This is a genomic window from Brevibacterium sp. 239c (assembly GCF_900169365.1).
Lineage (GTDB): Bacteria > Actinomycetota > Actinomycetes > Actinomycetales > Brevibacteriaceae > Brevibacterium.
This window is the reverse complement of record NZ_FXZH01000015.1, coordinates 1-114,810: the sequence shown is the minus strand read 5'-3', so window position 1 is coordinate 114,810 and position 114,810 is coordinate 1. Positions and strand designations below refer to the sequence as shown.

Sequence of the window (114,810 nt, the reverse complement as noted above, 5' to 3'; positions counted from 1 at the left end):
CCTGGGACTGGGCATCGGCTACGGTGTCGCGACCGCCTGCCGGTTGGACACCCCGACCCGGCGCGCGCTCTCATTCGAGGTCGGTCTGCAGAACTCCGGCCTCGCCTCCACCTTGGCGACGACGTACTTCTCCCCCTTGGCGGCTCTTCCCGGCGCCGTGTTCAGCGTCTGGCACAACGTCTCCGGCGCACTTCTGGCTTCACTGTTCGCACGTCGCCCCTACGGTAAGCCACCCCGTGAGCAGGTCGCCGCGGATGCTCGTGCACAGGAGTCGGTGCGGTGACCATGCAACCGACTCCATCTGGATTCTCCGTCTTCGAGGCCGAGACGATCACGCTGGCCGACAGGAGATTTCTGATTCGGCGTGCCACCGAGTCCGACGTGCCAGGCTTGGCGGCCCTGCTTCGCGATGACGCTCTCGGCGCCAGTCGCGAGGGTTCCGGCGCCGAGGAGATGGCCGGCTACCAACATGCGTTCAGCCTCATCGACTCCGATCCCAATCAGCTCCTCGTCGCGGTTGACGAGGTCACAAATGATGCCGAGTCACACGGTGCCGAGTCACATGGTGCAGATGCACCACAGCAGTCGCCTGAAACCCGCCCGGCTGCCCTTGTCGGAACCCTGCAGCTGACGTTGATCCCGAGCCTGTCGCGGCGAGGTTCGACGCGGCTGCAGATCGAGGCGGTGAGGGTCGGGCCGAATGCTCAGGGGCTTGGTCTGGGCACGGCTGTCTTCGACTGGGCTCATGACTGCGGGCACCGGTTCGGGGCGTCGCTGGCTCAGCTGACGACCGATAAATCACGCGCGGATGCGCAGCGGTTCTATGCCCGTCTCGGATACGAGGCCAGCCACGAAGGCCTCAAGCGCGATCTGAGCTGAGCCTCACATCCACTTCACGCCGTCGACTTCGAACTCACGGATGCGGTGAGCGATCATCTGCGCAAGCCAGGTCGGTGGCGATCTCGCGATCGCAGTAGAGCTTGATCGAGCCTTTTCCAGTGTCGAATTCGCTGAGTCGATCGGCGAAGGCTTCTCTGGTGCTGGGGGTGAACACGAAGTTCGCGTGCTTGGAGCAGCCAGCGAATGCGAAGAGGATCGTGTCCAGCGAATAGGCTGGGTTCCCCCACTTGAGGCCCTCCTCCGCTCCGGGTGCAGCGGTGCGGCTGTAGGCACCGAGGCGACCTAGAAAATCCCGCGTGTGCGCATCCTCGAAGCCTGCGATGTATTCGTCGAGATCGGCGGGCCTGCTCGTGTCCACTCATTTGGTCATGATCCGATCCTCACGCCTCAGGCTTCTCCAGGAATTCGTTGTCCGACCCGCTGAGGATGTCTTCGAAGGCCGCGAGGTTCCGGGTCGATTCCCCACGACTGATCCTCCAGGCCCACTCCTTCTTCATTCCGGTGAGGAAGCCGATGAGCAGGAGTTCATTGAACGAGGAGTCGGCGGTCGCCAAAATCGCCCCGAGCAGTGAGTCGAGTTCGTCGAGCAGTCGGTCCCGGGGAACGCTGGCTCCCAGATACACATCGCCGAGGGTGTCGATTCCGAACGACACCGGCCCCGGCTTCATGTTCTTGATGAGCAGCCAACGGTTGAACTCCGCGGCATTCTCATCTGGATGGCGAATGACGAACGCCTGCAGCTGCACCGTTCGCGCAGAGATGGTGATCGACACGGTCGTCTTCAGTTTCTTTTCGCCGGGCAGGACCACAGCGATCTGCGAGTCCTCAACGGCGTCGACCTCGACCTCGTTATCGTGCGCCCACTGCCTGATTCCAGCCAGGATCGTCTCGGTGTCGGTCGTCATCATGTGTCCTTCCGTCAGCGATTCGTTGACATGTTCAGCAGGTGCGCCCAACGAGGCTCGTCGTCGGATTCGATTCTTCCGTGCCCGCCAGCGTCGTGTCTGCGGTAGTCCTCAGCGGCGCGTCTGCCGTGGTCGTCACCGTCGCGTCTGCCCGGGTCGTCAACGTCGTGGTCAGTGCCGAGTCCGGCACCTCGAGGGCGCCGAGCACCGTCGCTGCAGTGGCCGACCAGTCGAATCGGGCGGAGCGATCTGCCGCATGACCTGCGAGTTCGTGCCGCAGTTCATCATCGAGGAGTATGTGCTCGAGTGCCATAGCCCAATGCCGGGGGTTGTGGTCGGCGATGAGCACGCCCGAATACGCGTGCTCGACGATATCGGGCAGGCCGCCCACCGCCGAGGCGATGGCGGGCAGCCCCGATGCCGATGCCTCGGCCGCGACCAGTCCGAAGGATTCGCTGCGTGAGGGGACAAACAGAATGTCCGCCGCACGATAGTAGGTGACGAGTTCGTGTGCGGGGACCGGAGGTCGCACCTCGACGCTGGGTTCGGCGGCGATCGCCGAGTTCAGTTCGCGCAGGTACGGGGTGGCTGATGTCGACGCTTCCTGGCCGGAGACTGCACCGAGGAGGATTCCCCGCGTCCGCGACGCCAGGTGCGGGTTGTTCTCCCGCAGGCCCGAGATCGCATCGACGACGACGTCGGTGCCCTTGATGAACTGCATGCGCCCCACGTAGAGGGCGATGAATTCGTCCGGGTCGAGCCCCAGCTCGGCTCTGGCCTGAGCTCGATCCCCCGGGGAGAAGAGTTCGTGGTCGACGCCGGGCCTGGCCACCACGACGGTGTCAGCATCGGCGCCGAGTTCGTGGATGAGATCGCGACGTTCTGCCGGAGTGTTGGCGACGATCAGGTCCACCGCCGAGGCGATCCTGTCCTCAGCTTCCAGACGCTGAGGACGCTCGTGGCTGGTTTCAGAGTCGCGGTTTTTGACCGCGCCGATCGTGTGCATGCTCACGACGATCCGGGGGCGCTGAGCGGGCCTGGTCGCGTCACCTGTGACGTCTGCTTCCTGCAAACGAAGTTCAGGCGGGCGAAGCTCCTGGGCACGAAGTTCCTGGGCGCGCAGTGCCGCCTCGGCGGAGATCCAATAGTGGGCCCAGATCAGGTCGGCCGAAGTGAAGCTCGGCTGGGTCAGGAGGAGCAGTGCGAGTTCGTCGATGGCGTCGGCAAGTTCGTCCTTGCTGGCCGCCTCGATCGGCAACTGGTGGAGCCTGACGTTCTCAGCAATCTGGAGGGTGTCGATACCCAGCCCGTCACGGTGTCCCAACCCGTCGATGCCGCTCGGATCGGCGGTGAAGACGTCGACCATGTGACCGGCGGCTGCCAGGGCACGCACCGACTGATCGACGTAGACATTCATACCTCCGGCATCACCCTGACCCGGCTGAGCCGCGGGCGAAGTGTGGAGGGAGAGAACGGATATGCGCACTGTGCCAGTTTAGCCAAAGAACTCGCCGAGGATCCGGCGCACTTCGTGACGACCGCGCCACAGGATCGAGCCTGCAGGCAGAACCTCTAAGCGGGCCGCGGGAATCGCGGCTGCAATCGCCTCGGCGACCTCGACCGGATGTGCCGGATCATCTTCGTGGGTGAGCACGAGGACTTCTCCGGGGAATCGAGCCAGAGCATTCAAGGGGTCGTTTCCTGTGCTCTCATCGACGGCGATCTCGAGAGCCAAGCCGAGTCCGTCCGACATGTCCGTGTCGACGAGATTCTCAGCCTTGGTCTTCGTCCAGGCTCTGACTGGCAGGAGCTCGGCCACCCCTGCCGGTTCGCGCGAGAGCATGAGATCCGTGATGGATTCGACGTCGCCGGAAGCGACCGGGCCGCGCAGTTTCTCCAGGTATGCACGGTTGGCTTCGGCCACCTCGGCGGAGAATCCGGTGAAGGATGCCGGGAGCACGAGCGCAACCTTCTTCAGGTTCTGCGTTCTCGGATCAGTGGTGCTCAGCAGTCGCAGCAGTCCGCCGGCGGACATCGAGACACCGAGGGCCTGTGTCGCCGAGGTGGATGTCAGGGCCTGTGCCAGCGCCTCGGCGATCTGGCCGTAGTTCCACCCCGGGCCCGGTGAAGGTCGGCCACCGTGGCCGGGGAGGTGGAGGAAGTGCTTGGTGCCGGTGACACCGGTGCCGAAAGGGCGAGTATCACGGATCGCGCCGGCGAATCCGTGGCCGAAGAGCGTGTGAGGCTCACCGCTGCCGAAGGTGGCGATGTAGTCGGTGTCGGGGCCCGGAAGATTGAGGTCTTTCGTCATCAATGCGTGTTCGTCGCCAGCTCAGCGCCGGTAGTTCCGATTGCGATTGCGCGGGTCGATGGCTTTGATCTTCGGACGGACGTCGGTGAGGTAGACGATTCCGGCCACGAGCGCGATCAGGTTGAGGAAGATGATGCGCATGCCCATCGGCGGAAGCGCGATGACTGCGAGGGCAAGGCCGATACCCAGCAGGATGACCCAGAATTTCTTGCTCTGCTTGTCAACGGCGCGGTAGTTTTCGTTCTTGTAGCGGAGGCAGTCGATGAACGCCCACAGCTGAAGGCCGAAGGCAGCGACCGACAAGGCGAGAAAGACGATGCGCTGAAAGCCAGCAATGATTTCCATACCATCCAGCCTAGCAATCGCAGCTCTTCCGGGCATGGAGCTGGCTCGGATCTTGGGCGAATCCCCACGCTCGGTTCACTCTCCACACATGAATCGCCTCGACGGTGGGAGCGCACAGATCACCGGTGGTCGGAGCGCACAGACCGCAGGCGGCCGGAGTTTCAGTCGTTCACAGGATCCCGGTCATGCGAAAGCCAGCGCATACGCCCATGCCCACAACTACGCAGATAAGCATAGGGACTCGCAGGATCGAGGCAAGGACTCCCACGCCGACGCCGATGAGCCGTGCCGGGTCTGCAATGTCCTGGCCGTCGAAGACCGCCGTCGTCGCGAAGACCGCTCCGATGAGAACGACCGTCGCGCGATCCATCCACTTCGTCACCGTCGCCGTCGAGTCGACTTCCGACTCCGCCGGTTTCTCAGAGGACTCTGCTGGACTGCCTGCTGACGCTGAGCCGCCGGCTGACGCTGGACTGCTTCCCGCCTCTGGGCTGCTTGCCCCCACCTCTGGACTGCTTCCCGCCTCTGGGCTGCTTGCCCCCGCCGAGGTGGTCGCGAGCTGTCGGCGTTTGCCCTTCGTGGCGATCGCCGCACCGAGCTTCACACCGGCGAAGCGCATGACGTAGGTTCCGATGCTCAGCGCGGCGAGCGCGATGAGGAAGCTGACCGGGCTCATCGGCTCCCCTCCTGTCGATCGAAATCGTCCACGTCACTGCCATCGACCTGTGCTGGCCCTCCGCTGGCATCGGTCTGGGCTGGCCCGTCACCTGTGGTCTTCTGGGCGGTGCCACCTCGGCGCTTCCTGATGGCTGCCCGGATCGACCAGCCGGCTGCCACAAACACGAACACCGACAGGGAGGTCACCGCCCCGAGGCCGAGCGGCAGGATCGGGGTCAAGAGGACCGCAATGACCATGCCCGCAACCGTGAGAGACAGCGTGGCTTTGCTCTTCAGATCTCCTCGGATGAGGCAGAAGAGGATGATCGGGAAGGCCGCGTCGAGCCCGAGCATATCGGCGTCGATGACATTGCCGAGCCACTGCCCGACCATGGCGCCGCTGGGCCACATCAGCGCGATGGCCGCACCCATGAGGAGGAACGCGTGCCACTGGGCACGGTCGGTGGTGACCGTCCGCGAGACTGCGATCGATTCGTCGTTGACCCAATGTGCGGCGATGAGTGCGCGCCAGTCCTGCGGGAAGAACCGTCCGACGGACACACCGAAAGCGAAATTCCGCGAATTGACCAGCAGCCCGGCCAGCACCGCTAGGACCGGTGCGCCACCTGCGGCGATCACGCCGACGAAGGTGAATTCGGCGGCACCGCCGAGGGCGAACATCGCCAGCAGCAGCGTCTGCCACCACGGGAATCCGGACACCGCCGAGATGGCCCCGTAGGACAGAGCGACCGCGATGATCGTGATCGTGACTATAGCGACGTCACGATAGGTCGAGCCCGGAAGCACCCGATTGATCGTGCGGAACACAGAACTCATGTTCTATATACTGCACACTCTCCACTCGTTCGTCAACTAGAACGATTTGTCGCTATAGTGAACCCATGAGTTCTCAACCACGCGATGAGACCACCGCGAACGCCACAGCCGACAACTCCGAACCAGGGGACCCCTCGTCTGCCCCAACTCCGCGCGAGCAGATCGCCGTCGCCATCAAACGAGAGCGGATGCGCGCGAACCTCTCCCTCTCCGAGGTTGCTCGTCGGGCTGGAATCGGAAAGTCGACCATGTCCGGGCTGGAAGCTGGAGCCGGCAACCCCAGCGTCGAAACGATGTGGGCACTGGCGGCCGCGCTCGACATCCCCCTGGCCAGACTGCTCGATCCCCCACAGCACGAGGTCGCGCTCCTGCATGCCAAGGATCTGCCCAGCCTGCCGTCGAACACCGCGAACTATGCGGCGACTCTGCTCTCGGCGTCCCCATCGAATGCCCGGCGTGATGTCTACTTCATCCAGGCCGAACCGGGGCAGCCGCGAGACTCACAGCCGCATCCTGTCGGCACCATCGAGCACGTGATCTTAGGGCAAGGGGCGGCACGCATCGAGGTGCTCGGGCAGGCATACGAACTCCACGTCGGCGACTACCTCACCTACCCGGGCGATCAGCCGCACAAGTTCACCGCACTCAAACCCGAGACGACTGTCGTCTTCATCGTCGAAAGCCGTTGAACCGTTCGAGGGTCATTCCGCAGGGGGCCCGCCCGAGTTTCGGGTGTCTTCACTGAGGGAGGGAAGTCGGTTCTGGGCGGCCTCGTTGGTCAGCCCGCAGGCTTCGAGCAGGTCCACGGCGACGGGGCGCAGCAGCAGGACAAGAGACTCATCATGGATGTCCCAGCTCTTCTCCGCGCGAGGATCGAGGCTGGAGGCGGCTTCGGTCAGCGCCGCTTCGGCCAGGGCACGATCGGTTCCTCGGCGCAGTGCAACTTCGAGCTTCTTCGACCCTTCGGACAGTGACCCCACATAGCCGGCGATGATCGGTTTCTCCACACCGAATTCGGTGATTCCCACGACTCTGCGAGCAATGACTCGAATGGTCCTCATGGCACGATCGGAATGGGTGTGAGCACGGGACAGTCTGGTCACCTCGGCGGAATGACGCCTGCCTCTGGCATTGATCATCGCCGCTTCCCTCGAGATCTTGAGCGAAGAGCCCCACGAGTCGATGATGTCCTGAGTTTCACGGGCCCGAGTCAGCGCCCGTTTGGCGAGTGCGACATCGGAGTCCTTGAGCGCTCGAGACATCATCTGCAGAACGGCGCTGATCTCGTCGAGCATGCTGGCAGCCAGTCCGCGTGGGACCTTGCGAGCGTCGCGCGGGAGGATGAGTGCGAGCAGGATCGCACAGATGGACCCGGTGAGGGCGTCGAGCGTGCGGGGAAACGGCATGCTGGTGGCAGTGGCAGGGACCACGACGACGTAGACGGACTGGACGGCGATCTGAGTGATGAAGATGCCACCGGAATTGAGCATCGTGCCGATGAAGAGGCCGATGGCAAGAGTGACGGTGAGCTGCCAGATCCCGGTGCCGTAGACGTTGACGAGGACCTCGCCCACGAGCACGCCGAAGGTCGCGCCGAAGCCGATCTCCATGGCTCGACGCAGACGACGATCTGCGACGGGGCCGATGCCGACGGCAGAGGCGACCGCTGCGAGAAACGGATAAGGATGGCCGAGGACATAGACGCAGAAGGCATAGGCTGCGGTGGCGGCGATCGGGATCTGGATCAGTTGCCCCGCGTTGGCCTGCACCCGTCTGAGACCCATCCGAGATCGGTGCAGCACAGTGTTGAAGGCGCGCTCGGGCAACTCCCTGACCTCGGACTTCGCCATCAGTCCCCCTTCGTGCTCGCTTTCGCTGTACCCAGCGTACCGGAATTGTGACATGCTAAAGTCTGTGCGCCGAGGAGGCTATGAATGACAACCAACCTGACCCGAGGTGAAGCGCAGAGCCGCACCCAAGTGCTCGATGTCTCGACCTACACCGTCGATATCGACGTCAGCAACGCGGAAACCGGAGCTCCGACATATCTGTCGCGTACCGTCGTGGAGTTCAACTCTCGCGCCGACTGCTCCACATTCATCGACCTGATCGCGGATTCCGTCACATACGCTGAAATCAATGGCAAGATCCTCGACCCCGCCGAGGTGTTCGACGGCGCACGCGTCGGTTTCCCCGTCCGCAGGGGAAAGAATTCCCTGCTGATCGAGGCGCAGGCCTACTACTCCACCTCGGGAGAGGGACTGCACCGCTTCAGCGACCCTGCCGACGGCAATGTCTATCTCTACACTCAGTACGAACCGACCGATGCCCGCCGCGTGTTCGCGAACTTCGACCAGCCGGACCTCAAAGCGGAGTTCATCTTCAACGTGACGGCTCCCGAGCACTTCCAGGTTCTGTCGAACCGAGCCGAGACGAGTCAGGGACCGAGCCAGGAGACGTACCCCGAGACGGTCGACGCGGATTCCCCCGCGATCACCCACCATTTCGCTCCGACGCTGCGGCAGTCGAGCTACATCACCTGCATCACCGCCGGCCCATACGAGGGCGCGACCGATCACTGGACGGATCCCGCGACGGGAGAAGTCGTCGCACTGGGCGCATGGACCCGCGCCAGCCTCGTCGACCACCTCGACGCCTCGGACATCTTCTCGATCACGAAGGCCGGGCTGGATTTCTTCAGTTCCGAGTTCGACTACCCCTACCCGTGGGGCAAATACGATCAGATCTTCGTTCCGGAGTACAACCTCGGCGCCATGGAGAATCCTGGACTGGTGACGTTCACCGACAGCCTGATCTTCCGGGACAAGGTCACCGACGCGATGTATGAGTCGCGGGCGAACGTGATCCTGCACGAGATGGCCCACATGTGGTTCGGCGATCTCGTGACCATGAAATGGTGGGACGATCTGTGGCTCAAGGAATCCTTCGCCGACTATATGGGCGGGCTGGCGCTGGCCGAGGCGACCCGCTTCACCGACGGCTGGGTGACCTTCGCACTGCGCCGCAAGGCGTGGGCGTACACGCAGGACCTGTACCCGACCACGCACCCGATCGTCGCCGACATCCCCGACGTCGAGGCAGCGAAGCTCAACTTCGACGGCATCACCTATGCCAAGGGTGCGTCCGTGCTCAAGCAGCTCGTCGCGTTCGTCGGTCGTGAGGCGTTCTTCGCGGGCTCACGTCTGTACTTCAAACGCTTCGAATACCGCAATACCGAGCTCGCCGATTTCCTCGAATGCCTCGCCGAGGCGGCTCCTGACCGGGACCTCGCCAGCTGGGCCGGTGCATGGTTGGGCACCTCCGGAGTCTCCGAGCTGTCGTTGGAGCTGACGACGAGCAGTGGATCAGGCACCGGCAGTGAATCTGCTGCCAGCAGTGCCGCATCGTCGTCACGACGCTCCGGACGAGAGACCATCACCAACGCGCGGATCACTCAGGCAGATTCAGCTCGCGGTGCCCAGCTGCTGCGCCCGCACACGCTCGAGATCGCCACGCTTGGACGATCGGGACGCAAGCTGGTCCCCATCGACACTTTCTCCTTCGACTTCTCGACTGAGTCCGCCGAGGTTGAGCAGCTTGCCGGGCGCACCCTCGGCGATATCACGCTGGTGAACTACGCAGACCTCGACTATGCACGTGTGCGGTTGGATCCGGCGTCGACGCAGGCTGCGATCAATTCGGTGTCCCGAATCGCCGATCCACTGTCCCGGGCATTGGTCTGGTCGGCATTGGACAATGCTGTTCGCGATGGCCTCCTACCCGTGCAGAGTTACCTCAAGGCCTATGCCCGCAGCCTGGGCAAGGAAAGCCATGCGGGAATTATGGCCGGGCTGAGCCAGACGGCGCTGACCTGCCTGGATCAGTGGGTTTCGGAGCGGAACTTTGAGACCGCGATCTCCGGTCTGCTGGGTGCTGCTCTCGACGCATTAGCGACGGCCCGGTCCGGTTCGGATGCTCAGCTGCATCTAGCGAATCTGGTTCTTGCCCTCACCTCGCGTACAGCACGCTGCTTTGAGTCCAGTGCTGCGATCGCGATGGGCCGCAGCTTCGCTTCGCAGATTCTCGCTGTTCCCGTCGGCGAGGAGATCGATCGCCTGTCCCCGGGCGCAATGGCCGAACAGAGAACCACTCCAACTGGTGGGAACAACAGCGGGGCCGGTTCTGCTCGAGCTGAGTCTCCGGACCATGCTGCGGCGGCACTGCCGTTCAAGGGCCTGCTCAATGATCATGCGCTGCGATGGAATGCACTGACCGCGCTCGTGTGCCTCGGCTGGGCAGACCAGACCGATATCGCTCGAGAGAACCAGTCCGATCCCAGTTCATCGGGTCGCCTCCATGCAGAGACGGCGAGTGCGGCCATGCCGCTGCCGATCGTGAAGATCCGCGCATGGGAAGTCATCAACGAAGCGGCCGCGCTGAGCAACGATGTGCTCTCAGCCATTATCTCCGGTTTCGTGGCACCCACGTCGATACCGCTGATCGAGAACTATGTCGATGAGTACTTCTCGCGGCTTGCCGGCTTCTGGAGCGACAATTCGATCGAGATCGCTCGGCGTCTGGTGCTCGGACTCTATCCTCGCTGGTCGGTGGACGAAGAGGCCACGGTTGAGAAGACCGATGCCTGGTTGGACGCGCACACTGACGCCCCAGCTGCGCTGCGCCGCCTGCTCATCGAGCGACGCGACGATCTCGCTCGGGCCATCTATCTCAAGTCGACCCAGAGCTCACGCCACTGACTGGCTCCTCGGCTGGCTTGCTCTTCGGCTGGATTGATCGGCTCGGGCAGCTTATTCGGCGCGGTTAGTCCGATTTGCTCAGGTATCCCGATCAGTCGCCCGTCGGGCGTCTGTCGGCCAGGAGAATGACCACAAAGGCGAAGGCCGATCCCCGTTTCATGCGGGGAATCGGCCTTCGCTCGTCTGTGCGACGTCGATGCCGGTCGGGGACCAGCCGATCGCCTCGTCTCTGCTCGCTCAGATCACTCGGCGGGCCCCTGAGAACTCATTGCCGGTGTCCCACGACTTCCAGTCGGTGACGTAGACGGTTTTGGACGCATTAGGCGAATGGATCATCTTGCCGTCGCCGATGTACATTCCGACGTGATGGACGGTTCCCGAGCTGGTCGAGAAGAACAGCAGGTCGCCGGCTTTGAGGTTGCTTTCGGAGACCTTCTTGCCGGTTGTGGCCTGCTCTCCCGAGTCGCGAGGGATGTCAATGCCATGTGAGCGGAAGATGCTGTAGGTGAAGCCCGAGCAGTCGAACCCGTAGGGCGAGACACCGGCCCACAGGTAACGCAGACCGTCGAACTGCTTCGCGGTCTTGACGAGGTCAGAGCCGCTGGGCTTGTCCGGCTTGCCATCGGTGTCGTAGACGGCAACGTCATCGACGTCGATCCAGGCGGCTCCGCCGCCGGGGAGTGCTACGCGCACATCGTCGACGTCTTGGGCGATGAGTGGAAGATCGACGTTGAAGCTGACATCAGCACCGGTGTCCTTGGTGAATTCGATGCCTTCGAGTTCACTCTTCTTCTTCGTGACGACCGCGCGGGGCTGGTCATCCTTGAGCTGCCCGAACCGGTCGTTTTCGACTAGTTGCTTCTTCGGCACCCAGCCGGGGTAGCCCTTCTTGTTCTTGGAGGTCGTCTGGTCTTTGATTGCGACCTGGGCCCAAGCACCCTTGGTTTTGAGGACAGTGACTTCGGAACCGTATGCGGCTTGGGTTTCGACCTTGCCGGTGAGATCGCGCCGCACTTCGGTCTTCTTGAGGTTCTTGTTCCATTTGTCGAGGTCGACAGGATGGCCGAGGGCTGGCTTGTCGACCTTCCGGGGCGCTTTCGAATCGGTCCACAGAGTGGCAACAGTGACATCGACGTAGGCCGTTTCGCCCTTTTCAATCTTGCCGTCAGTGATCCGCTCAAGCTCCTGGCCTGGGACGACTGCAGCTTCCAAATCGGTTGCAGATTCTTCATCGGTCGACGTCAGATTGCTCGACAGCGCAGGAGCGCCTGCGCCGAATACAAGTCCGAGCCCAAGTGCCGCCGAAACAGCAATTTTGGTACGCATTATTTCTCTTTCGGTCTGCGGGTGTCACGCCCGCGTGGGGGAAGTCTCCGAAGGTCATTCGGTATGCGTGCTCCGCCACTCATGGCATCGACCGGTATCGAAATCTGTGGTCTACATCGATCGAACCCATGCGCATCGAAGCGCCGCACAGTGCCAATATTACCGCTCGCCCGAAAGCGGGCGACAACGTCGACACTGTGGCAGGATATCGCGATGCCACGTTGAAAAGAAGTGCACTTGTCCGAATCGATATAGAGATGAGACTTCAGACCCTGAATTCTGTTGAAGGCGGCGTCTTCGATTCGGGACGCCGCCTTCAACTAGGGACTATTCCTTCCGCCAAAGACACCGCCTCCAGATCAGCTTGGCGTGTTCACGGCAGGTCGTTGCTATCTGTCGAGGTAGGTCGTTGCAGTCGGCTGGACCGGGGCATTGCAATCAGCTGTGGCCAGCCCGTGCCTGTCAGTTGAGGTGAGTCGTTCCTGTCAGTCGAGGAACTCGGCTGCCAATAGTTCAAGAGACTGGATCCGGGCAGCATCCTGTCGGAGATCCTCCCCCTCCATCGCTCCAGCGACGGGCTGAATCATGATCTCATCAACCTCAAACCGGCTGGCGAGCTCTTCGAGCTGAGCCCTGGCAGATTTGGCGTCGCCGATGATCCAGTTCTCGGACATCTCTTCACCGACCATGCGCTCCTGATCCGTCCTGACTGAGCGCACGTCATCGCCGGCCAAGTGCAGGGGCTCCATCCGTCCACCGGTTCGCAGGCGAGACATCTGCAACAGGAACGGCTCCGAGCGCAGTTGTGCTTCTTCTTCGGTCGGCGACACCACTGCATTGACTGTGACGAAGGTCTGCGGCTTGTCACCGTAGGCGCCCGGGGTGAAGTTGTCGCGATAGATCTTCATTCCGGTTGTGGCACCTGCAGCGAAGTGGTTGGCGAAGACGTAGGGCATGCCGAGCTGGGCAGCCAGTCGGGCGGAGTAGCCCGATGAGCCCAGCAGCCAGGGTAGGGGCTGTGTCCCGGGCACAGCTGCAGGCGTCGCGTGCAGGACGTGTTCACGCCCGCCATGGAGCGGAATACGCAGCCCTTCGGGTCTCATCAAGCTCAATGTGTCGATGACGTGCTGCGGGAATTGTTCGACGGGGTCGACGGTGTGGCCTTCACGATCAACCATTCGTCCTTCGCCGAGGTGACCCCTCATTGCCGCCGAGGTGATCGGGTCCGTGCCGGGCGCCCGCCCGATCCCCAAATCGATGCGGTCACCGTAGACCGCTGAGAGGAGGGAGAAGAGTTCCGCTACTGCCAAAGGAGCGTGATTGGGCAGCATGACACCGCCGGATCCGAGGCGAATGCGTTCGGTGCCCTGACCGAGGTACATGAGTTCTGCGCCGGGCATCGTTGAGGCGATCGATGGCATGTTGTGATGTTCTGCAACCCAATAGCGGGTGTAGCCCAGCTTGTCTGCGGACTGAATCAGCTCGTGGGAAGCAGCGAATGAATCTGAGGTGCTCTGTCCGATACGGACCGGCACAAGGTCAAGAATAGAAAGTTCCATGCTCAAGGCAACAGCCTCCCCATCAGGTTCATTCCGCTTCAACTGCGGGACCTGCGGCACACTTCTCCCCTGTGCTGTTCAACTTCCACTAATCGAAAAGCGTATCTGTGATCTCTTTCGCAACGAATCGTGCGTGCAGGATCGGACGTCGGGAGGGATCGATCGACGCGGGTGGCACCCATGCTGGGCGACCGTCTTTGAGCATCACGGTGTGCCAATCAGACTTGTCGATCAGATGGTGGTGCGATCCGCATGTCAATGTCAGGTTATTGACATCCGTCCTGCCCTTATCTGCCCACGGAACGATATGGTGAGCGTCGCACCACCCCGGCGGAGTGTCACAACCGGGGAATGTACATCCTTGGTCTCTGCTGGAAATGATCGCCAATTGCTTCGAGGTGGCGAATCGTCTTTCGGTGGCAAGTTCCATCGTCTTCGTCTTCTCACCCATGAGGTGGAAGAACACCGAGCCGTTCAGCCCTTCGTAGGATGCCGTCTGCATCGGAAATGCTGCTTCCGCGTCGGTGAACGCGCGACCGGACTGCTTCGCCAGATCCTCAGCCTTCGCCGTGACCACGAGTGCGAAGGGCGAACCTGCCATCACTCGATTCATTTCTATCCGACCGATCATTGTGGCGAAGCGTTCATAGATTCTGTTCTTCACGCTCGGCTGGCGGCCGGCCATCGCTTCCAAGGAGCCGTCTTCTCTCACTCCATATCCGGGTGGTACATCACGGTCGCCCTGACCACTGGACTTCTTCGCATCGTCCACCCCGTCGCTGGGTTTATGGTCGAAGCCAAGATTCAGAGACGGGTCCACCGCGTCTGGTCGCTCGCCTTGCAGGACTTGGTTGAATACGTCGACCACTTCCTGGTCGGCGGCTGAGGTGGCATTTGCGCCTGTGGGCGACTCGCCTTGCTCCTCTTGTGTTGAAGTCTCGTTGTCATCAGCTTTGATTCGCGAAGTGAGGTGTCCGCTCATAATGCCGCCCGTAACGGGATCGAGGATTCCTCTGAGTGCCCAGGTTCCATCTTTTCGCTGGCGCAGACTGACCGAAAATTCATCACGTTTTGTGGCCTCATCTGGCAGCTCACCATCTGGGTCGAGCCATCCGAGAATCTCGTTGAACAGTTGCTGGATGTCCTTCACACGCACAGCCGGTGCCTTTTCGACCAGGATTCGCTCTGCTTCGAGCTGTTCGTCTTGGCCGATTCGAGACGGTAGGTTCATCAGGCATTCGATAATTGTGCTGGCCTGCGTTGATGACAGCGATCCGTTTCTCAGCGCTTCGGACACCAGGGGAAACTTCGGGCCTATCGACTGGCCGCTGAAGTTGACCCGATCTCCAAGCTTTTCGGCCAGGACGGAGCGCCGATACGCTTCTCGCTCGGAGAGGTTGAGACGATTCTGGACCAAGGCCTTCGTCGTCTTCGCTCCGTAGTCCCGGGGAGACCCCACCCGCTCGAAGACGGAGAGAGTCACGACGGAGAGCGATTCGACCAGCCTGTTGACTGTCTCAAGCCCGTCCACCACCGTTATCGCGTCGTCGGGACTCATCGGACGCTTGAGCGATTGGAAGTCGGCGGCGAGGCAGCGCAGCCCCTGGATACTGCTCACTACTTCGGGAGCGATGCGAGCAAGCTTCGCCAACCCATGCTCGTCAAGAAGAGGATGCTCCGAAGTGGGGTCACCATCGGAGCCAGTGACGGCAGTCTGAGTAGAAGCGGAGTCGGTCTCGCTTGCGCGTCCCGGGCGGTACGAGGATTGCCCGCCGTTCAGTTCGGTGGCGGACGGCACGCCTAGAGAGGCTGCCCAGTCCTCTTCTTCGCTGCTACCCGAGACGTCTTCGTCAGCGGTGCGCTCGGCCTCGGCTTCCTCAGCCTTCCTGCGCATCCATTCTTCTTTTTCAGCGTCCAGCTCTGCGGCACGACGCTTAAGCTCAGCCTCCGCTTCCGGATCATCAACGCTCGCATCCCACAGGCTGCGGCCGCTCCAACGAGCCCGCCGCTTCGCTTCTGGATGCTCGTCAAGCTCTGCCGGATCCGCAGGCTCACCGAGCCCTGCAGGTTCCCCCGGCCCTGTGGGTTCGGTGATTTCGACAGGTTCGACAGGGTGCTCTGCATCGGCGAATTCAAAGTCACTCGGAGGTGGCGACGCTACTTCGTCGAAGCGATCTGCCAATGGGTGCCCGTCCAAGTCGAAGCCGGCCCCGCGCAGGAGCTCTCGATAGGTTGGAGCACCTCCACATTCGTTTTTCTCTTCCTCACCCGCAGGGACAGCGGAAGAGGCGGCTTCTTCGGGCCTATTCTGCTTGTCACGCTTGCGGTCGGGAGTGAGGGTCATGATCTCGGAATCCGTTCGTCAACTGCTCTGTTGTCCGCCTGGCTCAAAGTCTACGCTCACCACAGACCCCAAGTCTATAGTTTTGTTCGATTATTTGGTTCCACGAGTAGAATTCTCCGACTACGTTCTATATTTGATCCTCTTCGAATGCGGAATCGGGCCAAGTAAGAGCACTCGCTGCCCATCGCTTCAGCGGGAGGGACGACCAGCCGACAGCCTCGGCAATGCGCTGTCTTGAACTGAGCAAGCCTCCGCAAGCCCGAACCGGCGGCGTGAAGCAGAGCGAACCGGCGGCGCGAAGCAGAGCGAGGAGGCAACGTGAAACAGAGCGAACCGGCGGCGCGACACGGCATAAGCACAAACCCAACCGAAGGTCCTCATGGCGCCATATTTTGCCGTTCGGAAAATCTGCTTGCGTATCGGGCGCCTGCTGGGTGAAACTGCAGAAGTCCCCGTTTCCTCACCCCACAAGCCAAGGAACGCTATGTCAGAATCACACGTCACACCGCAATACCAGTCCCACCCCAGAACACCGAACCAAGCCCGCCCCGCACAGCAGAGCCAGCAGAACCAACAAAGCCTGCAAAGTCAGCAGACGCTCACTGCCGAGGTGGCCATCATCGGTGGAGGCGCCGGTGGCCTGGCTGCTTCGATCGCGTTGGCCCGTTCGCTGCGCAGCGTCATCGTCATCGATGCCGGCTCCCCTCGCAATGCACCGAGCGCTCACGCTCACAACGTCCTCGGCCACGAGGGCATCAACCCACTTGAGCTCGTGGCCAAGGGCCGTCGGGAAGCCGAAGCATATGGAGTCCAGTTCGTCGACGGCTCGGTCATCAGCGCCCAGAATGTTACGCAGGCACCAGAAAAGCTCAACTTCGCCCTCGAGACATCGTTGGGAGCCACCATCGAGGCGAAGCGAGTCGTCATCGCGACCGGCCTTACCGACGTACTCCCTGACATCCCTGGGCTGGCAGATGGGTGGGGCGAGACCGTCCTCCACTGCCCCTACTGCCACGGCTACGAGGTTCGCGGACAAAACATCGGCATCATCGGCACGACTGCGATGTCCTATCACCAAGCGATGATGTTCTCCCAGCTCAGCGACCACGTCACCTTCCTGCGCCACAAGGCTCCGGCACCGGACGAAGCGCAGGCGAAAATGCTCGACTCGCTCGGCATCTCCTATATCGATGCCGCGGTCGAAGCAGTGGAACGCACAGAAGCCGGAACCGAAGTCACGCTCGTCACCAGCCCTGAGGCCGGATCCGGCACCAACCCTGACGCCGCCCCCGGCCTCTCAGACACAACCTTTGATGCTTTGGCCGTGGGACCCTATTTCCGCGCGAACGGCGAAATCTTCGAGCAGCTCGGCGGCACCGTCGTCGACCATCCGACCGGGATGGGTTCGTCAATCCCCGCCGAGGCGAACGGTGCGACCGAGGTTCCCGGTGTCTGGGCGGTGGGAAACAGCGCGGACATCTCGGCCATGGTGGTGGCGAGCGCAGCCAGCGGTGTCATGGTAGGTGCGCAGATCAACGCCGAACTCATTATGAGCTCGGTGTCGTAGCCGGCATGCCACGCCGCTGACCGCAGCTCAGCGGCTCAGCGCACACTCAACGACGAAGACATCAGTTCAGCGGCCGGCCTTCACACAGAGCACAGGACTGACGGCTTCCAGGATGACTCTCTGAATCGTCGACCCCAGGAGGAACTTCCCAACCGGGGTCCGCTTCCGGGTTCCGAGCACGATCAGCTCAGCATCCACCTCGGCGGCGGCATCGAGAATCTGCTCAGCGGGGTCGTACTCGCTGCCACGCGTGAGCACCCGCCCGTGCACGCCCGAACGCGAGAGGTAGTCCTGGACCGACTTGATCTCGCCCTCGCCGAGGCGGTAGGAATCGCTGCGCTCGGATGATCGGGATGCGTTGACGACGACGAGATTCTGGCCGTCCTTCTTCGCCTCTGCGATCCCCTTGTCGAGGGCCGCGTGACCCGCTGGATTGTTGACATAGCCCACGACGATGGTCATTTTTCACCTTCACTTGTTGAACGGATTGAACGAATTGAACGTGCTGAACGGATTGAATATGTCGAGCAGAAGCCGGAAACTCCCACCGCCCCCGCAGCCATCACGAGAGTTCTTCGGGGTTGCGGAACTTGGTGCTCGCGCCCTTGATCGAACGGTTCCAGAACCAGGTGACCGCCCAGAGGACGACGCCGATTCCGATCAGCGCCACTGCGATCTGATACTGGATGAGGTCGTCGAGACGAGCCCACGGCCCGACGAGGAACGCGCAGGTGAAGAGACCGATCCAGGGCAGGTAGGTCGGGGCCTTGAAGTGCTTGTGCTCGACCGTCTTCTTCCGCAGGACCAACACAGCAACGTTGACGACGGCGAACACTCCCAACAGCAGCAGCGAGGTCGTGCCGCCCAGGGACGCGGTCACCGTTTCCGGCAGCAGCGTGGTCACCGCGAAGATGAGGCAGAAGGCGATGATAGTTGTGAAGAGGATCGACACCCAGGGTGAGCGGCGTCCGCGCAGGACCTTCGCGAATACGGGCGGGAGCACGTTCTGCTTGGACATTCCGTACAGCAGGCGGCTGGCCATGAGCATGTTGATGAGCGCGGAGTTCGCGACTGCGAACATCGTCATGAAGGGAAATATCAGGTCGATCGGAAGCCCCGGAGCACCGGCCCTGACGACCTCCAACAGCGGCGTCTCACTCTCGGAGAGTTTTCCGATCGGCACCGCAGCGACTGCCACCAGTGAGACGAGCACGTAGATGACACCGGTGATCGACAGACCGGTGAGCATGATCTTGGGGAAGTCTCTCGGGTCTTTGGTCTCCTCGACCATGTTCACCGAGTCCTCGAAGCCGACCATGGAGAAGAAGGCCAGCGAGGTGGCACCGGTGATCGCGAGGAAGACACCCTTGTCGTCTGCGGTTTCGAAGATCAGCACACGAGAGAAGTCGGCACTGCCCGATCCCAAAGCGAAGAAGCCGACCAGAATGACAAGCAGCAGGCCGCTGAGTTCGATCACCGTCAGCACGACGTTGAACCACACGCTCTCCCCCACACCGCGGAGGTTGATCGCGGCGATGACGGCCAGGAAGCCGATCGCAATCCACATGACCCCCGTGCCCGACATGTCCCATCCGAACCCGGCCACCATGTTGGCGGCGAAGACGTTGGATGCTGTCGACGCCGAGGTGATCCCTGAGCTGAGGACGGCAAAGGCGACGAGGAACGTCACGAAGTGGATCCCGAACGCCTTGTGCGTGTACAGCGCGGCACCGGCCGCAGACGGGTACTTGGTGACGAGCTCCATATAGGAGAACGCCGTGATCAGCGCAACGGCGAAGGCCAGGATGACTGGAGCCCAGCCGGCACCGCCGACCTGCCCGGCGACCTTGCCCGTCAGCGCATAGACACCCGTCCCCAGGATGTCTCCGACGATGAAGAGAAGGAGCAGCTTGGGTCCCATGACCCGTTTCAAGGTCTCCGGCTGCTGCTCGGCCCCCGGCCCCGACTTAATGGTGTTCTCGCTGTGACTCACGATGGTTCCTCCGTGTTCGCCCGTGATCGCAGCCGTGCGATCACTGGTGTTTGCTGCGGACTACGTCGAGGAAGGCCGTCAGGAGCGCCTTCGCGTCCCGCTGACTGTCCTCACCGCGTTCCTCTGCCTGTTCCAGCAGGGTCTCTTTATTAAAACCTAGTTCCTGCAATTTGTCCGCGTCCCAGTTGCGAATATTCTGCCCTGTCGACTCGGGGTGGAACTGTGTGCCCCACGCGTTGCCGATTCTAAATGCTTGGAACCGACAAGCTGTACTTGTTGCCAACAGAGTCGCCTCGGGCGGCAGATCGACGATCCGATCGACATGACTTTCGACGAAGGCAGCGCGATTCCCGATCGCGGAGAACACAGGATCCTGTGCCGCGTCCTCGGTCATATCGATCCAGGTGTACCCCTTCTCCGGCGCACCGGTCCGGGCCCGCACGTCCCCGCCGATGACATGAGCGATGAGCTGTCCGCCCAGGCAGATGCCGAACTGCGGCAGATCCGTCTCCAGAGCATGGCGCGAGAGCCGCGCCTCGGCCTCGAGCCACGGTGCCCGGTCGGTCTCATCGGGCATATACCCGCCACCGAGCATGATCAGCCCATCGTAATCACTCAGCGCACTCGGTTCCGGCAGACGGGAGACGCCGCCGATGCGCAGGTCGAACTCGATGTTCTCGGAGATCATCCAATGTGTGAGCAGCCCCGGCTGGGATTCGATGTGGTTGACGATGATGAGGAGCCGAGTCATGACGACCGCCCCGCCGAGGTTGCCGTGCGTTCCGTACCCGCCGAGGTCCCCAGGAAGCGTGTGTACGCATCCTCGTGTGCTTCGAGGACGCGCATCGCATTGTCGAAGCCGAGCTTGCGCAGGTCTGATTCCGACCAGCCGCGACCGGCCAACTCCTCAAACAGCGCAGGATACTGCCCGGCATCGCCGAGGCCGCTCGGCAGCTCATCGACACCGCAGATGTCGCCGCCCAATCCGATGTGGTCGATTCCGATCCGTTCGCGTACGTAATCGCAGTGGTCGGCCACATCGGCCACAGTCACCTCGGGGGCGGTGCCGTTCTCCCCTGCTTCCACCCATTCGCGGCGCGCGTTGGAGACGAAGGAGGGGACGAAGGTCATCATCGCCACTCCCCCGTTGCCGGGCACCCGGTCGAGGACGTCGTCGGGGATGTTGCGCGCATGCGGGTTGAGTCCGTGGGCGCAGGAGTGGCTGAAGATCACGGGCAGGGTAGAGATGTCCAGGGACTGGTGCATGACGCTGGGCGCGACGTGGGAGAGATCGACGATCATGCCGATCCGGTTCATCTCCGCCACGACCTCGCAGCCGAATTCGCTCAAGCCCCCATGCTGCGGCTCGTCCGTGGCCGAGTCCGCCCAGGAATGGGTCGTCGACCACGTCAGGGTCATATACCGGGACCCGGCGCGCGCATAGGAGCGCAGCACAGCCAGCGATTCGTCGATCTGCTGCCCGCCTTCCACACCCATAAGCGAAGCGACCTTTCCGGCGTCTCGCGCGGCGACCACCTCGGCGGCGGTGCGGGCGAACTGGAGCCGTTCGGGATAGCTCGTGACGACACGCTGCACGGCGTCGATCTGTTCCCAGGTGGCCTTGATCGCATCAGCGCCGGTGATCGAGGAATGGACGTAGACCGACCAGTACTGTGCGGCGACGCTGCCCTCCCGCAGCTGATCCATCGTGGTGAACGGCGAGACCTTGGGATCGTTGAGTCCCTCAACGCTGTAGTCACGCTCCTCACGCAGATACCAGGCGAGGTCGTTGTGTCCGTCGAAGACGTCGTATGTCATGAGTGTGCTCCTTCAGTTCGGATGGTCATCGGCAAGTTCGGATGGTCATCGGTAAGCTCGGGTGGTCATCGGTGGGTTGAGTGGAAGTCTCTGCGGTCTCAGGCGCCGAATCAAGCTCATCATCCGATGCCCGACATCAGCTGCGCCGACCACAGTCCGAGGAAGGTTCCAGAGAACGTTCCGATGAGCGCGAAGAGCACGCCCACCGGCACCAGCTGACGATTGAATGCGCCCGCGACCACCGGCGCCGAGGCGATTCCCCCGATGTTCGCGGTGCTGGCCACGGCGATGCTGAACAGTTCGGTCTTCGTCAGCTTCGCATAGACGAGCATGATGACGATGTGGACGAGGAGCACGATCACACCGGCGACCAGATAGATCGGTGCTTCGGCCAGCGAAGTGAAGTCGGATCCGGAGGCGATGATGCCGATGATGAGGTAGAGCATAATGGTCGCGAGCTGACTCGAACCCGCGGCCCGCCCCCACCGAGTCGACCCGATGATGAGGCCCAGGATACTCACGATGAGGATCGTCCAGGCCGAGGCGTTGATCACCGTACCCACTTCCGGCAGCAACTCGCCCGCCTTGGCGGCCAGGGCAGAGACGAGGAGGGCGAAGCCCAGCAGACCGATGATCGAGGACAGGGTCATCGGCTTCTCCTCCTCGTCGGTGACCCGATCGGCGAAGTCGAACTTCGAGGTATCTGCCTTCGTCCATCTGTTGAACTTATCGGAGACCGCGACCGAAGAGAAGATGAGGAGCAGCCAGAAGGAGTAGAGGACTGTGTCGACGATGAGCACGTAGCCGAAGATGGCCTCCGGCGCCTCCAAGATGTTCTGAACAGCGACCATGTTCGCTGAACCGCCGGTCCATGACGCGTTGAGCGCGCCGAGGGCCTTCCAGGATTCGGGAGCCAGTGCCGAATGCACGATCAGGTAGGCGACGATGAAGCCGATCATGATGCTGGCGGCCGTGACTACGAAGGTCAGCAGCAGCTTCGGTCCGAGGCGGATGATCTGCCGTACATCGCATTTGAACAGCAGGAGCAGGATCATCGCCGGCAGCAACGCGTCCTGCAGCCCGTCACCGACGCCGTCGATCGCGTCGTGGTCGAACAAGCCGACCGTGTTGAGCAGGGCCGCCACGATGTAGAGGAAGACGAACCCGGGGACATATTTGAATACTTTGAATTTCCCGCTGCGGTCGGCGACGACGAGAACCGCCGAAATCGCCAGCAGCAGGCTGATGAATAGAAAACCGTCCGTGATCACAAACGACACTCCTTCAGGTGGATTGGACCGCGCCGCGACGCCCCCGGTTCAGTCCACGAGGTGCAGGCACAGTGTGCGGTGAAGCCATGTGCGGTTGTCGATTGGATCCGGTCCGGTGGGGACCCAGGCAATCTTGGTGGTCGAGGACTCGTCTCAGCTAGAGGTTGGGAGCTCCTGGTACTTCTTCGCTGCGTTGTTCACAGCGACGATGAGCGCCTTCTGGGAGGACCCGTGGTATCTGGCTGTGATCGAATCCGTGAGTCGACCGGTGTCCCTGATGTCTGCGTCGATGAACAGGCTCCTGATGAACTTCCTTGTCAGGGCCAACGTCGCCGAGCAGTCGACATCGAGGACTCGATGTGTCTCCGCCTCGATCTCGAAGGCGATGTAGAACAACCCGTACTGTGCCATGATCGGGTTGTTCGACGGCGCCTTCGCTTCGCCGGTGAGGTAGATCGAGGAGGTCATAGGACATCAACGATACTCGAGGAAGAGCGTGTGACAGTCCACATTCTCGAGTCGTTCGATATCCGGTCTTCTCAGAGGAAGCGGTGGATGGCGTCGCCGGCTTCGCGCATGATCGGCATGACGTCGACGACCCGGTCCGTGTCCTTCTCCCAGTTTGCGAACACGGCGTAGGCGACGCGACGGGTCGGGGTCATCGCGATCCCGGAGTCGGCGCGAATCGTCCCGTTCGTGCCGGTCTTGTTCCATACCCACACGTCACGCTGGTAGTTGTAGTGGGCCAGCGGGTCGAGGTCGAACGCCGAGGCGACCATCGAGGTGTCCGCGCCGGCTCCCAACCAACGGCGGAAGATCTCGTTCGTCGACTCGTCCCAGAACTCGTCTTTCGCATGCCGGGCCATGAGGTTGCTGAACTCGGTCGCGGTGCCCGTCGACAGGGCGCGCGGTGCCTTGGCCGGACGAGGCCAACGGAGGAAGTCGTGGAGTCCGGAACTGCGATACCCCAGGTCTTCGACCTGGCGGGCGACGTTCTCGAGGCCGATGCGACGGATGAGCACATTGGTCGCGAAGTTGTCGCTGAAGGCTCCGACGAGCACGGCCACGTCGTAGACGCTCAGATCATCCTGCTCCATGAGGTACCAGATGCCGGATTCGTCGACCCGTTCCGAGGGCCGCCGTGACAGGCGCTCGGACAGGTTGAGGCTGCCGTTGACGTGCATCTGCAGGGCCGTGTGCAGGAGGAACACCTTGCCCATGCTGGCGGTGTCGAGCTCGTCGTTCTCGTTGTGGGCGAAGACGCGTTCGCCGCTGTCGATATCGAAGGCCAGGGCGCTGAAGCGCACTCCCGGCAGGCGGTCGAAGTCCACGTCACCCATGTTCACGTCTTCAGTCATTTCGTTCGCATCCTCAATCATCGCGTGTATTCCTCATCTCCATCGAAGTCCCGGAAGCCTTGGAGGCCTTGGAGGCCTTGGAAGTCCTCCAGCATCACAGTCCCCTCACGCTCCGTCCACCCACATTCGCGGTCTGCCCTGGGCCGGAGCCTCGAGCGTGACGGCGACTCCCAGCGGTGTGCTCGGCGCGTCGGGGTCATGCCCGAAGCCCATCTCGCTGACGATCGGAATGCCCGCCTCGCCGAGGTAGTCCATGATCAATGCCTCGACCTCGGCTATCTCCGCGCAGTCCTGCCAGGAGCCCAGCACCACCGCGTCTGCCGAGTCGAACCAGCCGCCGCGGACCAGCTGCACGAGCAGATTGTCGAGACGGTAGAGCTCCTCGTCGACGTCCTCGAGCAGAAGGATCGAAGGTCCGCTGCGCTCACGCAGCTCACGCACCCCGGCCAGCTCCGGGCTTCCCATCCCGGCCGCGACCAGACTGAGGTTTCCCCCGCCGAGGCGGCCCTTCGCAGTCCCCGGAACCAACGTCCGCGCCCGGCTGAGCGGGCGAGAATACGCCGCACCGTCCTCCGCGGCCAACCCGAGTTCACCGTCTCCCTCCGGGAACCCGGGTTCGCGGTCGTCTGCCGGGAACCCGAGTTCACGGCCGCCCCAGGGTTCGAACAGCCAGGTGGCCACCTCGGCGGGGACGACTGTGGAGTTCTTGAACGGATCGTTGCCGACCATCGGGCAGAACAGCGTCGCCACCGACAGGTGGTGGTCCCAGGCCTGGTGCAGGGCGGTGATGTCCGAGGACCCGGTGAGCAGCTTGGGCCGCCCATCCGGCCGCAGTGCGTGCTCGCGCATGAGATCGAAGTCGATGCCGTCCAGGAGGCGTATCGCCCCGAAACCGCCCCGCAGTGCGATGACCGCAGCGGCGTCCGGATCACACCAGGCATCGATGAGGTCGGCTCGGCGCTGTTCGTCGGTTCCTGCCAGGTATTTCACGCGCGGGTGGCGAGCGCGAATGTTGTCGCCGACGACGACACGCAGCCCCCAGGATTCGAGCTGCGCAATCGCGCGCAGCAGGGATTCCTCATCGGTCGGGCCCGAGGGAGCGATGAGACGGACGCTGTCGCCGGCCTGCAGCGGCACCGTGTCAAGGTACGGACTGACGCCTGCGAGCGCAGTCGCAGCGCCCGAGGTGATTGTGGTGGAGCTATTCATGCGTGACCAGACTCTGACTTCCCAATCGGGGAACTGCGGCGAGGAGTTCCTGCGTGTATGTGTGCTGCGGGTTCGCCAGCACGGTGTCGACGTCACCGTATTCGACGATCTCGCCCTGCTTCATCACGGCCACGGTGTCGGCGATGTTCCACGCCAGTCCGAGGTCGTGGGTGATGATGAGGGCGCTCATGCCCAGGTTCTTCTTCAGCGCCAGGAACAGGGAAAGGATCTCCCCTCGCACCGAGGCGTCGAGGGAGGCGACCGGTTCATCGGCGATGAGCACCTGTGGGTCCAGAGCAAGTGCCCCGGCGATGACGACGCGTTGCCGCTGTCCGCCGGAGAGTTCCTGCGGGATCGATTCGAGATAGTCTGCGGCCGGTGTCAGCTCGGCCGCCTCGAGCGCCCCGATGACCCGATGGTATTCGTTGTCGGTCAGCTTCTGCACGCGCAGTCCCTCAACCACCGCTTCGTAGACGCTGCGCTTCGGATTGAGTGAACCAGAGGGGTCCTGGAGGATCATCTGCACCTGGCGACGGAATGTGCGCAGGGCCTTCGCCTTCTTCGGCAGCGCCTTGCCCGCGAACTCCATCTGCGAGCCCGGATCCACCTCCTGCAGGCCAAGCAGTGATCTGGCCAGGGTCGTCTTCCCCGACCCTGACTGGCCGACGACGGCGAGGATCTCTGCCTTGTGCAGCGCCAGATTCACGTCGCGCACGGCCCGTTCCCTGCCCTGCCTGGTGTCGAAGGAGACGTTGAGGTTCTTGGCCTCGAGGACCACCTCATCGGTCATCGTGTACGGCTGGGCCCGGCGCACCTCGGCGGGCTTGAGGGTGCGCGGATTCATCCGCGATTCGGCGTCACCGATCTGTGGGAACGCACCCGCCAGCTGCTTCGTGTAGTCCTCTTCCGGGTCCAGGCAGACTCGGTCGCTGGGACCGTATTCGACGAGCCGGCCGTGGCGCATGATCGCGAGGTTCTCACACACCGCGGAGAGCACGGCGAGGTCGTGACTGATCATGAGCAGGGAGATTCCGCGTTCGGCCACGAGCTTCGCCAGGCCCACGAGAATCTGCTTCTGCACAATGACGTCGAGGGCGGTGGTCGGTTCGTCGGCGACGATGATGTCGGGTTCGCAGGCCAGGGCCATGGCGATCATGATCCGCTGCTTCTGCCCACCGGAGAACTCATGCGGATAGGCCACTGCCTTGCTCTTATCGAGATCGACCTCGTCGAGGAGTTCGAACATCCGATCCCGTCGCTTGGCGGGTGTGGTCCAGGTGCCCTTCGCATGATGTTCGAGGGCCTCGATGATCTGCCCGCCGACCTCACGGACCGGGTTGAGCGAGTGCAGGGCGCCTTGGAAGACGATCGAGGCCTGCGCCCAGCGCACCGCTCGGATCTCACCGAAGCTGAGGTCCTGAACGTCTTTCCCGCCGAGGCTGACCTGCCCGTCGATCTTCGCGGACTTGGGCAGCAGACGCAGCACCGACATGATCAGTGTGGACTTGCCCGAACCGGACTCCCCGGCAATGCCGAGAGTGGCTCCGGTGGGCAGGTCGAGGCTGATGTCGCTGACTGCGGGGACGTCGCCCCGGGCCGAGGCCGAGCGGTAGGTGATAGAGACCTTATCGAATCTGAGGTCGGTCATCAGCGACTCCTCAGGGCTGGGTTGATGATGGCTTCGAATGCGCGTCCGACCATAGTGAAGGCGAGCACCACGAGCAGGATCGCGATGCCGGGGGTGAGCACATACCACCAGTAGCCGGAGGTCGCAGCGGAGATGTCCATCGAGTTCTTCAGAATCGTGCCCCACGACTCCTTGCTCGTATCCCCCAGCCCTAAGAAGGACAGGGTGGATTCGGCGATGATCGCACTGCCGACGGTCAGCGTCGTGTTCGCCAGCACCAGCGGCATCACCGCGGGCAGCATGTGCTTGAACAGAATGTGACGATGTCCGGCGCCGAGGATGCGCGCCCTTTCGATGTAGAGCCGGGACTCCACGCTCAAGGTCTGGGACCGCACGATGCGCGCAGTCGACGCCCACGAGGTGATTCCGATCGCGACGACGATCGTGAAGACGCCGCGTTCGAGGACGGAGGAGAGGACGATCGCCAGCAGCAGTGAGGGCAGGACGATGAAGAAGTCGATGATACGCATGACCACTGCGCCGAAGAGACCAGAGAAGTGGCCCGCTGCCAGCCCCATGACGGTGCCGATGACCATCGACATGACGGTCGCTGCGACGCCGACGAGGATGGATACGCGGGCTCCCCAGAGGATCCGGATCCAGAGTTCGCGGCCCAGGTTATCGGTACCCAACGGGTGGTCGAGGCTCGGCGGGGCGTAGCGGGGCACATCGAGCTGCTTCGTCACATCGAGCATGGAGGCGGGAGCGATGAGTGGGGCGAAGATCGCGATCAGGATGAAGAAGATGAGGAGGATCGCCCCGACCATCGCGGGAATGTCGGAGCGGAACAAGGACCAGTTCTTCTTGACGTTGTTCAGCCGGCGTTCGCGGACGAGTTTCGTCCCGTCGATGACGGAGGCGTTCACCTCGGCAGCGTTCACCTCGGCAGCGTTCGACTCGGAGGCACTTCCTGACGGAGTCGTCGGTAAGGAATTGCTCATCAGGCCCTCCTGACTCGTGGATCGAGGAACCGGTAGACGATGTCTGCCGCCAGGTTCATGAGAATGATGATGGCCGAGAACACGACGAAGGTGCCCTGCAGCAGCGGCAGGTCGGGCCCGCTGATCGCTTCGAATGTGAGCTTACCCAGGCCCGGCCAGGAGAACACGGCTTCGACGGTGACGGCACCGGCGATGAGCCCGCCGATGTGCATGAACACGACGGTGACCGTAGGCAGCAGAGCGTTGGGCACTGCGTGGTTCTTGCGCACTTCGTCCTCGGTCAGGCCCTTGGCGCGTGCTGTGGTCAGGTAGTCCTCGCTCATCTCTTCGATGAGCGAGGCGCGCATGACCATGAGGAACTGCGCGTAGACGACTGCCACCATGGTGATGACGGGCAGGATCAGATGCTTGACGACGTCGATGATGCCGGCGAAGGACCATGGGTCGAGTCCGGGCGTGATCATCCCGCCTGTGGGCAGCCATTGCAGGGTGCCGCCGAAGATCATGAGCAGGATGAGGCCCAGCCAGAAGGTGGGCACCGACCAGAACACGAGCGAGGTCGACGAGGCGATTTTGTCGAAGAGCGAGTTGCGGCGCCAGGCCGAGAGCTGACCCAGCCACAGGCCCAGGCCGATCGCGAGGACCGCGGCCGTGGCTGTGAGCAGAAGTGTCGGTCCCATATATTCGACGATGAGCGAGGCAACCGGTTTGCGGTAGACGTAGCTTTCGCCGAAGTCGCCGGTGAAGATGCCGACCAGGTAGTCCCAGAATTGGACGATCACCGGTTTGTCCAGGCCGTACTGACTGCGCAGCTCGGCGATCTGTGCCGGGCTCATGGGCCGTTCCTTGGCGATCTTGAGCACGGGGTCACCGGGCAGCATGCGGAATGCGAAGAAGCCGAGGACGATGACGAGGATCATCGAGGTCAGGGCACCGCCGAGTTTGCGCAGCAGGTAGCCCAGGAACGACCCGCCCTTCGGCGGTTCGTCCATGTCGCGAGCGACTTGGACGCCTGTGCCACCAGGGTCAGGACCACCCGGCGGGGTGGGGAGGTCATGCGTCGGTGTTGTCACTGGGAAACTCCTGGTCTCGCAGGGGGAAGCGTGTGATGTCGGCGAGCGCCGTGGTTACGACGCTCGCCGACGATGGTTCGCAGGTGGGGACTATTCGCGATCGTCGGACTTCTTGCGACGGCTGATCAGGAAGCCGCCTCCGCCGATGACCACGATGGCTGCCGCGGCGATGGAGATCCAGCCGCCGGCCCCCATGCCGCCGCCCTCACCGGACGTGTCGTCCGCGCTGGCGGGTTCCACCGAGGTGTATCCCCAGTAGCCGACCTGGTTGGCGATGATGCCGCCGTCGGTGGGCTGCTTGGTGAAACCGGTGAACCGGTCCGAGCGGTAGGCCTCGAGCTGATTCGGGTACCACAGCGTCACCGAGGGTGTGTCCTCGTAATGCTGGGCCAGAGCCTTGTGCACGAGGTCGACTCGCTTCTTCTCATCAAGCTCGGTGTGCTGGGCCTTGTAGAGCTTGTCGAAGGCCTTGCTGCAGTACCCGTCCTGGCTTGTCCCGCCGTTGCCGTCGGCGTCGGGGCGCTGGCCACAGGTGTTGAGGCCGAGTTGGTAATCGGGGTCCGGGTTGATCGACTATCCCGAGAAGTACATGTCGTAGTCGCCCTTGGTAGTGCGCTCCGACACGGTGTCAACATCGCTGGCTTCGTTCTTGAGCTTGATGCCGATGTCCTTCATCCACGGTTCGAGGAATTTCGCCGTGTTCTGTTCGACAGTGGCATCTGAGTCGGTGAGGAAACGCAGCTCGAGCTTCTTGCCGTCCTTCTTGCGGATGCCGTCGGAGCCTTCCTTCCAGCCAGCGTCGTCGAGCAGCTTCTTCGCCTTCTCAACGTCGAATCCGGAAACCACCGGATTGTCAGCGGGCAGTGCCCACTTCTCGTAGACCGAGGGGATGAAGCTTGTGGCCGGCTGAGCGTAGTCCTGCATGACCTGTTTGCGCAGAGTGTCAACGTCGATTCCGGCACGGATGGCCTGGCGGACCTTCTTGTCCTTCAGCGCCTTGTTGCCGGTTCCGAACTCGTTGTTCTTCGCATCTGCGACGCCCGGGTTGATGGAGATTCCCTGGAACCGGCGACCGTTGCCGACATTGGTCTCGACGTTGTCGGCGCCTTCGACGGCTTTGAACTGCTCAGGGGTCAGTCCGGTGATGAAGTCGACTTCGCCGGAGCGGATGGCCTGCACCTGAGCATCGGAGTTCGTGTAGTAGCGGTACTGGATCTCATCGATCTTGGGCTCACCGCGCCAGAAGTTCGGGTTGGCCTTGAGCGTGACGGACTTGTTCGCCTCGTAGCTCTCCAGCTGGAACGGTCCCGAGCCCACGGACTTCTTGTCGTTCTTGAACTTGCCGGGCTTGTCGACCTTCGACCAGATGTGTTCCGGCACGACCGGAATCTCCTGGCCGGGGTTGTTCGACTGCGGCTTCTTCAGTGTGATGACCACAGTCTGATCGTCTGGGGTCTCGACCTTGTCGAAGTTCTCGACGAGGCCCCCGTTGGCCACCGCCAGTTCGTCCTTCTTCATCATCTGGTTGTAGGTCCAGGCGACGTCCTTGGCCGTGAGCGGTTCTCCGTCGGACCACTTCATGTCGGGACGCATCTTGTACGTCCAGACCTTGCCCTTGGAGTCGGTGTCCCATTCGGTGGCGAGTCCCTCGGTGACCTGAGCGTCTTCGGCACTGTTGTTCACGAGATTCTCGTACATGTACCGGAACGTGTTCGTCGGCAGCAGGTAGAAGGAGGTGAACGGGTTGAACGAATCGATGAAGCCATCTGTCGCGATCCGCAGAACCTTGGCGCCATCAGCAGCGTCAGTGGCTTCCGTGGTCTCTGCTTGGGCAGGGGATGTGGCAAGAGAGCCGACCAGCGCCATTGCCGCGAGGCCGGCAAGGCCTGTTACCAGCCGCTTGCGCAGCTTGTATTGAGCGAACATCATTGTCCTTTGTCTCGATCTGGAGATTCAGTTATCGGTCGTTGCAGGTGAGAGACTGCTCACACTTCATCTTAAGTTCTCGGGAACTCAATTCGGAGCAAGCGCGCCCTGTCGTTTCGCGCCATTCTCACCCGCTTTCGGCACTTCGGTGATCAACGGCTGAAGCCGGGTCTCCCCTGCCTGGGCGAGGACCTCGGCGAGGCTCTGGCCGCGCCGGATGAGCGAGAATTCAACGCCTTGTTCACTGCCCCCGTCGCTGTCCCTCTCGCCGAGGTGGCTGTGGACGTCCCCGTCGCCCGTGCTTGCGCCCACCCGGTACCCGAATACCGGCACCTGCGGCAGCAGGTTGTAGGAGAACGGGTTGGAGAAGTAGTAGGCACCGGTGTCGGGCACGGCCACGATGTCACCGGCGTCGAGGCGCGGCAGCATGCGCTCGCGGGCCAGCAGGTCACCGGCAAAGCAGGCGGGGCCTGCGACATCGGTGGGGACCGCCTCGGCGGATTTGGGATTGCCGTCCGGGGTGAAGGGGAGGACACGCAGCGGCCAGTCGGCGGGGGCATAGGCCGTGCGGGTGGCGACCTGGACGCCGGCGTGGGTCATCGCGATGTGCCGGCCACCAGTGGTCTTCGCGTATTCGACGTGAGTGAGGATGGTGCCGGCCTTGGCCAGCAGTGCACGCCCGAATTCGGTGATGATGTCGAAGTCGAACAGGTCCGGAACCTGCTCCTCGAGCACGGCTCGGTATTCGGCGAATGTCGGCGTGATGTCCTCGCCGGCGAAGTTCACGGGCAACCCCCCGCCGATGTCGATGCGGGTGATCTGACGCTCCCGTCCGTGGACCTGGGCGGCGCGAGCGTTGACCTCCTTCGCCAACTCGACGACGACGTCGATGCCTGCCGCCGCCTGGTCGAGGCCGATGCCCTGAGAGCCCGAGTGGACGTGGATCTGGGTGAGCCAGGGACGTGCCAGGTAGGCCTCGATGAGTGCTTCGCGGGCGCCCGGGTCGGCCAGTCCGATGCCGAACTTCGAGGTCTGTGTGGCGGTGGACAGGGCACCGATTGTGCCCGTGCCCGACTGCGGATTGATCCGGACCCCTACCCTCGCCAAGGTGGCGACGGAGTCGGACGCCGGTGCCGAGGTGGCCTGCCCATCGAAGATCGCGTCGAGTCGCTCGAGTTCTTCGAAATTGTCGATGTTCATCGACACACCGAGTGAGACGGCGCGCTTGAGCTCGGTCATCGTCTTCGCCGGGGAGTCGAAGACGATGGTCTCCGGCGTGAAGCCTGCGGCCAGTGCGAGTTCGAGTTCACCTGGACTGGCGACTTCACAGCCCGCACCCGCCTCCGCATAGAAACGCAGAAGGGGCTGGAGCGGCACGGCCTTGCAGGCCACCGCGTGGAGGATCTCGGACCGGGCGGCGAACACAGAGGACAGACGCTGGTATGCCGTTTCGATCTGGTCGAGGTCGATGAGCCCGATCACCGGAGTCGCATCGTCAAGCTGCGGGACGCGGCCTTCCGTGCTGTTCGCGATTGCCTTGATCGCTCGATTACGGATGACCTGAACCGATGGCCCCGACTGGTTGCTGTGCATGCTGTCCTTCGTTCGTGGTGTGCTGTCACCATAGAACGTGAGGACCAGGACGAACGGACAATAATCTGCCAAACTTCGGTGTTACCTCTTGTGAGAAGCGCACAGTGCTGGAAGCCTCTACATCGAATCAGCGTCGGAACTGCTCCGCGTCAGCCCTGCTCCCGGTCGAAGACGAGCACCGCGAGCTCCAGCCACAGCCGTCCGGCACGCTCTGCCGTCGACAGCCCTGTGATCTCCTCGATCCGGTTGAGACGATGCCGCAGGGAATTCGTGTGCACATGCAGACGACGGGATGCCTCGGCGGAATTGCCGACGGTCGCGAAGTACACACGCAGGGTCTCGAGCAGCTGCCCTTGATGCCTCGCATCGTGGGCGGCCAGCAGCCGCGCAGGCTCGGTGATGCGAGGCCCCACCGAGAGCAGGGCGTCGGCGGCTTCGAGCCCGACAAGTTCAGCGGCGACGTCCGCGGCTGTCGCCCCGCGCACCAGATCCGTCTCCGAGACAGAAGCAGAACCCTCGAGGGTGGAGTTGTCGCTCTTGGTCCCTGCAGCCAGCAGCGCGTCGACGACGTACACGGCTTCGGTCCATGACCGGTGCACATAGTCGAGGCGCTCAACCGAGGCGCCCACTCCGAAGTGAAGCGGCTCGGTCTGAGACAGGGACCGGCGCAGGGCCGAGACGACGTGCTCCTTGATCTCGACTGCCGTCATGCCAGCGCTCATGTGCACGAGTACGGCCAGGTGTCCGTCGGTTCCGACGTGTGCGAGAACGGCATCGGCGAAGGCGGCCCGCAGATGAAATCTCAGCACGGGCTCCTTCTCAGGTGCCATCTCGGCGAAGGCCAGGGTTGCATAATGCCCGGAGAAGGGCAGAGCGAGCAGGGTCGCGGCCGGCCCCAAGTCCGGTGATCCGCCGAGGATCGTGGCGAGGGCCTCCCGACGGATCCGCTTCTCGAATGGGGAGCGTCGCAGGGTCCGCAGCATCACGGGGATCGCCGCGCGGGCAGCGTCACGCAGGACCTCGCGCAGCGACGCGGGATCCACCGCATCCGGGTAGGCGGCCCAGATCGTACCGAGCAGCTCGCCCTCGCTGCGCAGCGCGATCACCGAACGGGCAGGAGTGGCCCCCGCGGCTGGCCTCTCGACGACATCGGTCGAACGGCGCACCACGTCGAGGAACCCGGACTCCTCAAGCTCGGCGATGCGCCACTCGGGGATTGCACCGGAAAGGATCGTCTCGCGTCGAATGTCATCGATCTCATCGCCGAGATTGGAGTGCGCAAGCACTCGTGAGGCCGGGTCTTCGATCGTGATCGACGCCCCCGTCAGCTCCGCGATGACCGCGGCCAGGGCGCTGAGATCATCGACGTCGGGCCAGGCCAGAGCACTGGAGGCACCTTCGTTGAGCTGCCGCAGGTGCACCAGCACCTCGGACCAGGTCACGCCCGTGGACCGTTCCAGCAGAATCGGCGAGGTTGTTGTGTCTGTCCGCTCGCCGAGGTGGATGTGAGTTCCAGGTGGCACGATGAGTGCCGCGGCTCCGTGCAATCGTGCGCGGATCGCGTTCAGTCCGGCCGCACCGTCCACGGCTTCGGTGACGAGGATGACGGCTCCTCCCAGACCGACTTCCGAGGTCCGAAGATCGAGGTCGAACTCGATCCGAGTCACCTCGACGTCGGTTTCGGCTTGAGTCAGGGGAAGCAGAAAGCCCGCAGTCTCACGCAACAGGCGGGAGACGCGCAGGGCATTCGTTTCACTCATATACCCACTGTAGTCAACAGTGCACCCGCACACGGCGTGACCCGAGCAGCTGTCGAATCTGTGACCCGACCATCTGCTGAATCTGCTCGGGCTTCAGACATTCCGCAGTTCGACGGGGATCGATCGCCACCACCAGCCGCTCGTCGGATCGTTTTCGCCGTGCCTGTTCAGGTACGTCTCCAGCTTCTGTCTCGTGTCATGGTTTCCGTACTGCACTTCGATGATCGCGCCTGAACACCGGCTGGTCGCAGATGCGTAGGAATCATCGAAGGTGGGAAAGTCTGCGACCGCGTCCTCGACGACGCTTTGGGCGGGGACCTCTTCACAGCCGGCGTGTGAGGGCACGTTGTCGTAGAGCACATCTTGTCCGAGGTCGGACCGGATGAAGAGGACTGCGCCGAAGACCAGCACAAGGCAACCGGCGCCTGCAGAGATGAGGCCCCACAGCACCGTTCGGTGTCTCCTGCTCGCCATCATCTTTGTCATTCCGGTACGTAGAATTTGTACTGGATGGCGCGGACGACGACCTGTGCCAGATTCTTCGCACCCAACTTGATGCGCAGGTTCCTGGCGTGGGACTTCACCGTGTAGATGGTGAGGACCTGTTGCTCCGCGATCTCCGCATAGTCCAGACCCTCACAGATCTGTGTGAGCAGGAGCTTCTCGCTCCGAGTCAGCTCGGGCACCGCGTCATGAACGTCCGTGGTGATATCACCGCTGATCATGATGTCCTCTGCCAAGGAACGCAGCAGGGCTGGGGACTCCCCCGCAGCTGCTGACCGGGCGACGCCGACGAGCTCGACATCGGTCGCGGACTTATTCACCGCCGCTATCGCCCCGGCCTCGAGTGCACGTGTGATGCCCGGCCCGGGCGAGACCGTAGTGAGCAGAACGATCCGAGCTTCTGGGTCGAGCGACCTGATCTCCTTGGTCGCATCGACTCCGCTCATCCCGGGATGCATGTTGACGTCCATGAGGACAAGGTCCGGACGATGACGGTCGAATGCTTCGACAGCGTCGTCACCGGAGTGCTGAGGTTCGAGAACTGAGAACCCGCCGTCATCGACGAGCGCTGCCGCCACTGCTCTCGTCGTCCACGAATCGTCGTCGACGATGAGCACGGTGATGAGCTCGTCTGCCGGTGAGTCGTCGACCTCCGGGACCCCCGATTCGCTCATGTTCTCTCGCTCGTCGCCGTCGATTGAGCACGGTGGGCGTTCGTTTCGCGAGGCGGTGTGGATGGCGACGCCGAGGTGAAATCGTCGCGCGCGCAGACCGCGTCGACCTCGTCGCCATCGGCCGAGGCGTTGAATCTCAGTGGCTGGGTGACTTCGACGACGACGCGCCCCTGATGATCGGACCCTGTCGTGCAGGTTCCGCCCAGTGCATGAGCGCGACGACTGAGAGAACGGGGCGAGTGTGACAGCAATGCCGCCGCCTCATTCTCGGTGCGGAAACGCAGAACGGCCGCCTCAGTGTCACCACGTTCCCCGGTCACGTCACGCTCAACTGAAACGGTCAGACTCGACTTGGTCTCAGGCAGGGCGTGCCTGATGACGTTCGTCGCCAGCTCGCGCATGATCGCGGTGAAGTGTGCTCCCAGAACCGGGGAGGCGTATCGGGGCAAGTTGCCGACGTTGAGCGTCAGCGCCACGCCTCCGGCTGCGCATCCGTTCTCAATGGCAGCGGCCAGCGCCTTCGCCTCTGCCTGCAGGCGGACCCTGGGGCGTCGATCATCTCCGTCGCTGAGTTGAGCGACGAGACGACGCAGACGCTTCGACGCTTCCGCGTTGACAAGGGAGAGCTCCGCGAGCTGCCGATTGGCGTCGAGATCCTGCGACCCCCTAGCCAGGGCTTTGATGATCGCGCCCTCTGTTGCGAGTGAATTCGAGATCGTGTCGTGCATGTCGCTGGTGAACCGTGCACGCAAGGAATCCACGGCCTGCTGGTGCTCCACGGCGGCGCGCTCCCGGCGACCGATCTCGCGTTGGATCCTCAGCTCGACGAAGCCTGCGGCCAAACCGAGCAGGGAATAGGTGAGCCAGCCGAATCCGAGATCGACGAATCCCTCAATCCCACCGTCGTAGGCTCCCAGCTCGGTGCAGGTGATGAGATAAATGACCAGCCCCGCTGTGCCGATGGCAGAACCGACCCATCGCCGGTGGCTGAGCAGCACTGCCGTGGCGAAGATGAGCGCCTCGGGGAACATGTTCTCCAGATCGGGATAGGCCACGACGAACACGAGACTCAGCCCGGTCGAGACGAACACCGTCGCCAAGGGGAGGAATGGGGAGATGATGATCAGAGCATAGGCGCAGATGAGAAGGGTCATGTAGCGGGGTTCAGCGATTTCGAATGACCCCGGAATCAGCACTGTCAGCCCCAAGATGAGGGCGAGAAGTCGGATCGGGAAGTCCACGAAGCGCGGCCCGCGGAGTAATTGCCACAATCGGGCGGTTCCGCTCCTGTTGCCGTCGTCTAACGCTGATGTCATGGAGCCTATTGTGCTATACCTGCAATCCTGCCGCCTTCGAAGAATCTCATACTTACGTGCGATGTCCTTTCACTGTGAACGCGATAGCGTTGTAAATGCACTCCCCACAACATGCCCCTCGTGAATGACCCGGACCATCCCCGATGGAGCTGGTGACATCACCATATTCCCCAGAGAACTGATGTCACCGGTCCATCCCCCGTGGAACTGGCCCTGTTCGGGCTATATAGACGCACAGCTCGTTGATGCCGATGAGGAAGACTCCGGAGCCGAGCAGAACGGCCCCTGGCACTGTTATGGCGGTGAACAGCAGGATGATTCCAGCAATGAAGAGCGGGTAGCTCAAGCCGGTGAGAAGCAAGGAACGGCGAGCCTCCTCGCGCACCTCACTCACCTCGCGTCTTGTGCTGATCGACTCCGATGTTTGTCCCTGTGGACAAGATTGCGCTCCTGACATTTTTGGTCCACATCCTTCTGCCTCAGAGATGGGCACCGAACTTTTTCGAGGCCACGACAGTTGAACGGCGGCGTATCGACCTCACAACAGGTCGACACGCCGCCATCACAACTCACAGACGTGACCCCGACAGGCGGGGCCATCCTCGCATCAGCCGACCGAAGCGGCGATTGCCTCGTCGATGACGTCGAAGGCGTCGTTCAGCAGTTCATCGGAGATCGTCAGCGGGGGCAGGAAGCGCAGGATATTGCCGAAGGTTCCCGTGGTGAGCACGAGGACCCCGTTCTTTGCACAGTGGTCGGCGATCTTCTTGACCAGGTCAGGGTTCGGGTCGATCGAGTCGTGCTGAACGAACTCGGCAGCGATCATGGCGCCGCGGCCGCGAACGTCGCCGACCTCCGGGTACTTGCCCTGCAGCTTGGTGAGACGATCGGTGACGATCTCACCGATGTGGGCTGCGTTGTCGACCAGACCGTCTTCCTCATAGGAGGCGATGGCGCCTAGTGCCGCCGCACAGGCAACTGGGTTGCCGCCGTAGGTACCGCCGAGGCGACCCGGTCCGACCGAGTCCATGATCTCTGCGCGACCGGTCACGGCCGAGAGAGGCAGACCGCCGGCGATGCCCTTGGCAGTGGTGATGAGGTCGGGGACGATGCCTTCCCATTCGGAGGCGAACATCTTGCCGGTACGAGCGAAGCCAGCCTGGACTTCGTCAGCAACGAAGACGATGCCCTTCTCCTTGGCGAATTCTGTCAGCGCGGGCAGGAAGCCCTCTGCTGGAACGATGAAGCCGCCCTCACCCTGGATCGGTTCGATGACGATCGCGGCGACGTGCTCGGCGCCGATCTGCTTCTCGATCATGGTGATGACGCGTTTGGCCGCATCCTCGCCGCTGACCTTGGTGCCGGCCGCATCGTTGTCGCGGAACGGGTAGGACATGGGGGCGCGGTAGACTTCGCCGGCGAAGGGGCCGAACCCAGCCTTGTAGGGGCTGGCCTTCGCAGTCATCGACATGGTCAGGTTGGTGCGGCCATGGTAGGCGTGGTCGAAGACGACGACAGCGTCACGACCGGTGTGGACACGGGCGATCTTGACAGCATTCTCGACAGCCTCGGCGCCGGAGTTGAGCAGGATTGAGCGCTTCTCGTGATCACCCGGGGTCAGACGGTTGAGTGCCTCGGCGACCTCGACGTAGCCCTCATACGGGTTGACCATGAAGCAGGTGTGGGTGAAGGACTCGAGCTGCTCGGCGGCAGCCTTGACGACCCGAGGATTCGAGTTTCCTGCGGTCGTCACGGCGATACCGGCTCCGAGGTCGATGATCTGGTTGCCATCGACGTCCTTGAGGATTCCACCGCCGGCGGCCACCACATAGGCGGGCAGGCTGGAACCGACTCCAGGGGCCACTGCCGACTTGCGGCGAGCCTCGAGTTCACGGGACTTCGGCCCGGGGATCTCGGTCACGATCTTACGTTCCTGCGGCAGAGCTTCTCCGCCAGTTTCCAAAGCTGTCATAACGGGAACAATAGAGCCTCACGACGGTACTTGTCACTTACCGTCCGCAGGCTGAACAGATCACGTCCATCACAGAAGCAGGCAATGCGAAATTCGTTGCTCTCAGTGCTGCTCAGAAAGCGTGCCAAATGCGCTCACGGACCGCTTCATACCGCCGCAGAGGACCACCGTGGCGGGATCGACTGCGATTTCATGTGGACCCGGCCACGGTTTCAGCTGAGGGAAAAACTCAGCGCTTCTGATTCCGCATGTCGACGTCTTTGTTGCGACTCGGCAGGTCGATGTCGTGTTCACGCACGGTCGCGACGATCGTCTCCTGGGCGCCGGCCACGGGGGGCGAATCATCGCCGAGGTCGAAGCTCAGCGGCGCCTCGACGGACAGGTTACGTTTGATCACGGCCAGCCCGATCGGACCCAGCTCCCAATGCAGAGCAACCGAGGTCAGCTGACCCACGGAACGCTCGGCTCCGCGAACCTCAGCGAGCACCTCGGTGCCGGCCTCGGGCTGAATGTGCCCGGATCCGTCGAGATGGACGAAGACGAGACGCCGAGGCGGCTGGCCCAGGTTGTGCACGCGCGCCACGGCCTCCTGGCCGCGGTAGCAGCCCTTGGCCAAGTGCACCGAGGTACGCAGCAGATCGAGTTCGCCGACGAGCGATTTGTGATCGACTTCGTTCACACCGGGGCGCCAGGCGGCAATCCGCAGGGCCTCCCAGGCGTCGTAGCCAGCCATCGTGAAATTGTTCGCCGAGGTGGCCTGCAGGTCCGTTCGCGCAATGATGCCGATGACGAACTGGGTCTCGAGCCCGGGGTGATCCTCCCCTGCCACCTCGAGGCCGAGATCGACCTGCGCGTACGATGCCGAGCCTGTGCCGATGTGCGGCCAGGGGTCGGTCCACAGCTGGGTCACGGGCAGGCTGTCCGGCAGAGTGACGATGGCGCCGAGGCATTGGAATTCGTCGCTGACGTCCTCGATCGTCACGCGCATCATGAAGACCATCTTGCGCAGGAATTCGAGGGTTTCGTCGGTGCGCAGTTCGCTGATCGCCCACAGAGTCTCACCGTCGTCGACGAGCTTCAGCCAGCCTTCGATGCGACCGTTCGGGTCCAGGACCAGGGTCTCTGTGCCGACGCCCGGAGCGAGAGTGTCGAGTTTCTGTGTGGTGATGGAGTTCAACCAGGTGAGGCGATCTGCTCCGCTCAGACGCAGGATGCGCAGATGAGGCAGGTCGACGATCGCACCCTTCTCCAATAGTGCGCGCTGCTCGCGCAGCGGTGAACCGTAGTGCAGCGGCGTGTGCTGCAGTACGCCTTCACCGACGACCGCGGTGGAACTCAGCGGACGGCTCAGTGATGAGGGGCAGGCCTGTGTGGCTTCCGCCTCAGGCAGGTTTGCATCCGCCTCAGACGCTTTGGCTGCGTCGTCGGGAACCTGGGAGGCAGAATTCTCGGAGTCGGGGTCGATCATGTCAGGCGATCTTCTTCAGTCGGGCCGAGGAGTGCGTGGCGAGTTCGTGACCCAGTGCGGCCATGTCCCAGGCCCACATGAGCTCCCCGCCGACGAGGCCGTACATGCGGGTCGAGGCCGTGTATTCCTTCGCAGTCTTGGTCCGGGCGACGACATCGGTGGAGAGGTCGATGCGTGGTCCCTTGACGTGGCCTGCGTAGAGTTCCATCACTCCGTGCGGGTGGACGATCTCGGCTTCGATCTCGAATCCGTCGTCGTTCGTGCGCAGGGTCTCCACGGCAGCGGCCGTGGTGAAATGCGGGTCCTCGGTCGGAATGAGCATTCCGGGGCCCACGTCGCCGGCATCGCGCGGGCGCACCAGCTGCCAGATCCCTGTCTCCAGGGTCAGCGTCGACTCCAGTTCGCCGTCCTCACTCAGCAGCCACGCATGCGCGGTGTACTGCAGGAACGGAGTTCCGGGGTGGGCGGTGAAATCGACGCGCTGCCCGAACTGCTTCTCGGGGGTGTCCGCGTAGCCGACGACTCCGACGCCTTCCCACGAACCGATGAGCCAAGACAGGGGAACGAGCTCGGGGTGAACCGAGGAATCAAGTTCGATCATTGAGTTCAGCGATTGTCTTTGAACAGCGCCGTGACAACCTTGACTCCGACGCCCAGGGCGCCGAGTGCGGCAATGCCGACGAGACTGGTGAAGACGATTTCGAGAGCGACAAGGTTTTCCATGCTCCCAGTCTACATTTCCTGACAGCGGAGTGTGCACCCAGGCCAAGACCTCAGCCCGAGGTCGGCCCGGCTTCCGCTCAAGGTCAGCCCGAGGTCACAGAGCGATGCGTTCCAAGGAGTAGACGACGACGCCGCCGAGGGCGATGGGGGTGGCGCCGAGAGCGAGCTGCACGGCGAAGCTGCGGGCCTTCTCCACGTTCTTCTTCAACTCGATGTTCTGCGAGACTTCAAGGCTCACGGCCTGGTACTGGCTGTGGGCGATGAGCCCGAGCATGCGGTCGACTCCGGCCACCAGCAGCCCCATGATCGCGCCGAGGATCAGCGACACGGGCCAGCTGAGAGAGCCGGTGAAGATGAGGACGGAGAGGATCCCAGCGACCGCGGTCGACATCGCAATCGCCAGCGGAGATGTGTAGATCGCCGGCCAGGGCAGAGCTGTCATACAGCCGGCGACGATGAGTGAGACGAGTCCCACCACGATCGACTCTTTCTCACCGGGTACGGTGATCGCCGCTACCCAGGTACTCGCGGACAGGGCGATGACCACGCCCGCGACCTGCGCCGAGACGTTGGCCACGGCGTCCGAGGCACCCATGCCTCGAGTGAGGTTCTGCACGAAGGTCCACAGCAGTCCGAGGCCCGCCAGAACTGGAAGCCAGTCCAGATAGGGTGCGGTGCTGTCGCGGAATGCCGCGAGCAGTCCGGCCACACCGAAGAGGAACAGCATGATCGAGGTCGCACGGGGCTGCGGAGAGTCCGTCAGCCGGGGCCAGCCGTAGGCGACGCCGAAGACGATGAGCCCCGTCGCCAGCAGAAACAAGGTGTAGCCCCAGTACACGGAGGCACTGAGGGCCAGGGCCAGTACCAGGGCAACAGCTACTCGAATCCATCTGATCACAGCACTATCGTGCCTTACTCGGCCGCGGCGACGCGATCTGGGCCAGTATCGGCGATCCCCCATGAGGCCCGGGGCGCCCGCGAGAGGCCGCCTACGCGGGCATCGACCTGAGTCACGGCCGGGCCTGGTCACGCCCACCGGCCACGCCTACGCTGACCGAATCTGCACAACTGAAACTGCTCAACCGAATCGTTCAACTCCTTGGCCCAAACGGAGGACAGCATGACAACGATGAAACCGGCCTCATCCGGCGACCACTATCTCTTCGACAACGGATCGGACCTGGGAGCGCAGCAGCTCAACTCACTGTCCGCGCTCTTCGACGCACACACGCGTTCGGTCCTGAATTCCCTACCGCTGTCGGCCTCTCCACGGTCGCTGGAGATCGGAGCGGGGAATGGATCCGTGGCCAGGATGATCGCCGAGCACTCCGACGGTCAGGTGTTGGCAATCGACCTCGACACGACACACCTGCCGAAGACTCCCGGAGTCGAGCCGCGTCGACACGACATCCGCGAAGGAGTCCCTGCCGGCCCCTTCGACCTCATCCACGCGCGAATCGTCCTGACTCACTTGACCGCGCGAGAAGAGATATTCGCGTCACTCGTCGATGGGCTGGCACCGGGAGGCTGGCTCGTCCTTGCGGATGTGGGCCTCGCCGAGGAACTCCTCGTGGCCCCAGAGGAATCCGATCATGAAGTCTGGCGCAACTATAACGACGCTGCGTATCGGCAGGTCGGACCGGCCGCCGGGCACGACTACTCGTGGGCAGACCGCACCGAAGCAGCCATGTTCGCTGCCGGACTCAGCGATGTCGTCGCCGAACATGTCGTCCCTCTTGCCCGCGGCGGAGGTCCCTGGGCGATGTATCAATCAAATCTGAGCAGGCAGGCGGAGGTGCCGCTGTTGGCCACTGGGCTGAGTATGGAAGACATGGAGCGGTACCGCACCATGCTGACGGAGCCCGAATTCCGTGCACGCATCTTCTCACTGACCTACACGGCAGGGCGCAAGCCAGCCGCCTGAACGGATACGCAGCCCCTCACCTCCGTGACCCAGCTCCCTCCGCCCGACAGCCTCGGTATACTTTCCCCAGGCCGCACCTTCAGCGGCCGCGCCGAATCCGAGGAGGTGGATGAAGCACATGCGAATCCTGCACATCTGCCCCGCGTCCCCGCACGACCCCCTCCTGGCCCCGGAATCTCTGCAGTACCTCGGCCATCAGGTTCAACGCCTCAGCATCGATCAGCTGCGCCGGACTGACACCGAGTCGATCACTGCCGACGTCATCGTCGCCGATGCCTGCTTCGACCTGTCCCTGGCACCTGCCATCGCCGAGGTGGTGGCCCGGGCCCGTATCGACGCCCCGATCATCGTCGTGCTCAGCGAAGGCGGACTGGCCACCGCCTCGGCGAAATGGAACGTGTCCGACATCGTCCTCACCACTGCCGGCCCCGCCGAGGTGGAGGCCCGCCTGCGTCTGGCACGTGATCATCACGCAGCGCAGGTGCCACACGGTGTCACATCGCGGGAAGTCGGGCCCGGTGGGTCCGCGTCGACAGCGGGAACCGGCGGATCACGGTCCGAGAGAACGTCGTGGAACACCAGCGGCCCGTGGACGAGCGAGGGCGAACCCATGATCGTCGTCAGCGGGGCCCTGCGCATCGACGAAACCGCCTTCACCGCACACCTGGGCCCGCGCAGCCTCGACCTGACCTACCGCGAATTCGCCCTGCTGAAATTCTTCGCAATGCACCCCGAACGTGTCTTCACCCGCGACGAGCTCCTGCTCGCGGTCTGGGGCGATGACTACTACGGCGGTACCCGCACCGTCGATGTGCATGTCCGCCGCCTGCGTGCGAAACTCGGCAAAGACTTCGAAAACGCCATCCACACCGTCCGCTACGTCGGCTATCGCTTCAGCCCCGATTCCGCGGCCGCGCACGGTGATGGGGCAGAGTCTGACACCGGCCAGAAGTCCGACACCGGCCAGGAGGCCGACGCTGACCAGGAGTCGGAGCACGAGCAGCCAGAAGCAGAGTCGAACGAGGAGGACGTGAAGGTATGAGAATCGAAGCCAGCGGAGCCGTGACCGAAACCCCGATCGCCCCCCTCGCCGAGGCGGAGCTGGCCTTCCTCGACCGCGTGAGCGCAGCCGATGGGTCCGCTGAGATCTCCGGCGGACTCCTGTCCATCGCCACCGGCGAGGACGAAGCACATTCGGCGCAGACGGCCTCGAGCGTATGGCGGATCTATGACGAGGATGAGACTCTCATCGGCTTCGGCATCCGCGCCCTCCAGGGGGACCGACATGCAGCCGAGTTCCTCATCGCCCCCGAACACCGCGGCCACGGCCTGGGCGGGGTATTGCTGTCGACGATCCTTGACGAAGAACCCACCTCCTGGTGCTGGTCGCACGGTGACCACCCCGCCGCACAGGCACTGGCGAAGAAGCATGGACTCGGGCGCGAGCGGGTGCTCTATCAGATGCGCACCGACACCGGTCTTCGCCTTGAGGACCTGCCGCAGACCTCGGCCCCCGACGGCGTCACCATCCGCTCCTTCGCCCCCGGCGACGAGGAAGGCTGGCGGCGAGTCAACAATGCGGCCTTCGACTGGCACCCCGAGCAGGGCTCGCAGACACCGGAGGACTTCGCTGAGATCATCCAGGAATCCGACTTCGACCCGGATTCTGTGGTCCTCGCGATCCGCGATGATCGGGTCATCGGATTCCACCAGACCAAGCTCACGGACTTCGACGATGAGGGCCGCCTCGGCGAGGTCTATGTGGTCGGTGTCGACCCGAGCATCCATGCCAAGGGCGTGGGCAAGGCGCTGACGATCGAGGGAATGCGCAGGATGGTCGCCGCCGGCGCGAACGTGATCGAACTCTACGTCGAGTCCGATAATGCACCGGCGCTAGGCTTGTACGAGCGGCTGGGATTCCATGTCGCGGTGGCGCACGTGTCCTATGCGCCGGCTTCCTCGACCGAACGCAATCAGGAGTAACGATGTACGACATCACTGCAGCCGGAGCGGAGCTGGGTCTGCCGGAGCCAGAGGATCGATTCCTCGACCGGGAGCTGAGCTGGCTGGCGTTCAACGAGCGTGTCCTCGACCTCGCCTCCGACCCTGATATGCCGCTGCTGGAGCGGGTCCGATTCCTCTCTATCTTCGCGACCAACCTCGACGAGTTCTTCATGGTCCGCGTCGCCGGTCTCAAACGCCGCATCAACACCGGACTGGCCGTGCCCAGCGTCACCGGCCGGATGCCGCTTCAGGTCATGCATGCGATCGGGATCCGCGCCCACGACCTCATGACCCGCCACGCGGCCCTGCTCAAGGACGACATCGGCCCCCGCCTCGATGCGGAGTCGATCACGAAGGTCCAGGTGGACGAGCTCACCGAGAATGAACGCGCCCGCGTCGACGAGTTCTTCGCCGGACACGTCTTCCCCGTCCTCACCCCGCTCGCAGTGGACCCGGCCCACCCGTTCCCCTACATCTCTGGACTCTCGCTCAATCTCGGCGTCCTGCTGCGCTACCAGGACTCCGGCAAGGAACTCTTCGCCCGGGTCAAGGTGCCGCCGCGTCTGCCCCGATTCTTCAACGTCGCAGCCAATTCCGATCGTCCCGTCGGTCGCGATGTGCCCGCCCGCTTCGTCGCGCTCGAGGACATCATCGCCGAACACCTAGGCACGCTCTTCGAGGGCATGGAGATCATCCATCACTCGACCTTCCGCGTCACCCGCAATGAGGACGTCGAGGTCGAAGAGGACGATGCGGAGAACCTCCTCAAAGCCCTGGAGAAGGAGCTTCTGCGGCGTCGCTTCGGACCAGCCGTCCGCTTGGAGATCACGGAGAACATCCACCCCCGGGTCCGCGAGATGCTCAAGGACGAACTCGGCATCGACGAGCCTGAGATCTACCACCTGCCCACCCCGCTCGACCTCTCCGGAATGTCCGATATCGCCGACGTCCCGCGCGATGACCTGCACTTCCGCAAGATGGTCCCGCAGATGAACAAGGACCTGTCGCTGCGTGAGTCCAGCGATCAGGTCGACGTCTTCGCGGCCGTGGGCAACCGTGACATCCTGCTCCACCACCCCTACGATTCGTTCTCGACGAGCGTGCAGGCCTTCCTCGAGCAGGCGGCGGCGGACAAGAACGTGCTCGCCATCAAACAGACCCTCTACCGCACCTCCGGGGACTCCCCGATCATCGATGCCCTCGTCGACGCTGCGCAGGCAGGCATCCAGGTGCTCGCGGTCGTGGAGATCAAGGCCCGCTTCGACGAGGAGGCCAACATCACGTGGGCGCGCAAGCTCGAACGCGCCGGTGTCCACGTCGTCTACGGAATCGTCGGACTCAAGACTCACGCGAAGCTTTCCCTGGTCGTGCGTCAGGAGGCCGAGGGTCTGACACGCTATTGCCACGTCGGCACCGGCAACTACCATCCGAAGACCGCGCGCGGTTACGAGGACTTCGGGCTGCTGACCAAGGACAAGAACGTCGCCGATGACCTGACGAAGCTATTCAACCAGCTCTCCGGCTATGCGCCTCGTGCCGAGTACTCGCGCCTGCTCGTCGCCCCCACCCGGGTCCGTTCGGGGCTGATGGACCTCATCAACAAGGAGATCGACATCGCCGAGGCGGGCGGTGCTGGCATGATCCGAATCAAGGTCAACTCCATCGTCGACGAGGCGATCATCGATGCCCTCTACATGGCCTCCAAAGCAGGAGTTCACGTCGAGGTCTTCGTCCGCGGCATCTGCGCTCTGCGTCCCGGAATTCCCGGATTGAGTGAGAACATCACCGTCCGGTCCGTACTGGGCCGATTCCTGGAACATTCGAGGGCGTTCGTCTTCGGCAACGGCGGCGATCCCATCGTCTACATCGGGTCAGCGGACATGATGCACCGCAACCTCGACCGTCGCGTCGAAACCCTCGTCGAGCTCATCGCTCCGAACCACAAGGCCGAGGTCATCGAACTCTTCGACCTCGCCTTCGCCGACACCACCTCGGCGTTCGACCTTGCCGGGGACGGCAAGTGGACGCGCAGCACCCACGACGATCAGGGCAAGCGTCTCACCGAATACCAGACGGAGCTCATCCGCCGTCATCGCAAGCGTCGACAGATCGGGGAAGAGGAGTGAGCCCGAAATCGGTCGGTTCCGCGCAGGCGTCTTCACGCGTCACCGCCGATGTCCTCGCCGCTGGTGCTCTGTGCTGGCGCACGGGCGGCGAAGGGCTCGAGGTCGCACTCATCCACCGTCCCCGCTACAACGACTGGTCGTGGCCCAAGGGCAAGGTGGAGTCCGGCGAGACCCTTCCCGAGACTGCAATCCGCGAGGTCAAGGAGGAGACGGGACTCGACATCTGCCTCGGCGTGCCCCTGCCGACCGCCGAATACATGGTCGGCGGGAAGAACCTGAAGAAGGTCTTCTACTGGTCAGCTCAGATCAAGGGCGAGCACACCTTCGCACCAGTGAACAAACGCGAGGTCGACGAAGTCAGATGGTTTCCCGTCGCTGAGGCGCGGACGAAACTGACCTCCTATGCCGATCGCGACCAGCTCGACGCGCTGGAGAAGTTCGATTCGACCGACGCTCTGCGCGCCTGGCCGCTGATCCTCGTCCGCCACGGGAAGGCCTTTCCCCGAGCGAAATGGCACGAGACCGAGCATGTGCGTCCACTGCTGGCCTTGGGCACCCGCCAGGCCATGGCGCTGACCGGGCTGCTCTCGGCGTGGGGGGCGAAGAAACTGATCTCGAGCCCCTGGAAGCGCTGCATGGCCACCCTCGCTCCGCTGTCCGCGGCGACCGGGAAGTCCATCCGCAAGGTCTCGTGTCTGAGTGAGAAGGCGAGCACCGCGGATCCCGACAAGACCGCTCGATACATCGAGAAGCTGCTGGAGAAGGGCAAACCGGTCATCTACTGCACCCACCGGCCGGTCCTGCCGCTGATCCTTGACATCTATGCGAAGCACGCCCCCCAGCGCATCGCGGAGAAGCTGCCCCATGAAGACCCCTATCTCAAACCCGGTGAGGTCCTCGTCGCCTATGTGCGTCCGGGTCCGGTTCCCCGCATCGTCGAATTCGAGCGGTTCCGCCCGATCGACTCCTGAACGGCACCTTCATGTCGTTCCGACAATGATCCTTTCATAAATTCGGGTATCCCTGTGACCGAGCACTCCCCTGGACGTGAAGCCTTCAGGAGTCATTCACCTTCCGTTCACTAAGCCACTCCCCAGCCTTTACACACGATCCTTAGCGTGGGACACGAAAGATCGAGCAAGCTCGAACAGTGTTCTCATACTCGAAAGGCATCTTCGTGAAGCTGAAGCACCTGGCACCATCCGCTGCAATCCTCGCAGCCGGCGCACTCACCTTGTCGGCATGCGGTGGAACCTCTGCTACCGGAGAGGAAGCAAGCAGCGGTGGCGACAGCGACCTGCAGGGCACCCTCACCGGCATCGGTGCTTCATCGCAGAAGGCCGCGATGGACGCATGGACCGCCGATTTCGCCGCAGAGAACTCCGGCGTCACCGTCAACTACTCCCCTGACGGTTCGGGTGCAGGCCGTGAGCAGTTCCTAGCCGGAAATGCTCAGTTCGCCGGTTCCGACGCCCACCTCGACGACGACGAGGCCAAGCAGGGCAAGGAAGCCTGCGGCGCCGATGGTGCCTACGAATTCCCGGTCTACATCTCCCCGATCGCAGTGACGTTCAACGTCAAGGGCGTCGACGAGCTCAACCTCGCCCCCTCGACCATCGCCAAGATCTTCAAGGGCGATATCAGCAAGTGGAATGACAAGGCCATCAAAGCCGACAACCCTGATGCCAAACTGCCCGACACGAAGATCACGGCCGTTCACCGTGCCGATGACTCCGGCACCACGGAGAACTTCGCCGAGTACCTCAAAGCCACGGCAGAGAAGGACTGGGACGCAGAGGTCAGCGGAGATTTCCCGAAGGACTTCGGTGGTGAAGCCGCACAGGGCACCGACGGTGTCGTGCAGACCGTCTCCGACACCGATGGAGCCATCGGCTACGCCGACGCCTCGGCGGTCGGCAAGCTGAGCACGGCCAAGGTGAAGGTCGGCGACGAATACGTCGAACTCTCCGCCGATGCCGCGTCCAAGGTCGTCGATGCCTCCGACAAGGTCAAGGGCCGCAGCGAAGGCGACCTCGCCTTCGACCTGGCTCGCGACACCACCGAGTCGGGCGCCTACCCGATCGTCCTCGTCTCCTACCACGTCGTCTGCTCGTCCTACAAGGACCAGGAGACCGTGGACATGGTCAAGGCCTGGGAGAAGTTCGTCGTCTCCGAAGAAGGACAGAAGTCCGCAGCGGATTCCGCCGGCTCAGCTCCACTGTCGGACGACCTGCGTTCGCAGATCGAAACCGTCATCGATTCGATCAAGGTTGAAGGCTGATTCTTGGCCACTGACCTGCAGAAATGATAAGTCGAAGAGCGGCGCAGCGACCCTGCGCCGCTCTTCGGCGCCTAGGGATCTGCCCACCGGATCCACCGCAAGTTTCATGAGGAGCACTTGTGCCGACCAGCACACAGACCACAGTGTCCGGCCCCGCCGGAGCACCTGAACCGGACTCACATCCCGATTCCGGCACGGGCCAGAAGCCCAAAGCCGTCGTTCGTCCCGGTGACCGAATCTTCTCGGCCGCAACGCTCATCGCCGGCATCCTGATCCTGCTCATCTTGGCAGGCGTCGCCCTGTTCCTTCTGGCACAGTCCAAGGACACCATCGAAGCCCAGATCAACGATCCGAGCTCGATCACCGGCGGCAACGGATTCTTCTCCTACGTCTGGCCGCTCGTCATCGGCACACTGATCTCCTCCGCCATCGCTCTGCTCGTGGCCACCCCCTTCGCGTTGGGCATCGCGCTGTTCACCACACACATGGCGCCACGGAAGCTGGCACCGGTCCTCGGCTACGTCATCGACCTGCTCGCCGCGATCCCCTCCGTCGTCTACGGTCTGTGGGGGATCGCCCTGGCCGGCAACCTCACCGCGTTCTACCTGTGGCTGTCGAAGTGGTTCGGCTGGATCCCGATCTTCGCGCCCGATGCCGACGGCGCCGTGTCGAACACAGGACGCACACTGCTGACCGCTTCGCTGGTGCTCTCCATCATGATCCTGCCGATCATCACCTCCCTGACCCGGGAGATCTTCCTGCAGACTCCACGTCTGCAGGAAGAAGCGGCTTTGGCTCTCGGCGCCACGCGCTGGGAGATGATCCGGATGTCGGTGCTGCCGTTCGGAAAGTCCGGCATCGCCTCGGCGACCATGCTCGGCCTCGGCCGCGCACTCGGCGAAACGATGGCAGTGGCTATGATCCTCTCCCCCGGTCTCCTCACCGCATCCCTGGTGGTCAGCGGCAACCAGACCATCGCCTCTGAGATCGCGCAGAACTTCCCCGAAGCCGCCGGACTGCGGCTGTCCGAGCTGATCACGGTCGGCCTCGTCCTCTTCGTCATCACTTTGCTGGTGAACATGGGAGCACGCGCAATCGTTGCCAAGACCTCGGTGAAGGGCAGTTGAGAATGTTGACTACTACGAATAATTCGACGACCGCTCCTCGCACCCTCGCCTCCAAGCAGCTGCCCAAGGCCACTCCCTGGGTGGTGGCCGTGGCTTCGGTCATCATTGCGACCATCATCAGCTTCATCGCGTTCAGCGGCTTCAATATCCCGGTCGTCGCGGTCCTCGCCGGACTCATCAATGTGGTGGCTGTGTTCGCACTCTCCGGAGCCTACGAGGGCCGCCGCAAGGCCACCGACAGGGTAGCGACGACAGTCGTCACCTCGTCGTTCATCCTCGCCTGTGTTCCCCTCATCTCTCTGCTCTGGATGACCGTCACTAAGGGCGGAGCCGCCATCAGCTTCGACCTCCTCACCCGCACCATGCTCGGCATGAAGGGCGTCCTCGATCAGCAGTACGTCGCCGGTGAAACGACGATGGCAGGCGGCTTTTACCACGCGATCGTCGGCACCGTCCTGATCACGGTCATGGCGTGCATCATCTCGATCCCCATCGGCGTGCTGACCGCGATCTACCTCGTCGAGTACTCAGAGAAGAACAGATTGGGCAAGGCCATCACCTTCCTCGTCGACGTGATGACCGGCATCCCCTCGATCGTCGCCGGCCTCTTCGCCTTCGCCCTGTTCTCCACCATCGCGAACTTCATCATGCCGGATGCGGCAGGCATCGCCAAGACCGGATTCACCGCCGCGGTCGCGCTGTCCGTGCTCATGATTCCGATCGTCGTGCGCAACACGGAGGAGATCCTGCGACTGGTGCCGATGGATCTGCGTGAGGCCTCCTATGCCCTGGGCGTGCCGAAGTGGAAGACGATCGTCAAGATCGTTCTGCCCACCTCGGTGTCGGGCATCCTCTCCGGAATCACCATTGCAATCGCCCGCGTCATCGGCGAAACCGCTCCGATCATGGTCACCGCCGGATTCGCCAAGACACTCAACTGGAACCTGTTCTCCGGTTGGATGTCGACGCTGCCGACCTACATCTACGATTCGCAGCTGCGTCCGGTCTCTCCCGGCGATGCGGCACTGGCCAGTTCGGAGCGCGCCTGGGCGGCAGCCCTCGTCCTCGTCACTCTGGTCATGGTGCTCAACCTCCTGGCCCGAATCATCGCGCGAGTGCTCGCACCGAAGACAGGACGCTGATGAAGCGCTGAGACCCCGCCGGACCTCTTACTTGTTTCAGACATTCCACAGATAGGGAAGCACATTGTCCAAACAGATCGACATCAAGGATCTCGACATCTTCTACGGCGACTTCCGGGCCGTCGACGGTGTGCAGATGCAGATCAAGCCGCGCTCGGTCACGGCCCTCATCGGCCCGTCGGGCTGCGGCAAGTCCACCGTGCTGCGCACACTCAACCGGATGCACGAAGTGATTCCGGGTGCCAGCGTCTCCGGCCAGGTCCTGATGGACGGCAATGACATCTACGCCTCGGGTGTGGACCCGGTCAACGTCCGCCGTGAGGTCGGCATGGTCTTCCAGCGTGCCAACCCCTTCCCCACGATGAGCATCAAGGAGAATGTGCTGGCCGGGGTGCGCCTCAACAGCCGTCGCATGTCGAAGCCCGAGGCCGATGACCTCACCGAGCGTGCACTGCGCGGCGCGAACCTCTGGAACGAGGTCAAGGACCGCCTCAACCTGCCTGGTTCTGGGCTCTCCGGTGGTCAGCAGCAGCGCTTGTGCATCGCTCGTGCGATCGCCGTTGAGCCCGAGGTCCTACTCATGGACGAGCCGTGTTCCGCTCTCGACCCGATCTCTACCCTGGCCATCGAGGATCTCATCAACGACCTCAAGGACCAGTACACGGTCGTCATCGTCACTCACAACATGCAGCAGGCCGCTCGCGTGTCCGACAAGACCGCGTTCTTCAACATCGCGGGCACCGGCAAGCCCGGCAAGCTCATCGAGTTCAACGAGACTTCGACGATCTTCTCCAACCCCGAGAAGGAAGAGACAGAGAATTACATCTCCGGCCGCTTCGGGTGATCTAAGGGGCCTATGGGCTGGTGAAGAGCAGGGTGGAGGGCGTCCGAGGGCTACCGAGCTCCCGGCGAGGAGGCCGCAGTTCCCAGCGAGAATGCCCAACGGTTGGTAACTTCATCTCGATCCCGGCGCATGGATCGAGACGAAGTTACCAACCGTTGCCTGCTTTCACGGCCTGGAGTCACCCCGCGAGGGCGCCGTCTCTACGACTGCCGCATCGTGGAAGTCACACGGGCTGCGGGCCAGCGGTGACCACTACTCCCCACGAGCACGCCAGCTCTAGCCCGAGCACAATGCAGTCCCTTTGACTTCACGGTCGACAGCCTCACAACCGAAGTACATGATGAGAACTGCAATTGCGTTTTTAGCCGTACCGCCACTTAGCCGTACCGCCACTTAGCCGTACCGCCACTTAGCCGCACCGCCAATCGGCTGTGCAGATTGCTCAATCAGGAGAATCCCATGACGCGCTAACTCATCTCCAGCCTGTTCCATTCGGTCGACGGTGTCGCTTCCGCCCCGAAGCATGTCGCTTCGAGGACCCTGTCCCCTGAAGACCTCACATCGTCCAATTCGACGCTCATCACCGGAGATCCCGTTGACTATGTCAGGACGCTCAAGGAAGGCACCGGAGCAGACATCGCGGTACAGGGCTCACTGTCCATTGTCAGTCAGCTGCTCGAGGCGGGACTCATCGACGCACTGACCCTGGCCATCCATTCCGTGGTTGCCGGTGCCGGCCGTGGGATCTTCGATGGCGATGCACCCAAGCGCTTGTCTCTGACCGACGTGCAGAACACTTCCAAAGGCAACCTGCTCGTGACCAATGGGCCTCGGCAAGACTGAAGACTTCCAGCAGAACTGATCACTTCCGACAAGACTGATATCTGTTCGCCGGCCTGATAACCGCCGTCAACACTGATGTTTGTCGGCCAGCCTGATAGCTGCCGGCAGCGTCGAGGTCAGATTGATTGCCCTCTTCCTGCGCGTCTGAACATGGTCTGGGAGTTGCCTTCGCAATCAACCGAATGATCTTCCCAACAACACATCGCCGATATATCGTTATATATCGTCAGAGCGATACATTCAGACCTGGAGGTCATCATGAACGAGCCATTCAATCACGGAGGCTTCTCTCGCCGAGGCGGCGATTGGGGCGGTGCCAACATCTGGGAGGCAATGGAGCAGCTGCGCTCTTCCTTCAACCCCAAGCAGCCTTTCCGCATGAACCGCGGAGACGTCCGCGCCGGGATCCTCACACTGCTGGCTGAGGCACCCATGCACGGTTACCAGATCATCCAAGAGATCGAAGAACGCAGCGGCGGCAGCTGGAAGCCCAGCCCGGGATCGGTCTATCCGACGCTGCAGCTGCTCACGGATGAGGGACTCATCAGTGCGGAGTCCTCCAGCGGACGTAAGACCTATTCGCTCACCGAGGCCGGCCGCGAACAGGTCGATTCCGAGCAGGGGTCAAGTGCTCCGTGGGAGACGACGAAGAAACCCGAAGCGCCGAGGGCCGCGAATCTGGCCAAGGCAGGCGTCGAGTTGGCTCAAGCGGCAGCTCAGGTGGGCCGTTCCGGCAACAAGGAACAGGTCGCCGAGGCGGTCACCGTGCTCGAGGAGACCAAGCGCAAACTGTATTCGATCCTCGCCGAGGACTGACGCGTGAGGGAGAGAACCCTCCGGGCTCGCTACGGTCGGATCCTCCGCTTCGCCGCGGCTCAGATGGTCATGGCGTGGTGGTTCGAATTGACGCTGCCGCGGATCGGCCTGGGTCGGTTCGCGGCACGAGGCCGGATAGACCGTTGGCGTTCCACGGCCAAGCGATTTCGCACCCTGGCCGTGGAGCTCGGCGGACTGATGATCAAGGTCGGTCAGTTCCTCTCCTCAAGGATGGATGTTCTGCCGCCCGAGATCACCAAGGAGCTGGAGGGGCTGCAGGACGAGGTCGCACCTGTCCCGTTCGAACAGATCCGCACCCTGGCTGAGGCGCAGCTGGGGATGGAACTCAGAAATGCCTTCGTCTCCTTCGAGCCCCGCCCACTGGCTGCTGCATCCTTGGGTCAGGCCCATGCGGCCACGTTGAACCCGGAGGTGGCCGCGGAACTCGGATTCGCCGAGGTAGTCGTCAAGGTCCAGCGTCCCGGCATCGCCGATGTCGTCGGCGTCGACCTGCGTGCCCTGCGTCGGATCGCCGGGTGGCTCTCTCGAGTCCGGTTCGTCTCCCTCCGTGTCGATATGCCGGCACTGGTCGAAGAGTTCGCCCATGTCAGCCTCGAAGAGATCGACTATCTGCATGAGGCCGCGAATGCGGAGACCTTCGCCATGGACGCGGCTGCATCCTCGGCAAGCTCGGGGTCAGCGTCGGCAGCGTCTTCGGCGGCCGCATCGAAGGCTGCGTCCGCGTCGGCAGACACCGCTTCTTCTGCGTCCAGCTCGACCCGGGTGCAGGCTCCGCGGATCGTCTGGGAGCAGACCACGCCGCAGGTGTTGACCATGGAAGATGTCACCGCGATCAAGGCCAATGATGTCACTGCACTGCATCGAGCCGGGATCGATCCCCACGAGGTGGCTGCGGTCTTTGCGCATACGATGTTCGACCAGCTCTTCCGCAATGGGTTCTTCCACGCCGATCCTCACCCCGGCAATCTCTTCGTCACCCCCACCCACCCAACCACCACCTCGGCGAGTGCGAGCTGGCATCTGACCTTCGTCGACTTCGGGATGATGGGGCATGTGCCCGAGAACCTGCGGGCGGGCATGCGAGAGCTCATCATCGCCGTGGCGCTGCGGGACTCCCGCCGTCTCGTCGCCAGCGTCGAACTCATCGGAGTGCTGCTCGACGGCGCGGACACGGAAGAACTCGAACGCGCTCTCACAGGGCTCTTCGCACGGTTCGGAGGCATGGGGTTCGCCCAGCTGCGCGACGTCGACGAAAAGGAGCTGCGGGCCTTCTCCACGGACTTCGAAACGGTGGTGCGCGACCTGCCCGTGCAGCTGCCGGAGAACCTCTTCCTCATCATTCGCTCACTGTCCATGGTCTCGGGTCTGTGCAGTTCGCTCAACCCCTCGTTCAATATCTGGGAGGTCGTCGAACCCTATGCGAGCGAGCTGATCGAAGAGGAGAAGGGCGGCGCCGCCGGAACAGTTGCGAAAGAGGCGATCAACTTCGTACGCCTGACGCTGGGCCTGCCGGGACGCCTCGACAGCCTCGTGCAGAGGCTCGAGGATGGCGAACTTTCGGTGGCCACGCCCAAACTGGATCGGCGGGTCGCCGGCCTCGAGCTCCTCGCCCGCGGGGTGATCTCGGCCGTGCTGTTCACTGGTTTCGTCATCGGCGGTGCGGTGCTGCTGCCGACGACGAGGCTGGGCGGCGTGGCGCTGCTCATCGCCTCGGCGCCGGCGCTCATCTACAGTCTGGCCACCCTGGTACGACACAGGACGCTCAGCCGCCGACACCGCCGCCAGTGAAACCACACGGTCATCCTGCCCCACCAGCAGCGCACGCGGAATCGGCCCGTCACTGCCGCCGAAAAGCGCGGGCATCAAGTCGCCTGGCACGGTAGGCATAGGTCGCCCAACCGAGCGCCAGAGCCCACAGCGGGAACAGGAGAGTCGGGCCGATCGTCACCCAGTTGCCATCGATGCTGACACCGTTGAGCAGAACCGAATGGATCATGCCCATGCCTCCGGTGAACATCGCCAATGTGACGATGCCGGCGGGTATCGTCGCGAGGAGGATGGGCACACGTCGTCCTGCCAACGGCCCTGTCCAACGCGGAAATCTCTCTCCCCATCTCTGCACCAGCCCCAGGGTCAGCAGCGCTCCGAGCAGTCCGGCGATCGCCAAGGCGAGACCTGAATGCCACATCCCGACCTGGAGGCCTTCGGAATAGAACTCGGGGCTGAGGCCGAATGGGATACCCAGTGCCCACAGAATACGAGTGGATGCATAAATGACGGGAACAGCCACGGCCACGCCGACGGCGATCTTGGCACTGACTCGGACTGGCTGGCGACCCTCCGCTGCATTCACTGAGATCACCCCCGCAGTGGAGGCATCGGCTACAGAGGCATCCACGACCGCAGCATCGGCGCCTGCCCTGGAGCTTCGCCGGCGGCTCTCCAACGATGCCCACACCGCTATCCACAGCCCCGGGCCGAGCAGCATGAATCCCTGCCAGAGCACTGCGACGGGAATCGGTGGGAACTGCAGACTCAGCGTGTAGCCGAGGTACGCCAACACCAATGTGTCGGTGAAGACCACGGTGGTGACGAGAGTGAGGAAGACCGCGAAGATTCCAGCCGCTGCGACGGCTCTGCCGCGCAGTCGCGGCAGGGTCAGGAGGGTCGCTGCGAGAGTCAGGCTCAACAGCGCACAGGACCCGACCAGTGCTGCTCCAGCAGGGATGGAGAGATAGTCCAACAGCGTGTTGTATTCGCCCGGTTCCGCATGACCGAACGGAGGAAGCAGTAGTCCGCTCCCCCACAGCACGGAGACGACCAGCATGGTCAGAGACCAGACCGCGCTCAGGCCGATCATGATGACACCGAGGTTGAGCGGCTGCGTCGATTGAGATGGATAGGCTGACTGTGTATAGCTCTGTGTTGTCTTCATGCTTCAACGCTCGCTCCGAAGCCGTCCTGGCAGACTCCCCCGAACGGGTGAACGGCATCCCTCACAGGGTGAAGCATGCCCCTCAGGGGGTGATGAATCCCGATTCGAAGGCTCTGATCACGGCTTGAGTCCGGTCCCTGGCGCCGAGCTTGCCGAGCAGCGAGCTCACATAGGTCTTGACCGTCTCACTGCCGAGGAACAGTTCACCGGCGATTTCCACATTGCTCAGTCCGCGCGCCATGAGTGAGAGCACCTCCTGCTCGCGATCGCTCAGCTGGGCAACACTTGCCAGATCTTCGCGCCTCCCCGCCTCAGCCGCCATCTCACGCACCTTCTGCGGATACAGGAGCACTTCCCCACTGGCCACGACGTACACGGCGCGGATGAGTTCCTCCGGCTGGGCCCGTTTGAGGACGAAGCCATCGGCACCGGCACGCAGCGCTTCGAAGACGTAGTCGTCGCTGTCGAAGGTGGTCAGGATAAGCACGCGAGGAGGGTCCTGCCGCGCCACGAGCAATCGAGTCGCTTCGAGTCCGTTGAGCTGCGGCATGCGCACGTCCATGATGACGATATCGGGCTGCGTGCGCTGGACGAGGTCGATGGCGTCGGCACCATCGCCGGCCTCGCCGACCACTTCGAGTCCGATGTCCGAGTCGATGATCGCCGCGAGCCCGGCACGGACCAACGGCTCATCGTCGATGAGGACCACCCTGATGCTCATGTCTGCCTCTCCTCGTCCGCAACTCGTACAGTACCGCTGTCTGTCGGCAGCACGGCCTCAAGCGTCCATGAGCCACCATCTGCAGTCCACCGAACTTCCCCGCCGAAGAGCTCAACACGTTCTCTGATCCCCTGCAGACCACGGCCTGCACCCGCATTGCTCCTCGCACCACTGGTGTTCACCACGCAGGCGTTGCTCACCGTCAACGTCACGAATCTCGCATCGACGCTGATCGACACCGATGCCCCCGGGTCTGAAGCGTGGCGAAGCGAGTTCGTCAGAGCCTCCCGCACGATCCGATGCAGCTCGTGCGCCACAGCTGAAGACAATGAGACCATATCGCCGCTGATTCTCAGCTGAGTCGGGTGCCCAACTGACCTCGCTTCCTCGGCCAGGACCTCGAAGTCTTCGATCGTTCGCCGAGGTGGCTGTGCCGTTTCCGCACTGATGACGGTGCCATCACCTGCCTCCAGATCGGCCTCCGTGCGGAGCAGCGCGAGAACGTGGTCCAACTCGGCCACCGCCTCACGTCCGGTGCGGGCGATTTCGTCAACGGCCACCTCGGCGAGGGTGGGGTCTGTCTGCAGTGCGCGCTTGGCCACAGCCGCCTGCATCGTCGTCACGGTCAGCGCGTGGCCGATCGAGTCGTGGACCTCGCGGGCAAGCACCGTGCGGCGGAACCGGCGGGCCCGCTCGCGACCAGCGAGCTCAGCGCGGTCGGCCGCAGATGGGCCGAGAAGAACGAGCGCATAGTTCGGCAGGAAGTATCCCTCCACGACGATGACGGCGATGCACATCAGCAGGATTCCCACGGCGAGAGCCTGGATCAGCCCTGCAGGCAGCACGGTGGCTGCAGGGCGAGTCTCGGTTCCGATCAGACCGTTGGAGAGTTCATGAGCCTGCTGGGGATCGGCGCCTAGAACGATGGCGGCTGGGATGAGGACGACGGTCGTGAAGAGGAGCAGTGCGCCGGCGAAGGTGTGACCGAAGTAGAACAGGGCACCGCGCAGCCGATCGGCCGTTCGGGGCCGCCTCGGCGGGGTGGTGATTCTCAGTTCGAGCAGCTGCTCAGCCAGTGTGCGCTCGAGGGCGCGGATGACGGCGAGGAATGCCGGGACGCACAGCAGCACGAAAGCGATGATGCCGACGACGATGAGGGTCAGCGAATCGGAGCGGTTGCCGACCTGGTTCGATGCAGTCACGATCCAAATCACGACCGCCGCGTAGGGCACAGCGATGACGCCGCCGATCAGCAGGACCAGCAGCCTGCGCCACAGCTTTGCCACGCGAGCCTTCACCGTCACCAGACTACCGTCGCAGCACTCGATCAGCCCGGAATACCGGGTGCATTAGAAAACCACGGCAGAAAATCCTCGACCGAACCCATCCACGCCACAATCCGCTCCGAATCAGGTGATGTACGACGAGAGTCTTCGAAAGGATCGTCATGAGCACTCACACAGTTTCATCATCAGCTCACACTTCCCGCACCAGCGTCCAGATCGTCTCAGGCCTCTTTGGTGCCGTGTTCCTCCTGGTGGGCATCCTGGGCTTCATCCCGGGCATCACCACGGACTTGGACACGATGATGTTCGCCGGGCACCATTCGCAAGCCGCACTGCTGGGGATCTTCCAGGTCTCAGTGCTGCACAACATCGTCCACCTGCTCTTCGGCCTCGTTGGACTCCTCGGACTCAGATCACGTGGTTTGGCGAAGACCTACCTCATCGTCGGCGGCATCGTCTACGCGGTGCTGTGGATCTACGGACTTGTCGTTCCGATGGAATCGATGGGCAACTTCGTTCCGCTCAACACCGCCGACAACTGGCTTCACTTCGTCCTCTCGGTAGCCATGGTCACGACCGGAATCATCTTCGGCCGGAAGGCTCACACCGCGCCACGAAAGTGAGGCTCTAACCGGTGAAGAGCCTGACCGCCAGGCCGATGCAGATCGCCAATGCCGCGGCCGCGGGGATCGTCAGCACCCAGACCCCGGCGACGGGCAGAATGAAGCGGGCGCGGGCACGTCCTTTGCGCCCGGCGTACTGAGTGCCCAGAATCGCTGATCCGAGGATGAACGTCAGCGACACCGGCACCCGCATGATGAGTGCCGCCGTGTACATGAGTACTGCGGCGGTGCCATCGGCTGCCGCAGATTTCAGCGGGTCGAGTCCGGCCATGCGCACCGACAGTGTGCGTACAACCCGCCAGCCGCTCAGGCCGGTGCCGATGGCCAAGGCTGCGGCGATGAGCAGCCGCACCGGCCAAGAGATCTCGATGACGGAGAGCTCGGTGTACGGGTTGGCATCGACCGCCAAGAGGCCGACCATGACCAGTGCCGCGATCTTCTGCGCATCCTGAACACCGTGGACCAACGACAGAGAAGCGGTGAGCACCGAGTCGACCATGCGGGCACCACGGAAGAGCGGTTTGGGCGGTGAAGCTGCAAAGGTCTTCGACAACAGAGCCGTGAGCCCCCAGGACAGCACGAACCCGAGAATCGGTGAGATCACGAGCGGCAGAATCACAGAGTTGAGGGCCTCGGCGGAGTTGACCGTGAAGCCCAGCACGATGCCTGCGCCCAGCAAGCCGCCGATAAGGCAGTGCGTGGAGGACACAGGCAACGCCAGGTAGTACGTGAACAGGCTCCACGCCGTTGCGGCGACGAAGGCGATGATCAGAGAGGTGAGGATAACCTCGGGGTCACCGTCGAAATGGACGATCTGGTTCGCCACCACCGAGGCGATCCCCTCGCCCAGCAGCGCCCCGATGAAGTTGAAGACGACGGCGAGCCCCAGAGCCCACCGAGGATTGATGGAACGTCCGACGACGGCATTGCCGATGGTCAGCGCAGCATCATGGAAGCCGTTCGAACCGGCGAAGATCACCGCGGTCACGATGACTCCCGCCAAGAGCAGATCCACGGACTACGACTCCTTGATCGCTATGGCGGCGACGACCTTGCCCAGCTCGGTGAAGCCGTATGCGGCACGAACGAAGGCCTGCCCCAGCTGGGAGACCGCGGTCATGTACGTCAGGCCGCGCTTCGAGTTCGGCACAGCGTCGGACATCCGCCACTGCAGTGCTTCGACTTGGTAGGTGAGGCGGTTGATGGCGTCGACGTAGTCCCACTGATCGAGCTTTCCCGGCAGCCGAGTGACCATCCTGGAGGTGTGGTCCGTCTGATTGGACAGGACTGCCAGGGTCTCGAGGACACCCGAAGGCAGTTCGTCGAAGGCTTCGGAGGCGAGGACGAATCCGGCACCGTGGAGAAGGTGACAGATGTCGCGCATGTGATGACCGAGCAGGTACAGGTCATTGCGGTCGAAGGGGGTGATGTAGTTCTCGCGGAGCGCGCGAAGCACGGCGCCCATGTCTTCATCGGCCTGATCGCCGATCTCGCGGAGACGGTCAGCGACCTGCCTGCGTTCGCTGACTTCGATGCCGGAGAGTTCAGCAAGCACCAGATTGCATTGCCTCATCTGCCCGACCAGATCGGAGAGACGTTCGTAGAAGACAGTGTCCTGCGGTACTCGCTTGAGCCGCATGCGCTCCTCCTACCCGGGGCCCGGTCGCGCCGGACGAATGTGCATGTTGCTTCAATTGTATTGTGCCGGACGCTGAACCGAGAGCGCCTCTCGGCGGTAGGCCGCTCGAAGCGGCTGAATTTGGAGCCCGGGGCTTCAGATCCAGCGTCCGGTGGCCACAAGGGCCACGCACAACGATACTCGTTCTCACCCATGAGTCCACCGCCGATGCGGGTGAACGGGAGTTGAAAATCTCACAGTTAGCGTATGGGGCCAGGTTCCCCAGTTGGGTCAGGCTGCTTGCTCAGTCCAGCCCACCGTGGCGGTGGGAGATGGCGGCGTCCTTGAGATCCTTCGCGAACTGGCGCAGCCGAGTGGCGGCCCCGGAACTGTCGGTGCCTTCGGCGCACATGCCGACGAACGCGGCCGCACGCAGGAGGGCGATGGCGACGTCCCCTCGGAAGGCTCCGGCCAAGATCTCATCGATGGCACGAGCCACCTCGTCGGGGCCGGCGGGAAGCTCCACCCCAGCGAGGATGTCATCAAGGCCGAGGCCATCAGTCATCCTGCGCTGCCCGGCGGAGAACATGTCGGCGAGCTCGCGCGGAGAGGTGAGGATCCATTCGCGCAGTGCATACAGACGCCAGAGCGCTCCCGGTGCGGAGACAGCGGGTGCGGCTGACCACATTTCGGCGATGACCTCGAGACCGATGTCATCAGCCAACTCCACGAACCGTTTCGTCGCGGCCTCATCACGCTGACCGCGCGAGTCTCCGAGGAGAAGCGCCGCGGTTGCATGAGAGGTCTCTGATCTGGTCACCGGGTCACTCGAATCGCTGATGGAATCGAGATCGGCCAGGGGTATCGGGCGGTGGAAGCGTGGCTGTGTCATCGTCAGAGTAGTCTAGTCCCCCGCTCGCGGCGGTGAATAGCTCAGAGTCAGTGATCGTCTCCCGGTCAGGTCGCATTCGCCCGGTTCACAGTGGCGACTACTAAACTGGTGACAAATTCGTGTCTGCGACCAGCAGGCGACGAGTGCAGACAACGAGGAGGAACTCCCGTGGCAAAATCATCAGTGGCGAAGAAGGGCCTGGACAAGGCAGCGAAGTTCGCTGTCAATGAAGACGGGTCCCTCAATCCCCGCGCCCAGTCGATGCTGTCGAGGCTTCTCTCGGTCCAGCGCCCAGTGGCTCTGGCCTATGTGCGCAGCCTGCGTCGCCGGAATCCGGAGGCGACTCCGGAGCAACTCATCAAGATCATCCGTCGGCACTATCTCACGCTGACGACCTCGGGTGGCGCAGCAGTCGGTGCCACCGCCGCTGTTCCCGGGCTCGGCACGACAGCCGCCTTGGGCGTTGCCACTGCTGAGACCGCAGGATTCCTCGAAGGCACCGCGCTGTTCGCGCAGGCGATCTCCGAGATCCACGGACTGCCCGTCCAGGATGCCAAACGTGCGAATGCGCTGGTGCTGGGGCTCATGCTCGGCAAGGACGGGAAGAATCTTGTCCAGAAGTTCGGCAAGCAATCCGGCGGTACGGAGTCGATGTTCGGCAGTTGGGGGTCGACAGTGACCAAGCAGCTGCCGGCTCCAGTGGTCGACCTGTTGGTGCGGAAGCTGCGCAAAACCTTCGTCCGCAAGTTCGCCGCACGTGCCGGTGGTTCACTCGTCGGTCGCCTGATGCCCTTCGGCATCGGCGCGGTCATCGGCGGTGTGGTCAATGCTCAGATGGCCCGCAAGGTGGCCAATGAGTCGACCGAGGCCTTCGGGGCCGCACCTGCGATCTTCCCACTGGAGACCGACCCCGAGTTCGTCGCGCCGAAGAAGGACCGCAAGCTGCTGGCAGGTCTGAAGAACATTGCCGCACTGCGCGGAAAGATCAAGAAGAACAAGGCCATCGAATCAGATGTCATCGATGAAGCCGCCGAGGAGGATCTCACCGCACCGGATGCCCTGCCTCGCACCTACACCGGTGACGATCATCCCGAACTCGGCAAATGATCGACGTGTGAAGTCCGCAGGTCATCGCCGCGAACCAGTTTGAGTATTCGGGCCCCTTACCTCTAATATTATTGAGTCTCCAACTACACCGTTATGACGCATGTTCATGCGGTCGTGTTGAGGCGGGGCCTCTAGCTCAGTTGGTAGAGCAACGGACTTTTAATCCGTGGGTCGTGGGTTCGATCCCCACGGGGCCCACCCAGTCCAAAGAACCCCTCCGATCCGGTGTCAGCACCGTGATCGGAGGGGTTCTTTGCCGTTCATCTCTGCCTGACAGACGGGACGTCACTGTTCGAGGCGGCCGCCCAATGCCTGTTCGACGGGAATGCTTCCGTCCTGCCACGGGGTGAGGACCCAGGCGACGAGATAGGCGCCGAGGCCCAGGACCGGAAGCAGGAATGAGGCGAGGACCAGCAGTCGAACCAGCCACACGTTGAGTCCGGTCGACACGGCCAGACTTCCCGCTATACCGCCTAGGACCCTGTCGGGGCCACGACGAAAACCTGTGTTGCGGATGGCATCAAATAGTTTTTTCATGCTCTTAACAATACGCAGATCCTGTGATCTGCACAGTGGTGCTGACCGTTGAACCGGGTTGAGGGAAACCGGAACAGCAACCGCGGGATGAGCTGGAAGGGCAGGGCCACCTCGGCGGCCATTCAGATCCGATTCTCATTATGTGAGATTACGATCACGGGTTTTGGGCGCGTCAATGCAATGACGGACGGCAAGGGCGGTTACGATTATGTCGTTGTGCAACCAATTGTCCGCATCTGCCATCTGGGCGACGCGGCATAGAGGAGTCCCTTGTGAAGTGGTTGAAGAAGACCGTCCTCACGCTCGTCGTCATATTCGTGGCTTTCTATCTGTTCACTCGGCCGGAAGATTCCGCCGATGCAGTCCGGAACGCCTTCGAAGCGGTGGGCGGCGGTGTCGGCTCACTGGTCACGTTCTTCACGTCCCTGTCCTCGTAAGCGAGCAGGAAGCAGCCGGACATGTTCGGGGCACTGACCGATCCGAGGGTCGAAAATCATCTCATCTCCGATGAGGGCGAAGTAGTCGTCGACGAGGTTCGTCGCCACTTCCTTGCCTTCGTCACTCCCTCGCTCGTCATCCTGCTGGGCTTGGCCGTCGCGGCCCTCAGCTTCACGGTGCCTGTCGATTACGCCTCGATTCCACTGGGCATAGGCGCCGCCATTGCCCTGTTCGGTGTCTACCGTGCGCTCTGCGTGCATATGGACCGGTTCGTCATCACGAACATGCGAGTGTTTCGGATCCACGGGATCTTCACTCAGCACAAGGCGACGATGCCGATGGCGCGTATCCTCGATATCTCGGTGCACAAGCCGCTGATGGGCCGGATCTTCAGGTACGGTCACTTCGTCTTCGAATCTGCGGCACAGGACCAAGGCCTGCGCGATATCCGGTATGTCGGGCGGCCGGATGAAAGAGACCTCACCATCCAGACGGTGATTCAGCGCTCCGGACTGCGTTCGGCCATCAAGTCGTTCAACGACAAGAATGCCGAGAATGACGCCAACCAGCCGGAGGCGAATCTGGAGACGGATGCGGACTTCGAACCGGATTTCGAACCCGACTTGGACTCTGGCATCGAGCCTGGCATGGAGCCGGCTGTGGTTGAGAGCGAACGCCGGTTCAGTGCGGGTGTGAGAACTGGCGCGCATCCAGCGGTGCGCACCGGGGTGGGTCCGGACGTGGATACCGAAGAGTGGACCACGATGGAGCTCAACACCGGTCACGGCTTCACGGACTCGGAGGAGATCAGGATCGGCAGCGCGTCACCTGCACTCAATGATCCTGTGTCGATGGCGGCACGTTCCTGGGAGCAGCGGTGGCCCGAACGCGACCGGATGCAGACCGCCACCGAGCTGATGCGTGCCCACCGATTGCTCATCACCAACCTCGACGAAAGACTCCGTCCTCTCGGCCTGACGTATGCACGCTATGAAGTGCTGCTCCTCCTGTTCTTCGACCAGCAAGGCGCGCTCCCCCTCGTCGAACTCACCGATCACCTGCAGGTCGAGGCCAGCTCATCCTTCTCCACGGTGCGGTGGCTGGAGGACAATGACCTGATCGAGAGAATACTGGAACCCGAATACGACGGCGAGGTGCTGGCAAAGATCACCGCGAAGGGACGCGCCATGACCGATCGTGCCAGTCAGATCCTCGCGGATGCCGGGTTCGGCCTGAGTTCGATGTCCGAGGCCGAATGCCGTCAGCTCGCCAATCTGCTGTCCAGGCAGCGTCGGATCCGGGGCTGAACTCAGTCGTTCTGAGGGTCAGACTGGGCTGAGGGCCAGACTGGGCTGAGGGCCAGACTGGGCTGAGGGCCAGACTGGGCTGAAGGTCAGATCCGTTTCGGCTGCCCGCGTGCGAAGTCCGGAGCGTGCTCGGCAGTGATACCCATCCCGAGGATGCGCGCCGGAATCACGGTCAGCGCTGGAAATGTCGTCAACAGCCACACGACCGGTTTCGGCGGACGAATGGCTCCGCCGTTGTGGACGACAGGTTCGATCATCGCGTGGATGCCGCCTTGCAACAGTTCAACGGCTTTCGTCGTCAGCATCCGTCTCCGCTGCACACGCCTGAGCTCGCGGGTGGGCACGTACCCCGAGCGCAGAGACTTCGCCAGCAGGTGGGCTGTGGCCACGCCGTCTTGGACCGCCAGATTGACGCCGACTCCGCCCAGCGGACTCATCGCATGCGCAGAATCACCGATGCACAGCAGCCCGTCGACGAACCAACGTTTGGCTTCGTTGCGCCGGACGTCGAGGAGCTTCACATCATCGAGTTCGAGTGCTTCGAGGTCGTCCGCCAACGCTGGAAATGTCTCTGCGACTGCTGCACGAAGAGACCCGATCCCCTGCTCACGGAATCGAGCGTCCTCACCCTTCGGGATGAGTCGGGCCATCTGCACGTGACCGTCACGTGGAATTGCGACGAACACATTGCCGCCCTTGGCTCGGGGTGCGATGGTGTCGTCCAGCTGCGCCGTGGTGTCGATCCGAAACCACCAGACGTCGATCGTCGACCGCAGTTCCCGCATCGACAGCTGCGCCTCGTCCCGAGCCTTCGACCAGCGCCCGTCGGCAGCCACGACCAGTGGCGCACGCAGCTCGGTCTCGCCGTCGGAAGTCTGCACGCGAACGCCGATGACCCTGTCGCCATCCCAGATCAATGAGGTCATCTCGACCCCCATTCGCAGATCGAATCCGGGTTCGTGCTCCCCCGCCTTGGCCAGCAGGTTGAGGAAGTCCCATTGAGGTGCGATCGTCATGAACGGATGCGCCGTGTTCAGCCTGGACAGGTCGCCGAGGATGTAGTCCTGACCGTCGTCGCCGATGAGACTGATATTGGTCACCTTGCGGTGCGTGATCCGAGCGAATTCGTGGTAGAGCCCGAGTTCATCGAGCAGTCTCAGCGTTGACGGATGGATGGTGTCACCGCGGAAGTCGCGGAAGAAGTCTGTGTGCTTCTCCAACACCACAACCTTCACACCGCCGCGGGCCAGGAGCAGACCGGCGACGATTCCGGCCGGCCCACCTCCGGAGATGATGCAGTCATATTCGACAGCGGTCTGGTTGCGGGCAGTCTGATTGTGCGCGGGGTCTGTCATGACACCCTCCTCAGCGTTGATGGCACAGAATCGATGCTAGTCCACGAGGGAACCGAATGATATGGACATATGGAGCCCGGCGGCAGACAGAACTGCCTCAGGTCCACAGAACTCCGGGCTGCGGTCGAACCCGCTCCTCTGCCACGAGTCTGGCCAAGGTCAACGCCCCGTCAAGCGGATCGCCTGCAGGGTCGACGACAACGGCCTCCGCATTCAGGCGCAGCACCTCGGCACGGAACGCCTCGACGAGAGTCTCGCCTGCCTGACGCAGACCACCAGTGAGTGCGATCAGGGAGTGAGCGTCGGCGCCCTGGCTTCCGGCAGCGATTGCACTGCGCGCTGCCTCTCGTCCGGCTTCGGCCAGCAATGCCGTCGATACAGGGTCGCCCTCGCGGGCAAGGCCAGCCACATCGACGGCGAACGCGGCAAGCTGCCCGGCACGGTCGCTGCGCGTGTAGAACGTCGCCGGCCAGGTGGTTGGCTCACCGAATCTCTCCCGTGCTGCTTCGAGCAGCGCAGTACCGGAAAGATCGACATCATCGTGGCACTTCAGCGCGGCCTCGAGTGCGTGCCTGCCGATCCAGGCTCCGCCTCCCCGGTCACCGAACAGGTGACCCCACCCATCGGTCCGTGTCCACATCGGCGGCAGAACCCCGTGAGCATCGGGGCCGGGGTGGGCGATGGCGATCGCGCCCGTCCCCAGGACTGTCACCGCTCCCCCACGTCCCGATAGGGCGCCGAGATGGGCGGCCACCGCGTCGATCGCCACCGCCGTCTCCGCTTTCGTTTCGGTCGCCACAGACCGTGCGAATTCACCGACGTCCGTGCTCAGCGAGGCGATCCCGGTGGCGCCGATGCCGACTCCGCGAATCGATTCGAAGCTCTCTGGCCACGCTTCCCTCGCAGCCGACACGAGGCGTCGGATCTGCTGCGGGGCGTTGCTTCCCTCCGCGCCGATCGAGACTCCGGGGCCGGTGAGGGTGCATGGCGGCGCAGGTTCAGCGGTTGCCTCGAACGAGGCGAGCGCGACCCTGCTGCCCGTTCCTCCGATGTCGATTCCGAGGATGAATCCGCTCATCGGTCCTCGCGCCCTGGCCCAGTTCCCGCCTCGGCTTCAGCCTCGGCTCCGGCCGCAGTGATTGCGGCGATCGCAGCCTTGACCGATCCGTCGGTCTCCTCCAAGTGCCGTGCCGCATCGCTCGGGGGCGCAGAGGTGAAGGAGACCACCAGAGACGTTTTGAGGTCCCCGCTGCATTGCTCTAGCAACTTACGCGCATCAGCATCTGGCAGGTCTGCTGCCTCGCAGAGGATACGCACGGTCCTCTCGCGCAGTTTGTCGTTGGTTGCGACGACGGAGACCATCAGGTTGCGCCAGGTGCGGCCCAGTGCGATCATCAGTGCCGTCGAGAAACCGTTGAGGGTCATCTTCTGCGCTGTGCCGGCCTTGAGGCGGGTTGATCCCGTCACGACCTCGGGCCCGGTGTCGAGCACGATATGGGCGGCCGCCGCCTCGGCGACAGGGGCCTGCGGGTTGTTCGAAATGAGCACGGTGTGCGCACCCGCGTGACCGGCGGCCTCCAGCGCGCCGCGGACGTAGGGCGTCGAACCGCTCGCAGCGATTCCGATCGCCACGTCATCGGAGCCGAGAGTTGCCCCGACCTTGGAACCTTCAGCGACGGAGTCCTCGGCGTTCTCCACCGCGTTGACCAGTGCCGCCTGGCCGCCGGCGATGTGCCCGACCACGCGCCCTGGTTCCAGGTTGAAGGTCGGCAACAGTTCGCTGGCATCGAGGACCCCCAAACGACCGGAAGTGCCGGCTCCGAAGTAGTGGACGGTCCCACCTCGGCGCATCCGCTCGGCCGCGATGTCGACGAGTTCGGCCAGCTGAGGCAGGGCGTTTGCGACCGCGCCGAGAACGGCATGGTCTTCACTGTTCATCACCTTGAGAACCCCGAGGGTGTCGAGCTCGTCGAGTCCCTCACTGTGGGGGTTGCGCTGCTCGGTCGGCGGCAGCGGTCGCGGAGACGACGGGTGGGGCGAGGGCTGCTGGGACGGAGTCATCAACGGTTGCTGCCTTCCGCCTCGGCGACGGTGGACCGGTTCGCGGCCTGCGGATGGCGCAGGGACAGGAGCCCGCCGATGCCGACCATGACGATGATGCCGAGTGCCGGGTACCACTGCCAGGCGACCCAGACCTCGCCGGTGACGTACTTCTCCATGATGAAGAAGAAGGCGTTGACGGCCACTGCCAGGGCGAAGGTGATGTTCGCATCCACCGCGGTCGCACGTTTGTTGACGATGCCGAAGACGAACGCGCCGAGCAGACCGCCGTAGGTGATGCCCGCGACGCCCAAGGCGAGGATGACGATGTTGCCCTCATCGGATTGGAAGATCGTGGCCGGGAGGATGAAGGCGATGCCCCAGCCGATGGTCGCCCAGCGTCCGACCTTGAAACCCTCGGCGTCGGTCATGGGCGTCTTCTTCAACCGGGCGTAGACGTCGTTGACCGTCGAGGAGGACAGCGCGGACAGCGACGAGGACAGGGTGGACATGGCCGCGGCGAGGATGCCGGCCAGCAACAGTCCGGAGACGCCCGGTGGCAGACCTTCGATGATGAAGAGCGGGAAGATCTCGTCATCACGAGTCAGACCGAGATCGGCAGGCAGGGCGTGGTCGTAGTAGGCCCACAGTGCCAGTCCGACCGCAAGGAAGATCGCGAACTGGACGAAGACGACGACGCCGGAGACGATGAGCGCCTTCTGCGCCTCGACCTTGGACCGGCAAGACAGGAGGCGCTGAACGATGAGCTGGTCCGAGCCGTGAGAGGCCATGGCGAAGACCGCGCCGCCGAGCAGCGAGGGAATGAACGAGGCGTCTGCTGAGATCGGGTTGCCCTCGAAGATGAACATATTGAGTTTGCCCGCCGCTGCGGCCTCGCCCAACCAGCCACCGCCCAAGGCCGCGCTGATGACGATGATCGTCAGTACGCCGCCGACGACGTAGAGGCACATCTGCGCCACATCGACCCAGACCACAGCCTTGATGCCGCCGATGAAGGTGTAGGCGATCGTCACCAAGGAGAGCACGACGATGATGACGAAGTAGTTCGTGTGGATGCCCAGCCCGTCGAGGATGACTTTGACGGGAATGGCAGCGGCGAGGACCCGGATTCCGTCGGCCAGCAGGCGAGTGAACAAGAAGGTCACGCCCGCGGTCGTCTGAGTCGAGGTGCCGAAGCGTTTGCCCAGGTAGGCGTACGCGGTGAGCATCTCACCGTCGTAGTATCTGGGGAGCATGAAGAAGGCGACGACGACTCGGCCGAGGATGTAGCCCAGCCCCAGCTGCAGGTAGCTGATGTCACCGAGGTAGCTCATGACCGGGATTCCGATCACCGTCAGCGCGCTGGTCTCGGTGGCAACCACGGACAGGCACACCGCCCACCACGGCAGGTTTCGACTGCCCAGAAAATAGTCCTTGAGGTCCTTCTGCTTTCCGCTGAGCTTCAGTCCCAACCACGCCGTGGCGACGAGGTAGACGATGATCACCAAAAGGTCGATGATCTGCATGGTGCTTCTCCTTCAAACGAGGGGTGTGCATTGCGTCGAGAAGTCTGCGTCGGTGCAAGTTCTCGCTAGGGCAGGATTGTGGTCAGGGCAGGATTGTCAGACGGGTGGGTCTTCGGTGCAGGGGCTCCGGCAGCTGCAGGGGGTTCTTGCCCGGGCTCAGCCGCCCCGCGATGCTCGGATGCGCGGCACCGGTGAGACCCGGCTCTGTCCCGGTCAGCCCGTTCCAGGTCAGCCATCCGAGCAGCGCCATGAGGAGTGCTTCCTTGCTGCCCTCGGGCAGCTCGAAGGCCTCATCGGTGCTCGTCAGAATGACACCGTCGCCAAGTTCGGCCTGCAGACGATGCATCAGCGTCGGGTTCCGTGTGCCACCGCCGGAGGCGACGACCCGGGTGACGCTGTGAGCGCGGCAGGCATCGGCGACCGTGCGGGCGGTCAGCTCTGTGACCGTGGCGATGGCATCATGCTCGCCGAGGTGGGCCCGAGTCCCGAGGAAACGGTCGAGGTAGTCCGCGTGGAAGAGTTCCTTGCCCGTCGACTTCGGCGCGGGCAATTCGTAGTACGCATCGGCCAGCAGCTCGGTGAGCAGACCGTCGTCGACCTGTCCTTGTGCGGCGAGCTTGCCGTCACGGTCGAAGCCGGTTTCCCCTCCGGTCATCCTGCGCGCGAGAACGTCGATGAGGGCGTTGGCCGGCCCGGTGTCGAAGGCAACAGGATCGCGCTCCGGCGCCAGGACCGTGATATTCGCAATGCCGCCGAGGTTGAGCACCGCGGTCGGTGCCGCGATGTCTCCAGCAAGGAGTCCGTCGAGGATCCCGACCAGAGGGGCGCCCTGGCCCCCAGCTGCAACGTCGCGGGCGCGAACGTCGGAGAGGACGGGGCTGCCGGTCGCCTCGGCGATGAAGGCGGGCTGGCCGATCTGCATCGTCGAGGTCACGACACCGTATGTGATGTCGTGGCGCACGGTCTGCCCATGGGAGACAACGAGGTCGCAGTCGAGACCGGACTCGGTGCAGACCTGCTGCAGCGCCTCGGCGCTGAACCGGCCCAGGCGGGCATCGACGCTGGAGACCAGAGACAGAGGGACATCACCAGGTTCGAGGAGACGCAGGATATCGGCTCGGAGCTGGTGATCGAAGTCGATTTCCTGGCTGGCGAGGATGCGCACGCCCAGCTCACTGTCTCCACTGCCGCCGACGCTGGGACTGTCGTGGACGAATTCGGCGAGAACCACGTCGAGGGCGTCGGCGGAGGTGCCTGTCATGAGGCCGGCGATGATCATGCGAGTTTCCCTTCGGGCAGCTCTGGCTTGGGGCGCTGCTCTGGCACGGTGAGTTCGGTGCGGATCTTGTAGCGATCGCCGCGATAGACGGAGCGGACGAACTCGAAGGGCACTCCGTCGGCCCCCCGTGAAGTGCGTTCGAAAAGGAGCGCCGGTGACTGTTCGGGAACTCCGAGCACCTTGGCTTCATCCTCATCGAGGAGGGTCGGCTCGATCGTCTGCACGCTGTGGTTGAGAGAGATGTCGAAACGTGAGCGCAGCAGTTCGTAGAACGAGCTGTTCTCCAGGTCTTGCGCACATAGGCCGGGAACGAGGGCAGAGGGAATGTGCAGCTCTTCGAGCGCGAGCGGTTCCTCATCAGCCAAGCGCAGGCGCACGATCGCGATCACCTCGGCGTCATCAGCAATGTGCAGCCTGCGTCCGATGTGGGCTCCGGCATTCGCGACGTCGAAGGAGATGACGCGAGACCCGGGGCGCAGTCCGCGGGCCAGCATGTCTTCGGTGAAGGAGCTTGCCGCCAGCGGCTGGTCGAACTTCGGGCCGAGCGCAAAGACACCGGCACCATGGCGGCGGCGGACGACGCCCTTGGCGACCAGTTCGTCGATGGCCCTGCGCAGGGTCATCCGTGAGATGCCCAGCGCCTCGGCGAGCTGGCGTTCGGGTGGGAACTGCTCGCCGGCGGCCATTGACTCCAGGCGGTCGAGAAGCTGATCCCGAATCGAATGAAATTTCGTCACGTGACCATTGAGGCATAGGACACACTGAAAAATCAAGACCACTGGTCTACTTTGCTGGTCGCAATCGGTGCTGTTGCGGCGGCACAGGTTCAGCGGTCAGCGTCACCTCGGAACATTTCGGCTCTGTGATCTCTGAATCAACGCGGCGCCGGAATATGTCGTCGCCAGCGACGACATATTCGAGCCCGGCGTGGATCGAGGTCGCGGGCCGTACCGGCGACGAGTTGACGCCCGCCCGCGACTTGTTCCTCATCCTCGCTTAAGCTGAGATCAGCATTGCGAGTTCGTTCCCGCCGCAGGAGGCACCGTGTACCAAGCAGCCGATGACCGCTACGAATCGATGACCTATCGACCGGTCGGTCGTTCCGGACTCGCCCTCCCCGCCCTGTCATTAGGGCTATGGCACAACTTCGGCGATGACGTCGCCTTCCAGAACCAGCGTGACATCGTGCGTCGGGCCTTCGACTTGGGCATCACCCATTTCGACCTCGCGAACAACTACGGCCCACCACCGGGGTCGGCCGAGACGAACTTCGGTCGGCTGCTGCACGAGGATCTTCACCCATATCGCGATGAGCTCATCATCTCCACCAAGGCCGGGTGGGCGATGCATCCCGGTCCATACGGTGGTCCGGGCGGCAGCCGCAAGTACCTGCTCGCCAGCCTCGACGCTTCGCTGAAGCGGCTTGGCCTCGACTACGTCGACATCTTCTACTCCCACCGTCCCGATGCCTCAACTCCGCTGGAGGAGACCATCGCGGCTCTGGAAACGGCGGTGCGCTCGGGCCGCGCCCTCTACGCCGGCATCTCCTCGTATTCGGCGGACGACACGGCCACAGCCTCGGCGCTGGCAAAGGAGATGGGCACTCCCCTGCTCATCCACCAGCCCTCCTATTCGATGTTCAACCGCTGGATCGAATCCGACCGTCTGCTCGAGACCACGGAAGCCGAAGGCCTGGGCGTCATCGGATTCTCCCCTCTTGCGCAGGGTCTGCTCACCGACAAGTACCTGGGCGGGGTTCCCGACGACTCCCGGGCAGGCAAAGACACTCCCTCGTTCAAGGATGGGTTCCTCTCCGAGAACAACCTTGAGCGCATTCACGGTCTGAACGACATCGCGGCAGCGCGCGGTCAGTCACTGGCGCAGATGGCACTGAGCTGGGCGCTGCGTGATGACCGCGTGTCCTCGCTGGTCATCGGGTCCAGCCGCGTCTCGCAGCTCGAGCACAATGTTGCGGCACTCGAGGCGGCACCGCTGAGCGTCGAAGAGCTGACCGCGATCGATGAGTTCGCCATCGATTCCGGTGTCGACATCTGGGGCGATGCCCGCCGCAGCACGAAAGCTTGAGAGCACCCCAGTTTTCGTGCAATACCGACGCCGAGCCACTGTACTGGGCGGCCCGAATCAGCCGCAGTCTGCCAGGGTTCGCCTGTGTCGCTGTGATACCGTGAGCGCCGACCACCCAGCCCACGCAGGAGCCTCCGATGAGTGACAAGCGTCTTCCCGATGACGAGGCCCGGCGCAGGGACGCCGAATTCGGCAGCTCCGAAGTCAGCGACTCCGAAGTAGGCGCTTCCGACCAGGGGCATCCTGCCGATACCTCCGACGAACCGTCTGACCAGACGGCCGGCACGGAACCCGAGTCCCCCACGGAGAACCCCTGGGCGGCGCTCAAGCCCTGGCAAGGCAAGGCCACAGGCCTCGACAGACTGCTGCTCTTCATCATCATCGGCATCCCACTCGTCTACCTGGCGCTGATGCCGCTGCGTCCTTGGATGCTGGTGCATGCTCCGGTCCTGCAGGAATTCATCAACGGTGCGAAGACCGCTGTTGTCGCCGCCGGAGCCTTTGCCCGCGTCGGTGAGATTCCGCTGTGGCTCGTCGTGGTCGCCGGATTCATCGGCATGGCGAAGTTCGACTGGGCCTTCTGGCTAGCCGGCCGCCGGTGGGGCGATGGAGTGCTGCGGCTCTTCGCGCAGAACGAGCGGCAGCTCAAACGCATCGAATCCCTCAAACGGATCCCCAACTGGGCACTGTTCCTCATGACTGTCGTCTCGCGTTGCCCGGGCGTTCCCGGAACCCTCGTCTACCTCGTCGCCGGCTGGACCCGGATGCGCCTGTCACTTTTCCTCGTCGCCGACCTCCTGGGCTGCCTGCTCTTCACCATCATCTGGACGACATTGGGCTATCAGCTCGGTGAGACCGCCGTCGATGTGCTCAAGGTCGTCGACAAATACGCCATGTGGCTGACCCTGGCGATCATCGTCGGCATCTTCGTCATCACCTATGTCCGCGAATACCGGAAGCAGAAGAACGCGCAGTGAGCCGCCACTTCGCGCGTCGGTGACCTCAGGCGCCGAGGTAGCTGACCTCAGGCGCCGAAGGACAGGAAGGTCTCGCGCATCCGCGTCGGCTCGGCCTTGCATCCGCTGAAGAGCTCGAAGGCATCGATCGCCTGGTTCACGGCCATGCCTGATCCGTCGAGCGTCCGGCAGCCCTTGGCCTTCGCCTCCCGCAGCAGTTGGGTCTCGAGCGGGAAGTAGACGACATCGGCGACCCAGGTCTGCGCATTCAGCAGCTCCGTGTCGAAGGGGGTCCCCGGAAAGGCCGCCATGCCGACCGGGGTCGCGTTGACGATTCCATCCGCCGAGGTGATCGCCGGCTCCAGCTCTGCCATCGAGATCGCACGGACATGGTCCCCGATCTCGGCGGCCAGATCCTGTGCCCGCTCCGCGCTGATGTCGGCGATGACGAGGTCCTTGACCCCGAGTTCCGACAGGGCAAAGGCGACGGCTCGTCCCGCTCCGCCGGCACCGATCTGCACGACACGGTTCCTTTCCGCCCCCGCGAGTCCGGCTTCGAAGCCGCGTGCGAAACCGGTGACGTCCGTGTTGTGACCCGTCGTCCGTCCCGTTTCGTCGATGACGACTGTGTTGACCGAGCCGATCCGGCGGGCGCCGGGGGCCACCTCGTCGAGGAGGTCGATGACCTGCTGCTTGAAGGGGTGGGTGATGTTGAGTCCATCGAAGCCGAGTCGCACTGCCGATGCCAGCAGCTCATCCAGCGGCACGGCAGCCAGTCGCTCCTCGGCGATGTCGATCGTGCGGTAGATCGTGGTCAGATCATGCGCGGCACCTTCAGTCTCGTGCATGCGCGGGGTGCGGGAGGCGGAGATGCCTTCGCCGATGAGCCCAAGGAGCAGTGATCGGGTCATAGTCTCGCTTTCATATGGTGCGTTCGGTGTTTCAGGTATCGAGCTTGTCGGCCAGGATCTCCATCGCGTGCACATACCCCTTGGCTCCGGCGCCGGCGATGACCGCGGCGGCCACAGGCGAGAGATAGGAGTGGTGGCGGAACGATTCGCGGGCGTGCGGGTTGCTCAGATGCACCTCGATGATCGGATGATCATAGGATTTGAGCGCATCGTGGAGCGCCAGCGACGTGTGCGTGTAGGCACCGGCATTGATGATCGCCCCCACCGTGGTCTCCCGTGCCTCGTGCACGGCGTCGATGAGCCCACCCTCATGGTTGCTCTGCACACAACGCACGTTCAGGCCCACCTCGGCGGCGGCTGTGGTGCACATGTCCTCGATGTCGGCCAGGGTGGTGCGACCGTAGATTTCAGGTTCGCGGACGCCGAGGAGGTTGAGGTTGGGTCCGTTGAGGATCAGGACGGTCGACATGATCACCTGGGCATTCTGGCGGCGATTGCGGCCGCCGTCTCGGTCAGCTGGGGAACGAATTCGATGAGCTCATCCAGGCTTCGGCGGAACACCGGTGCGGCCAAGGCGAGGGCCGCCAGCAGACTCCCGTCGAGGTCGAAGACGGGCACGGCCAGGGCGTTCATGCCGATGTCGTTCTCCTCTGACTGCCCTGCCCAACCGGTGCTGCGGATCTGTTCGAGCTTGGCTCGCAGCTGTGCGGGGTCGGTGATGGAGTTCGGGGTCCGCGGCTCCAGTTCGAGTTCAGCGATCGTGTTATCGCTGTTCGGGTCGTGGGCGAGGAGTGCCTGCCCCAACGCCGAGGTGTGCAGCGGCGAATCGTCCCCGGGATCCGTCGTGGTCCGGAACTGGGGACCGTCGACCGTGATCACCGTCAGCGCGGCGTTGCCGCGGCGAATGGAGAGGATGCTCGACTCCCCCGTGGTCGTCGTCAGTGACTGCAGGAGGTCTTTCGACGATCCGGCGATGCCACGACGGTGAGCAACCTTCTGTCCGAGCCGGAAGACTTCCAATCCCAAGGTGTAGGTCTTGGTGGAGGGCTCGTAGTCCGCGTATCCGGACTCAACGAGGCCGCCGAGCAGTCGGTAGGCGGTGCTGAAGGGATGACTGGTGAGCTCTGCGGCTCTCGCGGCGCTGATGCCCTCCGCGTGATCTCCCAGGAGTTCGAGCATATCGAAGGCCTTTGTCACAGAGTTTGACCCTTTAGCCGGCATTCTTCGCCTCCCTGGCTATCGAAGTGAACTGAACGTTGACAGACTATGTCATCTCGATCACACTGTAAACCACACTGTAACAACGACTTCCACATTATGGCAATCGAGAAATGCGAGGAAGCATGATCAACGCGACCGAAGACGCTCGTCCCGGCAAGACCCCGCTCCGTGCAGCACTGTCCAGCTGGACGGGATCGGCTCTCGAATACTACGACTTCGCGGTCTACGGAACCGCCGCAGCTCTGGTGCTCAATGTTCTGTTCTTCCCGGACACCACCGCCCCGGGCATGGCCATCCTTTTTGCGATGGGCACCGTCGGCGTCGCGTATGTCGTTCGTCCGCTGGGCGCTCTCATCATGGGGCCTCTGGGCGATCGGATGGGACGGAAGTTCGTCCTCATGCTCACCTTGTTCCTGATGGGATTCTCGACCTTCGTCGTAGGCTGCCTGCCCACCTTTGATCAGGTCGGATACCTCGCGCCGGCGCTACTGGTGCTATGCCGTGTGATCCAGGGACTCTCCGCTGCAGGTGAGCAGGCGAGCGCAATCAGCGTCTCCCTGGAGCATTCGGAGGAGACCAAACGTGCCTGGACGACCAGCTGGACGCTGCACGGCACCCAGGCAGGAACCCTCTTGGCCACCGCGGTCTTCATCCCCTTCACCGCCTTCCTCCCCGAGGAGGCGCTCTTCAGCTGGGGCTGGCGAGTGCCGTTCTGGCTCTCGGCACTCGTGGTGCTCACCGCATGGCTGATCCGCCGCGGACTGGACGAGCCTCCTGCCTTCAAGGAAGCTCGCAATGAACACCCTCCCCTGACAGCGGTCTTCCGCTGGCACAAAGCCGCGGTTCTGCGCGTCGCGTCATGCGCCATGGTCAACACCGTGAACATGGTCTTCACCGTCTGGTCGCTGTCGTTTGCCACATCGATCGTCGGCCTCGAACGCTCGACCATGCTGATGGTCTCGGTCATCGCCAATGCTGTGGCTCTGCTGGCCATTCCACTCGCCGCGGTCCTCTCCGACCGCATCGGGCGCAAACCCGTCTTCATCACGGGAGCCCTGGGCGCCGGGCTGATGATGTTCCCCTACCTGGCTGCGGTCTCGAGCGGAAACTGGACACTCATCTTCGTCTGCGGTGCGATCATGTCCGGCTGCGCCTACTCGATGGCCAACTCGATCTGGCCCTCGTTCTACGCGGAGATGTTCCCCACCACCGCTCGCGTCACCGGCTTGGCCCTGGGCACGCAGATCGGCTTCGCCGTCTCCGGCGGACTCGCCCCGGTATTGGCCTCAGCCGTTGCCGGCACCTCGGGTCAGAACTGGATCTCGGTCGCTGGTTTCACGGCCGGGGTCTGCGTCTTCACAGCAGTGGCAGCGATGACGGCGAAAGAGACCAAGGGGCTCAGCCTCGAAGAGATCGACACAGTGCACGAAGCGCGTTCACGCTGAGGCGCGTGCAGGCGAGCCGTGATCATATTGAGGCGCGTGCCCGTGACGAAGAATTGTCTATGACGAGAAGTGAGGAAGGACGTCCATGCGAACGTCGATAGCAACAGTGTGTCTGTCAGGAACCCTGGAGGAGAAGCTGCGGGCCGCGGCACGTGCTGGCTTCAACGGAGTCGAGATCTTCGAACAGGACCTCGTCGTCTCTCCCGACTCCCCCGAGACCATCGCCGAGTTGGCGCGCGAGCTTGGCATCAGCCTTGACCTGTACCAGCCTTTCCGGGATCTCGAAGGCGTCGAGGAGGCGCAGTTTGAGAAGAACCTGAAGCGTGCGGAATCGAAATTCCAGCTCATGGCCCGGCTCGGGATCGACACCATGCTGCTGTGCTCGAACGTCGGCACCGCCACCATCGCCGATGACGGCGTGGTCGTCGAGCAGCTGCGCCGCCTCGGTGATCTTGCCGATCGCTATCGCGTGAACATCGCCTACGAGGCCCTGGCCTGGGGCCGGTTCGTCTCCGAATACGACTACGCCTGGGACCTTGTGAAGGCCGCCGACCACCCCCGGATCGGAACCTGCCTCGACAGCTTCCACATCCTCTCGCGCAATACGGATCTGGCTCGCATCACGGAGATTCCCGGAGACAAGATCTTCTTCCTCCAACTGGCCGACGCGCCCGCACTGACCATGGATGTCCTCAGCTGGTCCCGCCACCACCGTGTCTTCCCCGGTGAGGGCGCCTGGGATCTCAGCGACTTCCTGACCAGGATCGCCGCTACGGGCTACTCCGGTCCGGTGTCGCTGGAAGTCTTCAATGATTCGTTCCGCCAGGGTGATACCAACCGGACTGCCGTCGATGGCCTGCGCTCGCTGCGTTGGCTCGAAGCAAGCATTGCCGATGCGCCCGCGGCGGGAACTGCTGGCGAGGCGCAGCCTGAGGTCCCGAGCTCCGCGTTGGACCTGCAGCCTCTGCCAGAGGTAGAGGAACCGCGCGGAATCAACTATGTCGAGCTGAGCACCAACGACCTCGGCGCCCTGACTCGCCAGATGCACCAACTCGGGTTCCAGTTCATCGGCTATCACCGCAGCAAACCCCACGTGCAGCTGTGGCTTCGGGGGAAGGCCCGCATCATCGTCAGCGAGGTGACCGAGGAAGCGGGCACCACCTCGGCGCCGGTAAACGGCACGTTCCTGCGCGGAATCGGATTCGAGGTCACCGACTCGCAGTCAGCCATGGAGCGCGCCGCGCTGCTGCTCGCGGAGGAAGTGCCGCGCGATCAGACGCACAACGACGAGGTGCTGCGCGGGGTCTTCGCTCCCGACGGCTCCGAGGTCTTCTTCCATCAATTCAATCAGACGACGCCAGCGTGGATCAAGGAATTCGGACACGATCACGACGAGCAGGTCTCACACATCGACCATGTGAACCTGGCCCAGCCCTCGAATCACTACGACGAGGCTGTCCTCTTCTATACCTCGCTGCTGGCACTGCATGCCCAATCCTCACAGGACGTTCCGAGCCCATCCGGCCTGGTCAGGTCCCAGGTCATGTCGAGCACCGATGGTTCGGTTCGAATGCCGCTCAACGTCTCACCCCAGCCGAACGCCGAGGCCGTTGCGGGCCGTGGAATCGGCTCGGTGGTCGAGGCCTATCCGGAGCATGTAGCAGTAGCCTGCGAGGACATCTTCGAAGCCGCCGCGACTGCGCTCTCACGCGGGCTGGACTTCCTTCCCGTGCCGCAGAACTATTACGAGGACCTCGCTTCACGGTTCGACCTCGATCCGGAATTCCTGCAGCAGCTGCAGGAGAACCATGTCCTCTACGATCGCGACGAACACGGTGAGTTCCTGCACTTCTACACCTCGACGATCGGCTCCGTCTTCTTCGAGATGATCGAACGCCGAGGTGACTACCTTGGGTTCGGTGCCCCCGACGCTCCCGTCCGGCTGGCTGCACAGCATCGGAAGAATGCGCAGCACTCGGCCTGATCGGCGTCTGCAGCCTGCAGGGAATCTGGCGGGTTCCGGGTTCTTCTGGCAGGGTATGACCATGAGCAATGAACAGATCTTCGACGGGCCGTTGGCTCGTGCAGCCCGTGCCCTGGTTCGCGTATCGGCCAAGGATGTTGCGTCCAAAGCCAATGTGAAGAAGTCCGAACTCAAGGATTTCGAAAAAGGTCTCGAAGACCTCACCGAACTGCAGGAGCACCGCGTCCTCGAAGCTCTCGAGGAATTCGGGGCCAGGTTCGTCCTCGATGACTCCCAGGGCGGCTACGGAGTGCGTCTGAAGTTCAACCGCGCCAAGGTTCGCGCCATCGAGCGTTGGGAAGACGAGGGCGGAACACCCGCCGAAGACGACGTCTGATCGAAGTCATCTGATTGATGTGAATCTGAGAGCCGGCCTCGGCCATGCAGACTGCATGGCCGAGGCCGGCTCTCGTTGCGCTTAACTGGGCTGGAGTCAGCCTTGGTTGGAGTCAGCCTTGGTTGGAGTCAGCCGAAGCTGGGGTCAGCCTTGGGCGATGAGCTCCAGGTTGTCGACGACTCGGTTGGAGAAGCCCCATTCGTTGTCGTACCAAGCGACGACCTTGACCATCTTGCCCTCAACGCGGGTCAGGGCGGAGTCGAAGATCGAGGATGCGGCCTGCCCGACGATGTCGCTGGAGACGATCGGTTCGGTCTCGTATTCCAGAATGCCCTTGAGCTCCCCGTCGGCAGCCGTGCGGTAGGCCTCGAGCACCTCGTCGCGGGTGACCTCACGGGACACGATGGCATTGATCTCGACGATCGACCCGACCGGCACGGGCACGCGCATCGCGTCGCCGCTGAGCTTGCCTTCGAGCTGCGGAAGCACCAGGCCGATGGCCTTGGCGGCGCCGGTCGACGTCGGGATGATGTTCTCCGCGGCGGCCCGGGCACGGCGAGGATCCTTGTGCGGTCCGTCTTGGACCATTTGGTCGCCGGTGTAGGCGTGGACCGTAGTCATGAAGCCCTGTTCGATACCGGCCAGTTCATCGAGGACCTTAGCCAAGGGTGCCAGAGCGTTCGTGGTGCATGAGGCGTTCGAGATGATGGTGTGTTCAGGCTTGTAGGCCTCGGTGTTCACGCCGTAGGCCAGAGTGACGTCAGCACCCTTCGATGGGGCGCTGACGAGGACCTTCTTCGCACCGGCGGTGATGTGCGCTCGGGCTTTGTCGGCCTTGGTGAAGCGCCCCGTGGATTCGAGGACGACGTCGACGCCGAGTTCAGACCAAGGCAGGTTTTCCGGGTTCTTCTCGGCAAGGATCTTGATCGGCTTTCCATCGATGATGATCTCATCACCGGAGACCTCGACGGGGAAGGCGAAGCGACCCAGCGTGGTGTCGAACTTGAGCAGCCTGGCCAGGCCTTCGACAGGGCCGAGGTCATTGATGGCGACGACCTCCAGGTCACTGCCGCGTTCCTTCAGAGCGCGCAGTGTGCTGCGTCCAATACGACCGAAACCGTTGATGGCGATGCGAGTCAAAGTCACTCCTTGTCAGAGGTTCTGCTTGTGGGTACAACTCCATAGTCTCGCGTTCAGACAGACAGCAACAGTGGCCAGCAAGACATTCTACGCAAGCTTCTCGCCAGACGTATTGCCAGATGCCGCAAGTATCCGGCCATCACTCATGTAACCTGTTCAGGCGCCGATCAATCGCGACCTTCACTGGTCGATTCAACAGAGCGCCAATCGCCGTCGCCACGGATGGCGGCGGTGATTCGTCGACTGCTGTCACACAGCTGGTGGGCCTGAGTGCGAGTCAGAGAATCGAAGACGAGCCTGCGCACAAGAGCAACGTGCCCAGGCGCCGCCGCAGACACAGCCCCCTGCCCGCTGTCGGTCAACGTCGCAATCGTGATTCGGCCGTCGCTCGGATCCGTAGCGCGGCGCACCCACAGCTTCCGCTCAAGTCGCGCGACTGCTCGTGACAAGCGGGACAGGGTGCTATTGGCGTAGCTGGCAAGCTCACTCATGCGAAGCGATTTTCCCTCAGCCTCGGAGAGGGCGAAGAGGATCCCGAACTCGAAATGACTGATCCCCGAATCACCCTGCATCTGCGCGTCGAGTGCCGCAGGAAGCCACTCCAGAAGCGTCGCCACTGCCGACCATACTTCAAGCTCATCGGAGTTGAACGCATCAGCGGATTCGTCATTGATCATGAGCGCCATTCTAGTACTTCACTTGCCCAGGAAAGTTGATACACCTAAAATTCACTTACTCAGGAAAGTAAATGCTGCCGTGCACAGCGGCGCGAGAGGACACGTACACCATGGATACAGAGATCTCAGGCACAAGGGCCTTCGTCAGCGGTTCCACTCAGGGCATCGGATTCGCGGTGGCCGCGAGCCTGGCCGCAGAGGGGGCCACCGTAGTGATCAACGGCCGCGACGGGCACCGCGTGTCCGATGCGCTTGAGAGTCTTCGCAGCTTGGTGCCCGGCTGCGACGTCTCGGGGATAGCCGCCGACTTCGCTGACCCAGGGCACGTCGGTGCACTCCTCGACGCGCTCGATCCCGTGGATGTGCTGGTCAACAATGTGGGACTCTTTGACGTATCGCGGTTTGAGGAGATCTCGGACGAGGAGTGGCTGCGGTATTTCGAGATCAATGTGATGAGTGGGGTCCGCCTCTCGCGTCGTCTTCTTGATCCGATGCTCAAGAAGGGGTGGGGGCGGATCATCTTCGTCGGCACCGAGTCCGCCGTGGATGTGCCCGGTGACATGATCCACTACGGGGCGACCAAGGCAGCTGCGCTTGCGCTGAGCAGCGGTCTCGCGAAACTCACCCGGGGCACCGGCGTTACGGTCAATACCGTTCTGGGCGGCCCGACCTATTCCGCCGGTGTAGCAGACACGGTCGAGCAGATCGCTTCCGCACAGTCGCTTACTCCTGAGGCTTTGAAGTCCACACTCGTGCGTGAGTCCTCGCTCATCCAACGCTTCATCGAACCCGAGGAGATAGCGAATCTGGTGACCTACCTGGCCAGCGCCAAGTCATCGGCTACCAACGGCGCCGCACTACGTGCTGACGGCGGCATTCTCCCCATCACCGTGTGAGCCGTCTCCGGCGTGTAAGCCATCAGCGAGCACAGTCGTGGCTGCTGGCCAGATCTTCCCCGGAGTCAGCCGGAGAAAGTATGGCGGTATTCGTTGGGAGAGGTGGAGAGGATGCGCTGGAAATGCATGCGCAGATTCGCTCCGGTGCCCAGTCCCACCTGGTCAGCGATCTGCTCGATCCCCAAGTCGCTGTTCTCGAGGAGCTCTCTGGCCAGGTCGACACGGGCCCGGAGCACCCACTGCATCGGCGTGTATCCGGTGTCGTCGACGAAGCGTCGTGAGAACGTGCGTACGGAGACTCCCGCGTTTGCCGCAAGGTCGGTCAGTGTCAGTGATTCTCCGAGATGCTGCAAAGCCCATTCTCTCGTGTCGGCGAAGACCTCACCAAGGGGGTCAGGGACGCTGCGCGGCACATATTGGGCCTGCCCTGCACTGCGGTAGGCGGCCGCGACCAACCGGCGAGCGACCTGGTTGGACAGTCCCACACCGTGGTCGCGGCGGATGAGGTGGAGGCAGAGATCGATCGCTGAGGCTGCTCCGGCCGAGGTCAGCAGCGCTCCTTCGTCGATGAACAGGACGTTTTCGTCGACCTCGATCGAGGGATAGCGTCGGGCCAGTTCCTTCGCCGTTGACCAATGAGTCGTCGCCCGCCGCCCTGCAAGCAGACCGGTGCGTGCAAGGACAAAGGTGCCAGTCGAGATTGCGGCGACCCGGGCACCGCGCTCGAACGCGGAGAGCAGAGCCCCGACGACGGCCGCTGATGGCTCATTTTCGACGACCGAAGCGGCGCCCGGGATGACGATCGTGTCTGCTGCTTCCAATGCGTCGAGTCCGACGTCGACGCTGTAGGAGAGACCATCGGCTCCGATGACCATCCCGGGGGCCGCCCCACAGACTTCAACCGAGTACGGCCAGGTTCCGCCGGGAAGGATACCGCTGGGGTGAACAGACGAGGTGGGGCTGACCGCGTTGGAGCCGCGGCCGAAGACCTGGACGGGAACGCCGAGGTCAATGGCAGACACCCCGCCTAAAGCCAGCACGAGAATCCGGTGCGGCTTCGGGCGGGGTGTTCTGCGCAGTGGGGTTCGGGAATCTTCAGTCATGATTGCTCTTCAGTCTAGGCAATCGAAGGGCCCCGTTCATCAGCGACTCTGAGCAATCGAGGATCGGGCACGACTCCCGGTTCGATTCAGCTGTGGTCGTGGGCTCCGGTGAGCTTGAAGCCGAGGCGTCCGTGGGCGAATGCGCCGCCGGCACGAATCGCCGAGGCGGTCCATGCGGTCTCTGCCAGCTCGGTTTCCGAAGCGCCGGCCTTGACCGCTGCATTCGCGTGCGCATCGATGCAGTAGGCGCACTGGGTCGTCAGTCCGACGGCATAGGCGATGAGCTCACGGTACTTCAGCGGAATCTCACGCCCGTCCTCAGCGAAGACGGCATTATTGAAATCACCGAAGGCCTTGAGGATGTCCGGAGTCGTCTCCTTGTAGGCCTTGTCGTACTTTCCGTCGCCTTCGCGATCGAAGAAATCAGTCATGATGCGCTACCTCCTGGGATCGAAATCGTTCCAAATTGCCACGCTACCTCCAGTGGCAAGGGGATGTATTCGCTTTCGTCACATGTGACCGGAGGAGCGCGCCCGAACGCGGGCCAGACGATGACGGCCCGAAGAAGTCGGTCAGAAGATGCCGGGCTGAGCTGCCAGCGATTGGGGAGCGATGCTTCGAGCAGCCTCGGTGGGAGCAGTCGCGGTCGGAGCTGGACTCCTGAGGTCGGCTGCCGGCTCGACTGCTGAGGCCACCGGCGGAACAGCTGGAGAATCAGCCTTCGGGGGAACCGCCTCGGCGATGGCCTCGAACATGGCCAGGGTGCCGTGCTGGTGGGCAAGGCTCACCGGCTGAGGGTCACTGGAGAGCTTGACGCCCACGGTCTGGGTGGCGCGGTCGATGTAAAGCATCTGGCCGTGAATGCCGATGCCGATGACCACGTCGCGACTGGCCGAAGGCACCCAGAACTGGCTGCGATACATGCCGCCCGGGTAGGACTGCCCCGATGGAGAGTCCGCAAAGACCTGGGCGGAGTCGGCCGCTCCGGTGAAGATGTCGTCGATCCAATTGCCTGACAGAACACGTTCGCCCTCGGCGGTGGTGCCGCCGCGGGCGATCATCTCGCCGAACCTTGCCAGGTCGCGCAGAGTGGTGCTGATGGCGCCGTCGGCGATGGACCCGCCCCAGCGGTCTTGGCAGACCTGCGCTGCGTGGGCCGCACCGATCTTCGACCACAGATATTCGCTGGCAATGACGGAGAAGGGCTGCCCGACGACGGCTTCGCAGATCCAGGCCAGGACGTCGGTCTCGCAGCTGCGATAGACGAAGGCTCCGCCGTGTTCGCGTTCGCTGGTCAGCCCCATGAGGAAGTTTTTGATCCCGTTCGCCGAGGTGGCTGTCCGAGGCGCGAAATCGACGGCTTCGAACAGTGCCCGGATCTCGGAACCTTCTTCGAGGTATTCCTCGGAGAATTTGATCCCGGATCGCATGTCGAGGAGGTCGCGGATGGTTGCTCCGGCGTATCCGCTCTCGGACAGTACCGGCACTCGGGAGGCGACCAGGTCTTCCGGTGAGAGCAGGCCCGCGTCGCTGAGTGCGCCGACGACGGTGGAGACGATGGACTTGCTGATCGAGAACAGCATGTGCTGGCGCGCCGGCTTCATCGGCCAGGCGTACTCTTCCGCCAGTGCCACGCCTTCACGAGTGACGAGCCAGGCATCGGTGAAGGTATTGGCCAGGACATCGCCGACGGTCGACCAGTCTTCGTCTGCGGCGGACCATTTGTCACGGTCGATGGGCAGGGGACGGAAATCATGCTCTTGAGTCACCAGATCACGGACCGAACCGATACCGCGCGGAATTCCGCCGACGGGGAAGAGCTCTTCCATCCGAGTGAGTGAGAATGCGAAGTACTCGGGCCATTTCCAGGAGTCGAGGTCGATGCGTTCGAGAATCGCCTCGGACGGGTCGACGATGGCGTCTTCACTCGCCGAGGTGAGGTCGCCGGCACGCGGCAACGGACGGATCTCCGGTTGTGGCTCTACGACATCCGGCGGGAGTTCGGCTGGGTCCGGTGGGAGTTCACCTGGACCCGCTGGCGGCTCGGTGGAATCGGCGTGGAGTTCGGCTGAGGCTGGTTCGTCGGCGACTGAAATTGGCTCTTCGGCTGAGATTGCCGGCTCAGCTGGGCCGGTGCCGTCGGCAGGTTGCTCACCGTGTGTCTTGATGCCCTTGGTGTTTCCCGAGAGTGCGCCGAATCGACGTGCTCCTGATTCGTCGATGGAGCCGGGCAGCGACTTGTCACCGTCTGCCATAGTTCGCCTCCGCCGGTCTTGATCCGCACGGTCTGCCGATCTGCATGGAAGAGCCTACCTGCCGGAGAAGAACCCGCACAGTCGAGTTCGGCCCCCAGAGCACGATCTGCGCCGCATCGAGTCGGACGACAAGCCTGCCACCAGGCCGATCAGAGCAATCGGTTACTTATCAGTTATTCAACTTACAGTCTGGTGTCCCCGGCACATTCTTGGCCCGCTGCGCACTCTTCTCATACTCCCAGGCCTCAGTCATGCTCCCGCACCGCGAGACGCGGCCGTCGTGTCGATACACCTTGCGCGTGCGCAGGTGCAGCGGCGCTCCGTGCGTATTTCGGGCGCAGAGGGTGGCGTAGCCGAAACTCCGCCCGGGCCACGAGCCGGTCCTATGGCTCTTCACACGGTCCCCCTCTACGCTGGAAACTTACGAACATTCTCGACGAGGAGAATTCGACAATGCTGACGAACTGCCATGTGGATCGCCCGGGCGACGTTGTGACCATCGGATGGTCACTCCCTCAGACCCAGTCCTCGGTGTCGACACATCTCTCCTCCCCCGAGAACTTGCACGAATGGCTGGGACGCCCCACCACGTTCGATGCACGGGTCGGCGGCGAGATCATCGTCGATCATGACGATGGCTACCTCTGCCATTCTGAGGTTCTGTCGGTGGCTCACGGCGACGGCCCGTCTAACGCCGGCAGCGTGGAGCTGTCATAGAAGTTTCCCGATGAGCCGCCGAGCCGTGTGTCTCTGCGCATTTTCGACACCGTCAGCGGGTCCGCTGACGACACCAACCAGCACCCGAGTACTGGTCTGGTTCTCGAGCACTTTGGCCTCGGAACGCTCATCGACTCCTACGTGGCCGGTTGGCTGACCCACCTCACATATTTCGAAGCCTCGCTCGAGGGAAGACCTCTCCCAGCAGGGCAGTTCTGGGCTCTCTGCGCGACTTTCGAGCACCTCCGCGATTCAGCAGATGACGGTCACTTGCCTCGATAGCAGACGGACCTCCTTGCCCGCCGATCAGGAATCGACCACTGACCACACCGTTGTCGACTGCTCGTCGGCCACCAGTGCAACACGTTTTCCGGAACTCAGCCGAGCATATTCACTGGCGGGATAGTCGTCCACGAGCTTGCCCGTTTCAGATTCGTAGAAACTCGTCTTCTTGCTGTCGGTGACGATGACGAGCCCGAGCTCCGGAAGCACTCCTTGACCGCCCCAGGGCATATCACCCGTGGCGTCACCTGCCTCCCAGACAGTCGTTCCCGTATTCGCGTTCAGTGCCATGATGCCCGATTCGCTTCCCGGTACGACCAACAGCGTTCCGTCTTTGGTGTCGACTGGAGAATATTGCGGTGTCCCAAAGGCGCGGATCGATTCCAAGGCCGTTTCGGGGGCGTCCGAGAACCATCCCTGCGGAGATCCGTCCGACCCCTGGTATTTGATCGCCGAGGCGAACAACTGGGGTTGGACACATGCGGGCTCGCCGTACGGAGTGAATACCAGATCTGTCGCACAGACAGAGTCGACGGTGTCTTCCATTGTGAGGCCCTGTGGTTCGTCGATGCTATCGAGAGTCGCTGCATCAGTATCGGGAAGTCCGCTTGGAACGGACAGCTTCGCCACCCTCGTCACAGCCGAATTGTATGGGTCATCTGAAGCTTCCGAGCCGTAGACATAGAGCAACTTCGTCGGATCGGTCGTCGGGTACACGTCGTAGTAGTCGATGCCGGTGTCGTCGATCGAACGCGCCGAGGTGATGGGGACAGTCGTGTGCCGTCCGGTGTCCAACGCAACCCGGGTGATCATCGATTCGTCGCCGTCTCGCCAGGATGCGATGCCGTACTTTCGGTCCGGCGATATATTCATCGTCACTCCCCCGAAGGTCATCCCTTCGATACCGATCGACAGCGACGGCCAGGCCTCTTTTCCTGTCGTGGGATCGAGTGCGTACACCAGAGCATTCCCGTTTTCCGAGGACGGCTCACAGCCAGCGCTTCCGGAGATCCCCAGGTATTCGAGAAGGATTAGATCGCCCTCGCCGAGGATGCTGCTGGTCCCAGTCGTCTGTGCAGCGAAATCCTGCGCCGGATGGCACGCGTTCACGGGATCGGGAATCTGGAATGACCAGACTTCACTCCCATCGGCCCAGGAATATGCTTTAGTTTCACCGGAAGGTTCATTGATAACCACGGCCTCTTCTGCAGAGAAAGCGTCTATCCCGCCTCCGACCTCATCATTGAGGTGGGCATCGAGACTCCATAACTCTTCGCCGTCGGGGTCGATCGCGCGTAGTTTCTCCGCTGACCAGTCTGTGACAAGTGCGTGGCCTGATCCATCGTCGACCACCAGAGTCGCGTGGTAGTCGAGATCGATCGGATCGGCGAGCGCAGGAGTCGTCTCCGGTGACGGCGCCTCATTCTTCTGCGGTGGAGCAGCGTTGCACCCACTGAGGACCAGCAGCGTCGCCACCACTGCGAAAGCTGATTTCCACTTCATAAGTCGTTTTTCCAGGTCATGCCATGATCTTATGTTTCCACGCGCAGTTCCTGCCCCCAGACGCGTGTGCGCTCGGACACATGTCGAAACTCCGCGCGAAGTCCGGCAAGCTCCAGCTGAGCGCACCCTGCTCACCCACCAGCACTTCGATACACGGCCGTCGTGTCGATACACCTGCGCCTGCACAGGTGCGGCGGCGCTCCGTGCATGTTTCGGTGAACCTCAGCAGAATGCGAATGCTCGCAAAAGGCTTGTCAGAGGAACGCGAAGCCGATTAGGCCTGCGGCGATGACTGCTGCCCAGGCAGGCAGCTTCCATTTTTCCTGCGCGATGAAGACGGCGACTGCCAGTGCCAGCGTGGCGAGTGAGGTGATGCCTTGTGTGAATACCGGGTCGTATAGGGCAGCGGCGAGAATACCGACAACGGCAGCGTTCACTCCCAGCAGTGCCCGTCGTACAGCCTGTGCGCGACGAAGACGTCCCCAGAAGGGCAGAACCGCGATGACCAGGAGTGCCGCAGGCAGGAAGATCGCCAGCAATGCAATACCGGCGCCGATCAGTCCAGTCGGGCCCGAAGCTGCCGACGCTCCGAGGAAAGCGGCGAATGTGAATAGTGGCCCAGGAACTGCCTGTGCGGCACCGTATCCAGCGAGAAAGGAGTCGTGACCCACGAGCCCCGTCGCCACGGTCTCCGACTCAAGCAGAGGAAGCACGACGTGACCGCCGCCAAAGACGAAAGCGCCCGCACGGTAGAACACATCAACCAGGCGCAGACTCGAATCTCCGGTCACTGCAGTCAGCATCGGCAGCGCCACAAGAAGCACCACGAAAGCGGTCAGAGCGGCGGCACTGACTCTGCGAGAGATGCGCACTCCAAAGTCCTGTCGCACAGGGTCACCAACGGGCGCGTCGCCGGCCTCCGCAGCTGTGCCACCAGTCTCCGCAACGGCTCCCCCTGTCTCCGCAACGGCTTCTCCACGCAGCCAAGCCAGTCCGGTGACGCCGCCGAGCACAATCGCACCAACCTGCACATACGGGTTCGGGATGAGCAGGATGATGATCATTGCGGCCCCGGCGATGGCGGCACGTTTGGCATCGGGAGTGAGGTTCTTCGCCATCCCGAGCACCGCCTGAGCGACCACGGCCACCGCGGCTGCCTTCAGCCCCGACAGCCACCCCATGTTCGCACCGTCACCCAATGAGGCGATTCCGAAGGCAAAGGCGACCAGCACGATGGCCGAGGGTATGGTGAAGGCGAACCAGGCTGCCAACAGCCCGCCGATGCCTGCCCGCTGCAGTCCGATCGCCATGCCCACCTGGCTGGAAGCAGGCCCTGGAAGGAACTGGCACAATGCGACCAGGTCCGCGTAGGCCCCTTCAGAGAGCCAATTGCGACGGGCGACGAAGGTCTCGCGGAAGAACCCGAGGTGCGCGACCGGACCACCGAACGAGGTCACGCCGAGGCGTAGAAACGCCCAGAACACTTCTCCGATCGTGCCGGGATGTTTACCGCTCATCCGCCACGTCTGCCATCGCCTCGCTCATTCTCACTATTCTGGCCGGGCCAGCCCAGGCAGACCGTCATTACGGCAGAGAAGGTCGCTGAACTTCAAGACAACTCTTGTGCCCTCATCCCCGCGGACTCGATGTCGAGTGCTACACCAGCCCCTGGTCCTCGGCGACGCGGATGGCGCGGGAACGAGAGTCCACGCCCAGCTTTGTGAACACGTTGACCAGATGGCTCTTCACGGTCGCCTCGGTGACGAAGAGCTCCTGCGCGATCTGCGCGTTCGAGGCACCGGTGGCCAGCAGCTTCACCACATCGCGTTCCCTTCGAGTCAGCTTCGGGCCGGGATTGCGCATCGCGGCGATGACCTTCGATGAGATCTCAGGCGGCAGATAGGTCTCCCCGCGTGAAGCCTTCTCGATCGCGGTCGAGATGTCCTCGGGGTTGATGTCCTTGAGCAGGTACCCGGCCGCGCCGGCGTTGAGTGCCGCGACGATTTCGGAATCGTTGTCGAAGGTCGTGAGGATGAGGACCGCAGGCTTCTTCGGCAGGGCGTTGAGCCGCTTCGTCACCTCGATGCCGTCGATGCCCTCCCCCAGGCGCAGGTCGCACATCACTACATCGGGCGCGAGCTCGTCGACCACGGCCAGTGCCTCTTCGCCGCTGCCTGCCTCACCGACGACGGTGATGTGCTCGGGTGCGTCGATGACGGACCGCAGGCCGGCCCGCACCACGGGATGGTCGTCGACGAGGATCACTCGAATCGTCATGCGCTGTCTCCTTGTGTGGATTGTCCATTGGCGTCATCGGCCGCGCCGAGGTGGTTCCTGGGTTCACCGTCGACCGCGACCCCCGGCCGGGAGGTCAGAATCGGATTCTTGGGCAGTGTGGCTGAGATTGCGAATCCCGAGCCCGGCGTCGACTCGATAACGAGCTCTCCGCCCAGCTCGCGCATGCGCGACCCAATGAAGTCGAGGCCGAAGCCGGACTCGGATTCGCGTTTGCGCGAGCCCGGCTCGGCCATTCCGACGCCGTCGTCGACGATGTCCATGCGGATCGACCCGTCGAGATCCATGAGGCTGACCATGACGCGTGAGGCGTGGGAATGCTGCCTGACATTGGCGAGCGCGGACTGTGCAGTCCGCAGCAGGGCCACCTCCACCTCGGCGGGCAGAGAGGGCAGCGTCTCATCGACCTCGACGCGAGCGCTGATAGAAGTGTCGTCCTCAAGACGCGCGAGCAGACGGCGGATGGCCGCGGTCAGCGCCCCGTCCTCGAGCTCGGCCGGGGCGAGGGCGGCGATGATCCGGCGCACGTCTCGCGAACTCTGCGCTGCGAGGTCTTCGACTTGGCGCAGGACCTGCTGGGCATGCTCGTCGGTGGTCTTGTCCACCTCGGCGTGGGCGATGAGCCGGATCGAGGAGATCTCCTGTGCGATTGTGTCGTGGATGTCGCGGGAGACCCGGGTGCGTTCCTGGATCTCTCCTGCATGACGCTGGGTCAGGGCCAGTTCGTCCTGTAGGTCAAGGAGATTCTGGTGAGCCAGCTCCAAGGATTGGAGCAGCTCTTCGCGCCTGCGCCCTTCGCGCAGAAGTTCGATATAGCCGCGGGAGAGGCCGAGGGCGAAGACCGCCCCGATGAGGGAACCGATGATGCTCGCGGTGCCGACCTCACCGTAATGGGCCAGGGGTGCCACGACCGTGGCGATGTAAGTCAGGGCGGTGAAGACCACGGCGATGCGGATCGAGAACAGGTGTCCGGCGAGGAGCCAGAGGACGAAGGCGATCCAGATGAACTCGGCGGAGACCAGCAGGGTGCACAGCCACGCACCGGCGAGGACCAGCAGCCACCATTTGGCCAGGACGATCGCACCGCTGCGGGCAGCCCGGACGGCACCGAGGGTGTACCAGGCGAGGAAGACGATGCTCACTGCGATCGCCGCCAGCGGTGCCGCTCCCCCGTCGATGGCGCGGATGCACGAGATCACGGTGAGGGCCAGGGCCATCGCGTGCTGGCCGATCTCCATGGTGCGCTCTGTCCACCCGCGTGTGTCCACGGTTTCACCTTCCTGCATGTCGTTCGTCCTGCCAACTCAATCACATCTGCGGCGAGCGCGTGCGCTTTTCGACGGGTTGCGCTTTCGATCGAGTGCACACTGTCAGGCATGCGTGCGGCTTCAGCTGGGCTCGCTTTCAGCCCAGTGCGCACTTTCAGCCGAGGATTCACACGACGGGGCCCGGCCACCGATGTCTTACGGTGGCCGGGCCCCGTCCACTGCCGTCAGTGCCATTTGTCCTCGGCACTGCGGTGACGGTCAGTGCTTGCTGTGTCCTGTCGAGGCACCGACGCTCTCGGATTCGCTCAGCAGGTGAGTGCGCTCTGCGTGAGTGCTGCCTGCTTGAGCACTCTCGTCCGGTGTGTCATCGGCAGCCGATGATTCCCGAGTTCCTGCCTCACCAGCACCGGCTGCCGTAACACCGGCACCGGCTGCCGCGGCATCAGCATCGGCGTATTTGTGCTCCGAGCGGGTGATCGCCTTGTTGGGCCACCACATCTTGTTGCCGGCCAATCCGAAGATGGCTGGGACGATGACCGTGCGCACGATGATGGTGTCGACGAGCACGCCGACTCCGACGATGAGCCCCAGCTGACCGAGGACCATCAGCGGCAGCATGCCCAGTGCTGCGAACACTCCGGCCAGGACGATGCCGGCGCTGGTGATCACGCCGCCGGTGTGGCTGACGGCTTCGATCATGCCTTGACGGGAACCGTGGATGACAGATTCCTTCTTCGCCCTGTGGGACAGGAAGATCGAGTAGTCGATGCCCAGTGCCACGAGGAACAGGAACGCGAGTATCGGAACCTGCGCATCCAGTGCCGCCTGGCCGAAGATCGTCCGGCTGAGGAACGCTCCGAGACCGATCGATGCGGCCGAGGAGGCCACGTTGACCACCAGCAGGGTGCCCGCCACCAGAGGTGCACGCAGGATGCCGAGCAGGATGATGAAGCTGATGGCCAGGATCAGCGGTGCAATGGCCAGGAAGTCCTGAGCATTTCCGTCGCGGGCATCGAGTTCCGTGGCAGCCGCGCCGCCGACCTTTGCGTCCGCACCGTCGATCGCGTGGACATCGGATCGGATGTCGGTGACCAGATCCAGGCCTGCGGGGCTGTCGGGTTCGTATTCGCCGGTGACCATGACCTTCGAGATCGAGGTTCCCCCGGTCGTCGTCTTGTCGGTGACGTTGGCGCGTACGACCCCGTCGAGGTCTGACACGGAGTCCGCGACCTCCTTCGCATGTGCCGAGTCGGTGACGACCCAGATCGGCTGTGATTCGCCGGGCGGGAAGTGGTCGGCCAGAGTATCGAGGCCCTGTGCCGATTCTGACTGCACGCGGAACTTCTCGGATTGGTCCAGTCCCACCGAGGTGCCGATGAGTCCCGTAGCCATGACACCGAGAATGATGATTCCGGCGCCGAGGTGGATGCCCGGTTTCTTGACCACGCGAGTCGCGATGGTCCTCCAGATGGAGGCCTTCGCAACGGGCTTCGCTCCGGTGGTTTCGTCGGAAGCTGTTTCGACGACCGCGATTTCATCGGCGGCTTCCTGAACCTTGGGAACGAAGGGCCAGAACACGCCCTTGCCGCAGATCGCGAGGACCGGGGGCAGTGCGAAGAGCACGGCGGCTGCGGCGATGATGAGTCCGACCGCGGCGGTGATGCCCAGTCCGCGGGTTCCTGGGATTACGGCGAAGATAAGGCTGAGCAGGGACAGGACCACGGTCAGGTTCGAGGCGAGGATCGTCGAGGCTGTGTGCGTCCAAGCGGAGCCCAGCGCCAGACGGTGATCGCTTTCGCGGCCGAGCTCCTCCCGGTAGCGGGAGATGAACAGGAGCGCGTAGTTGGCTCCGGCGCCGAAGACCAGGACGCTGATGATGCCCGCGTCGAACTGCAGATCCAGTGCGTCACCCACGGCAGCAGTCACGGTGGAGGCGAGCCCATCGGCGGTGCCGATGACGATCAGTGGCAGCAGCCACAGGATCGGTGACCGGTAGGTGATGATGAGCAGCAGCGCGACGATGACGATGGTCACGATGAGGAGTGTGAAGTCCGCGCCGCCGAACGCCGAGGCGATGTCGGCACCGATGGCGGGGCCGCCGGTGACCAGGAGGGACATGCCGGAGTCTGTGAGCTGACCGGCCTGGGAGTCATTGGCGATGAAGCCGCGGAGTCCGTCGACGGTCTCGGCCGTGTCGGAGTTCGTCAGTCCGACCTCGATCGGGACCATGAGCAGCGCGGCCTTGCCGTCATCGCTCATGATGGGCCCGCTCGCCTTGGATGCATCGTCACCGGCAGATGAGTCTGTGCTCGAATCACCGGATTGAGCCGAGTCGATGTAGTCGCTGAGCGAGCCGCTCAGCTTCCCCAGTTCTGACTGGTCGGTGTCGCTGAGGACCGAACCGTCGTCGTGGGAGGCAACGACCATGACCGACTGCTTGTCGGCGTCGGGGAACTTCTGCAGGAGCTGTGCGGCCTGAGTGGATTCGGAGTTCGCCGGGGCGGATTCGTTGGCCCGATCCTCGCCTGCCCCGGACAGGAGTCCGAAGAGGAGAGTGACGAGGATGACGACCCCGCCGAGGACGAACCACGAACCGCGCTTCGACACCAGTGTGTGCGCGCTTTTCGTGAGTGTTGTGTTCATGTCTTAAGCTCATCAATTTTCTGAGCTCAAAACATCGCCTAGGAGTTCAGACTAAATCTGCAACTTTCGATGGAGTCTCGCGTGTATCAGGCGATCGTGGCACCCGCGGCGTCCATCTCAGCCAGCGCCAAAGTGGAGGAGTCCTTGCCGACACCGGCGATGAGGTCCTGCAGAACGCGGACGGACAATCCGTTCTTCAGAGCGTCGAGGACCGTGGCGCGCACGCAATGGTCGGTGGCGATGCCGACGACGTCCACCTCGGTGATGGTGAGGTCTGTGAGCAGATCGCCGAGGCGCTCCCCCGTATCCGTCGTCCCTTGGAAGGCGGAGTAGTCGGGTGTGCCCTGCCCCTTGCGCACGTGGTGGGTGATGGCTTCGGCGGCCAGCAGTGAATCGTATGCAGCGCCCTCGGTGTCCGCGACGCAGTGCTCGGGCCAGGTGTCGACGAAATCGGGGTTCTGGCTGAAGTGGCCGCCGTTGTCGCTGCCGGCGTCGTGCCAGTCGCGGGAGGCGATGATCGCGTCGTAGTCATCGGCGTGGGTGTCCACAAAGCGTGTCACCTCTTCGGCGACACGGTCGCCGCCATCGACGCCGAGCGCCCCGCCCTCGGTGAAGTCGTTCTGGATGTCCACGATGAGAAGTGCCTTCGCCATATCTCGAGCATAGGCGCTTGTGTGCCGTTTTCCAGAGACCGCGGCGAAGTCGCTCAGATCCATCCTTCTGCACGGAAGATGCTGCGGTAGATATCTCTGATGACATCGTGTTTGCGGGCGTTGTACTCCATGACCGTCTCACCGGCGGCGTTCGCCTCGGCGACGGAGCGCAGCTTCACGTTCTGATAGCGGTCCCGGTCGCCGGGATGACTGCGCAGCCGGTCGCGGAACATGCGCATACGGGCGATTTCCGAACACCGTGGGCCGAAGACGTGGAGATTGCACATTGGGGTGAGGGAATTTCCGGTGCCAGCGTCGATGTGCTTGAACATTCGGTGCTGATACCAGGCAGGTTCGCGAAGCACGAGCTCGAAATCTATGGAGTTCAGACGAGGCCGGTAGGCGGTCTCTTCACCTGGGTCAGGGACGACGAGTGCGATGTCGATGATGGGCTTCGCCGCCAATCCCGGCACAGAGGTGGAGCCCACGTGTTCGATGCCCATTGCCGTGGGCCCGAGCACGGCCAGGATTTGGTCAGACAGCTGCGAATACTGCTCGAACCAGGAAGGATCATGCTCGACGAGCGCGATCGGTGCGCGGGGCGGGCCGGACCGGACCCACATATCGGGGTCATCGACATCATGAAAGGTGATGATCTTGTCCACCTCGACGATACGAGACTCAGCTTCGGCTTTGAGAGGCTTGGTGCTGCCGTCGTCTTTTTCGGGCATGTTCTTCACACTAGCCATGTTGCTGGGCCTTCATCCGGTGGGTTTGCCTTCAAACCAGTAGAACTGTGAGAAGTAGTGATCCTTCGGCAGCTCCAGATCCTGTTTGACCACGGCGCGCACCTGCTTGATGAGGCCGCGTTCGCCTGCTGCCCAGACATAGAGACCACTCTGGTCGAGACCAAGCGATCGAATGTGTTCGGCCAGGGCATGCCCCATCGGGCCGTTGCGGGGGACCCAGTCCCACCGCACGTTCGGATGGTCGGTCCGAGGAAGGCCTGCAACGGTCTCTGGATCATGGTCATCTTCGAGCACAACGGTCACAGCCACCTCGGCGGGGAAAGCGTCGAGCCAGGAGTTCACTGCGGGCAGTGCTGTCAGGTCGCCGGCAAGGACCACATGATCGGTGTCGTCAGGCAGATCGATGCGGGCGGGGGTCAGCGCGGCTTCGATCCTCGTGCCCGGCCTCGCGGTCGCGGCCCACTTGCTGGCGGGTCCGCTTCCCGCGGGATTTGCCTCATCGCTGTGAAGGACGAAGTCGAGGCTGAAGGTTCCGGCGGTCAGATCCACATCGACGAAGGTGTACCCACGCTGACTGACTTGGGCGCGGCCCTTCTCCGGATGGGGGAACCAGAGACGAGTCCAGACTGTGGGAAAGACCTCGCTGAGCTCGGACAGGAGCTCGGGTCCCGTGAAGTGGATTCGCCGGTAGTAGTCGGTGAAGTCCTCGACCTGCGTCACCGCGACCTCATGGTTGGTGATGCGCATCAGGCGCATGACCCCGCGCTGCCAATTGACCATACTCGTCCACCCCTTCGCCCAGTAATATTTTCATTCCTGAGCTTAGCCTAAGCTAACTAAAATGGGGTGGACTGAGAAGCGACGACACGAGGGCAGCCGCGGACCGGTTTCAGCCCTGCTTCAGGGCCTTCTTCTGAGCCTTCTTCGCGGCCTTCTGTGCCGCCTTCTTCGCTGCCCGCTTAGTCGTCTGAGCGCCTGCAACCAGGAGGAGTCCGCCCAATGCCGCAACGTTCTTAGAGAAGTGGACCTTGTGAGCGGCAGCGTCGGCACCGTCCATGTCCCAGAAGGCATGACCGGCCAGCGTGGTCGGCACCAGGGATCCGGCGAGGGCGAGCGCGGACAGGCGCGGCTTGATGCCCAGCGCCATGGTGGTTCCGGCAAGGAGCTGCAGTCCCCCATTGGCGCGAACCAGGAGTTCATCGTCTTCGGGCAGGACCGGCAGGTATTCGCGGATCGCATCGAGTGTCGGGGCGGCGGCCGCGACACGACCGCCGGGGCTGGTCAGCGCCGAATAACCGCCGGTGATGAAGACTGGTGCGGTGAGTACGCGTCCTGCTGTCTGCAGCAACGATGGACCTAGTGCCATGGAGTTCTCCTTGAGGTGTGGGGTTTTGAGCCTAACGGATGCTCGACCTCAGCCTCAAAGCACTTCGCTGCTAGGCGCCGCTGTCGGACTCGTCGCGGGAGTCCCAGTCGTGCCCGACGTGGGCGTCTCGGTCGCACTTGCTGCAGGTGCAACGGGCGCGGGCGCTACAGCCTTCGGCCGCTTGAAACCCAGTTCGGGCTGCTTGCGAAACTGGCCGGTGGCGAAGAGAACGGCGATGACTATCGCTGACACGATCCAGCCGCTCACACCCAGGAACGAGACCAAGGCCATGTCCGGCGCCTCGGCGGAGCCATCGATGAAGAGTCCTAGCAGCATTCCCGCTGAACCGTTGAGCGCAGCATGCCCGGCGACGGCCGGCCAGATCGATCCGGTGCGCAGCCGCAGCCAGCCGAACAGGATTCCCAGCATGACGCATCCGCCGACCATGAACGCCAGGCCGGTGATGTCGGGGCGAGCGAAGTTGTATCCGAGCAGGATCAGCGGTGCGTGCCACAGACCCCAGATCACTCCGACGATGATGAGCGCGGGCCAGGTGCCGAGAGGACGCAGGCTCGTCAGCAGCCAACCCCGCCAGCCGACCTCCTCACCGAAGGCGACCGTGAGGTTGAACAGCGAGCCCAGGGCCATGATCACCAGGTAGCCGATCACAGCCACAGCCACAGGGATCTCTTCGAGCCCGGGCAGCTGCGCCAACTGCGCTTTGAACCCAGAGAGGCCGAGCAGGTCAACCTGCATCCAGCCGAAGGCCGCTCCCACCAGGTAGGCCACGGCGACCAGCACGAAGATCCCGAAGAATGCGAGCGCGGTCATGCCCAAAACCCGACCGAAGGGACGCAGCGGCCAAATACCGAGGTACCTGACTATGCTGGCCCGCGGGCCACCGGTGCGACGGCGCTGGATGAACATCGCCACGACCACAGCTATCAGCGGGGTGAACATCATAGCCATCCCCGAAACTTGCACCAGCATCACGTTTCCGAGGCCCTCGCCGCTCAACCACAGCGGCAGGCACACGAGCCAGGCGAGGATCACCGCGACGGCAACGAAGACTGCGAACTCGAGCCACGGCACCGTGGCCGGAACGATTGCCAGGGGTCGCCCCTTGGGGTCGACTTCCTCCCTCGCCGAGGCAGCTGCCGGCTCTGCGCCTACGATCACTTTGTCGTTGCGTTCCGTTTCCATGCTCACGGCTTCTCCTCAAATCCTGCGCCGGCCTGCATTTCCTGCGCTGTCCTTAGGATCCAACCTACGTTGCCGCAGAACCGGCCACCTCCGCCTCGTGGATGAAATCGTTCTCGCCCGCATGGCCGAGCCGCGCTGTTCTTCCCTCGAGCGCACCGACTCCAGACACCCAGACCCATCCGCATTCTGAGATACGATGAGTCTCGTTGAATCACCGTCGACTCGTGCAAAGGTGCACTCCTGATGACCGAACCATCCCCGAAATCACATCTCTCGGACGCCGACCACCTCTCCGTCCTCGGCTACAACGACTCCTTCGAACGGTCGATGAGCCCCTGGGCGAACTTCGCCCTCGGCTTCACCTACCTCTCGCCCCTCGTCGGCGTCTATTCCCTTATGGCCGTCGCCCTGTCCACCGGTGGTCCACCGTCGATCTGGTGGATCATCATCGTCGCGTGCGGGCAGATGCTGGTGGCATTGGTCTTCGGCGAAGTCGTCTCCCAATTCCCCATCGCCGGTGGAATCTACCCGTGGTCACGCAGATTGTGGGGCAAAAAATATGCGTGGATGGCCGCTTGGGTCTACATCTGCGCACTCATCGTCACCATCACCTCGGTGTCGGAGTTCGGTGCCGGGTTCGTGGCGAGTCTCTTCGGCTTCGCACTGGGCCGCAACACCACTCTCCTGCTGGCATTGGCGCTGCTGATCCTCGCCCTGGCCATCAACTTCAGCGGCACCAAATGGTTGGCTCGGATCGCCAGGATCGGCCTGTTCGCCGAACTCATCGGTGTCATCGGACTGGGACTGTTCCTGCTTATCTTCGAGCGCAAGCACAGTTTCGGCGTGTTCTTCGACTCCATGGGCACCGCCGGTGACGGCAGCTACGTCGCAACTTTCATGGGTGCAGCGGTCGCCGGACTCTTCCTCTTTTACGGCTTCGAGGCCTGCGGCGACGTGGCCGAAGAGGTCTCCAATCCCGCTCGCGGCATCCCGAAGGCCATGCTCATGACGATCGTCGTCGGCGCGGTTTCGGCCCTGTTCTCATTCGCCGGCTACGTGCTGGCGGCCCCGAACCTCGACGAGATCGTGGCCGGACAGGTCGAAGATCCCATTCCCACGATCCTTGAGGGAAGCCTCGGCACGGTTGGGGCCAAGATCTTCCTCCTCGTCGCCATCACCGCCTTCATCTCCTGCGTGCTCAGCCTCCAGGCCGCCGCCTCGCGCCTGATCTTCAGCTTCGCTCGCGACGGCATGATGCCAGGCCACCGTTGGCTGTCGAAGGTCACCGACGGGACGAAGGTCCCACGCAACGCCCTCATCGTGGCCTGCATCGCACCGGCACTCATCTGCGTGCTCATCTGGTTCAACGACGGAATTCTCGTCGCCGTCACCTCATTCGCGATCCTCGGCATCTACCTGGCCTTCCAGATGGTCGTCCTCGGCGCACTGCGTCAGCGCGTCAAGGGATGGAAGCCCGCCGGCCCATGGTCACTGCGCGGCTGGGGCTTCCTCGTCAACACCGCGGCCTTGGCCTACGGCATCTTCGCCATGATCCTGCTCTCCCTGCCCGGCGACTCGGGGTCCTTCTTCGCCGACTGGATCGTGCTCATCGGCCTCGTCGTGGTGCTGGCCGCCGGATTCATCTACCTCTTCATCGCCCGTCCCGATCGACAGTCCGATGCTCCCGAAGGTGATGCGATCGCCGTCGCCGAGGCGATCCGCTCCCACCACTCGAATCGCTGAGCCCCGAGGTCGCAACCACGAAACGTCGAGCGGACCACTTAGCATCGAGCGGGCACTCTATAGCCTCTGCCCTCGACGCTAAGTGGTCCGCTCGATTCTGCTCAGCGAGCCGAAGCATTAAGCACATAAAAATACATATCTATGCATAACAATTCGACACGGGTTGTCCTGGCCGCTAAGCTGGTCAGCATGTCGAAAGTATTGTCTTCGCTCCCAGTCGGTGAGCATGTTGGAATCGCCTTCTCCGGCGGACTGGATACCTCCTGCGCAGTCGCATGGATGCGTCACAAGGGCGCCATCCCCTGCACCTACACGGCGGATATCGGCCAGTATGACGAGCCCGACCTCGACTCCGTCACGGAGCGTGCGAAGGAATACGGTGCTGAGATCGCCCGTTTCGTCGACGCCAAGCGCCTGCTGGTCGAAGAGGGCTTCGTCGCTTTGCAGTGCGGTGCCTTCAACGTCCGCTCCGGCGGCAAGACCTACTTCAACACGACTCCTCTGGGCCGTGCGGTCACAGGCACGATGCTCGTGCGCGCCATGAAGGAAGACGGCGTCGACATCTGGGGCGACGGCTCGACCTACAAGGGCAACGACATCGAGCGCTTCTACCGCTACGGCCTCATGGCCAACCCGAAGCTGCGCATCTACAAGCCCTGGCTCGACTCGGACTTCGTCGAGGAACTGGGCGGACGCCAGGAGATGAGCGAATGGCTCGTCGAGCACGGCTACCCCTACCGCGACTCCGCCGAGAAGGCGTACTCCACAGACGCCAACATCTGGGGTGCGACCCACGAGGCGAAGAGCCTTGAGTTCCTCGATGCCGGACTCGACATCGTCAACCCGATCATGGGTGTCGCCGCCTGGCGCGATGACGTCGAGGTCGCCACCGAAGAGGTCACCGTCGGCTTCGAGGCCGGCCGTCCCGTCTCGATCAATGGTGAGAAGTTCGACGACCCGGTGGCACTGGTCTTCAAGGCCAACGAGGTCGGCGGCCGTCACGGACTCGGCGTCTCCGACCAGATCGAGAACCGCATCATCGAGGCCAAGTCGCGCGGCATCTACGAGGCCCCGGGCATGGCACTGTTCCACATCACCTACGAGCGCCTGCTCAATGCCATCCACAACGAAGACACCATCGCGCTCTACCACGAAGAGGGTCGCCGCCTGGGTCGCCGGATGTACGAGGGACGCTGGCTGGATCCGCAGTCACTCATGCTGCGCGAATCCATGCAGCGCTGGGTCGCCTCGGCGATCACCGGCGAAGTGACCTTGCGCCTGCGCCGCGGTGACGACTACACGATCGTCAACACCCAGGGCCCCAACCTGTCCTACCACCCAGAGAAGCTGTCGATGGAGCGCGTGGGCGACGCCGCCTTCGGCCCCGAGGACCGGATCGGTCAGATGACCATGCGCAACCTCGACATCGCCGATTCACGTGCCCGCCTCGAGCAGTACGCGGCCATGGGCATCGTCTCCGGCCCGACCTCGGAACTCGTCGGTTCACTTGAGGCCGGCGGCGCCGACGAAATCGCGAACTCCGGTGCCGATATCGACGCAGCCAGCGACCTCGCCGGCCTCTCCGCTGCTTTCGACGCCGGCACGGACTGACCCCGAAGTCCTCTCGGCCATCACCGGCCGAAGGCTGAGTCGTACCCGCAGCCCACGCACACCAGTGATGTCACTGTGTGCGTGGGCTTCTTCGATCTCGGATCGACCAGAAATTGCCAACCGCTGCACCGGGCTCAGCGGACAGTGGGAAGATCGTGCCATGACTTCAGCAGCGTCCACTGCACATTCCTTCGCCGAGGCGATCGACCGCCAGCTCCGCGAGGGTGGCACCGCCGTACGCGCCCAGAAGGAGCGGGAGTACCTCAAAAGCGATCTCGTCCACTACGGGGTTGGCGTACCAGCTACCAGGGCTGTCGTACGTGACGCGCTGCGCTCTGCAGATCTCGACCATGACGCAATCATCGAACTCGCCGAACTGCTGTGGGACACCGAGGTCACCATCGACACGAGCAACCTCGAAGCAGGCAAGAAGCCCTCACCGCCGGAATCACACCCACATCGGGCACCTGCCTACGAGTGTCGCAGTGCGGCCACGATGGTGCTCGTCCAATCGATGGACCACCTCGGCGCCGGGGACAGCAGCTTCCTCGAACGGCTGCTTCGAGAGTCCCGGACCTGGGCGCTGGTCGATCCACTGGCCGGCGATGTCGTCGGCCCGCTGAGCGAACACGATGGGGGTTTTGACCAAGCCCTCGACCGCTGGGCGACAGACGAAGATTTCTGGATTCGGCGCGCCGCGCTGCTGGCCCACCTGCGACCGTTGCGCGAGGGCCGTGGAGACTTCGATCGGTTCGCCCGCTTCGCCGATGCGATGCTGGACGAGAAGGAGTTCTTCATCCGCAAGGCCATCGGCTGGGTACTGCGTGACGCTGCTCGGAAGCGGCCCGATATGGTCTTTGACTGGATGCTGCCGCGCTCGAAGCGAGCCTCGGGCGTGACGCTGCGGGAAGTGGTCAAGTATCTGTCACCGGGGCAGCGTGAGGAGTTGCTGGCTCGACGGAGGTGAGGCGGCAGGAGCTATAGGGACTCAGCGAATTCGAGCAGAATCTGATTGAAGGCATCGGGTTGTTCGATGTTGGCGGCATGCCCATCGTTGGGGATAACCGTCGATGATCCGATTGGGGCCAGACCTGCGGCTGCGGCCGCATGCGCCGCTGGCCAGTGCTCGCTTTCGGCTCCTGCGACAAATAGCACGGGCACGTCGCTTCCCTCGATGACGGGGCGCCAGTCGGCCTTCGCATGGCCGTTCAGAAGAGCCAGCTCACCGCGGCTGAGCTTGTGATCCACGCCTTTCATGGCTTTGAGCAGGCGCAGCATGCGTTTGCCACGTTTCCAGACAGGGGTGCCATGCCCGGTGGGAGGAATGCCCTCGGCGAAGTAGGTGTCTTTGTTGGATTCGTCGTAGCCGTAGTATCCGTGGGGCCAGTCAGCGGTGTTGAGCATCTTCGGTGTCTGGTCAACGACAACGATTCCGGCGATGCGGGCGGCGCTGAATTGGGACAGGAACGACCAGATCGTGTTGCCGCCCATAGATTCGCCCACGAGTAGAACTTCTGTCAGGCCCAAGGCTTCGAGGACTTGCGCAACGCCCTGGCCTCGACGCTCCATGGTCACGCCTGATGTGGGGTGGTCGGCATTTCCGTGACCGCGCAGGTCCACTGAGAACACTTTGTATCCTGCTTGCGTCAGTGCCTCGACCTGGTAACGCCAACTGGCCGCCGGCGCCTTGAACCCTGCCAACAGCACCACGGGACGACCGGAGGTATCTCCAGCTTGTGTGTACTCGAGTCAAACACCGTCATCGGCAGTGATTGCGGCCATGGCCCAATTCTAGCGCCCGAGGCTTCCAGAGACCGGTGTTCCCAATGCGAAAACGCCCGCAGCACCTACAGATCGAAAAAGCCCCTCACCAACATATCTGCTGGCGAGGGGCTTCGTTACTGTGCGCCACGAGGGATTCGAACCCCCAACCTTCTGATCCGTAGTCAGATGCTCTATCCGTTGAGCTAGTGGCGCATGGTGCTTGGCTTCACGCCCTGCAACTCGATCCACTATACACACCGAATTCGTCCAAGCTCAAATTCGGCCAGAGTGCGCTTCCCCACATTTGAGACTTGGGTGAGATGGGGCTGCGCCTGCGATTGGACGTTCGGCGTCCGCTGGAACAGGAGAGCCACCTCCGCGAGGGTGCTGAAGTCACTTTGGGAGTGCGTCATGGTCACCCGAAGCGGGCACTGAGGTCACCCAAGACGGTTCTGCAGCCACTGTCTCCGGGGGTAATCACGCTCTGCAACGAACAGTCACCGCCATGAAAAGACACGTCACCCATTTGTTGCATTCACGACTTTCGAGATGCCGTTGTGACCCAATGCACATCTTCCAGTGACTCAAAACCGGGATTTTCCGGCCCACCCGAGTCCTACGGTGGAGATGTACCCGCCGCCAGGCAGAACCCCGTAATCCCGATTGACCAGGAGACCACTCATGACTGTCCTCGACCATGACGTCGTCGCTGACCAGCTGAAGAACGCACCGACCGATAATGAGTCGGTGCTCTCGTTCGTCAGCAGGGTCGCCACCCTCACCACTCCCGACGATATCGTCTTCGTCGATGGCTCGGATGAACAGAGGGCCACCATCGCCGACAAGCTCGTCGAAGCCGGCACGATCGTACGCCTGACCGGCACCAAGGACTCATACTACGCGGCTTCCGATCCCGAGGACGTCGCCCGCGTGGAAGGCCGCACCTACATCTGCTCCAAGGATGAGAAGGATGCCGGCGCTCTCAACAACTGGATGGATCCAGCCGAGATGCGCGAGACCCTCGAGCCTCTCTTCGACGGTTCGATGCGCGGACGCACCATGTACGTCATCCCCTTCGTCATGGGACATGCTGAAGCCGATCAGCCAATGTTCGGCATCGAGCTCACCGACTCCCCCTACGTCGTGCTCTCGATGCTCGTCATGGCCCGCTCGGGCAAGAACGCGCTCGATGCGATCGTGGCTAACGGCGGCACCTTCGTCGAGTGCGTGCACTCCGTCGGCGCACCCCTCGAAGCCGGGCAGGAAGACGTGGCCTGGCCCTGCAACTCCACCAAGTACATCACCCACTTCCCCGAAGAGCGCTCCATCTGGTCCTTCGGTTCCGGCTACGGCGGCAACGCCCTGCTGGGCAAGAAGTGCTACGCGCTGCGCATCGCCTCCTCAATCGCTCGCGATGAAGGCTGGCTGGCCGAGCACATGCTCATCCTCAAGCTGACAAGCCCGGAAGGCGAGGTCAAGTACATCGCCGCCGCATTCCCTTCGGCCTGCGGCAAGACGAACCTCGCCATGATCGAGCCCACCATTCCCGGGTGGAAGGCCGAGACCCTGGGCGACGACATCGCCTGGATGCGCTTCGGCGACGACGGACAGCTCTACGCCGTCAACCCTGAGTTCGGTCTCTTCGGAGTCGCACCGGGCACCGGCTACACCACCAACCCGACCGCGATGCGCGCCATCGAAGCCGGCGGAAACATCTTCACCAACGTCGCACTGACCGACGACGGCGACGTGTGGTGGGAAGGCAAGACCGACGAGAAGCCGGCCCACCTCACCGACTGGCGCGGCAACGACTGGACTCCCGAGTCGGAGACCCCAGCCGCTCACCCGAACTCGCGCTTCTGCACCCCGATCGCAAACGTTCCGACCCTGGCTCCTGAGTGGACGAACCCGAATGGCGTGCCGATCTCGGCAATCCTCTTCGGTGGCCGCCGCAAGACGACGATGCCGCTCGTGACTGAGACCAAAGACTGGAATCACGGAGTGTTCATGGGCTCGGTGCTCTCCTCGGAGACCACCGCTGCCGCCACCGGAGCCGTCGGTGTCGTTCGCCGCGATCCCATGGCGATGCGTCCGTTCATCGGCTACAACGTCGGTGACTACCTGCAGCACTGGCTCGACATCGGCAACACCGAGGGTGCTCAGCTGCCGAAGATCTTCTACGTCAACTGGTTCCGCCGCGACGAGGACAACTCGTTCCTGTGGCCAGGATTCTCCGAGAACTCACGCGTTCTCAAGTGGGTCTTCGAGCGTGTTGCCGGCACCGCCGACGCCGCTGAGAGCCCACTGGGTCTGACCCCCGTCGAGGGCGGTCTGGACACCGAGGGACTCGACTTCAGCGACGAGCAGCTGCGCAAGGCACTCGAGATCAAGCCTGAAGAGTGGGAGACCGAGCTCGGACTCATCGAAGAATGGTACGAGCAGCTCGGCGATTCGGTTCCGGCCGAGCTTCGCGCCGAGGTCGACAACCTGCGCAACCGTCTGGGTCTCGCCTGAGACACCAAGACTCCGTTATTGAGTCTCTGAGCAATAGAGAATCCCCTAACCATCGCCGAGGTGGTTGGGGGATTTTCGTGTGCCTGAGTCAGAGACCAGTGGCGCGCTCCTAACCGATCGTTGCGTGAATCTGAACGAGGAAGGCCAGCACATCGCGGGGCCGCCCAGGCAGCAATCGGCTCATATTGCCTGTGACGGCTTCCGGCCTCCTGCGCGGGCGGATCAACGTTTTCTGCTCCACGCTGTGACCTCCAGCAGTGATAGTCACGGTCAGCATGGGTGGGAACGGCCAACGCATGGGGGTGCAGCTTCCACCCACGCGGACAACGTCGGACCATGCTGTTTTGAACAGCGTGAACTGTCCTCCTGGCTTCGACACGACCATCTGGACGCCCCACCGCGAGACGATCGTTCGCGGTCGAGCCAGGGGATAGACGAACGTCCACAGCACGCCGCCGAAGGCAAACAGGATCAGGCCCAGGAAAAGCAGCAGGCCGAAAATGAGCTGCAGCCACCCAGCGAAATCATCGGAGAACGGGTTCCACATGGATAACGGCATGACGGTGAACATCAAGACAAGGGCGGCGACGAATGTCCATGCAGCTACGGCAAGGCCGAGAGTCTTGAGGAAACTGGTTCGCAGCACCACGTGATCGTTCCGGTCGAATTCGGCCGTCCACCGCCCTAAGCGCTTAGGGTCCGCCTTTGCGATGTCTTTCAGGAGATCTGGTGAGAGCCCGGTACTGTTCTGCGGCTGCATCACACTTCGAGTGTATGTCGGCTCTCCACGAGCCCGGACGCTCTCAGGCGCCGTGGAGTGCCGGGACGATGAGGTAGACGCCGATGAGCACAACGATGCTGCAGATACCGAACACCGTCCAGTAGCCGACCCTGAGCAGGGGCTTGCTTTGGCCTTGGGCCGCCAGGTCGATGTGCACTGCGCGCATCCGCACGGCAGAGGAGAAAAGTAGGATGACGACGATCGCTGACACCCAGGTCGCGACCGCAACGATGAGGAATGAGCCCCACTCGATCATTTTGTCTCTCCCTTGCCCTTGGGTGCCTTGTCGGCATCTGTCTCCGTGGCTGAGGTGCTCATAGCCCTGGAGTCAGCCTCGACGGCGGGGGAAGTACCGGACTTCGCGTCCGCCCTGTCAGCGATGCGCTGTTCGCGAGCCTCGATGCGAGCTGCACGCTTCATGGCCGCACGTTTGCGATTGCGGTCCTTGCGAATCTTGCGCTTGCGACCGCGGATGCCCACCGCATCGCCGACAGCGTCGAAGTTCGAGAGTTCGGGATCCGCCACCTTGCGTGAGCTGAGGAAGATCCAGAGGACTGCGACGACCGCGATGACGGTGTCGATGACGACGCCGATGGTGCCGAGGTGCGCGATTCCAGCTGCGATGCCGCCGACGATCGCAGCCGCCGGGATGGTCAGCAGCCAGCCCGAAGCGATGCGTCCGGCCGTCGACCACTTCACGTCCGCGCCCTTACGGCCCAGGCCGGAGCCGACCACTGAGCCGGATGCCACCTGCGTCGTCGACAATGCGAAGCCGAGGTGGGAAGAGGCGAGAATGGCGGCTGCCGTGGATGTCTCGGCGGCCAGCCCTTGGGCGGGTTTGACGGTGGTGAGTTTCGTACCGAGGGTGTCGATGATTCGCCATCCGCCGACATACGTTCCCAGCGCGATCGCCAGCGCGCAGCTTGCGATCACCCAGATGTGAGGACCGGTTCCGTGGTCCTGCAGATTCGCGGACACGAGGACGAGGGTGATGACGCCCATGGTCTTCTGCGCGTCGTTGGTGCCGTGGGCCAGTGCAACGAGCGAGGAACTGAAGATCTGTCCGTATTTGAACGGTGCCCGGTGAGCGGTTTTGCCTTCGCCGTTGCGTCGTGTGATGGCATAGGCCAGACGGGTGCACAGATAGGCGCCCACACCTGCGATGATGGGCGCGGCGAGCGCGGGCAGGACCACTTTGGACAAGAAGACGCCGAAGTCGACGGAGTTGAGTCCGGCACCTACGATCGCGGCGCCGATCAGTCCGCCGAACAGTGCGTGCGAAGACGACGACGGCAAACCGAAGCGCCACGTCGCCATATTCCAGAGGATTGCGCCTATGAGGCCGGCAAGGATGAAGTCCGGAGTGATCTGGACTCCCCCACCACCTTCTTTGATGATGCCCCCGGAGATCGTCTTCGCCACCTCGGTGGACAGGAAGGCACCGACCAGGTTGAGCAACGCCGCCAGGGTGACCGCCGTCTTCGGCTTGATCGCTCCTGTCGCGATCGGAGTCGCCATGGCATTGGCCGTGTCGTGAAAGCCATTGGTGAAGTCGAAGAACAGTGCCAGTACGATGACCAGCACAACGACGAAGATGATTTCCACTAAGCGACCTTGAACGTAGACACAATTCGGACCGTGGATGATTTAGCTGACGGGCAGCGACCTCAATCAGCAAAAAGTCTACCGCCTATTTCCCCGAATCTTCACCCACTGTTCTGCGCAGCCCCGCTTTCACCCCTCCGCGTTCATCTCTGAGCTGGCCAAACGCGACCTCACCAGGCCTGGAATGTATCCACGTTCACAATTGGCCTGGTGAGGAAGCGGTATGGCCAGCGGACCTATTCGTCGCTCAGTTGACTTACTCGTCGCTCAGCTGACGTACTCGTCGGCGATGTTGAGTGCTTCGTCGAGGACCTCGAGTCCGAAGCGGACGTCGGCATCAGGCGTATTCAGCGGTGGGACGACGTGAATCCGGTTGAAGTTCGCGAAGGGCAGCACTCCCTCGGCCTTCATGGCACCGATGACCCGGTTCATCTCCGGCGAGCTCCCGCCATAGGCCGCCATCGGCTCCTTCGTCGTGCGATCCTTGACGAGTTCAACGGCCCAGAAGCATCCCATGCCGCGAACGTCTCCGATCGAGGGGTGGCGCTTTGCCATCTCGTGGAGGGCAGGTCCGATGATGTCGCGGCCGAGGCGCTCGGCGTTCTCGATCATCCCTTCCTCGTCCATCGCTGTGATCGTGGCGACTGCTGCAGCGCAGGCCAGCGGATGGCCCGAGTAGGTCAGACCACCTGGGTAGGCCCGGTCGCGGAAGGTCTCGAAGATCGCGTCGGAGATCGCGACTCCGCCAAGCGGCACATATCCGGAGTTCACGCCCTTGGCGAAGGTGATGAGATCCGGGGTGACGTCCCAGTGGTCGACGGCGAACCAGCGACCGGTCCGGCCGAAGCCAGCCATCACCTCGTCGGCGATGAAGACGATGCCGTAGCGGGCCGTCAGCTCCCGCACACCTTCGAGGTATCCGGCCGGGGGTCCGTAGATTCCAGCGGTGCCCGGCACGGTCTCGAGGATGAGCGCTGCGATGTTGTTCGGCCCCTCGAGCGTGATCATGTCCTCGAGGTGCTGCAGCGCACGCTGGGTCTCTTCCGCCTCGGTAGTGGAACTGAAGTAGGAACGGTACTGGTAGGCGGGCATGAAGTGGACAATGCCCTCGGCCGAGTAGTCGTTGGCGAAACGGCGTGGGTCACCTGTGACGTTGACGGCCAGCTGGGTGCCGCCGTGGTAGCTGCGGTAAGCGGAGAGCACCTTGGTTCTGCCGGTGTGCAGGCGGGCCATGCGGATCGCGTGTTCGTTCGCGTCGGCACCGCCATTGGTGAAGAACACGTGGTCGAGATCGCCGGGAGTGCGGTCGGTGATGAGCCGGGCCGCCTCGGAACGGGCATCGTTGACGTGCTGAGGGGCGATCGTACACAGCGTCGCCGCCTGCTCCTGAATCGCCGAAACGACCTTCGGGTGCTGGTGTCCGATGTTCGTGTTCACCAGCTGCGAGGACATGTCGAGCAGCTTCCGTCCCTCACCGTCCCAGATATAGGGGCCCTCAGCCGCGACGACCGTCATCGGGTCGAACGGCCCCTGGGCCTGCCAGGAATGGAAGACATGCGCGCGGTCGAGGTCGTGGGCCCGCTGGCCCGCACTCAGCTGCTCGGCTGTGAACGTTCGTTCGCCGTGACCTGGATCCACGGTGGGTTCCGTACCTTCGGCGCTGGAATCGTTGACCTCACGGTCGAGTTCTTCGTTCGCATTGATCACAGTCATGATGTGCCGTCCCTTCACGGTTCGTTCCATATCGCCGAGGCGGGTCAGCCCATTGGTGTGGAGGTGACCCTGATCCTTCAATGGTGATCCCGACGAACCCGAATCACCATGGACACCCTGCAAGCATTTGCTGGAGCAGACTTACACTATGTAAACCACACGATCTCAAGCGGACGAATGGAAGTGCACAGTGGATGCTTGGTCGCGGCGATCACCGGACCTGACAATCGCGAACCTGCTCGACGTCGACGAGATCCGCCGCGGAGATCCCGAGGTCGTGGCCGGTGGTGACCTGGTGGGACGTGCGGTGAGATGGGTCCACATCGCCGATTCGGAGAATGTCGCACAGTTCCTCGAAGGCGGTGAACTCGTGCTCAGCACGGGCCTGTCGTACCGGTCTTCTCCGGAGTCGACCGCAAAGTTCCTCGATCAGCTCGAATCCGCCTCCGCCTCCGGTGCTGTCATCGAACTCATCCATGACGACGGTCGTCCTGATGACGAGGCCATCGACAACGTCCGTGCCGCTGCACGTGGTCGTGAGATCCCGATTGTGATTCTGCGCCACCGCATCAAGTTCGTCCGCGTCACCCAGCTCGCTCACCAGGAACTGCTCAATCGACAGCTGGCCCGTGTCGAGCATGCGCGCACTGTCCACGAGGTCTTCACACAGCTGAGCCTGGATAGCGCTGGAGCTCAAGACATCGTCGACCGAACGGCGGAGCTGCTGGGCTCACCCGTCATGCTCGAGGACGTCGGACGCCGGCTGCTCGCCCACGCCGGGTCCGCGCTCACGTCACGCAGTGCTCAGCGTGAGGGCGAAAGGACGGACCACCTCGGCGAGACCGATGAGAATGGACTCGGACGTAAGCACGCGCACGCGCACGAGCATGGGCATGGGCATGGGCATGGGCATGGGCATGGGCATGGGCAACGGTGGCTGCAGGTCCCGGTGGGACTGCGTGATCGCCGGTGGGGTCGTCTGCTGGCCCCGGGCCGACTGGAATCCGATGAGGAGGCCGCGCAGGTCATCGAGCGCGCTGCGCAGACTCTGACCCTGGCGCGGATGGCCGAACGCGACGAGCAGGATCTCCTCGTTCAGGCCCAGGGCGGGCTGGTGCGCGAGATCATCGAATCGGCGGAGACTGACGAGAAACAGGTTCGGGCTCGCGCGGCGGACCTGGGGTTCGCACCGCGAGGTCGCATGATTCCTGTGGTCGTGCGCGTTGATCGCGGTGAGAACACCGACCCAACGACCCTTCAACTGCGGGAGCGGTCTCTGCACCGTGATTTCGTGACTGCGGCAACCACCCATCGCTGCTCCACGCTGTCCGCCGGACTGCAATCGGGCTCATTCGGGGTCGTGCTGGCTCTGCCTTCGGGAGCCGATGACGATGCAGCCCTTGCACGGCTGATCGCCGATCTGCCCATCCGCGACACCACCATTGGTGTCGGGCAGACAAGCGAATCGATCGTCGAGGCGGCCGCTGGCCTCGAATCTGCGGCCCAGGTAGCCGAGATCGCCTCGACGCTCGAACTGCGGGAGCGGCAGTACTACCGCTTCTCCGACGTGAGACTGCGGGGGCTGCTCTCATCGCTGCGCGACGACCCGAGCGTTCGGGCCTTCGCCGAGGCGGAACTGGCCCCTCTGCTTAAGACTGAACCTGAGATGCTCGGCCTGCTTGAGCAGTTCCTCACTCACAGCGGCAATAAGTCGGCGCTTGCCCGGAGCGGTTTCCTGTCCCGTCCGGCGCTATACGCGCGACTGGACAAGCTGCAGCGCAGGCTCGGCGTCTCGTTGGAAGATGCGGAGTCGCGCACCGCGCTCCACGTCGCCATCCTGTGGCTGCGCACAAACCGGTGAGGCCCGGCCTGCCCTGCCGCTTAAGAATGGGCCGTACCGTTTGAGAGTGAGGCGTGAATGAGGGGGTGTCGTAAAAGGGAGGCACGATCATGAGCGCATCGGCGCCGGCTTCCTCGGCATCGCGGCTCAGCTCGATGGTCTCGGCCGTTGAGAGTGCCCCAGTGCCTGCGACCACGGGCACGCGTCCGTTCGCTGCCTGAATGTAGGCTCGGTTGCCGGCCTTGCGCTCAGCAACAGTCAGCGAGGTGAATTCTCCGGTGGAACCGCCCGGAACCAACCCGTGGACACCGTTGGAGATCATGTGCTCGACTTGGGCCGAGATGCCGTCAAGATCCACCTCGGCGCCATCGGAGGTGAACGGGGTGATGCAAGCGGCAAAGATGCCGGTGAACGTAATTGGCATGGGATTGACCTTTCAACTGGTGTTCATCGTTCAGCGTTGAACGAAGGGGTGAGTCGATCAGAATCGCTGGGGTGAGACCCGTGCGAGGAGATCGGAGCTGAGGGTGGATTTCCGGTCGAGCATGATGTCGGTGAGCGCTTTCGCCGAGGCGGGTGCCAGTGTCAGCCCCAACATCGAGTGCCCGGAGTTCACATAAGCGTTCTTGGCGGTTCCCAGGTTGCCGATCACGGGAAGCCCGTCCGGTGTCATCGGTCGCGAGCCCGCCCACGGTGTTCGTTCGCCCGCCGGTTCTTCGCCCCAGTCACGGAAGGAACGGCGGGCCGCTTCGCGGATAGCATCCACGCGAACGTCGTTGACTTCGTCATCCCTGCTTCCGAATTCCATCGTTCCGGCCAGACGAAGCAGGCCGTTGAGTGGGGTGACCGCGACCCGCGCGTCTTCGAGCGTCAGAGACGTTCTCAGATTGATCGGCGGCGGAGCGTAGTCGATGCTGTATCCCTTGCCCGAATAGATGGGCAGTCTGCGTCCGAGCTTCGTCAGGAGCGCACCGCTGGCTACACCCGCGGCGACTACGACGGCATCAGCCGCGATGACTTCCGCGTCGCTCGTGACGACCGCAGTGACGGTGTCACCGCCGCGGACGAAGCTGCCAACACTCGTTTCTTCGCGCACATTCACGCCGAGGTCACTCAATTTCGCCAGCAGTCCGCGGGTCAGCGAGTCTGGCTCGATCTGTCGATCGGTGGGAAAGAAGAGACCATGACGAATGCTGTCACTCAGCGCCGGCTCCGCCTCCAGCAGGTCATCGCCGTGGAGCTCGTCTGCCACATGCCCGACCGAAGCGAACGCGTCCAGCGTCCGGCAGTGCTCTTCGAAACGATCCGCGGTCTCAAACGCTAAGAGAACCCCGCGAGCATGCATCTCGAAGTCCATGCCCTGACGCTGATAGTCGTCGAAGAGGGCATTCGCGTCTTCTCCAAGACGCAGATGCACGTCGAGGCCAGCCTCAAAGTCCTTGGTATTGCAGTGCTGGGCCATACGGAGCAGGAACTTCAGGTATCCGGGCGCCAAAGAAGGTCTGATCGACAGTGGGCTGTCGGGCCTGAGCATCCATTTGATGCCCTGAAGCAAGACTCCAGGAGCGGGAACCGGGGCACTCTCAGCCAGTGCCACCTTCGCCGCGTTGCCATGGGAGGCACCGGCTCCGCATTTTCCGGACTCCAGAAGCGTGACCTCACAGCCGGCGGACGCCAATTCATAGGCACTCGCCAGACCCACCACTCCGCCACCGACAACGACGACCTTCATGCACGTCTCCCTCAGTGTCGACCACGACCGACACTGGCCGCAGCTTCACACGCCGATAGAATTGTATGTTGGCGGCCATGGGAAACTGCCCATAGGCGGACAGTGGAAATGCCCACTCCTGGCCAGTAGAACTGCCCAGTGACGGCCACGATTTCTGCCCATCCGACCACATAGTGCCCCCGCTCAAGGGGGA

General features: G+C 63.0%; 104 protein-coding genes, 2 tRNA genes and 1 pseudogene (1 of these 107 only partly in view). 34 read left to right on the top strand and 73 right to left on the bottom strand.

Features of this window, described 5'->3' with window-relative positions:
• Positions 1–283, top strand: partial view of a bile acid:sodium symporter family protein gene (locus BSP239C_RS14210; protein WP_101573950.1) — the final stretch only. Its footprint begins 803 nt before the window's first position; 283 of the gene's 1,086 nt are visible here — the last part of the coding sequence; the start codon falls outside the window, past its left edge; it ends in the stop codon at positions 281–283.
• A 2-nt stretch (positions 284–285) separates the two neighbouring features.
• Positions 286–879, top strand: coding sequence for a GNAT family N-acetyltransferase (locus BSP239C_RS14205; RefSeq protein WP_101574000.1), 594 nt, complete (start codon positions 286–288; stop codon positions 877–879).
• A gap of 34 nt (positions 880–913) precedes the next feature.
• On the opposite strand, the gene BSP239C_RS14200 is transcribed toward BSP239C_RS14205, so the two are convergent.
• From BSP239C_RS14200 to BSP239C_RS14170, 7 genes are all read right to left on the bottom strand, one after another.
• Positions 914–1,258 carry an iron chaperone gene (locus BSP239C_RS14200; protein ID WP_257930221.1) on the bottom strand — a complete coding sequence of 115 codons (345 nt, stop codon included), beginning with the start codon at positions 1,256–1,258 and terminating at the stop codon, positions 914–916.
• 22 nt (positions 1,259–1,280) lie between these two features.
• The gene (locus BSP239C_RS14195; RefSeq protein ID WP_101573998.1) at positions 1,281–1,805 is read right to left on the bottom strand and encodes a YbjN domain-containing protein; all 525 of its coding nucleotides are present in this window, start codon (positions 1,803–1,805) and stop codon (positions 1,281–1,283) included.
• Between the two features lie 34 nt (positions 1,806–1,839).
• Positions 1,840–3,291 carry a glycosyltransferase gene (locus tag BSP239C_RS14190; protein ID WP_101573948.1) on the bottom strand — a complete coding sequence of 484 codons (1,452 nt, stop codon included), beginning with the start codon at positions 3,289–3,291 and terminating at the stop codon, positions 1,840–1,842.
• Between the two features lie 9 nt (positions 3,292–3,300).
• Positions 3,301–4,116 carry an alpha/beta fold hydrolase gene (locus BSP239C_RS14185; RefSeq protein ID WP_101573946.1) on the bottom strand — a complete coding sequence of 272 codons (816 nt, stop codon included), beginning with the start codon at positions 4,114–4,116 and terminating at the stop codon, positions 3,301–3,303.
• Positions 4,117–4,137: 21 nt separating this feature from the next.
• Positions 4,138–4,461 carry a DUF2516 family protein gene (locus BSP239C_RS14180; RefSeq protein WP_101573944.1) on the bottom strand — a complete coding sequence of 108 codons (324 nt, stop codon included), beginning with the start codon at positions 4,459–4,461 and terminating at the stop codon, positions 4,138–4,140.
• Between the two features lie 169 nt (positions 4,462–4,630).
• Entirely contained in the window at positions 4,631–5,137 is a 507-nt protein-coding gene (locus BSP239C_RS14175; protein WP_101573942.1) for an AzlD domain-containing protein, read from the bottom strand.
• Positions 5,134–5,955 (bottom strand): AzlC family ABC transporter permease, encoded by an 822-nt coding sequence (locus BSP239C_RS14170; RefSeq protein WP_101573940.1) that lies wholly within the window; start codon positions 5,953–5,955, stop codon positions 5,134–5,136. The genes BSP239C_RS14175 and BSP239C_RS14170 overlap by 4 nt, the downstream gene beginning before the upstream one ends.
• A 65-nt stretch (positions 5,956–6,020) precedes the next feature.
• Here BSP239C_RS14170 and BSP239C_RS14165 point away from each other — a divergent pair, with 65 nt between their 5' ends.
• Complete coding sequence (locus BSP239C_RS14165) at positions 6,021–6,644, top strand: helix-turn-helix domain-containing protein (RefSeq protein ID WP_226841706.1); 624 nt, start codon at positions 6,021–6,023, stop codon at positions 6,642–6,644.
• 12 nt (positions 6,645–6,656) lie between these two features.
• On the opposite strand, the gene BSP239C_RS14160 is transcribed toward BSP239C_RS14165, so the two are convergent.
• On the bottom strand, positions 6,657–7,859 hold the full coding sequence (locus tag BSP239C_RS14160) for an aromatic acid exporter family protein (protein WP_257930220.1): 1,203 nt from the start codon (positions 7,857–7,859) through the stop codon (positions 6,657–6,659).
• Positions 7,860–7,889: 30 nt separating this feature from the next.
• Between BSP239C_RS14160 and pepN the strand changes: the two genes are divergently transcribed.
• Complete coding sequence (gene pepN / locus BSP239C_RS14155) at positions 7,890–10,712, top strand: aminopeptidase N (protein WP_101573936.1); 2,823 nt, start codon at positions 7,890–7,892, stop codon at positions 10,710–10,712.
• Between the two features lie 237 nt (positions 10,713–10,949).
• On the opposite strand, the gene BSP239C_RS14150 is transcribed toward pepN, so the two are convergent.
• The 3 genes from BSP239C_RS14150 to BSP239C_RS14140 form a co-directional block, all read right to left on the bottom strand.
• Positions 10,950–12,038 carry a C40 family peptidase gene (locus tag BSP239C_RS14150; protein WP_101573934.1) on the bottom strand — a complete coding sequence of 363 codons (1,089 nt, stop codon included), beginning with the start codon at positions 12,036–12,038 and terminating at the stop codon, positions 10,950–10,952.
• Between the two features lie 485 nt (positions 12,039–12,523).
• Entirely contained in the window at positions 12,524–13,597 is a 1,074-nt protein-coding gene (locus tag BSP239C_RS14145) for an LLM class flavin-dependent oxidoreductase (RefSeq protein ID WP_101573933.1), read from the bottom strand.
• Between the two features lie 88 nt (positions 13,598–13,685).
• Positions 13,686–15,941 (bottom strand): HNH endonuclease signature motif containing protein, encoded by a 2,256-nt coding sequence (locus tag BSP239C_RS14140; RefSeq protein ID WP_101573931.1) that lies wholly within the window; start codon positions 15,939–15,941, stop codon positions 13,686–13,688.
• Positions 15,942–16,425: 484 nt separating this feature from the next.
• Here BSP239C_RS14140 and BSP239C_RS14135 point away from each other — a divergent pair, with 484 nt between their 5' ends.
• Positions 16,426–17,508, top strand: coding sequence for an NAD(P)/FAD-dependent oxidoreductase (locus BSP239C_RS14135; RefSeq protein ID WP_101573930.1), 1,083 nt, complete (start codon positions 16,426–16,428; stop codon positions 17,506–17,508).
• A 66-nt stretch (positions 17,509–17,574) separates the two neighbouring features.
• Here BSP239C_RS14135 and BSP239C_RS14130 read toward each other — a convergent pair whose 3' ends face one another.
• The 23 genes from BSP239C_RS14130 to BSP239C_RS14025 form a co-directional block, all read right to left on the bottom strand.
• The gene (locus BSP239C_RS14130) at positions 17,575–17,970 is read right to left on the bottom strand and encodes a universal stress protein (protein ID WP_101573928.1); all 396 of its coding nucleotides are present in this window, start codon (positions 17,968–17,970) and stop codon (positions 17,575–17,577) included.
• A gap of 100 nt (positions 17,971–18,070) precedes the next feature.
• The gene (locus BSP239C_RS14125) at positions 18,071–19,501 is read right to left on the bottom strand and encodes an APC family permease (RefSeq protein WP_257930219.1); all 1,431 of its coding nucleotides are present in this window, start codon (positions 19,499–19,501) and stop codon (positions 18,071–18,073) included.
• Positions 19,502–19,541: 40 nt separating this feature from the next.
• Positions 19,542–20,252: a type 1 glutamine amidotransferase gene (locus tag BSP239C_RS14120; RefSeq protein ID WP_101573924.1), complete on the bottom strand. Its 711-nt coding sequence runs from the start codon at positions 20,250–20,252 to the stop codon at positions 19,542–19,544.
• Positions 20,249–21,319, bottom strand: a complete 1,071-nt coding sequence (locus BSP239C_RS14115) for a dipeptidase (protein ID WP_101573922.1) — start codon at positions 21,317–21,319, stop codon at positions 20,249–20,251. Before BSP239C_RS14115 ends, BSP239C_RS14120 begins: the two co-directional genes overlap by 4 nt.
• A gap of 119 nt (positions 21,320–21,438) precedes the next feature.
• Positions 21,439–22,590 carry a DUF819 domain-containing protein gene (locus BSP239C_RS14110; RefSeq protein WP_101573920.1) on the bottom strand — a complete coding sequence of 384 codons (1,152 nt, stop codon included), beginning with the start codon at positions 22,588–22,590 and terminating at the stop codon, positions 21,439–21,441.
• Between the two features lie 153 nt (positions 22,591–22,743).
• Positions 22,744–23,058: a DUF3870 domain-containing protein gene (locus BSP239C_RS14105; RefSeq protein WP_101573918.1), complete on the bottom strand. Its 315-nt coding sequence runs from the start codon at positions 23,056–23,058 to the stop codon at positions 22,744–22,746.
• A 71-nt stretch (positions 23,059–23,129) separates the two neighbouring features.
• Complete coding sequence (locus BSP239C_RS14100) at positions 23,130–23,948, bottom strand: serine hydrolase (RefSeq protein WP_257930218.1); 819 nt, start codon at positions 23,946–23,948, stop codon at positions 23,130–23,132.
• A 105-nt stretch (positions 23,949–24,053) separates the two neighbouring features.
• Positions 24,054–25,157 carry an LD-carboxypeptidase gene (locus BSP239C_RS14095; protein WP_101573915.1) on the bottom strand — a complete coding sequence of 368 codons (1,104 nt, stop codon included), beginning with the start codon at positions 25,155–25,157 and terminating at the stop codon, positions 24,054–24,056.
• Positions 25,150–26,805 (bottom strand): ABC transporter ATP-binding protein, encoded by a 1,656-nt coding sequence (locus tag BSP239C_RS14090; RefSeq protein WP_101573913.1) that lies wholly within the window; start codon positions 26,803–26,805, stop codon positions 25,150–25,152. The genes BSP239C_RS14095 and BSP239C_RS14090 overlap by 8 nt, the downstream gene beginning before the upstream one ends.
• Positions 26,805–27,785, bottom strand: coding sequence for an ABC transporter permease (locus tag BSP239C_RS14085; protein ID WP_226841703.1), 981 nt, complete (start codon positions 27,783–27,785; stop codon positions 26,805–26,807). Before BSP239C_RS14085 ends, BSP239C_RS14090 begins: the two co-directional genes overlap by 1 nt.
• Positions 27,785–28,858, bottom strand: coding sequence for an ABC transporter permease (locus tag BSP239C_RS14080; protein WP_219618909.1), 1,074 nt, complete (start codon positions 28,856–28,858; stop codon positions 27,785–27,787). The genes BSP239C_RS14085 and BSP239C_RS14080 overlap by 1 nt, the downstream gene beginning before the upstream one ends.
• Before the next feature lie 90 nt (positions 28,859–28,948).
• Entirely contained in the window at positions 28,949–29,263 is a 315-nt protein-coding gene (locus BSP239C_RS21175) for a hypothetical protein (RefSeq protein WP_257930217.1), read from the bottom strand.
• Positions 29,264–29,431: 168 nt separating this feature from the next.
• A complete protein-coding gene (locus tag BSP239C_RS14075; protein WP_257930216.1) occupies positions 29,432–30,784 on the bottom strand; it encodes an ABC transporter substrate-binding protein in 1,353 nt (450 codons plus the stop codon).
• An 87-nt stretch (positions 30,785–30,871) separates the two neighbouring features.
• Positions 30,872–32,377 carry a diaminopimelate decarboxylase gene (locus tag BSP239C_RS14070; protein ID WP_101573911.1) on the bottom strand — a complete coding sequence of 502 codons (1,506 nt, stop codon included), beginning with the start codon at positions 32,375–32,377 and terminating at the stop codon, positions 30,872–30,874.
• Positions 32,378–32,526: 149 nt separating this feature from the next.
• Positions 32,527–34,137 carry a CdaR family transcriptional regulator gene (locus BSP239C_RS14065; RefSeq protein ID WP_101573909.1) on the bottom strand — a complete coding sequence of 537 codons (1,611 nt, stop codon included), beginning with the start codon at positions 34,135–34,137 and terminating at the stop codon, positions 32,527–32,529.
• Between the two features lie 93 nt (positions 34,138–34,230).
• Positions 34,231–34,611 (bottom strand): hypothetical protein, encoded by a 381-nt coding sequence (locus BSP239C_RS14060; protein ID WP_180959040.1) that lies wholly within the window; start codon positions 34,609–34,611, stop codon positions 34,231–34,233.
• A gap of 8 nt (positions 34,612–34,619) precedes the next feature.
• Positions 34,620–35,315, bottom strand: coding sequence for a response regulator transcription factor (locus BSP239C_RS14055; RefSeq protein ID WP_101573905.1), 696 nt, complete (start codon positions 35,313–35,315; stop codon positions 34,620–34,622).
• Positions 35,312–36,631, bottom strand: a complete 1,320-nt coding sequence (locus BSP239C_RS14050) for a sensor histidine kinase (protein ID WP_145997459.1) — start codon at positions 36,629–36,631, stop codon at positions 35,312–35,314. The genes BSP239C_RS14055 and BSP239C_RS14050 overlap by 4 nt, the downstream gene beginning before the upstream one ends.
• A gap of 184 nt (positions 36,632–36,815) precedes the next feature.
• On the bottom strand, positions 36,816–37,016 hold the full coding sequence (locus tag BSP239C_RS14045) for a hypothetical protein (RefSeq protein WP_101573901.1): 201 nt from the start codon (positions 37,014–37,016) through the stop codon (positions 36,816–36,818).
• 222 nt (positions 37,017–37,238) lie between these two features.
• Positions 37,239–38,603, bottom strand: coding sequence for a 4-aminobutyrate--2-oxoglutarate transaminase (gene gabT / locus BSP239C_RS14040; RefSeq protein ID WP_101573899.1), 1,365 nt, complete (start codon positions 38,601–38,603; stop codon positions 37,239–37,241).
• A 229-nt stretch (positions 38,604–38,832) separates the two neighbouring features.
• Positions 38,833–40,071, bottom strand: coding sequence for a folate-binding protein YgfZ (locus BSP239C_RS14035; protein WP_101573897.1), 1,239 nt, complete (start codon positions 40,069–40,071; stop codon positions 38,833–38,835).
• Between the two features lies 1 nt (position 40,072).
• Complete coding sequence (locus tag BSP239C_RS14030; RefSeq protein ID WP_101573895.1) at positions 40,073–40,672, bottom strand: FABP family protein; 600 nt, start codon at positions 40,670–40,672, stop codon at positions 40,073–40,075.
• Between the two features lie 216 nt (positions 40,673–40,888).
• Positions 40,889–41,692 (bottom strand): ammonia permease, encoded by an 804-nt coding sequence (locus tag BSP239C_RS14025; RefSeq protein WP_257930215.1) that lies wholly within the window; start codon positions 41,690–41,692, stop codon positions 40,889–40,891.
• 222 nt (positions 41,693–41,914) lie between these two features.
• On the opposite strand from BSP239C_RS14025, the gene BSP239C_RS14020 reads away from it, so the two are divergent.
• The 12 genes from BSP239C_RS14020 to BSP239C_RS13965 all read left to right on the top strand — a co-directional run bounded on the left by BSP239C_RS14020 (position 41,915) and on the right by BSP239C_RS13965 (position 55,710).
• Positions 41,915–42,718, top strand: coding sequence for a trans-aconitate 2-methyltransferase (locus BSP239C_RS14020; RefSeq protein WP_101573893.1), 804 nt, complete (start codon positions 41,915–41,917; stop codon positions 42,716–42,718).
• A 109-nt stretch (positions 42,719–42,827) separates the two neighbouring features.
• Positions 42,828–43,760: a winged helix-turn-helix domain-containing protein gene (locus BSP239C_RS14015; protein WP_374701035.1), complete on the top strand. Its 933-nt coding sequence runs from the start codon at positions 42,828–42,830 to the stop codon at positions 43,758–43,760.
• The gene (mshD, locus tag BSP239C_RS14010; protein ID WP_101573891.1) at positions 43,757–44,701 is read left to right on the top strand and encodes a mycothiol synthase; all 945 of its coding nucleotides are present in this window, start codon (positions 43,757–43,759) and stop codon (positions 44,699–44,701) included. The genes BSP239C_RS14015 and mshD overlap by 4 nt, the downstream gene beginning before the upstream one ends.
• A gap of 2 nt (positions 44,702–44,703) precedes the next feature.
• A complete protein-coding gene (locus BSP239C_RS14005; protein WP_101573889.1) occupies positions 44,704–46,848 on the top strand; it encodes an RNA degradosome polyphosphate kinase in 2,145 nt (714 codons plus the stop codon).
• Positions 46,845–47,819 (top strand): NUDIX domain-containing protein, encoded by a 975-nt coding sequence (locus tag BSP239C_RS14000; protein WP_101573887.1) that lies wholly within the window; start codon positions 46,845–46,847, stop codon positions 47,817–47,819. The genes BSP239C_RS14005 and BSP239C_RS14000 overlap by 4 nt, the downstream gene beginning before the upstream one ends.
• A gap of 206 nt (positions 47,820–48,025) precedes the next feature.
• Positions 48,026–49,129: a phosphate ABC transporter substrate-binding protein PstS gene (pstS, locus tag BSP239C_RS13995; RefSeq protein ID WP_101573987.1), complete on the top strand. Its 1,104-nt coding sequence runs from the start codon at positions 48,026–48,028 to the stop codon at positions 49,127–49,129.
• Between the two features lie 236 nt (positions 49,130–49,365).
• Positions 49,366–50,256: a phosphate ABC transporter permease subunit PstC gene (gene pstC, locus BSP239C_RS13990; protein ID WP_101573985.1), complete on the top strand. Its 891-nt coding sequence runs from the start codon at positions 49,366–49,368 to the stop codon at positions 50,254–50,256.
• A 2-nt stretch (positions 50,257–50,258) separates the two neighbouring features.
• Complete coding sequence (gene pstA / locus BSP239C_RS13985) at positions 50,259–51,398, top strand: phosphate ABC transporter permease PstA (protein ID WP_101573885.1); 1,140 nt, start codon at positions 50,259–50,261, stop codon at positions 51,396–51,398.
• Positions 51,399–51,462: 64 nt separating this feature from the next.
• Complete coding sequence (gene pstB, locus BSP239C_RS13980) at positions 51,463–52,242, top strand: phosphate ABC transporter ATP-binding protein PstB (protein ID WP_101573883.1); 780 nt, start codon at positions 51,463–51,465, stop codon at positions 52,240–52,242.
• A 474-nt stretch (positions 52,243–52,716) separates the two neighbouring features.
• Positions 52,717–53,085, top strand: coding sequence for a dihydrofolate reductase family protein (locus BSP239C_RS13975; RefSeq protein ID WP_257930224.1), 369 nt, complete (start codon positions 52,717–52,719; stop codon positions 53,083–53,085).
• Positions 53,086–53,343: 258 nt separating this feature from the next.
• Positions 53,344–53,901, top strand: coding sequence for a PadR family transcriptional regulator (locus BSP239C_RS13970; protein ID WP_180959038.1), 558 nt, complete (start codon positions 53,344–53,346; stop codon positions 53,899–53,901).
• A gap of 63 nt (positions 53,902–53,964) precedes the next feature.
• Entirely contained in the window at positions 53,965–55,710 is a 1,746-nt protein-coding gene (locus BSP239C_RS13965) for an AarF/ABC1/UbiB kinase family protein (RefSeq protein ID WP_101573981.1), read from the top strand.
• A 49-nt stretch (positions 55,711–55,759) separates the two neighbouring features.
• Here the strand turns inward: BSP239C_RS13965 and BSP239C_RS13960 are convergent, their stop codons facing one another.
• From BSP239C_RS13960 to BSP239C_RS13950, 3 genes are all read right to left on the bottom strand, one after another.
• Positions 55,760–56,857 carry a hypothetical protein gene (locus BSP239C_RS13960; protein ID WP_101573881.1) on the bottom strand — a complete coding sequence of 366 codons (1,098 nt, stop codon included), beginning with the start codon at positions 56,855–56,857 and terminating at the stop codon, positions 55,760–55,762.
• 82 nt (positions 56,858–56,939) lie between these two features.
• A complete protein-coding gene (locus BSP239C_RS13955) occupies positions 56,940–57,578 on the bottom strand; it encodes a response regulator transcription factor (RefSeq protein WP_101573878.1) in 639 nt (212 codons plus the stop codon).
• Positions 57,575–58,876 carry a histidine kinase gene (locus BSP239C_RS13950; protein WP_180959037.1) on the bottom strand — a complete coding sequence of 434 codons (1,302 nt, stop codon included), beginning with the start codon at positions 58,874–58,876 and terminating at the stop codon, positions 57,575–57,577. The genes BSP239C_RS13955 and BSP239C_RS13950 overlap by 4 nt, the downstream gene beginning before the upstream one ends.
• A gap of 149 nt (positions 58,877–59,025) precedes the next feature.
• On the opposite strand from BSP239C_RS13950, the gene BSP239C_RS13945 reads away from it, so the two are divergent.
• Complete coding sequence (locus BSP239C_RS13945; RefSeq protein ID WP_101573874.1) at positions 59,026–59,487, top strand: DUF4383 domain-containing protein; 462 nt, start codon at positions 59,026–59,028, stop codon at positions 59,485–59,487.
• Positions 59,488–59,491: 4 nt separating this feature from the next.
• On the opposite strand, the gene BSP239C_RS13940 is transcribed toward BSP239C_RS13945, so the two are convergent.
• The 3 genes from BSP239C_RS13940 to BSP239C_RS13930 form a co-directional block, all read right to left on the bottom strand.
• Positions 59,492–60,502 (bottom strand): inorganic phosphate transporter, encoded by a 1,011-nt coding sequence (locus tag BSP239C_RS13940; protein WP_101573872.1) that lies wholly within the window; start codon positions 60,500–60,502, stop codon positions 59,492–59,494.
• 3 nt (positions 60,503–60,505) lie between these two features.
• Positions 60,506–61,126 carry a DUF47 family protein gene (locus tag BSP239C_RS13935; RefSeq protein WP_101573870.1) on the bottom strand — a complete coding sequence of 207 codons (621 nt, stop codon included), beginning with the start codon at positions 61,124–61,126 and terminating at the stop codon, positions 60,506–60,508.
• Positions 61,127–61,409: 283 nt separating this feature from the next.
• Positions 61,410–61,997 carry a hypothetical protein gene (locus BSP239C_RS13930; RefSeq protein WP_257930214.1) on the bottom strand — a complete coding sequence of 196 codons (588 nt, stop codon included), beginning with the start codon at positions 61,995–61,997 and terminating at the stop codon, positions 61,410–61,412.
• A gap of 168 nt (positions 61,998–62,165) precedes the next feature.
• Here BSP239C_RS13930 and BSP239C_RS13925 point away from each other — a divergent pair, with 168 nt between their 5' ends.
• A complete protein-coding gene (locus BSP239C_RS13925; RefSeq protein ID WP_240689114.1) occupies positions 62,166–63,104 on the top strand; it encodes a hypothetical protein in 939 nt (312 codons plus the stop codon).
• A 125-nt stretch (positions 63,105–63,229) separates the two neighbouring features.
• A tRNA-Lys gene (locus BSP239C_RS13920) sits at positions 63,230–63,302 on the top strand.
• Between the two features lie 87 nt (positions 63,303–63,389).
• On the opposite strand, the gene BSP239C_RS13915 is transcribed toward BSP239C_RS13920, so the two are convergent.
• The gene (locus tag BSP239C_RS13915) at positions 63,390–63,641 is read right to left on the bottom strand and encodes a PspC domain-containing protein (RefSeq protein WP_101573868.1); all 252 of its coding nucleotides are present in this window, start codon (positions 63,639–63,641) and stop codon (positions 63,390–63,392) included.
• A 272-nt stretch (positions 63,642–63,913) separates the two neighbouring features.
• Between BSP239C_RS13915 and BSP239C_RS20775 the strand changes: the two genes are divergently transcribed.
• Both BSP239C_RS20775 and BSP239C_RS13910 read left to right on the top strand, forming a co-directional pair.
• The gene (locus BSP239C_RS20775; protein WP_167854128.1) at positions 63,914–64,078 is read left to right on the top strand and encodes a hypothetical protein; all 165 of its coding nucleotides are present in this window, start codon (positions 63,914–63,916) and stop codon (positions 64,076–64,078) included.
• 21 nt (positions 64,079–64,099) lie between these two features.
• Positions 64,100–65,386, top strand: coding sequence for a PH domain-containing protein (locus tag BSP239C_RS13910; RefSeq protein WP_101573866.1), 1,287 nt, complete (start codon positions 64,100–64,102; stop codon positions 65,384–65,386).
• Positions 65,387–65,472: 86 nt separating this feature from the next.
• On the opposite strand, the gene BSP239C_RS13905 is transcribed toward BSP239C_RS13910, so the two are convergent.
• The 6 genes from BSP239C_RS13905 to BSP239C_RS13880 form a co-directional block, all read right to left on the bottom strand.
• Entirely contained in the window at positions 65,473–66,741 is a 1,269-nt protein-coding gene (locus BSP239C_RS13905; RefSeq protein ID WP_101573864.1) for an FAD-dependent oxidoreductase, read from the bottom strand.
• 97 nt (positions 66,742–66,838) lie between these two features.
• The gene (locus tag BSP239C_RS13900) at positions 66,839–67,819 is read right to left on the bottom strand and encodes an N-acetylglucosamine kinase (RefSeq protein ID WP_101573862.1); all 981 of its coding nucleotides are present in this window, start codon (positions 67,817–67,819) and stop codon (positions 66,839–66,841) included.
• Positions 67,816–68,802: an N-acetylmuramic acid 6-phosphate etherase gene (gene murQ, locus BSP239C_RS13895; RefSeq protein WP_101573860.1), complete on the bottom strand. Its 987-nt coding sequence runs from the start codon at positions 68,800–68,802 to the stop codon at positions 67,816–67,818. Before murQ ends, BSP239C_RS13900 begins: the two co-directional genes overlap by 4 nt.
• A complete protein-coding gene (locus BSP239C_RS13890) occupies positions 68,802–70,307 on the bottom strand; it encodes a sodium:solute symporter (RefSeq protein WP_101573858.1) in 1,506 nt (501 codons plus the stop codon). The genes murQ and BSP239C_RS13890 overlap by 1 nt, the downstream gene beginning before the upstream one ends.
• A gap of 82 nt (positions 70,308–70,389) precedes the next feature.
• Positions 70,390–71,586 carry an anhydro-N-acetylmuramic acid kinase gene (locus BSP239C_RS13885; RefSeq protein ID WP_101573856.1) on the bottom strand — a complete coding sequence of 399 codons (1,197 nt, stop codon included), beginning with the start codon at positions 71,584–71,586 and terminating at the stop codon, positions 70,390–70,392.
• Positions 71,583–72,323 (bottom strand): GntR family transcriptional regulator, encoded by a 741-nt coding sequence (locus BSP239C_RS13880; RefSeq protein WP_101573854.1) that lies wholly within the window; start codon positions 72,321–72,323, stop codon positions 71,583–71,585. Before BSP239C_RS13880 ends, BSP239C_RS13885 begins: the two co-directional genes overlap by 4 nt.
• A gap of 307 nt (positions 72,324–72,630) precedes the next feature.
• Between BSP239C_RS13880 and mgrA the strand changes: the two genes are divergently transcribed.
• Both mgrA and BSP239C_RS13870 read left to right on the top strand, forming a co-directional pair.
• Positions 72,631–73,671, top strand: coding sequence for an L-glyceraldehyde 3-phosphate reductase (gene mgrA / locus BSP239C_RS13875; protein WP_101573852.1), 1,041 nt, complete (start codon positions 72,631–72,633; stop codon positions 73,669–73,671).
• 137 nt (positions 73,672–73,808) lie between these two features.
• The gene (locus tag BSP239C_RS13870) at positions 73,809–74,648 is read left to right on the top strand and encodes a DedA family protein (RefSeq protein ID WP_101573850.1); all 840 of its coding nucleotides are present in this window, start codon (positions 73,809–73,811) and stop codon (positions 74,646–74,648) included.
• A gap of 47 nt (positions 74,649–74,695) precedes the next feature.
• Here BSP239C_RS13870 and BSP239C_RS13865 read toward each other — a convergent pair whose 3' ends face one another.
• The 3 genes from BSP239C_RS13865 to BSP239C_RS13855 are packed head-to-tail and all read right to left on the bottom strand — an operon-like array spanning position 74,696 to position 76,735.
• Positions 74,696–75,538: a shikimate dehydrogenase gene (locus BSP239C_RS13865; protein ID WP_101573848.1), complete on the bottom strand. Its 843-nt coding sequence runs from the start codon at positions 75,536–75,538 to the stop codon at positions 74,696–74,698.
• A 31-nt stretch (positions 75,539–75,569) separates the two neighbouring features.
• Positions 75,570–76,007: a type II 3-dehydroquinate dehydratase gene (gene aroQ, locus BSP239C_RS13860; RefSeq protein WP_101573846.1), complete on the bottom strand. Its 438-nt coding sequence runs from the start codon at positions 76,005–76,007 to the stop codon at positions 75,570–75,572.
• Between the two features lie 2 nt (positions 76,008–76,009).
• Positions 76,010–76,735 carry an IclR family transcriptional regulator gene (locus BSP239C_RS13855; RefSeq protein WP_257930213.1) on the bottom strand — a complete coding sequence of 242 codons (726 nt, stop codon included), beginning with the start codon at positions 76,733–76,735 and terminating at the stop codon, positions 76,010–76,012.
• A gap of 146 nt (positions 76,736–76,881) precedes the next feature.
• On the opposite strand from BSP239C_RS13855, the gene BSP239C_RS13850 reads away from it, so the two are divergent.
• The 3 genes from BSP239C_RS13850 (at position 76,882) to BSP239C_RS13840 (ending at position 80,564) form a co-directional block, all read left to right on the top strand.
• Positions 76,882–78,204, top strand: coding sequence for an MFS transporter (locus BSP239C_RS13850; RefSeq protein WP_101573842.1), 1,323 nt, complete (start codon positions 76,882–76,884; stop codon positions 78,202–78,204).
• A gap of 85 nt (positions 78,205–78,289) precedes the next feature.
• Complete coding sequence (locus BSP239C_RS13845; RefSeq protein ID WP_101573840.1) at positions 78,290–80,188, top strand: bifunctional sugar phosphate isomerase/epimerase/4-hydroxyphenylpyruvate dioxygenase family protein; 1,899 nt, start codon at positions 78,290–78,292, stop codon at positions 80,186–80,188.
• Positions 80,189–80,249: 61 nt separating this feature from the next.
• Positions 80,250–80,564, top strand: coding sequence for a transcriptional regulator (locus tag BSP239C_RS13840; protein ID WP_101573977.1), 315 nt, complete (start codon positions 80,250–80,252; stop codon positions 80,562–80,564).
• Between the two features lie 144 nt (positions 80,565–80,708).
• On the opposite strand, the gene gap is transcribed toward BSP239C_RS13840, so the two are convergent.
• Positions 80,709–81,704 carry a type I glyceraldehyde-3-phosphate dehydrogenase gene (gene gap / locus BSP239C_RS13835; protein ID WP_101573838.1) on the bottom strand — a complete coding sequence of 332 codons (996 nt, stop codon included), beginning with the start codon at positions 81,702–81,704 and terminating at the stop codon, positions 80,709–80,711.
• A gap of 167 nt (positions 81,705–81,871) precedes the next feature.
• The gene (locus BSP239C_RS13830) at positions 81,872–82,381 is read right to left on the bottom strand and encodes a MarR family winged helix-turn-helix transcriptional regulator (RefSeq protein ID WP_101573975.1); all 510 of its coding nucleotides are present in this window, start codon (positions 82,379–82,381) and stop codon (positions 81,872–81,874) included.
• Positions 82,382–82,491: 110 nt separating this feature from the next.
• Between BSP239C_RS13830 and BSP239C_RS13825 the strand changes: the two genes are divergently transcribed.
• Entirely contained in the window at positions 82,492–83,277 is a 786-nt protein-coding gene (locus BSP239C_RS13825) for an SDR family NAD(P)-dependent oxidoreductase (RefSeq protein ID WP_101573973.1), read from the top strand.
• Positions 83,278–83,342: 65 nt separating this feature from the next.
• Here BSP239C_RS13825 and BSP239C_RS13820 read toward each other — a convergent pair whose 3' ends face one another.
• The 3 genes from BSP239C_RS13820 to BSP239C_RS13810 form a co-directional block, all read right to left on the bottom strand.
• The gene (locus BSP239C_RS13820; RefSeq protein ID WP_101573836.1) at positions 83,343–84,380 is read right to left on the bottom strand and encodes a GlxA family transcriptional regulator; all 1,038 of its coding nucleotides are present in this window, start codon (positions 84,378–84,380) and stop codon (positions 83,343–83,345) included.
• 86 nt (positions 84,381–84,466) lie between these two features.
• Positions 84,467–84,811 (bottom strand): carboxymuconolactone decarboxylase family protein, encoded by a 345-nt coding sequence (locus BSP239C_RS13815; protein WP_101573833.1) that lies wholly within the window; start codon positions 84,809–84,811, stop codon positions 84,467–84,469.
• Positions 84,812–84,952: 141 nt separating this feature from the next.
• Positions 84,953–86,635, bottom strand: a complete 1,683-nt coding sequence (locus BSP239C_RS13810) for a serine hydrolase (RefSeq protein ID WP_101573831.1) — start codon at positions 86,633–86,635, stop codon at positions 84,953–84,955.
• Between the two features lie 453 nt (positions 86,636–87,088).
• Between BSP239C_RS13810 and BSP239C_RS13805 the strand changes: the two genes are divergently transcribed.
• Positions 87,089–87,352, top strand: a complete 264-nt coding sequence (locus BSP239C_RS13805; RefSeq protein WP_101573829.1) for a hypothetical protein — start codon at positions 87,089–87,091, stop codon at positions 87,350–87,352.
• Positions 87,353–87,658: 306 nt separating this feature from the next.
• Here the strand turns inward: BSP239C_RS13805 and BSP239C_RS13795 are convergent, their stop codons facing one another.
• From BSP239C_RS13795 to BSP239C_RS13750, 10 genes are all read right to left on the bottom strand, one after another.
• Entirely contained in the window at positions 87,659–89,137 is a 1,479-nt protein-coding gene (locus tag BSP239C_RS13795) for a PQQ-binding-like beta-propeller repeat protein (RefSeq protein WP_101573827.1), read from the bottom strand.
• Positions 89,138–89,391: 254 nt separating this feature from the next.
• Entirely contained in the window at positions 89,392–90,654 is a 1,263-nt protein-coding gene (gene chrA, locus BSP239C_RS13790; RefSeq protein WP_101573826.1) for a chromate efflux transporter, read from the bottom strand.
• 139 nt (positions 90,655–90,793) lie between these two features.
• Positions 90,794–91,414 carry a response regulator transcription factor gene (locus BSP239C_RS13785; RefSeq protein WP_101573825.1) on the bottom strand — a complete coding sequence of 207 codons (621 nt, stop codon included), beginning with the start codon at positions 91,412–91,414 and terminating at the stop codon, positions 90,794–90,796.
• Positions 91,411–92,700, bottom strand: coding sequence for a sensor histidine kinase (locus BSP239C_RS13780; RefSeq protein ID WP_257930212.1), 1,290 nt, complete (start codon positions 92,698–92,700; stop codon positions 91,411–91,413). Before BSP239C_RS13780 ends, BSP239C_RS13785 begins: the two co-directional genes overlap by 4 nt.
• 258 nt (positions 92,701–92,958) lie before the next feature.
• Positions 92,959–95,343 carry an MMPL family transporter gene (locus BSP239C_RS13775; RefSeq protein ID WP_101573824.1) on the bottom strand — a complete coding sequence of 795 codons (2,385 nt, stop codon included), beginning with the start codon at positions 95,341–95,343 and terminating at the stop codon, positions 92,959–92,961.
• Positions 95,344–95,429: 86 nt separating this feature from the next.
• Complete coding sequence (locus BSP239C_RS13770; RefSeq protein ID WP_101573823.1) at positions 95,430–95,996, bottom strand: isochorismatase family protein; 567 nt, start codon at positions 95,994–95,996, stop codon at positions 95,430–95,432.
• A 53-nt stretch (positions 95,997–96,049) separates the two neighbouring features.
• Complete coding sequence (locus tag BSP239C_RS13765) at positions 96,050–96,727, bottom strand: GrpB family protein (RefSeq protein ID WP_257930211.1); 678 nt, start codon at positions 96,725–96,727, stop codon at positions 96,050–96,052.
• Positions 96,728–96,757: 30 nt separating this feature from the next.
• Positions 96,758–97,525, bottom strand: a complete 768-nt coding sequence (locus tag BSP239C_RS13760) for a siderophore-interacting protein (protein ID WP_101573819.1) — start codon at positions 97,523–97,525, stop codon at positions 96,758–96,760.
• 109 nt (positions 97,526–97,634) lie between these two features.
• On the bottom strand, positions 97,635–98,111 hold the full coding sequence (locus tag BSP239C_RS13755; RefSeq protein ID WP_101573817.1) for a DoxX family protein: 477 nt from the start codon (positions 98,109–98,111) through the stop codon (positions 97,635–97,637).
• Between the two features lie 54 nt (positions 98,112–98,165).
• Positions 98,166–99,314: a CPBP family intramembrane glutamic endopeptidase gene (locus BSP239C_RS13750; protein ID WP_101573815.1), complete on the bottom strand. Its 1,149-nt coding sequence runs from the start codon at positions 99,312–99,314 to the stop codon at positions 98,166–98,168.
• Positions 99,315–99,557: 243 nt separating this feature from the next.
• On the opposite strand from BSP239C_RS13750, the gene BSP239C_RS13745 reads away from it, so the two are divergent.
• The 3 genes from BSP239C_RS13745 (at position 99,558) to BSP239C_RS13735 (ending at position 103,635) form a co-directional block, all read left to right on the top strand.
• On the top strand, positions 99,558–101,057 hold the full coding sequence (locus tag BSP239C_RS13745; RefSeq protein WP_101573813.1) for an APC family permease: 1,500 nt from the start codon (positions 99,558–99,560) through the stop codon (positions 101,055–101,057).
• Between the two features lie 189 nt (positions 101,058–101,246).
• Positions 101,247–102,668 (top strand): argininosuccinate synthase, encoded by a 1,422-nt coding sequence (argG, locus tag BSP239C_RS13740; protein WP_101573969.1) that lies wholly within the window; start codon positions 101,247–101,249, stop codon positions 102,666–102,668.
• 160 nt (positions 102,669–102,828) lie between these two features.
• Positions 102,829–103,635 carry a DNA alkylation repair protein gene (locus BSP239C_RS13735; protein WP_101573968.1) on the top strand — a complete coding sequence of 269 codons (807 nt, stop codon included), beginning with the start codon at positions 102,829–102,831 and terminating at the stop codon, positions 103,633–103,635.
• An 11-nt stretch (positions 103,636–103,646) separates the two neighbouring features.
• Here BSP239C_RS13735 and BSP239C_RS13730 read toward each other — a convergent pair whose 3' ends face one another.
• Together BSP239C_RS13730 and BSP239C_RS13725 are read right to left on the bottom strand one after the other, a co-directional pair.
• The gene (locus BSP239C_RS13730; RefSeq protein ID WP_257930223.1) at positions 103,647–104,375 is read right to left on the bottom strand and encodes an alpha/beta fold hydrolase; all 729 of its coding nucleotides are present in this window, start codon (positions 104,373–104,375) and stop codon (positions 103,647–103,649) included.
• A gap of 197 nt (positions 104,376–104,572) precedes the next feature.
• Positions 104,573–104,645: transfer RNA gene (locus tag BSP239C_RS13725), tRNA-Arg, on the bottom strand.
• A gap of 468 nt (positions 104,646–105,113) precedes the next feature.
• Here BSP239C_RS13725 and BSP239C_RS13720 point away from each other — a divergent pair.
• Positions 105,114–106,946 (top strand): phosphoenolpyruvate carboxykinase (GTP), encoded by a 1,833-nt coding sequence (locus tag BSP239C_RS13720; RefSeq protein ID WP_101573811.1) that lies wholly within the window; start codon positions 105,114–105,116, stop codon positions 106,944–106,946.
• Positions 106,947–107,055: 109 nt separating this feature from the next.
• On the opposite strand, the gene BSP239C_RS13715 is transcribed toward BSP239C_RS13720, so the two are convergent.
• The 4 genes from BSP239C_RS13715 to BSP239C_RS13700 form a co-directional block, all read right to left on the bottom strand.
• A complete protein-coding gene (locus BSP239C_RS13715) occupies positions 107,056–107,709 on the bottom strand; it encodes a hypothetical protein (RefSeq protein WP_145997458.1) in 654 nt (217 codons plus the stop codon).
• A 40-nt stretch (positions 107,710–107,749) separates the two neighbouring features.
• Entirely contained in the window at positions 107,750–107,983 is a 234-nt protein-coding gene (locus BSP239C_RS13710; protein WP_101573807.1) for a hypothetical protein, read from the bottom strand.
• Positions 107,980–109,332: an inorganic phosphate transporter gene (locus tag BSP239C_RS13705; RefSeq protein WP_101573805.1), complete on the bottom strand. Its 1,353-nt coding sequence runs from the start codon at positions 109,330–109,332 to the stop codon at positions 107,980–107,982. Before BSP239C_RS13705 ends, BSP239C_RS13710 begins: the two co-directional genes overlap by 4 nt.
• A 267-nt stretch (positions 109,333–109,599) precedes the next feature.
• Positions 109,600–111,045 carry an aspartate aminotransferase family protein gene (locus BSP239C_RS13700; RefSeq protein WP_101573966.1) on the bottom strand — a complete coding sequence of 482 codons (1,446 nt, stop codon included), beginning with the start codon at positions 111,043–111,045 and terminating at the stop codon, positions 109,600–109,602.
• A 190-nt stretch (positions 111,046–111,235) separates the two neighbouring features.
• Between BSP239C_RS13700 and BSP239C_RS21170 the strand changes: the two genes are divergently transcribed.
• Positions 111,236–112,906 carry a PucR family transcriptional regulator ligand-binding domain-containing protein gene (locus tag BSP239C_RS21170; protein WP_257930210.1) on the top strand — a complete coding sequence of 557 codons (1,671 nt, stop codon included), beginning with the start codon at positions 111,236–111,238 and terminating at the stop codon, positions 112,904–112,906.
• A gap of 16 nt (positions 112,907–112,922) precedes the next feature.
• Here the strand turns inward: BSP239C_RS21170 and BSP239C_RS13685 are convergent.
• Together BSP239C_RS13685 and BSP239C_RS13680 are read right to left on the bottom strand one after the other, a co-directional pair.
• A pseudogene (locus BSP239C_RS13685) lies at positions 112,923–113,309 on the bottom strand (dihydrodipicolinate synthase family protein); the annotation flags it as partial.
• 57 nt (positions 113,310–113,366) lie between these two features.
• Positions 113,367–114,617: an FAD-binding oxidoreductase gene (locus BSP239C_RS13680; RefSeq protein WP_101573803.1), complete on the bottom strand. Its 1,251-nt coding sequence runs from the start codon at positions 114,615–114,617 to the stop codon at positions 113,367–113,369.
• Between the last annotated feature and the right edge of the window lie 193 nt (positions 114,618–114,810).

What these genes read in the sequence shown, in the direction of transcription:
- BSP239C_RS13840 (WP_101573977.1), top strand. Translation starts at nt 80,250, where the DNA reads ATGAGCAATGAACAGATCTTCGACGGGCCGTTGGCTCGTGCAGCCCGT.
- BSP239C_RS13820 (WP_101573836.1), bottom strand. Translation starts at nt 84,380, where the DNA reads ATGACTGAAGATTCCCGAACCCCACTGCGCAGAACACCCCGCCCGAAG.
- pstA (WP_101573885.1), top strand. Translation starts at nt 50,259, where the DNA reads ATGTTGACTACTACGAATAATTCGACGACCGCTCCTCGCACCCTCGCC.
- BSP239C_RS13890 (WP_101573858.1), bottom strand. Translation starts at nt 70,307, where the DNA reads ATGCAGATCATCGACCTTTTGGTGATCATCGTCTACCTCGTCGCCACG.
- BSP239C_RS14030 (WP_101573895.1), bottom strand. Translation starts at nt 40,672, where the DNA reads ATGATCGAACTTGATTCCTCGGTTCACCCCGAGCTCGTTCCCCTGTCT.
- BSP239C_RS14185 (WP_101573946.1), bottom strand. Translation starts at nt 4,116, where the DNA reads ATGACGAAAGACCTCAATCTTCCGGGCCCCGACACCGACTACATCGCC.
- BSP239C_RS13900 (WP_101573862.1), bottom strand. Translation starts at nt 67,819, where the DNA reads ATGAGCGGATTCATCCTCGGAATCGACATCGGAGGAACGGGCAGCAGG.
- BSP239C_RS14075 (WP_257930216.1), bottom strand. Translation starts at nt 30,784, where the DNA reads ATGTTCGCTCAATACAAGCTGCGCAAGCGGCTGGTAACAGGCCTTGCC.
- BSP239C_RS14180 (WP_101573944.1), bottom strand. Translation starts at nt 4,461, where the DNA reads ATGGAAATCATTGCTGGCTTTCAGCGCATCGTCTTTCTCGCCTTGTCG.
- BSP239C_RS14160 (WP_257930220.1), bottom strand. Translation starts at nt 7,859, where the DNA reads ATGTCACAATTCCGGTACGCTGGGTACAGCGAAAGCGAGCACGAAGGG.
- BSP239C_RS13700 (WP_101573966.1), bottom strand. Translation starts at nt 111,045, where the DNA reads ATGACTGTGATCAATGCGAACGAAGAACTCGACCGTGAGGTCAACGAT.
- BSP239C_RS14135 (WP_101573930.1), top strand. Translation starts at nt 16,426, where the DNA reads ATGTCAGAATCACACGTCACACCGCAATACCAGTCCCACCCCAGAACA.
- BSP239C_RS13935 (WP_101573870.1), bottom strand. Translation starts at nt 61,126, where the DNA reads ATGCGGCTCAAGCGAGTACCGCAGGACACTGTCTTCTACGAACGTCTC.
- BSP239C_RS13885 (WP_101573856.1), bottom strand. Translation starts at nt 71,586, where the DNA reads ATGATCATCGCCGGCCTCATGACAGGCACCTCCGCCGACGCCCTCGAC.
- BSP239C_RS14060 (WP_180959040.1), bottom strand. Translation starts at nt 34,611, where the DNA reads ATGGCGAGCAGGAGACACCGAACGGTGCTGTGGGGCCTCATCTCTGCA.
- mshD (WP_101573891.1), top strand. Translation starts at nt 43,757, where the DNA reads ATGAGAATCGAAGCCAGCGGAGCCGTGACCGAAACCCCGATCGCCCCC.
- BSP239C_RS13770 (WP_101573823.1), bottom strand. Translation starts at nt 95,996, where the DNA reads ATGGCGAAGGCACTTCTCATCGTGGACATCCAGAACGACTTCACCGAG.
- BSP239C_RS13905 (WP_101573864.1), bottom strand. Translation starts at nt 66,741, where the DNA reads ATGACAGACCCCGCGCACAATCAGACTGCCCGCAACCAGACCGCTGTC.
- BSP239C_RS13865 (WP_101573848.1), bottom strand. Translation starts at nt 75,538, where the DNA reads ATGACCCGATCACTGCTCCTTGGGCTCATCGGCGAAGGCATCTCCGCC.
- BSP239C_RS13785 (WP_101573825.1), bottom strand. Translation starts at nt 91,414, where the DNA reads ATGACGATTCGAGTGATCCTCGTCGACGACCATCCCGTGGTGCGGGCC.
- BSP239C_RS13680 (WP_101573803.1), bottom strand. Translation starts at nt 114,617, where the DNA reads ATGAAGGTCGTCGTTGTCGGTGGCGGAGTGGTGGGTCTGGCGAGTGCC.
- BSP239C_RS13805 (WP_101573829.1), top strand. Translation starts at nt 87,089, where the DNA reads ATGCTGACGAACTGCCATGTGGATCGCCCGGGCGACGTTGTGACCATC.
- BSP239C_RS14165 (WP_226841706.1), top strand. Translation starts at nt 6,021, where the DNA reads ATGAGTTCTCAACCACGCGATGAGACCACCGCGAACGCCACAGCCGAC.
- BSP239C_RS14020 (WP_101573893.1), top strand. Translation starts at nt 41,915, where the DNA reads ATGACAACGATGAAACCGGCCTCATCCGGCGACCACTATCTCTTCGAC.
- BSP239C_RS13850 (WP_101573842.1), top strand. Translation starts at nt 76,882, where the DNA reads ATGATCAACGCGACCGAAGACGCTCGTCCCGGCAAGACCCCGCTCCGT.
- BSP239C_RS14175 (WP_101573942.1), bottom strand. Translation starts at nt 5,137, where the DNA reads ATGAGCCCGGTCAGCTTCCTCATCGCGCTCGCCGCGCTGAGCATCGGA.
- BSP239C_RS13815 (WP_101573833.1), bottom strand. Translation starts at nt 84,811, where the DNA reads ATGACTGATTTCTTCGATCGCGAAGGCGACGGAAAGTACGACAAGGCC.
- BSP239C_RS14095 (WP_101573915.1), bottom strand. Translation starts at nt 25,157, where the DNA reads ATGAATAGCTCCACCACAATCACCTCGGGCGCTGCGACTGCGCTCGCA.
- murQ (WP_101573860.1), bottom strand. Translation starts at nt 68,802, where the DNA reads ATGACTCCGTCCCAGCAGCCCTCGCCCCACCCGTCGTCTCCGCGACCG.
- BSP239C_RS14015 (WP_374701035.1), top strand. Translation starts at nt 42,828, where the DNA reads ATGAAGCACATGCGAATCCTGCACATCTGCCCCGCGTCCCCGCACGAC.
- BSP239C_RS13710 (WP_101573807.1), bottom strand. Translation starts at nt 107,983, where the DNA reads ATGATCGAGTGGGGCTCATTCCTCATCGTTGCGGTCGCGACCTGGGTG.
- BSP239C_RS13915 (WP_101573868.1), bottom strand. Translation starts at nt 63,641, where the DNA reads ATGAAAAAACTATTTGATGCCATCCGCAACACAGGTTTTCGTCGTGGC.
- BSP239C_RS13870 (WP_101573850.1), top strand. Translation starts at nt 73,809, where the DNA reads ATGAGTGACAAGCGTCTTCCCGATGACGAGGCCCGGCGCAGGGACGCC.
- BSP239C_RS14140 (WP_101573931.1), bottom strand. Translation starts at nt 15,941, where the DNA reads ATGACCCTCACTCCCGACCGCAAGCGTGACAAGCAGAATAGGCCCGAA.
- BSP239C_RS13765 (WP_257930211.1), bottom strand. Translation starts at nt 96,727, where the DNA reads ATGCCCGAAAAAGACGACGGCAGCACCAAGCCTCTCAAAGCCGAAGCT.
- BSP239C_RS13735 (WP_101573968.1), top strand. Translation starts at nt 102,829, where the DNA reads ATGACTTCAGCAGCGTCCACTGCACATTCCTTCGCCGAGGCGATCGAC.
- BSP239C_RS13810 (WP_101573831.1), bottom strand. Translation starts at nt 86,635, where the DNA reads ATGGCAGACGGTGACAAGTCGCTGCCCGGCTCCATCGACGAATCAGGA.
- BSP239C_RS13830 (WP_101573975.1), bottom strand. Translation starts at nt 82,381, where the DNA reads ATGATCAATGACGAATCCGCTGATGCGTTCAACTCCGATGAGCTTGAA.
- BSP239C_RS14050 (WP_145997459.1), bottom strand. Translation starts at nt 36,631, where the DNA reads ATGACATCAGCGTTAGACGACGGCAACAGGAGCGGAACCGCCCGATTG.
- BSP239C_RS13745 (WP_101573813.1), top strand. Translation starts at nt 99,558, where the DNA reads ATGACCGAACCATCCCCGAAATCACATCTCTCGGACGCCGACCACCTC.
- BSP239C_RS14085 (WP_226841703.1), bottom strand. Translation starts at nt 27,785, where the DNA reads ATGAGCAATTCCTTACCGACGACTCCGTCAGGAAGTGCCTCCGAGTCG.
- BSP239C_RS14065 (WP_101573909.1), bottom strand. Translation starts at nt 34,137, where the DNA reads ATGAGTGAAACGAATGCCCTGCGCGTCTCCCGCCTGTTGCGTGAGACT.
- BSP239C_RS14105 (WP_101573918.1), bottom strand. Translation starts at nt 23,058, where the DNA reads ATGACCTCCTCGATCTACCTCACCGGCGAAGCGAAGGCGCCGTCGAAC.
- BSP239C_RS13945 (WP_101573874.1), top strand. Translation starts at nt 59,026, where the DNA reads ATGAGCACTCACACAGTTTCATCATCAGCTCACACTTCCCGCACCAGC.
- BSP239C_RS14035 (WP_101573897.1), bottom strand. Translation starts at nt 40,071, where the DNA reads ATGATCGACCCCGACTCCGAGAATTCTGCCTCCCAGGTTCCCGACGAC.
- BSP239C_RS14090 (WP_101573913.1), bottom strand. Translation starts at nt 26,805, where the DNA reads ATGACCGACCTCAGATTCGATAAGGTCTCTATCACCTACCGCTCGGCC.
- BSP239C_RS14055 (WP_101573905.1), bottom strand. Translation starts at nt 35,315, where the DNA reads ATGAGCGAATCGGGGGTCCCGGAGGTCGACGACTCACCGGCAGACGAG.
- BSP239C_RS13910 (WP_101573866.1), top strand. Translation starts at nt 64,100, where the DNA reads ATGTTCGGGGCACTGACCGATCCGAGGGTCGAAAATCATCTCATCTCC.
- BSP239C_RS14120 (WP_101573924.1), bottom strand. Translation starts at nt 20,252, where the DNA reads ATGACTCGGCTCCTCATCATCGTCAACCACATCGAATCCCAGCCGGGG.
- BSP239C_RS14145 (WP_101573933.1), bottom strand. Translation starts at nt 13,597, where the DNA reads ATGGAACTTTCTATTCTTGACCTTGTGCCGGTCCGTATCGGACAGAGC.
- BSP239C_RS13930 (WP_257930214.1), bottom strand. Translation starts at nt 61,997, where the DNA reads ATGACACAGCCACGCTTCCACCGCCCGATACCCCTGGCCGATCTCGAT.
- BSP239C_RS14205 (WP_101574000.1), top strand. Translation starts at nt 286, where the DNA reads ATGCAACCGACTCCATCTGGATTCTCCGTCTTCGAGGCCGAGACGATC.
- BSP239C_RS14115 (WP_101573922.1), bottom strand. Translation starts at nt 21,319, where the DNA reads ATGACATACGACGTCTTCGACGGACACAACGACCTCGCCTGGTATCTG.
- aroQ (WP_101573846.1), bottom strand. Translation starts at nt 76,007, where the DNA reads ATGTCGACCGTCCTGATCCTCAACGGACCCAACCTCAACCTCCTCGGC.
- BSP239C_RS14195 (WP_101573998.1), bottom strand. Translation starts at nt 1,805, where the DNA reads ATGACGACCGACACCGAGACGATCCTGGCTGGAATCAGGCAGTGGGCG.
- BSP239C_RS13960 (WP_101573881.1), bottom strand. Translation starts at nt 56,857, where the DNA reads ATGAAGACAACACAGAGCTATACACAGTCAGCCTATCCATCTCAATCG.
- BSP239C_RS13760 (WP_101573819.1), bottom strand. Translation starts at nt 97,525, where the DNA reads ATGGTCAATTGGCAGCGCGGGGTCATGCGCCTGATGCGCATCACCAAC.
- BSP239C_RS13845 (WP_101573840.1), top strand. Translation starts at nt 78,290, where the DNA reads ATGCGAACGTCGATAGCAACAGTGTGTCTGTCAGGAACCCTGGAGGAG.
- BSP239C_RS13965 (WP_101573981.1), top strand. Translation starts at nt 53,965, where the DNA reads ATGGTCATGGCGTGGTGGTTCGAATTGACGCTGCCGCGGATCGGCCTG.
- argG (WP_101573969.1), top strand. Translation starts at nt 101,247, where the DNA reads ATGTCGAAAGTATTGTCTTCGCTCCCAGTCGGTGAGCATGTTGGAATC.
- BSP239C_RS13775 (WP_101573824.1), bottom strand. Translation starts at nt 95,343, where the DNA reads ATGAACACAACACTCACGAAAAGCGCGCACACACTGGTGTCGAAGCGC.
- BSP239C_RS14005 (WP_101573889.1), top strand. Translation starts at nt 44,704, where the DNA reads ATGTACGACATCACTGCAGCCGGAGCGGAGCTGGGTCTGCCGGAGCCA.
- BSP239C_RS14070 (WP_101573911.1), bottom strand. Translation starts at nt 32,377, where the DNA reads ATGCACAGCAACCAGTCGGGGCCATCGGTTCAGGTCATCCGTAATCGA.
- BSP239C_RS14130 (WP_101573928.1), bottom strand. Translation starts at nt 17,970, where the DNA reads ATGACCATCGTCGTGGGCTATGTCAACAATCCAGCGGGTCACGCGGCC.
- BSP239C_RS13825 (WP_101573973.1), top strand. Translation starts at nt 82,492, where the DNA reads ATGGATACAGAGATCTCAGGCACAAGGGCCTTCGTCAGCGGTTCCACT.
- BSP239C_RS13755 (WP_101573817.1), bottom strand. Translation starts at nt 98,111, where the DNA reads ATGGCACTAGGTCCATCGTTGCTGCAGACAGCAGGACGCGTACTCACC.
- BSP239C_RS13720 (WP_101573811.1), top strand. Translation starts at nt 105,114, where the DNA reads ATGACTGTCCTCGACCATGACGTCGTCGCTGACCAGCTGAAGAACGCA.
- BSP239C_RS14100 (WP_257930218.1), bottom strand. Translation starts at nt 23,948, where the DNA reads ATGACTGAAGACGTGAACATGGGTGACGTGGACTTCGACCGCCTGCCG.
- BSP239C_RS13970 (WP_180959038.1), top strand. Translation starts at nt 53,344, where the DNA reads ATGAACGAGCCATTCAATCACGGAGGCTTCTCTCGCCGAGGCGGCGAT.
- BSP239C_RS14170 (WP_101573940.1), bottom strand. Translation starts at nt 5,955, where the DNA reads ATGAGTTCTGTGTTCCGCACGATCAATCGGGTGCTTCCGGGCTCGACC.
- gabT (WP_101573899.1), bottom strand. Translation starts at nt 38,603, where the DNA reads ATGACAGCTTTGGAAACTGGCGGAGAAGCTCTGCCGCAGGAACGTAAG.
- BSP239C_RS13750 (WP_101573815.1), bottom strand. Translation starts at nt 99,314, where the DNA reads ATGGAAACGGAACGCAACGACAAAGTGATCGTAGGCGCAGAGCCGGCA.
- BSP239C_RS13955 (WP_101573878.1), bottom strand. Translation starts at nt 57,578, where the DNA reads ATGAGCATCAGGGTGGTCCTCATCGACGATGAGCCGTTGGTCCGTGCC.
- pepN (WP_101573936.1), top strand. Translation starts at nt 7,890, where the DNA reads ATGACAACCAACCTGACCCGAGGTGAAGCGCAGAGCCGCACCCAAGTG.
- chrA (WP_101573826.1), bottom strand. Translation starts at nt 90,654, where the DNA reads ATGAGCGGTAAACATCCCGGCACGATCGGAGAAGTGTTCTGGGCGTTT.
- BSP239C_RS13795 (WP_101573827.1), bottom strand. Translation starts at nt 89,137, where the DNA reads ATGAAGTGGAAATCAGCTTTCGCAGTGGTGGCGACGCTGCTGGTCCTC.
- BSP239C_RS14150 (WP_101573934.1), bottom strand. Translation starts at nt 12,038, where the DNA reads ATGCGTACCAAAATTGCTGTTTCGGCGGCACTTGGGCTCGGACTTGTA.